This window comes from Sphingobacterium micropteri (assembly GCF_014692515.1).
GTDB classification, from domain to species: domain Bacteria; phylum Bacteroidota; class Bacteroidia; order Sphingobacteriales; family Sphingobacteriaceae; genus Sphingobacterium; species Sphingobacterium micropteri.
Genome location: NZ_JACOIK010000002.1, coordinates 57,672 through 173,014 on the forward strand (window position 1 = coordinate 57,672; position 115,343 = coordinate 173,014).

At 42.3% G+C, this 115,343-nt stretch carries 100 protein-coding genes (2 of these 100 cut by a window edge); 79 read left to right on the forward strand and 21 right to left on the reverse strand.

Annotated elements, in window-relative coordinates:
- The 11 genes from H8B06_RS02820 to H8B06_RS02870 all read left to right on the forward strand — a co-directional run.
- Positions 1 to 211, forward strand: partial view of an acyltransferase gene (locus tag H8B06_RS02820; RefSeq protein WP_190992767.1) — the final stretch only. 395 nt of this gene lie to the left of the window's left edge; the window shows 211 of its 606 coding nt (coding positions 396–606); its start codon lies off the left edge, out of view; its stop codon occupies positions 209 to 211.
- A 1-nt stretch (position 212) separates the two neighbouring features.
- Positions 213 to 1,040 (forward strand): glycosyltransferase family 2 protein, encoded by an 828-nt coding sequence (locus tag H8B06_RS02825; protein ID WP_190992768.1) that lies wholly within the window; start codon positions 213 to 215, stop codon positions 1,038 to 1,040.
- A 7-nt stretch (positions 1,041 to 1,047) separates the two neighbouring features.
- Entirely contained in the window at positions 1,048 to 1,995 is a 948-nt protein-coding gene (locus tag H8B06_RS02830) for a glycosyltransferase (protein ID WP_190992769.1), read from the forward strand.
- The gene (locus tag H8B06_RS02835; protein ID WP_190992770.1) at positions 1,985 to 3,079 is read left to right on the forward strand and encodes a polysaccharide pyruvyl transferase family protein; all 1,095 of its coding nucleotides are present in this window, start codon (positions 1,985 to 1,987) and stop codon (positions 3,077 to 3,079) included. Before H8B06_RS02830 ends, H8B06_RS02835 begins: the two co-directional genes overlap by 11 nt.
- Before the next feature lie 93 nt (positions 3,080 to 3,172).
- The gene (locus H8B06_RS02840) at positions 3,173 to 4,279 is read left to right on the forward strand and encodes a glycosyltransferase (protein ID WP_190992771.1); all 1,107 of its coding nucleotides are present in this window, start codon (positions 3,173 to 3,175) and stop codon (positions 4,277 to 4,279) included.
- Positions 4,257 to 5,015 carry a WecB/TagA/CpsF family glycosyltransferase gene (locus tag H8B06_RS02845; protein ID WP_190992772.1) on the forward strand — a complete coding sequence of 253 codons (759 nt, stop codon included), beginning with the start codon at positions 4,257 to 4,259 and terminating at the stop codon, positions 5,013 to 5,015. The genes H8B06_RS02840 and H8B06_RS02845 overlap by 23 nt, the downstream gene beginning before the upstream one ends.
- Positions 5,016 to 5,029: 14 nt before the next feature.
- On the forward strand, positions 5,030 to 6,028 hold the full coding sequence (locus H8B06_RS02850; RefSeq protein ID WP_190992773.1) for a mannose-1-phosphate guanylyltransferase: 999 nt from the start codon (positions 5,030 to 5,032) through the stop codon (positions 6,026 to 6,028).
- A gap of 16 nt (positions 6,029 to 6,044) precedes the next feature.
- A complete protein-coding gene (locus H8B06_RS02855) occupies positions 6,045 to 6,917 on the forward strand; it encodes an aldose 1-epimerase family protein (protein ID WP_190992774.1) in 873 nt (290 codons plus the stop codon).
- Positions 6,918 to 6,928: 11 nt separating this feature from the next.
- The gene (locus H8B06_RS02860; protein ID WP_190992775.1) at positions 6,929 to 8,491 is read left to right on the forward strand and encodes a capsule assembly Wzi family protein; all 1,563 of its coding nucleotides are present in this window, start codon (positions 6,929 to 6,931) and stop codon (positions 8,489 to 8,491) included.
- Between the two features lie 51 nt (positions 8,492 to 8,542).
- Positions 8,543 to 9,925, forward strand: coding sequence for a nucleotide sugar dehydrogenase (locus H8B06_RS02865; protein ID WP_190992776.1), 1,383 nt, complete (start codon positions 8,543 to 8,545; stop codon positions 9,923 to 9,925).
- A 28-nt stretch (positions 9,926 to 9,953) separates the two neighbouring features.
- Positions 9,954 to 10,469: an adenylyltransferase/cytidyltransferase family protein gene (locus tag H8B06_RS02870; protein WP_190992777.1), complete on the forward strand. Its 516-nt coding sequence runs from the start codon at positions 9,954 to 9,956 to the stop codon at positions 10,467 to 10,469.
- Between the two features lie 70 nt (positions 10,470 to 10,539).
- Here H8B06_RS02870 and H8B06_RS02875 read toward each other — a convergent pair whose 3' ends face one another.
- The 4 genes from H8B06_RS02875 to H8B06_RS02890 form a co-directional block, all read right to left on the reverse strand.
- Positions 10,540 to 10,755: a helix-turn-helix transcriptional regulator gene (locus tag H8B06_RS02875; RefSeq protein WP_223857441.1), complete on the reverse strand. Its 216-nt coding sequence runs from the start codon at positions 10,753 to 10,755 to the stop codon at positions 10,540 to 10,542.
- 142 nt (positions 10,756 to 10,897) lie between these two features.
- Complete coding sequence (locus tag H8B06_RS02880; RefSeq protein WP_190992778.1) at positions 10,898 to 11,314, reverse strand: energy transducer TonB; 417 nt, start codon at positions 11,312 to 11,314, stop codon at positions 10,898 to 10,900.
- 412 nt (positions 11,315 to 11,726) lie between these two features.
- Positions 11,727 to 11,966 (reverse strand): hypothetical protein, encoded by a 240-nt coding sequence (locus H8B06_RS02885; protein WP_190992779.1) that lies wholly within the window; start codon positions 11,964 to 11,966, stop codon positions 11,727 to 11,729.
- A gap of 107 nt (positions 11,967 to 12,073) precedes the next feature.
- Entirely contained in the window at positions 12,074 to 12,433 is a 360-nt protein-coding gene (locus tag H8B06_RS02890; RefSeq protein ID WP_190993057.1) for an energy transducer TonB, read from the reverse strand.
- Positions 12,434 to 12,648: 215 nt separating this feature from the next.
- Here H8B06_RS02890 and H8B06_RS02895 point away from each other — a divergent pair, with 215 nt between their 5' ends.
- From H8B06_RS02895 to H8B06_RS02905, 3 genes are all read left to right on the forward strand, one after another.
- Complete coding sequence (locus H8B06_RS02895; RefSeq protein WP_190992780.1) at positions 12,649 to 13,815, forward strand: ATP-binding protein; 1,167 nt, start codon at positions 12,649 to 12,651, stop codon at positions 13,813 to 13,815.
- An 874-nt stretch (positions 13,816 to 14,689) separates the two neighbouring features.
- Positions 14,690 to 15,154 carry a mobile mystery protein A gene (locus H8B06_RS02900; protein ID WP_190992781.1) on the forward strand — a complete coding sequence of 155 codons (465 nt, stop codon included), beginning with the start codon at positions 14,690 to 14,692 and terminating at the stop codon, positions 15,152 to 15,154.
- Positions 15,151 to 15,738 (forward strand): mobile mystery protein B, encoded by a 588-nt coding sequence (locus H8B06_RS02905; protein WP_223857442.1) that lies wholly within the window; start codon positions 15,151 to 15,153, stop codon positions 15,736 to 15,738. The genes H8B06_RS02900 and H8B06_RS02905 overlap by 4 nt, the downstream gene beginning before the upstream one ends.
- A gap of 204 nt (positions 15,739 to 15,942) precedes the next feature.
- On the opposite strand, the gene H8B06_RS02910 is transcribed toward H8B06_RS02905, so the two are convergent.
- The 4 genes from H8B06_RS02910 to H8B06_RS20570 form a co-directional block, all read right to left on the reverse strand.
- A complete protein-coding gene (locus tag H8B06_RS02910; protein WP_190992782.1) occupies positions 15,943 to 16,512 on the reverse strand; it encodes a hypothetical protein in 570 nt (189 codons plus the stop codon).
- 311 nt (positions 16,513 to 16,823) lie between these two features.
- Positions 16,824 to 17,999 (reverse strand): ATP-binding protein, encoded by a 1,176-nt coding sequence (locus H8B06_RS02915; protein ID WP_190992783.1) that lies wholly within the window; start codon positions 17,997 to 17,999, stop codon positions 16,824 to 16,826.
- A 122-nt stretch (positions 18,000 to 18,121) separates the two neighbouring features.
- A complete protein-coding gene (locus H8B06_RS02920) occupies positions 18,122 to 18,277 on the reverse strand; it encodes a hypothetical protein (RefSeq protein ID WP_190992784.1) in 156 nt (51 codons plus the stop codon).
- 39 nt (positions 18,278 to 18,316) lie between these two features.
- Positions 18,317 to 18,598, reverse strand: coding sequence for an ORF6N domain-containing protein (locus H8B06_RS20570; RefSeq protein WP_223857443.1), 282 nt, complete (start codon positions 18,596 to 18,598; stop codon positions 18,317 to 18,319).
- A gap of 33 nt (positions 18,599 to 18,631) precedes the next feature.
- Between H8B06_RS20570 and H8B06_RS02930 the strand changes: the two genes are divergently transcribed.
- Both H8B06_RS02930 and H8B06_RS02935 read left to right on the forward strand, forming a co-directional pair.
- Positions 18,632 to 18,979, forward strand: coding sequence for a type II toxin-antitoxin system RelE/ParE family toxin (locus tag H8B06_RS02930; protein ID WP_190992785.1), 348 nt, complete (start codon positions 18,632 to 18,634; stop codon positions 18,977 to 18,979).
- Positions 18,980 to 18,981: 2 nt separating this feature from the next.
- Positions 18,982 to 19,302 carry a helix-turn-helix domain-containing protein gene (locus tag H8B06_RS02935; RefSeq protein ID WP_190992786.1) on the forward strand — a complete coding sequence of 107 codons (321 nt, stop codon included), beginning with the start codon at positions 18,982 to 18,984 and terminating at the stop codon, positions 19,300 to 19,302.
- A 176-nt stretch (positions 19,303 to 19,478) separates the two neighbouring features.
- Here H8B06_RS02935 and H8B06_RS02940 read toward each other — a convergent pair whose 3' ends face one another.
- Positions 19,479 to 19,949, reverse strand: a complete 471-nt coding sequence (locus tag H8B06_RS02940; RefSeq protein WP_190992787.1) for a helix-turn-helix domain-containing protein — start codon at positions 19,947 to 19,949, stop codon at positions 19,479 to 19,481.
- A gap of 1,005 nt (positions 19,950 to 20,954) precedes the next feature.
- On the opposite strand from H8B06_RS02940, the gene H8B06_RS02945 reads away from it, so the two are divergent.
- The 3 genes from H8B06_RS02945 to H8B06_RS02955 all read left to right on the forward strand — a co-directional run bounded on the left by H8B06_RS02945 (position 20,955) and on the right by H8B06_RS02955 (position 26,862).
- Positions 20,955 to 22,265, forward strand: a complete 1,311-nt coding sequence (locus tag H8B06_RS02945; RefSeq protein WP_190992788.1) for a TlpA disulfide reductase family protein — start codon at positions 20,955 to 20,957, stop codon at positions 22,263 to 22,265.
- A 13-nt stretch (positions 22,266 to 22,278) separates the two neighbouring features.
- On the forward strand, positions 22,279 to 25,494 hold the full coding sequence (locus H8B06_RS02950) for a SusC/RagA family TonB-linked outer membrane protein (RefSeq protein WP_190992789.1): 3,216 nt from the start codon (positions 22,279 to 22,281) through the stop codon (positions 25,492 to 25,494).
- Between the two features lie 72 nt (positions 25,495 to 25,566).
- The gene (locus H8B06_RS02955; RefSeq protein WP_190992790.1) at positions 25,567 to 26,862 is read left to right on the forward strand and encodes a RagB/SusD family nutrient uptake outer membrane protein; all 1,296 of its coding nucleotides are present in this window, start codon (positions 25,567 to 25,569) and stop codon (positions 26,860 to 26,862) included.
- An 80-nt stretch (positions 26,863 to 26,942) separates the two neighbouring features.
- Here the strand turns inward: H8B06_RS02955 and H8B06_RS02960 are convergent, their stop codons facing one another.
- The 3 genes from H8B06_RS02960 to H8B06_RS02970 form a co-directional block, all read right to left on the reverse strand.
- Complete coding sequence (locus H8B06_RS02960; RefSeq protein WP_190992791.1) at positions 26,943 to 27,272, reverse strand: hypothetical protein; 330 nt, start codon at positions 27,270 to 27,272, stop codon at positions 26,943 to 26,945.
- A 253-nt stretch (positions 27,273 to 27,525) separates the two neighbouring features.
- Positions 27,526 to 28,701 (reverse strand): hypothetical protein, encoded by a 1,176-nt coding sequence (locus tag H8B06_RS02965; protein WP_190992792.1) that lies wholly within the window; start codon positions 28,699 to 28,701, stop codon positions 27,526 to 27,528.
- Positions 28,702 to 28,759: 58 nt separating this feature from the next.
- Entirely contained in the window at positions 28,760 to 29,752 is a 993-nt protein-coding gene (locus tag H8B06_RS02970) for a helix-turn-helix transcriptional regulator (protein ID WP_190992793.1), read from the reverse strand.
- Positions 29,753 to 30,265: 513 nt separating this feature from the next.
- Here H8B06_RS02970 and H8B06_RS02975 point away from each other — a divergent pair.
- The 11 genes from H8B06_RS02975 to H8B06_RS03025 all read left to right on the forward strand — a co-directional run bounded on the left by H8B06_RS02975 (position 30,266) and on the right by H8B06_RS03025 (position 40,523).
- On the forward strand, positions 30,266 to 31,249 hold the full coding sequence (locus H8B06_RS02975; RefSeq protein WP_190992794.1) for a hypothetical protein: 984 nt from the start codon (positions 30,266 to 30,268) through the stop codon (positions 31,247 to 31,249).
- 86 nt (positions 31,250 to 31,335) lie between these two features.
- Positions 31,336 to 32,370: a LytS family sensor histidine kinase gene (locus H8B06_RS02980; protein ID WP_190992795.1), complete on the forward strand. Its 1,035-nt coding sequence runs from the start codon at positions 31,336 to 31,338 to the stop codon at positions 32,368 to 32,370.
- A 19-nt stretch (positions 32,371 to 32,389) separates the two neighbouring features.
- Positions 32,390 to 33,208, forward strand: a complete 819-nt coding sequence (locus tag H8B06_RS02985; protein WP_223857444.1) for a LytR/AlgR family response regulator transcription factor — start codon at positions 32,390 to 32,392, stop codon at positions 33,206 to 33,208.
- A 21-nt stretch (positions 33,209 to 33,229) separates the two neighbouring features.
- Complete coding sequence (locus tag H8B06_RS02990; RefSeq protein WP_190992797.1) at positions 33,230 to 33,538, forward strand: helix-turn-helix domain-containing protein; 309 nt, start codon at positions 33,230 to 33,232, stop codon at positions 33,536 to 33,538.
- A gap of 375 nt (positions 33,539 to 33,913) precedes the next feature.
- Positions 33,914 to 34,555, forward strand: a complete 642-nt coding sequence (locus tag H8B06_RS02995; protein ID WP_190992798.1) for a DUF6266 family protein — start codon at positions 33,914 to 33,916, stop codon at positions 34,553 to 34,555.
- A gap of 66 nt (positions 34,556 to 34,621) precedes the next feature.
- A complete protein-coding gene (locus H8B06_RS03000; protein ID WP_190992799.1) occupies positions 34,622 to 35,008 on the forward strand; it encodes a hypothetical protein in 387 nt (128 codons plus the stop codon).
- Positions 35,009 to 35,022: 14 nt separating this feature from the next.
- A complete protein-coding gene (locus H8B06_RS03005) occupies positions 35,023 to 35,598 on the forward strand; it encodes a CHAP domain-containing protein (protein WP_223857445.1) in 576 nt (191 codons plus the stop codon).
- Positions 35,588 to 35,956: a hypothetical protein gene (locus H8B06_RS03010; RefSeq protein ID WP_223857446.1), complete on the forward strand. Its 369-nt coding sequence runs from the start codon at positions 35,588 to 35,590 to the stop codon at positions 35,954 to 35,956. Before H8B06_RS03005 ends, H8B06_RS03010 begins: the two co-directional genes overlap by 11 nt.
- Positions 35,957 to 36,097: 141 nt before the next feature.
- Complete coding sequence (locus H8B06_RS03015; protein WP_190992801.1) at positions 36,098 to 39,055, forward strand: sensor histidine kinase; 2,958 nt, start codon at positions 36,098 to 36,100, stop codon at positions 39,053 to 39,055.
- Complete coding sequence (locus H8B06_RS03020; protein ID WP_190992802.1) at positions 39,052 to 39,888, forward strand: hypothetical protein; 837 nt, start codon at positions 39,052 to 39,054, stop codon at positions 39,886 to 39,888. Before H8B06_RS03015 ends, H8B06_RS03020 begins: the two co-directional genes overlap by 4 nt.
- Complete coding sequence (locus H8B06_RS03025; protein WP_190992803.1) at positions 39,888 to 40,523, forward strand: response regulator; 636 nt, start codon at positions 39,888 to 39,890, stop codon at positions 40,521 to 40,523. The genes H8B06_RS03020 and H8B06_RS03025 overlap by 1 nt, the downstream gene beginning before the upstream one ends.
- Positions 40,524 to 40,528: 5 nt before the next feature.
- On the opposite strand, the gene H8B06_RS03030 is transcribed toward H8B06_RS03025, so the two are convergent.
- Positions 40,529 to 41,206, reverse strand: a complete 678-nt coding sequence (locus H8B06_RS03030) for an Ig-like domain-containing protein (protein ID WP_190992804.1) — start codon at positions 41,204 to 41,206, stop codon at positions 40,529 to 40,531.
- A gap of 255 nt (positions 41,207 to 41,461) precedes the next feature.
- Between H8B06_RS03030 and H8B06_RS03035 the strand changes: the two genes are divergently transcribed.
- The 4 genes from H8B06_RS03035 (at position 41,462) to H8B06_RS03050 (ending at position 46,697) form a co-directional block, all read left to right on the forward strand.
- Complete coding sequence (locus H8B06_RS03035) at positions 41,462 to 42,259, forward strand: tyrosine-protein phosphatase (RefSeq protein WP_190992805.1); 798 nt, start codon at positions 41,462 to 41,464, stop codon at positions 42,257 to 42,259.
- Positions 42,252 to 42,704 (forward strand): hypothetical protein, encoded by a 453-nt coding sequence (locus tag H8B06_RS03040; protein ID WP_190992806.1) that lies wholly within the window; start codon positions 42,252 to 42,254, stop codon positions 42,702 to 42,704. Before H8B06_RS03035 ends, H8B06_RS03040 begins: the two co-directional genes overlap by 8 nt.
- A gap of 280 nt (positions 42,705 to 42,984) precedes the next feature.
- Positions 42,985 to 45,471, forward strand: coding sequence for a TonB-dependent receptor (locus H8B06_RS03045; protein WP_190992807.1), 2,487 nt, complete (start codon positions 42,985 to 42,987; stop codon positions 45,469 to 45,471).
- Positions 45,472 to 45,494: 23 nt separating this feature from the next.
- Positions 45,495 to 46,697: a hypothetical protein gene (locus H8B06_RS03050; RefSeq protein WP_190992808.1), complete on the forward strand. Its 1,203-nt coding sequence runs from the start codon at positions 45,495 to 45,497 to the stop codon at positions 46,695 to 46,697.
- A 154-nt stretch (positions 46,698 to 46,851) separates the two neighbouring features.
- Here H8B06_RS03050 and H8B06_RS03055 read toward each other — a convergent pair whose 3' ends face one another.
- The 4 genes from H8B06_RS03055 to H8B06_RS03070 all read right to left on the reverse strand — a co-directional run bounded on the left by H8B06_RS03055 (position 46,852) and on the right by H8B06_RS03070 (position 53,212).
- Positions 46,852 to 48,552: a PepSY-associated TM helix domain-containing protein gene (locus H8B06_RS03055; RefSeq protein WP_190992809.1), complete on the reverse strand. Its 1,701-nt coding sequence runs from the start codon at positions 48,550 to 48,552 to the stop codon at positions 46,852 to 46,854.
- Between the two features lie 5 nt (positions 48,553 to 48,557).
- Positions 48,558 to 48,839 carry a hypothetical protein gene (locus H8B06_RS03060; protein ID WP_190992810.1) on the reverse strand — a complete coding sequence of 94 codons (282 nt, stop codon included), beginning with the start codon at positions 48,837 to 48,839 and terminating at the stop codon, positions 48,558 to 48,560.
- Positions 48,840 to 48,850: 11 nt separating this feature from the next.
- Entirely contained in the window at positions 48,851 to 49,183 is a 333-nt protein-coding gene (locus tag H8B06_RS03065; protein WP_190992811.1) for a hypothetical protein, read from the reverse strand.
- A 66-nt stretch (positions 49,184 to 49,249) separates the two neighbouring features.
- Positions 49,250 to 53,212 carry a hybrid sensor histidine kinase/response regulator transcription factor gene (locus tag H8B06_RS03070; protein WP_190992812.1) on the reverse strand — a complete coding sequence of 1,321 codons (3,963 nt, stop codon included), beginning with the start codon at positions 53,210 to 53,212 and terminating at the stop codon, positions 49,250 to 49,252.
- 155 nt (positions 53,213 to 53,367) lie between these two features.
- Here H8B06_RS03070 and H8B06_RS03075 point away from each other — a divergent pair, with 155 nt between their 5' ends.
- The 4 genes from H8B06_RS03075 to H8B06_RS03090 are packed head-to-tail and all read left to right on the forward strand — an operon-like array spanning position 53,368 to position 60,244.
- Positions 53,368 to 56,337, forward strand: coding sequence for a SusC/RagA family TonB-linked outer membrane protein (locus tag H8B06_RS03075; RefSeq protein WP_223857447.1), 2,970 nt, complete (start codon positions 53,368 to 53,370; stop codon positions 56,335 to 56,337).
- Between the two features lies 1 nt (position 56,338).
- Positions 56,339 to 57,868, forward strand: a complete 1,530-nt coding sequence (locus H8B06_RS03080) for a RagB/SusD family nutrient uptake outer membrane protein (RefSeq protein ID WP_223857448.1) — start codon at positions 56,339 to 56,341, stop codon at positions 57,866 to 57,868.
- A gap of 18 nt (positions 57,869 to 57,886) precedes the next feature.
- The gene (locus H8B06_RS03085) at positions 57,887 to 59,086 is read left to right on the forward strand and encodes a sialidase family protein (protein ID WP_190992813.1); all 1,200 of its coding nucleotides are present in this window, start codon (positions 57,887 to 57,889) and stop codon (positions 59,084 to 59,086) included.
- Positions 59,087 to 59,104: 18 nt separating this feature from the next.
- Positions 59,105 to 60,244 (forward strand): cellulase family glycosylhydrolase, encoded by a 1,140-nt coding sequence (locus H8B06_RS03090; protein WP_190992814.1) that lies wholly within the window; start codon positions 59,105 to 59,107, stop codon positions 60,242 to 60,244.
- A 52-nt stretch (positions 60,245 to 60,296) separates the two neighbouring features.
- Here the strand turns inward: H8B06_RS03090 and H8B06_RS03095 are convergent, their stop codons facing one another.
- Positions 60,297 to 61,484 carry a PepSY-associated TM helix domain-containing protein gene (locus tag H8B06_RS03095; RefSeq protein ID WP_190992815.1) on the reverse strand — a complete coding sequence of 396 codons (1,188 nt, stop codon included), beginning with the start codon at positions 61,482 to 61,484 and terminating at the stop codon, positions 60,297 to 60,299.
- A gap of 131 nt (positions 61,485 to 61,615) precedes the next feature.
- Between H8B06_RS03095 and H8B06_RS03100 the strand changes: the two genes are divergently transcribed.
- From H8B06_RS03100 to H8B06_RS03245, 30 genes are all read left to right on the forward strand, one after another.
- A complete protein-coding gene (locus H8B06_RS03100) occupies positions 61,616 to 63,787 on the forward strand; it encodes a TonB-dependent receptor plug domain-containing protein (protein ID WP_190992816.1) in 2,172 nt (723 codons plus the stop codon).
- Between the two features lie 12 nt (positions 63,788 to 63,799).
- Positions 63,800 to 65,041 (forward strand): DUF4374 domain-containing protein, encoded by a 1,242-nt coding sequence (locus H8B06_RS03105; RefSeq protein ID WP_190992817.1) that lies wholly within the window; start codon positions 63,800 to 63,802, stop codon positions 65,039 to 65,041.
- A gap of 213 nt (positions 65,042 to 65,254) precedes the next feature.
- Positions 65,255 to 66,928, forward strand: coding sequence for a tetratricopeptide repeat protein (locus tag H8B06_RS03110; RefSeq protein WP_190992819.1), 1,674 nt, complete (start codon positions 65,255 to 65,257; stop codon positions 66,926 to 66,928).
- Between the two features lie 65 nt (positions 66,929 to 66,993).
- Positions 66,994 to 67,518, forward strand: a complete 525-nt coding sequence (locus H8B06_RS03115) for a winged helix-turn-helix domain-containing protein (RefSeq protein ID WP_190992820.1) — start codon at positions 66,994 to 66,996, stop codon at positions 67,516 to 67,518.
- Between the two features lie 78 nt (positions 67,519 to 67,596).
- Complete coding sequence (locus H8B06_RS03120; protein ID WP_190992821.1) at positions 67,597 to 68,073, forward strand: adenylyltransferase/cytidyltransferase family protein; 477 nt, start codon at positions 67,597 to 67,599, stop codon at positions 68,071 to 68,073.
- 3 nt (positions 68,074 to 68,076) lie between these two features.
- Positions 68,077 to 69,459 carry a nucleotide sugar dehydrogenase gene (locus H8B06_RS03125; protein ID WP_190992822.1) on the forward strand — a complete coding sequence of 461 codons (1,383 nt, stop codon included), beginning with the start codon at positions 68,077 to 68,079 and terminating at the stop codon, positions 69,457 to 69,459.
- 19 nt (positions 69,460 to 69,478) lie between these two features.
- The gene (locus H8B06_RS03130) at positions 69,479 to 70,861 is read left to right on the forward strand and encodes a nucleotide sugar dehydrogenase (protein WP_190992823.1); all 1,383 of its coding nucleotides are present in this window, start codon (positions 69,479 to 69,481) and stop codon (positions 70,859 to 70,861) included.
- A gap of 394 nt (positions 70,862 to 71,255) precedes the next feature.
- Positions 71,256 to 72,251: a mannose-1-phosphate guanylyltransferase gene (locus H8B06_RS03135; RefSeq protein ID WP_190992825.1), complete on the forward strand. Its 996-nt coding sequence runs from the start codon at positions 71,256 to 71,258 to the stop codon at positions 72,249 to 72,251.
- 18 nt (positions 72,252 to 72,269) lie between these two features.
- A complete protein-coding gene (locus tag H8B06_RS03140; RefSeq protein WP_190993063.1) occupies positions 72,270 to 73,220 on the forward strand; it encodes a GDP-L-fucose synthase family protein in 951 nt (316 codons plus the stop codon).
- Positions 73,221 to 73,257: 37 nt separating this feature from the next.
- Positions 73,258 to 74,337, forward strand: coding sequence for a GDP-mannose 4,6-dehydratase (gene gmd / locus H8B06_RS03145; RefSeq protein WP_190992827.1), 1,080 nt, complete (start codon positions 73,258 to 73,260; stop codon positions 74,335 to 74,337).
- A 124-nt stretch (positions 74,338 to 74,461) separates the two neighbouring features.
- The gene (locus H8B06_RS03150; protein WP_190992828.1) at positions 74,462 to 75,922 is read left to right on the forward strand and encodes a lipopolysaccharide biosynthesis protein; all 1,461 of its coding nucleotides are present in this window, start codon (positions 74,462 to 74,464) and stop codon (positions 75,920 to 75,922) included.
- A 7-nt stretch (positions 75,923 to 75,929) separates the two neighbouring features.
- The gene (locus H8B06_RS03155; protein WP_190992830.1) at positions 75,930 to 77,252 is read left to right on the forward strand and encodes a Coenzyme F420 hydrogenase/dehydrogenase, beta subunit C-terminal domain; all 1,323 of its coding nucleotides are present in this window, start codon (positions 75,930 to 75,932) and stop codon (positions 77,250 to 77,252) included.
- Positions 77,249 to 78,349, forward strand: a complete 1,101-nt coding sequence (locus H8B06_RS03160) for a polysaccharide pyruvyl transferase family protein (protein WP_190992832.1) — start codon at positions 77,249 to 77,251, stop codon at positions 78,347 to 78,349. Before H8B06_RS03155 ends, H8B06_RS03160 begins: the two co-directional genes overlap by 4 nt.
- Before the next feature lie 28 nt (positions 78,350 to 78,377).
- Positions 78,378 to 79,538, forward strand: a complete 1,161-nt coding sequence (locus H8B06_RS03165; protein WP_190992833.1) for a glycosyltransferase family 4 protein — start codon at positions 78,378 to 78,380, stop codon at positions 79,536 to 79,538.
- Positions 79,528 to 80,742: a glycosyltransferase gene (locus H8B06_RS03170; protein WP_190992834.1), complete on the forward strand. Its 1,215-nt coding sequence runs from the start codon at positions 79,528 to 79,530 to the stop codon at positions 80,740 to 80,742. Before H8B06_RS03165 ends, H8B06_RS03170 begins: the two co-directional genes overlap by 11 nt.
- Positions 80,739 to 81,827 (forward strand): polysaccharide pyruvyl transferase family protein, encoded by a 1,089-nt coding sequence (locus tag H8B06_RS03175; RefSeq protein WP_190992836.1) that lies wholly within the window; start codon positions 80,739 to 80,741, stop codon positions 81,825 to 81,827. Before H8B06_RS03170 ends, H8B06_RS03175 begins: the two co-directional genes overlap by 4 nt.
- A gap of 2 nt (positions 81,828 to 81,829) precedes the next feature.
- Entirely contained in the window at positions 81,830 to 82,867 is a 1,038-nt protein-coding gene (locus H8B06_RS20940) for an EpsG family protein (RefSeq protein WP_223857449.1), read from the forward strand.
- A gap of 41 nt (positions 82,868 to 82,908) precedes the next feature.
- Positions 82,909 to 84,009 (forward strand): glycosyltransferase, encoded by a 1,101-nt coding sequence (locus H8B06_RS03185; RefSeq protein ID WP_190992839.1) that lies wholly within the window; start codon positions 82,909 to 82,911, stop codon positions 84,007 to 84,009.
- A complete protein-coding gene (locus H8B06_RS03190) occupies positions 84,002 to 85,198 on the forward strand; it encodes a glycosyltransferase (RefSeq protein WP_190992840.1) in 1,197 nt (398 codons plus the stop codon). The genes H8B06_RS03185 and H8B06_RS03190 overlap by 8 nt, the downstream gene beginning before the upstream one ends.
- Before the next feature lies 1 nt (position 85,199).
- Positions 85,200 to 85,748 carry a WcaF family extracellular polysaccharide biosynthesis acetyltransferase gene (locus H8B06_RS03195; RefSeq protein ID WP_190992842.1) on the forward strand — a complete coding sequence of 183 codons (549 nt, stop codon included), beginning with the start codon at positions 85,200 to 85,202 and terminating at the stop codon, positions 85,746 to 85,748.
- Between the two features lie 11 nt (positions 85,749 to 85,759).
- Positions 85,760 to 86,653, forward strand: a complete 894-nt coding sequence (locus H8B06_RS03200) for a hypothetical protein (RefSeq protein WP_190992843.1) — start codon at positions 85,760 to 85,762, stop codon at positions 86,651 to 86,653.
- A 12-nt stretch (positions 86,654 to 86,665) separates the two neighbouring features.
- Positions 86,666 to 87,409 carry a glycosyltransferase family 2 protein gene (locus H8B06_RS03205; RefSeq protein WP_190992845.1) on the forward strand — a complete coding sequence of 248 codons (744 nt, stop codon included), beginning with the start codon at positions 86,666 to 86,668 and terminating at the stop codon, positions 87,407 to 87,409.
- A 60-nt stretch (positions 87,410 to 87,469) separates the two neighbouring features.
- A complete protein-coding gene (locus tag H8B06_RS03210) occupies positions 87,470 to 88,378 on the forward strand; it encodes an aldose 1-epimerase family protein (protein ID WP_190992847.1) in 909 nt (302 codons plus the stop codon).
- A complete protein-coding gene (locus H8B06_RS03215) occupies positions 88,375 to 89,280 on the forward strand; it encodes an NAD-dependent epimerase/dehydratase family protein (RefSeq protein ID WP_190992849.1) in 906 nt (301 codons plus the stop codon). Before H8B06_RS03210 ends, H8B06_RS03215 begins: the two co-directional genes overlap by 4 nt.
- 61 nt (positions 89,281 to 89,341) lie before the next feature.
- Complete coding sequence (locus H8B06_RS03220) at positions 89,342 to 91,279, forward strand: polysaccharide biosynthesis protein (RefSeq protein WP_190992851.1); 1,938 nt, start codon at positions 89,342 to 89,344, stop codon at positions 91,277 to 91,279.
- Positions 91,276 to 92,256, forward strand: coding sequence for an MraY family glycosyltransferase (locus tag H8B06_RS03225; protein ID WP_190992853.1), 981 nt, complete (start codon positions 91,276 to 91,278; stop codon positions 92,254 to 92,256). Before H8B06_RS03220 ends, H8B06_RS03225 begins: the two co-directional genes overlap by 4 nt.
- A 2-nt stretch (positions 92,257 to 92,258) precedes the next feature.
- Positions 92,259 to 92,696, forward strand: a complete 438-nt coding sequence (locus H8B06_RS03230) for a WxcM-like domain-containing protein (protein ID WP_190992854.1) — start codon at positions 92,259 to 92,261, stop codon at positions 92,694 to 92,696.
- Between the two features lie 106 nt (positions 92,697 to 92,802).
- The gene (locus H8B06_RS03235; RefSeq protein WP_190992855.1) at positions 92,803 to 93,582 is read left to right on the forward strand and encodes a polysaccharide biosynthesis/export family protein; all 780 of its coding nucleotides are present in this window, start codon (positions 92,803 to 92,805) and stop codon (positions 93,580 to 93,582) included.
- A gap of 25 nt (positions 93,583 to 93,607) precedes the next feature.
- Entirely contained in the window at positions 93,608 to 96,016 is a 2,409-nt protein-coding gene (locus H8B06_RS03240; protein WP_190992856.1) for a GumC family protein, read from the forward strand.
- Positions 96,017 to 96,131: 115 nt separating this feature from the next.
- On the forward strand, positions 96,132 to 97,658 hold the full coding sequence (locus tag H8B06_RS03245) for a gliding motility protein RemB (protein ID WP_190992857.1): 1,527 nt from the start codon (positions 96,132 to 96,134) through the stop codon (positions 97,656 to 97,658).
- 63 nt (positions 97,659 to 97,721) lie between these two features.
- On the opposite strand, the gene glmS is transcribed toward H8B06_RS03245, so the two are convergent.
- Positions 97,722 to 99,563, reverse strand: coding sequence for a glutamine--fructose-6-phosphate transaminase (isomerizing) (gene glmS, locus H8B06_RS03250; protein WP_190992858.1), 1,842 nt, complete (start codon positions 99,561 to 99,563; stop codon positions 97,722 to 97,724).
- A 344-nt stretch (positions 99,564 to 99,907) separates the two neighbouring features.
- On the opposite strand from glmS, the gene H8B06_RS03255 reads away from it, so the two are divergent.
- From H8B06_RS03255 to H8B06_RS03270, 4 genes are all read left to right on the forward strand, one after another.
- Entirely contained in the window at positions 99,908 to 101,152 is a 1,245-nt protein-coding gene (locus tag H8B06_RS03255; RefSeq protein ID WP_190992859.1) for a quaternary amine ABC transporter ATP-binding protein, read from the forward strand.
- Positions 101,153 to 101,157: 5 nt separating this feature from the next.
- Positions 101,158 to 101,991: an ABC transporter permease gene (locus tag H8B06_RS03260; RefSeq protein WP_190992861.1), complete on the forward strand. Its 834-nt coding sequence runs from the start codon at positions 101,158 to 101,160 to the stop codon at positions 101,989 to 101,991.
- Between the two features lie 12 nt (positions 101,992 to 102,003).
- Positions 102,004 to 102,846 carry a glycine betaine ABC transporter substrate-binding protein gene (locus H8B06_RS03265; protein ID WP_190992862.1) on the forward strand — a complete coding sequence of 281 codons (843 nt, stop codon included), beginning with the start codon at positions 102,004 to 102,006 and terminating at the stop codon, positions 102,844 to 102,846.
- Between the two features lie 96 nt (positions 102,847 to 102,942).
- Positions 102,943 to 103,233 carry a hypothetical protein gene (locus H8B06_RS03270; RefSeq protein WP_190992863.1) on the forward strand — a complete coding sequence of 97 codons (291 nt, stop codon included), beginning with the start codon at positions 102,943 to 102,945 and terminating at the stop codon, positions 103,231 to 103,233.
- Positions 103,234 to 103,257: 24 nt separating this feature from the next.
- Here the strand turns inward: H8B06_RS03270 and H8B06_RS03275 are convergent, their stop codons facing one another.
- A complete protein-coding gene (locus tag H8B06_RS03275) occupies positions 103,258 to 104,463 on the reverse strand; it encodes an ATP-binding protein (RefSeq protein WP_190992864.1) in 1,206 nt (401 codons plus the stop codon).
- A 339-nt stretch (positions 104,464 to 104,802) separates the two neighbouring features.
- Here H8B06_RS03275 and H8B06_RS03280 point away from each other — a divergent pair, with 339 nt between their 5' ends.
- Both H8B06_RS03280 and H8B06_RS03285 read left to right on the forward strand, forming a co-directional pair.
- Positions 104,803 to 104,994 (forward strand): hypothetical protein, encoded by a 192-nt coding sequence (locus H8B06_RS03280; RefSeq protein ID WP_190992865.1) that lies wholly within the window; start codon positions 104,803 to 104,805, stop codon positions 104,992 to 104,994.
- Positions 104,995 to 105,152: 158 nt separating this feature from the next.
- Positions 105,153 to 106,220 (forward strand): glycoside hydrolase family protein, encoded by a 1,068-nt coding sequence (locus tag H8B06_RS03285; protein WP_190992867.1) that lies wholly within the window; start codon positions 105,153 to 105,155, stop codon positions 106,218 to 106,220.
- Here the strand turns inward: H8B06_RS03285 and H8B06_RS03290 are convergent.
- The gene (locus tag H8B06_RS03290; protein WP_190992868.1) at positions 106,191 to 107,720 is read right to left on the reverse strand and encodes an acyl-CoA dehydrogenase family protein; all 1,530 of its coding nucleotides are present in this window, start codon (positions 107,718 to 107,720) and stop codon (positions 106,191 to 106,193) included. The genes H8B06_RS03285 and H8B06_RS03290 overlap by 30 nt on opposite strands.
- Before the next feature lie 140 nt (positions 107,721 to 107,860).
- Between H8B06_RS03290 and H8B06_RS03295 the strand changes: the two genes are divergently transcribed.
- The 5 genes from H8B06_RS03295 to H8B06_RS03315 all read left to right on the forward strand — a co-directional run.
- Complete coding sequence (locus H8B06_RS03295) at positions 107,861 to 108,289, forward strand: hypothetical protein (RefSeq protein WP_190992870.1); 429 nt, start codon at positions 107,861 to 107,863, stop codon at positions 108,287 to 108,289.
- 111 nt (positions 108,290 to 108,400) lie between these two features.
- Positions 108,401 to 109,609, forward strand: coding sequence for an ATP-binding protein (locus H8B06_RS03300; protein ID WP_190992871.1), 1,209 nt, complete (start codon positions 108,401 to 108,403; stop codon positions 109,607 to 109,609).
- Positions 109,610 to 109,835: 226 nt separating this feature from the next.
- On the forward strand, positions 109,836 to 110,759 hold the full coding sequence (locus tag H8B06_RS03305; RefSeq protein ID WP_190992873.1) for a DUF5106 domain-containing protein: 924 nt from the start codon (positions 109,836 to 109,838) through the stop codon (positions 110,757 to 110,759).
- 15 nt (positions 110,760 to 110,774) lie between these two features.
- Positions 110,775 to 114,677: a helix-turn-helix domain-containing protein gene (locus H8B06_RS03310; protein WP_190992874.1), complete on the forward strand. Its 3,903-nt coding sequence runs from the start codon at positions 110,775 to 110,777 to the stop codon at positions 114,675 to 114,677.
- A 162-nt stretch (positions 114,678 to 114,839) separates the two neighbouring features.
- On the forward strand, positions 114,840 to 115,343 hold the beginning of the coding sequence (locus H8B06_RS03315) for a hypothetical protein (RefSeq protein ID WP_190992876.1). Its footprint extends 2,067 nt past the window's final position; only the first 504 of its 2,571 coding nucleotides appear in the window; its start codon is at positions 114,840 to 114,842; the stop codon falls past the right edge of the window.

Below are 115,343 nucleotides of genomic sequence, written 5' to 3' on the forward strand. Positions count from 1 at the left end.
TATAAGAGCGAGTAAGGATGATACTAGAAGAAAGAAGACGGCGCCAATATTGATTAAGAATAATGCATTTATAGGTGCATTTTCTATCGTTTTAAAAGGGGTAACTATCGGAGAAAACTCAATAGTTGGGGCTGGTTCGGTGGTAACCAAATCTATTCCTGATAACGAAATCTGGGCTGGCAATCCTGCTAAATTTATAAGGAAAATATAATATGAAATATATCGCAGTTTTACTCACTGTACACAACCGTAAGGACAAAACGATACAATGCCTGAAGTATTTATTTGAACAGGAGATATCGAAGGGTTATCAGATAGATCTTTTTTTGACCGATGACGGTTGTACGGATGGTACGCCGGAAGCGGTTCACGAAAACTTCCCAGGAGTATATATTGTAGAGGGCGATGGTACATTGTATTGGAATAGAGGTATGTATATGTCTTGGAATGAGGCTACGAAAACTAAGGAGTATGATTATTTCCTTTGGTTAAATGATGATACTATTTTGGAAAGCGGATCGTTGCAAATTTTGTTAAGCACTTCGACGGGATTGAATGATAATGCAATCGTTGTGGGGACGACTAGAGCGTCAGATACAGATACCGCTACATATGGAGGACGTACTTCAATTGGGAGACTCATCATACCGAGAGAGCTTTCTGTTTCCTGCGAATACTTTAATGGAAATATTGTGTTAATACCCAAGGAGGTATATAAAATAGTGGGAATGAATGACCCTGTGTTTCATCACTCGTTGGGAGATTTTGATTATGGGTTAAGAGCTAAAAATCTTGGAGTTAAAATTTACGTTGCTCCGGGTATTCTTGGCGTATGCGATGCTCATGACACTTTGCCTACGTGGTGCAACCCTAAAAAAACGTTGCAGCAAAGGTGGAAGGCTTTCCGTTCGCCATTGGGGCAAAACCCTGAAGAATTTTTCGTTTTTGAAAGACGGCATAATGGTTTGGCGATGGCGATATTTCATTATGCAACTAATCATCTAAGAATGTTATGTCCCTGGATTTGGAATCTAAAATAAAGAAGTTATGTTAGCACCCATCTGTTTATTTACTTACAATAGGCCAGAGGAGACTGGCCAAACTATCGAAGCCTTGAAAAGAAACTTTCTTGCCAAAGAAAGTGATTTGTACATATTTTCTGATGGTGCTAAAAATGTGTCAGCGGAAGAAAAAGTTAAAGCGGTACGTAACTATATAAAAGCCATTAAAGGATTTAAATCGGTAACGATTTATGAATCACCGACGAACAAAGGATTAGCTCGATCTATTACAGAAGGAGCTACAGAAATTTTAAAGCAATTTGGTAAGGTGATCGTATTAGAAGATGATTTAATTTCCTCTCCTAATATGTTGAATTTTATGAATCAGGCGTTGGACTATTATCAAAATATGCCTAAAATCTTTTCTATCTCCGCGTTTGGTCACCATCTTAACTTACCAGAGGGATACGGTTATGATGTTTATTTAAGAGGCAGACCATATTCATGGGGATGGGGGACTTGGAGCGACAGATGGGATTCCGTAGACTGGACGATAGTGGATTGGGAAAGCTTTAAGACAGATAGGAATCAAATCAAAGCATTTAATAGACTCGGAAGTGACCTGTTCAAAACTCTCGAGGATTGTATGGAGGGTAAAAATAATTCTTGGGCAGTGAGGTTTGCATATAGTCAATTCAAGCAGAATAAGATTACAGTTAGCCCTCGTTACTCAAAAATTGTGAATTGTGGCTTTGGAAAAGACGCAACGCACTGTGCTGCCACATATAACCGACATAAAGTGCTTTTTGATAATACGGGTAAGAAGACATTTAAGTTTACCGATGAGCTGGAACTAACTCCGGATATAAGTAAACAACTAGCCGCCTATAATTCTATTTCAAGCAGGCTGAAATCTAAAGTGCTTAATTTTTTAATAGAGAAAGGTATCATTAGGAATATCAATAATATAAAAGTGATTACAAATGAAAAATAATATGGAAAAAAAGCCTTTGATTGCTATTTGGTCTCCATTGAGATATGTAAATTATGGAGATGATCTTCAGGCAATTGCATATGGTATATATTTGAAAGAACTAGGTTATAGCGTTAAACTTTTTCAGTTGGATAAAGAACTTTCGGATATGTATGACTTACCATCGGTTGATACCGTGGATGAGCTATGCAAGGATGTTAAGTTATGTGTTATAGCGGGCGGCGCATTATTGACCCCATTTAATTTTCTTAAACGGTGGTTGAACAAAGCAGCTTTTGATTATGAACGAGACTTTAAGCACCTATTGCAGGCGAGTGAAAAATATCCCGTGAAGTTCTGTGCTATATCTATGGGAGGGGATGGTAAAACGAGAAGTCCCTTCTTATATTATTCCAAATCACGTAATGATTTTTTTAGATCCGACGCTTTCCTTGATGGCACAGTCCGATTGGAAGGTGATATTGCGCAGATGGAAAAGTTCGGAAAGAGTTTTGTGTATTACCCAGATATGTTGTTTAGGGTAAAGGATTATTTTGAGTTTGAACCACTCCCCCAGACTCAAAAACTTCGGGTGGGTTTTAACCTGAAGAAAGGCAAATATCTCGACGAAAAGCTATTGGAAAGTATTTATGAATACGCTGGAAGTAATGATGATATAGAATTTTACTTTACGACAACGCACATGGAAAAAGCAGGATTGAACTATCAGTATGTTCCAGAGAAGGAAACTAACAATATTAAAATTGCTCGATATACTTCTCCAAAGCAATTGTTGGGAGTACTAGGGTCAATGGATATTTTTATTTCTTCTATGCTCCATGTTGGTCTGACAGGATTGACATTAGGGACACCGGTTTTGAGTTATCGGGGTCCGGGAAAAACGAAATCATTTTTGAAATCGATCGGAGGTGATTGGGCGATTTTGGATGACAATATCTCTTTCAAAGAATTAAAAAGTAAGTTTTTTTCCCGTTCTCGAGAAGAATTATACAGTCTTTACAATGTTGAGGCTATTGATGCAATGATCGAGGCTAGTAATAACCAGTTCGAATTTTGTAGAAAAATTGCACAGAAATATGCTTAAGTAATATCTAAATCAACGCATGGTGTGAGAGTACTTGTCATTCATACATATTACAATCTTAGGGGAGGTGAAGATAGCGTCTTCGAACAGGAGGTGTCGTTATTAAAGAGCTTCTGCGATGTACATGTCCTGTCTTTTAAAAATTTAACGGGTAGGGCTGGTCTCGGACAATTTTTATCACAACGAAGCAATAAAAAGTCCAATAAAACTGTAAAGTACGAAATCGATCGTTTTAAACCGGATATTGTTCATATTCATAATCTTCACTTTGCCGCTGGTTGGGAAATTTTATCGCTTATTAAGCAAAGTGGCATTCCAGTGATAATGACTTTGCATAATTATAGGTTCTTGTGCCCCTCGGGTACACTTTATCATAACGGTAGCCTTTTTCTAGATAGTCTATCTCAAGGTTTTCCTTGGCAAGCGATAAGAAGAAAAGTTTATAAAGACTCTCGATTATTGACATTCTGGCTGGCTAGAACATTTTATAGTATAAAGAGATCTAACATCCTGAATGCGGTCGACCGGTACATCGTTCTGACGGAATTTGCAAAGGATTTGTTTACGAACTCAAAACTGCTGATTGCTGATAAGAAATTTGAAATTAAACCAAATTTTGTATATCCTGGAATTGTGGATTATAAAGGAGAGCGAAAAAAGCATTTTTTATTCATTGGTAGGTTGTGCGAGGAGAAAGGCGTGGATGTGTTGCTAGAAGCTTTTAAAGATAGCGACGCATGTGTATTTATAGCAGGTGGCGGCCCCATGGAAGAAAAGGTGGTCGAATATGCCAATAGATACAAGAACAATTTCGTGTTCTTGGGTAAGCTGAATGCTGATGAAATCCGAACGGAAATGCAAAATGCGACGGCATTAATTTTTCCATCTGTGTGGTATGAAGGGATGCCTCTGACGATTCTTGAGGCATTTGCATCAAGTCTTCCAGTCATTGCCAGTAAAATTGGAGCCATGGAATCTATGATTTCTCACAATTACAATGGCCTGCATTTCGATGTGGCAAGTCCTAATGATTTAGCAAAAACTGTTAACCGTTGGAAGTTAATGACAGAAGAGGAAAAATTGAATTTTAGAAAAAATGCGATGGAGACCTATGAACTTAATTATACGAAGGAAAGGAATCTCCAAATGATGAAAGAACTATATCAGTCAATTTTAGATGAAAGCACTTCAAAGCAATAATTCTAAGGTGGTTAGCTTATATGTCAGCAGGGGTGCTTATATAAGTTTTATTCAATATATTGTCGAAAATAGTCTACTAAGGATATCCTCCTACGTCTGTGTAGCAAACGTCCACATGTGTATCGAAGCCTACGATGATCCCGCATTTGCACAGGTGGTCAATGGTGCCGACTTGATTACCCCCGATGGTATGCCATTGGCAAAGGCTATTAAGGTTTTATACGGCGAAGATCAAGATCGTGTTGCAGGAATGGATCTGCTGCCCGATTTATTACAAGAAGCAGAGCATAAGGGCTTGTCTTGCTTTGTCTATGGTGGTAGTGAAAAGATGTTGACGAAAAGCAAGGAATACATAGAAACTAAATACCCAGTATTACGGTGTGGTTTTTATAGTCCGCCCTTTCGCCCCTTAACCGCTGAGGAAGAACAGGCTGATGTGGATCGAATCAATGCTTTCGGGGCGCATCTGGTATTCGTAGCCCTAGGCTGCCCTAAGCAAGAAAAATGGATGGCCCGCATGAAAGGACGGATTCAGGCCTGTATGATCGGTATTGGTGGGGCTCTGCCTGTTATGGTGGGCATGCAGAACCGGGCCCCGGCATGGATGCAAAATGCAAGTCTGGAATGGTTGTACAGGCTCATGCAGGAACCTAAAAGACTGTTCAAGCGATATGCATACACGAATACTAAATTTTTGTACTTACTCTTTAAACAGAAATTAGGCATATTAAAGTAATTATTAACAGAAATATGAGTAATATAATACACGTAATTTTATCAGGCGGCGTCGGAAGCCGTTTATGGCCCTTATCGCGAAAGAGCAATCCCAAGCAATACCTAAACCTATTCAAAGAAGGTTCACTTTTTGGAATGACCGTACTACGGAACAAGACGCTCTGCGATCAGGTAATGGTCGTCGGTAATCGGGAGAATTACCAACTTAGTAAAGAAGTGTTGGATAGCCAAGGTATAACTTACACCGATATCGTGGAAGCGACACCACGGAATACCGCAGCAGCGATTGCTTTTGCTGCTTTTGCTGCCGAACCGGATGATACCTTGGTCGTTACCCCATCTGACCATGTTATCTTGGGAGAGCAAGCCTATAAAGATGCGATACAAGCTGGTATAGAAAAAGCTAAAGAAGGTTATATCGTAACGTTTGGTATCCAGCCGACGCGGCCGGAAACAGGATACGGCTATATTGAATTTGAAGATGACCGTGTATTATCGTTTCGTGAAAAACCTAATCAGGATACGGCCGAAGATTTTATCGAACAGGGAAACTTCTTGTGGAACTCCGGGATGTTCTGTTTTCGTGCTGATACCCTATTGGAAGAATTGCAGCAGTTTGAGCCGAAAGTGTATGCGACAGCACTTGCGGCGTGGCAACATCAAAAAGACGGCAAACTCGATGAGAACCTTTCTAAGAAAATTCCGTCAATCAGCATTGATTACGCGGTGATGGAACGTTCCAAAAAGATTCGGGTAGTTGCTACCCAATTCGAATGGTCTGATCTCGGGTCGTTTGAAGCGCTGTATGATTACCTGTTGTCAACGGGCTATTCAGTCGATGAGCAAGGGAATATGGTAATCGGATCAGATATGTATACAGCTTTTGTTGGCTTGAAAGATACTATTGTGGTGTGTACCGATGATGCGTTATTGTTCGTACAAAAAGAGAAATCGCAGGATGTCAAAAAAATATATAACACCCTAGAAAAACATCAATCAAAGTTGATTGATTGAGATAAAATGTAGGAAAATGTATGTCATAGAAAACAGCTATTTACGGGTTGAGATCCATTCTGCTGGAGCGGAATTACGAAGCTTATATGACAAAAAGCAGCTTCGCGAATTATTATGGCAACGCGACCCTAAATTTTGGGGTAAATCATCACCAGTATTGTTCCCTTTCGTTGGCGAATTGAAAGATGGGAATTACCGCCATGACAATGAAACATACAAAATGCCAAAGCATGGCTTTGCGCGGAATTGTGATTTTGAAGTAGTTCGTCATACGGAAGAAGAAATTTCGTTTCTTTCGCTGTCCACTGACGTGACTAAGCAATTCTATCCCTTCGATTTCGAACTTTATCTGCATTATAAACTGCATCACACGCGCCTTTCTTGCACGTACGAAGTGCGTAATCGGAGCAGTTTTGACATGTTGTTCTCAATTGGCGGGCATCCGGCTTTTCAATTGGATTTGTCACCTGGTCGCGATGTGTCCGACTACTATTTGGCGTTTCCGGATGATCACATGTTAAAGCGTTATTTTATCCGTGACGGACTGCTTCATAGTCAACCGCAATGGCAGGGATTGGAAGGATTACGTTTATACCTACAAAATGATATGTTTAAAGATGATGCGTGGGTGTTAAAAGATCTGCGATCTACGGAAATATATCTTAAAAACCGGATTGGGGATTATCAAATCAAGCTCGATTTTGCTGGGTTTCCGTATTTAGGATTGTGGGCACCAATGGGAGCACCATTTATTTGTGTGGAACCATGGTGTGGTGTGAATGACTTGGAAACGCATACCGGAGATTTGGAGCGGAAGGAGGGTGTGATACGGCTAGATCCTTTCTCAAAGTGGAGAAAAACGTGGGGAGTTACCGTTGGTCAAAATTAATTTAGGTAGATATGAAAAAGACAAAATCTTTCCTTTTAGGTATTCTATTGTGCTACAGTACTAGTCTATTATTTGGCACCAAACTGTGTGCACAAACGGACACCCTTAGACAATATATAGATGTAAGTCTTTTAGCCGGTTATACAAGCAATGATGTTGTTCCCTTTTGGATGCGTTCTAATCAGTTTGGCTCCATCCCACTTGATGGAACATCTGGCGGCCTGCTGTTGCGTGCTGCAAAAAACTATATTTTACAAGGCGAATGGACTGAACATGCTAGCAAAAATGTTTCACCTTGGGACTGGGGATATGGTGCAGAAGTGCGGACAAACGTAGGACACAAAGCCCAGTTGCAACTGATTGATGCTCATGCAAAGGTTCGGTATAAAATGTTCGAAGCGAAGCTGGGAAGAACAAAAGATGTGATGGGACTAAATGGAGATACCGTACTAAGTTCGGGGAATTTCGCTGTCTCGGGGAATGCTTTGGGTGTGCCTGTGTTAGATATTCGTATACCGGAATATTATCGGCTGCCTTGGGTTGGTGGACTGTTCTCCTTTAAAGGAAACTTTGCAAACGGATATATGGGGAAGATGCCTATTAACCCAGATGCATTTCGTACCTCTTCAATAGGCGAAAAATTACCCACATTACTTCATCAGAAATCCTTATATGGACGTTTGGGAAAATCTCATTGGCGAATAAATCTCTATGGAGGGATTAACCATCAGGTACAGTGGGGAAGCGAAAAAGCAGTGTATGGGGATGTTTATACCTTAAATAACCTAGAAACGTTATGGTATGTATTTTGGGGAAAACCTTATGGAGGAGGGGACATTCCTATTCCGAGATCCAAACTTGGAAACCAGCAAGGCTCCATTGATCTTGGTTTTTCCTACGATTGGGATCAAGTACAGCTCATGGCTTATCGACAGAATGTTTATGAAGTAGGTGCTATCGCTAAGTTAGCAAACATCGCGGACGGACTTAACGGCATTACCCTAACCAATAAGCAGTACAACAAGACTCATAAAAATTGGGATTGGCAAAAATTGCTCTTCGAATTTTTCTATTCGAAAGATCAGGCTGGATACCCTTGGTCAAAACCTACAGCCTCTGGGGATGAAGATTATTATAACAATTATTACTATACAGAGGGTTGGTCGTATAAAAAGCAAGGTGTCGGTACGCCATTGATTGTGCCTGCGCATACAGTGAGAGAAGGTCAAGCGCACGACCCGGTAGATTACTTTATTAGTAACAGGGTTGTCGCAGGGCATTTTGGCCTAAGAGGTCGCTTATACCAATGGAATGTGTTAAGTAAATTGACTTTCGCCCGCCACTACGGAACTTTCGCGACCAGTATTTACGGTAAATCCACAGGAAGAGAGTTTCATACCCCTCACGAAGAAACATTCATCCCCGTCTCCCAATTCTCAGCATTTGTAGATGCCGAACGAGCATTACGCAACAATTTTTTCCTAGGCATACGTATCGCCGTAGATCAAGGGCAATTATTGGATAACAGTGTTGGTGGGCAGGTGTCGTTGCGAAAATCTTTCGGCAAACTGTAGATTAAATTTATATACAAGGTGCCGAAATTACATAACAATCATTAAACTAAAATGAAACAAATAAAAAAAATCACCTGTATCGGAGCGGGCTACGTCGGAGGGCCGACGATGTCGGTCATTGCCCAGAAGAATCCGAATGTGGAAGTTACGGTCGTAGACCTGAACCATGCGCGTATCGCAGCGTGGAACGACGAGGATTTAGACAATCTTCCGGTATACGAGCCCGGACTGGATGCGGTAGTAGGTGAGGCACGCGGGCGCAACCTGTTTTTCTCCACGGAGGTTGACAGGGCGATCGATGAGGCCGATATGATCTTTATCTCGGTGAACACCCCGACCAAGACCTACGGTAAAGGAAAAGGTCAGGCAGCTGACCTGAAATTTATTGAGCTGTGCGCGCGTCAGATTGCTGCAGTGGCTAAAAATGATAAGATTGTTGTAGAGAAGTCCACGCTTCCGGTGCGTACGGCCGAAGCATTGAAAAATATTTTGGAAAACACGGGTAACGGTGTGAATTTCCATATCCTTTCGAACCCGGAGTTTTTAGCGGAGGGCACGGCTGTTACCGACCTGCACAACCCGGACCGTGTACTGATCGGCGGTGAGGATGCGGAAGCGATCGAAGCTTTGGTAAATGTTTATGCAGCCTGGGTTCCACGGGAACGTATCCTGACGACGAACCTATGGTCATCGGAGCTGTCGAAACTGGTTGCGAATGCTTTCCTGGCACAGCGTGTCTCCTCGATCAATGCGATCTCGGAACTGTGTGAGGTTACGGGTGCGAACGTGGACGAGGTGGCGCGTGCCATTGGTCAGGATTCCCGTATCGGGGGTAAGTTCCTGAAAGCTTCGGTTGGCTTTGGGGGGTCCTGTTTCCAGAAGGATATCCTGAACCTGGTGTATATTGCGCGGACATACAACCTGCATGAAGTAGCGGACTACTGGGAACAGGTTATCATCATGAACGACCACCAGAAGACGCGTTTTGCGGAGAAGATCATCCAGACGATGTACAACACGGTTAACGGCAAGCATATTGCATTCCTTGGCTGGGCCTTCAAGAAGGACACGAACGATACACGTGAATCTGCTGCGATTTACGTAGCGGACCACCTGCTGGACGAAGAGGCGCAGGTGGTGGTATATGATCCAAAGGTATCTGCCGAACAGATCTACAGGGATCTGGATTACCTGGGCACCCGTTCACCAGAGGATAACCGTCGCTTAGTGAAAGTGGTGGACAACGCTTACGAGGCCCTGGATGGTGCACATGCTGCAGCCATCCTGACGGAGTGGGATGAATTCAAGGGTTACGACTGGGCGAAGGTCAAGGAGGGTATGAAGAAGCCTTCTTTTGTATTCGATGGGCGGAAGCTGTTGGACAGAAAGGAACTGAACCGGTTAGGATTCGCTTATTACGCTATCGGAGAGTAATTACTAACACCCAAATAACAACAAAACTATGGAGACCAAACCTACAACAAAAAAGGAGGACTACAACCCCGGGCCACGTGTCGGGATTACGTTTTCAACATTCGATCTACTACATGCCGGACATATTATGATGTTGGCCGAGGCCAAGCGTCAGTGTGATTATCTAATCTGCGGTTTGCAGATGGATCCTACATTAGACCGGCCGGAGAAAAACGCACCGACCCAAACGGTGGTAGAGCGCTATATCCAACTGCGCGGATGCCAGTATGTCGATGAAATTGTCCCCTATTCTACCGAACAGGATTTAGAGGATATCCTCCGTTCTTTTAAACTGGACGTACGCATTGTAGGGGATGAATATAAAGATAAGAATTTTACCGGGCGGCAATATTGTGAGGAGAAGGGTATTGAATTGTATTACAATAGCCGTGACCATCGTTTTTCCAGCTCGGGGCTTCGGAAAATTGTGGCCGAAAAAGAAGCATCAAAAAGAGAAAAAATGCAGGCTCTTCAGAGCGGGATAGACTTAAATATCGCCAAATAGCAACAGGCTTATTCTTCCGACAGTTATCAGTATTTTGTGAATGACTGTCGGAAGTTTTTAGTGTAACCTATCAGACTTCGATCGATATTTTTACTTTTCCACCTAATCCCTTTTCCACGATGTCAAACAATGTTTTCAACGTTAAGTTGCTTCCATTGTTTTCCACCCTTGAAATGTATTCACGTTTTTTATCGACCAGTACGGCAAGTTCGGATTGCGTCAATTGTTTTTCTTCACGGGCTTTTTTAAGAAGCAATAAGTGTAGCAGTGTTTTCGGCGTAATCATTTTGCAGCTTTAACCTGATTGGCATAGAAAGGTTCTATGGCCTGGCCCAATACAGTTCCGGAAGCGGATGGCCAAACATAGGCCTGTTCACTATTGACAGTGATATAGAGAAAAGATTAATTGATGGAATCTCTAGGTGCCATCATCTTCTTCGGGTATCGATAAACATAGGTAACGTGTACTTAACCCTCACGGGTTTTCCATCTTGTATTCCGGGGCTCCATTTTCTCGCTTGACGTAGTACACGGATCAATTCTTCGCCAGTCCCGTATCCTACGTCCTCCAATATCTCAAAGTCGTCTAAACGGCCATCTTCGCAGACCACAAAAGACACGTTAACTTTCCCATATACCCGTGCTTTTTTAGCAGCTTTAGGCAGTTTGTAGTTTTTTTGTACCCATAGACGGAATGCTTGGAATCCCTCGTTATTTTCCTCGGCGGGGCTATATATTGAATCTCGGGTAATAGGTGTATACTTTTCGTGGGCATTTCCGGTGGCAATATAAATGAAAATGGTTAAGAAACACGGTAAGGTGAGTACCTTTACTTTATTTGTCATAATTTTTCTCAAGTTAATCTGCAAACAAAAATACAAATAGTATAATACTTTCACAGCGTCCATATCAAAAGAAATCATAAGAAAATAGGCTTAGAGGTATTAGCACATTTGCCGCAAAAATGCGGAGAATAGAGGGCTTAATCTCAGCATAGTTTTAATTGCGGTAATCAATGCCTCCAAGTATTTTCTTAGTACGTCCTATACGCCCTTTTGACGAGCATAAATTAAATATGATCATAAAACAATAAGCCAAACTTTCGCTTGGCTTATATATAGCTATTAACCCAAATCCGTACCGATCTTCGGGTCATTGGAGAGATCATCAGAAAGTTGGCTTATATCCTTAAGTATCTGCTTATGTTTTTTCGCAATACGCTTTAACTCCCTTTTGAAAGAAGAAGAAAATAGAATATCAAACACCACGGTTCAATTCGGATTCAATCTCAGCCAGCGCTTCCTTTGAAGATTGCAAATTTACCCGTCCAGCTTCCCAGTCATTGATTTCTTTGAAGGTTTCCTTAAATCGATCATATAGCACTGCGCTATCCGTAGCTTGTTTCTCTACCTTATACTTTAATCCAAAACGGTTAAGAATCTCTTTCAATACGGGTAAATCTCTCTCATTATCGATATTTACTGTTAGTATAGCCATGACAACTTTCTTACTTATCTAATATACAAATTTACAAATTATTTCCCAATTACTTATTAGATAGTGATGTAGGCGAAAAGATTAATGGATGGAATCTCTAGGTGCCATCATCTTCTTCGGGTATCGATAAACATAGGTAACGTGTACTTAACCCTCACGGGTTTTCCATCTTGAATTCCGGGACTCCATTTTCTCGCTTGACGTAGTACACGGATCAATTCTTCGCCAGTCCGGTATCCTACTTCCTCCAATATCTCAAAGTCGTCTAAACGGCCATCTTCGCAGCCCACAAAAGACACGTTAACTTTCCCATATATCCGTGCTTTTTTAGCAGCTTTAGGCAGTTTGTGTTTTTTTTGTACCCATAGACGGAATGCTTGGAATCCCTCGTTATTTTCCTCGGCGGGACTATATATTGAATCTCGGGTAATAGGTGTATACTTTTCGTGGGCATTTCCGGTGGCAATATAATCGGTCTAATAACATTTTAGACGGAGATTTTTTTACGTAAAAAACCTATTTTTTTAATAGCCATTAAATTAATCATCATTAAGTTAATGGCTATATCTTTTTGTATCCCGAAAAAATGAATATTTATAAACGCACTCTCATAGTGCAAAATTTCTAAAAAATCGCACTCTCATAGTGCAAAATTTAGTATTTTTGATTAAAAGCAAATACCATGGATACGTTATTCGCATACTCTAATCAACTGGTTTCTGAGACAGATGTAACATTTAAACGCTATATGTATGATCGAATTAATTGGGAAAATAGACTTGTTGGGCTTATCGGTCCTCGAGGCGTTGGGAAAACGACGTTAGTGCTGCAACACATCAAAAACAATCTGGATATTCATCACACCCTGTACGTAACAGCCGAAGATTTTTATTTTGCTAAAAACCGTTTGACAGATCTGGCGGACACTTTTGTAAAATTTGGAGGGAAACATTTATTTATAGATGAAATACATAAATATCCCGATTGGTCTAAAGAATTAAAACTAATTTACGATTATCACCGTGGATTGAAAGTTGTTTTCACCGGTTCTTCGGTACTCGATATAAAAAAAGGCAGTTCTGATTTAAGTCGAAGAGCAGTGGTTTATACAATGCAAGGCTTGTCTTTTCGGGAATATTTAATGCTGTTTCACCAGATCGACGTTCCAAAATTCAGTTTGGAAGAAATCTTGAACCATCAAATGAATGTTTCGGTGCGACACCCGCTACCCTTTTTTAGAACCTATTTAGAACGGGGATATTATCCTTTCTCCATGGAATATGATTTTGATTTGAGATTGCAACAGGTCGTAAACCAAACATTAGAAAGCGATATTCCTACGTATGCGGACATGAATGTATCAACGGGCAGAAAGCTGAAACAGCTGTTGGCAATTGTGGCAGAAAGTGTACCATTCAAACCCAATATGAGTAAGATTGCCGAAATGCTCACCATCAGCAGAAATAATATTGCCGATTATCTTCTGTATATGGAGGAAGCCGGAATGGTGGCACAATTAAGAGAAAAAACAGGAGGTATCCGAGGCCTAGGGAAGGTAAATAAAGTGTATTTGGACAATGCAAATTTAGTTTATGGCTTGGCCAAAGAAAAGCAGAATATAGGAAATATTAGAGAAACCTTTTTTCTTAATCAGTTGAGAGTAGGGCATGAGGTTTCTTCTTCTTCCTTAGCTGATTTTAAAATTGAAGGGATCGATTTTGAAGTAGGGGGGAAGAATAAGGGACGGGAACAGATCAGGAATGCCGAAAAAGCGTTTGTCGTTAAAGATGATATAGAAAGTGGTTTTTTGAATACGATTCCGTTATGGCATTTTGGGCTGATGTATTGAAGATGAAGCATATCTTCAAGGGCTTCCCTTATCTGGTGTTCGTTGTCCAAAGGTCTGTAATTTGTACCGGAAATACCTACCCGACGTTGCCTGATATTGTGTTCAACCGGAAGATCCTTGACCAAAATACTATGAATATCTTCTATTCTTGCTATGGTCAAGGGTACAACGTAATCGGGATTATCAATGATGCAGTTGAAGGCTTCTTTATGATTCAAGAGCATAGTGGCATCGTCTTTCGGTTTTCCAGCAGCAGTCTCCTTATCCTTTAGCAGACGTTCTGTTTCCAGCAAGGAATTTTGAGCTTATATAATAATATGAGCTCTTTTCTTAAATATTATAAGCTCAAATAATCCGTTTTGTGAGCTTAAATAGTGCAAGTGGTGAGCCTATAAGCTAGATTTCTTTTTGTTCTCGTATTTGTGAATCACGTTTTTCACAAGATATTCTGAATTGTTCTAGCCTATCCTGTAGGCGAGTTATTGTATTCTACATTATCAATAATTTTGGTAGTGTGAAATGAAAAAAAGAAGCCTACTTTTGCCGGGCGCGTCAGTGGACTTCAACTGAATTATGAATTCTAATTTCGTGATTTTTTTCGCTATAGGCAAGTTTTTGGATGTTTTTCTCTTACATGCTTACTCACGGTCGCTCCCCATCGCCGTAGAAATATTCGAACAGCTGGCTGGGTTTATAAAACTCATCAGCATAAACCAATGTTCTTTCTTCAATATAAAAATTGCTTATTAAGTTTTTAATGCGTTTTATGCATAAATAGTATTTTTTATGATGCGATATATGACATATAACCCATAATAAGTAATGCAATATCTGCATTATTTTGTTTATTTTTGATGCAATAAAATGTAAAGATATGGAATACTGGGATAGAAAACTGATGCGTGAGCAATTGGATAAGAAGCTTAAAAAGCTGTCTATATTGTTATCACCGGAACTTCCTGAAAGGGGTTGGGTAAAACTTATCCGGGAAGCATTGGGCATGTCAGGGCAAGAGTTGGGGAAAAGAATTGGCTTAAATCAGTCAAGTGTCTCTCGCTTGGAAAGTTCGGAATTATCGGGCGATGCAAAATTATCATCTTTAAAAAAAACGGCGGACGCACTGAATATGAAATTTGTCTATGGTTTTGTGCCTAGAGACGGTTTAGAAAATATGGTGAAACGACAGGCTCAAAAAATCGCCCAGGAGCGTATGGCGAAAGCCTCACATACGATGCTTCTTGAAGCACAGGAATTGTCGGACGAGGAAAAAGCCCGTATGTTTGATGATCTAGTTCAAAAAATCCTTATCGAGCAACCAAAAGATTTTTGGGAAAGATGATGCAATTCGATTATCCCGCAGGTGCTACACCTCTCGATCCCGAAGAAGCTGACGGGTTAAAACTGCGCCATATTACCACACGCGGTGAACTAGATCGGTGGGAACAGGAAAATATACAGGATGCAATCGCATGGGTGGAACGTAAGCGCAAGCTTGATGTGTTGACGGATGATTTTATTTGTACACTTCATCAAAAAATGTTTGGCAAAATCTGGAAATGGGCTGGAACATTCAGGCGAACAAACAAAAATATCGGTGTTGATAAATTCGTGGTTGGCGTAGAATTGCGCCAGCTTCTTGATGATGTCAAATACTGGATAAAAAACGGAACATATTCACCCGATGAAATTGCCTGTCGTTTTCATCACAAACTTGTGTGGATTCATTTATTCCCAAATGGCAACGGGCGGCATGCACGATTGATAACGGATATATTGTTGACAAAGATGCTCGGAAAGGAAATGTTTACATGGGGAGGCGGAAGCCTTACAGATGCAACAAGAACCAGACAGCAATATATTTCTGCATTACGTGCAGCAGACCATAACGATTATGCCGAATTGTCGGCTTTTGTAAGATCATAGCTTTTTTTATTATCAAAGATATAAACGGCTAAAACCATAATAATAACGAGCCTATCTATTCTTAGACAGTTTTTTCTAAAACATTTGGATCATACGGAAGTTTTTAGGTGTTTTTTACTTACATCCCTACTTACCTGCCGCTCACCGTCGCTATAGAAGTAGTCGAAAAGTTGGCTGGGCTTGAATGAATATGCTGAGTAAAAACTAGGCATATTTAGCTATTTGCTCCAGTTCTTTATCAATAAAATCTTCGATGTATGGAAAAATTTCATTTAAATCATACGTCCTCAATTCAAATTCGTAGTATAGGGTTCGTTTTCCATATGAATGATACATCCTTTTTAATTCGTAGATATTTTCGTTTGACTCGTTGCATCGATACAGCTTAACTTTGCCTGTCAATATATCACTTTCAAAATGGAGATATGTGTTGTTCGACCAGCGGCTTATACTTCGTAGTTGCCGTTTCTCTAGCGCAATGGATATAAAGGGCTCGATAGGACGAACTACTGTGTGGAAGTATGCATAATTATGTTTGCTTTCCAATTTTAATATAACGTCGTTTGCATTCAGAAGTTCACCGAGTTTAGCTGCAATATTTTTTATGTCTTGCAGCAGGGTTTTGTCAAAGAGGTCACTAAAAGATTCCCTGGATTCCTTATATTCTTTTTGCCTTCGTAGGGATGCTGTAGCGCGTCGACTATGATCAAACAGCCCACGGTCATATTTGAATTGCTCTAATCTATCCTGTATACGTTTTAAGAATTGTTCCATAAGGTTAGTTTTGCTTTTTCTTAAAGTTACAAAATTCTGCCAAATAAGCAAATCACCATCTAATACCTAGCTGATACCCCCCAATGGCAAAGGTGTACGTTATGTGAACAAGATCTCCGATCGTCCTCTTGAAGTGCGTGATCAGTCTAAAGAATGTTATGTTTTTATCTTGAGTTTCCTGTTTCTTGCTTTGATACGATATATAGTTTTTGATTTTTTCGATCTCTAATTGCAGTTGGGCAGTTGAGGACAATACTTTATGTAGCTGTACTCTGGGGCGGAATATAAGCTAAAAGACAATTTATGTCAATTTATTTGCCGAAATAAAGCCCGTTCGACGCTTGCTTCCAGCTTACGATGTCATAATGCGTTCGGCGTTGGGATTCATTGCCTCCATATAATAATATTTTTCGTACAGCATGAGGGCTGATATGGGATTCAAACTTGTCTAATTGCTTGAATAAGTCATTTTGTATCGTTTTGGTCGCCTTGATTTCCGTTGCATAGTAGGTTTGCCTATTTTTCCATAGCAAATCGATTTCCACACCATTGCTGTCCTGCCAAAAATACAATTCTTCGAATAGATACTGATGATATAGAGACTTTTGATGTTCTGATACCATCATATTTTCGAATATATTGCCCTTTGATCTATCCGTAAGGAGTTGCTCGTCCGTTCGGATTCCTAATAAAAAACACAGCAGACCGGTATCATAAAAATAAAGCTTAGGAGTTTTAACTAACCTTTTATTCCGATTCTCGTAATAGGGTTGTAGGAGAAATGTGATATAGCTGCTTTCCAATATAGAAAGCCATTCCTTGGCCGTATTATAGGCAATGTCTGCTTCGTTCGAAAGAGCGTTAATGTTAAGCAGTTGGCCTGCCCGGTTGGCACAAAGTTTAATAAACTGTTTGAATTGGCGGGTGTCTTTGACACGTAGTAGCTCTGTAACGTCTTTTTCGACATACGTTTCCACATAGTTACCATAGAAGATGGCAGAATCGATCTCTCTATTGAATATTGCCGGATATGCTCCTTTTACAGCAGCTTCTGCATAATCATCGGCTAATAGAGCACTGTTTTGTAGTTCGGAAAAATCGAGTGGCAATAATTTAAAAAGCGCGACCCGCCCAGCCAAAGTTTGGGTAATACTTCGGAGCAAATGGAAATTTTGGGATCCTGAAAGGATATATTGTGCCATAACACCACTATTATCTACGCGGCTCTGTAGATAGGAGAATAACATAGGAACCCGCTGTACTTCATCTAAAATGACGTAGCGGTCGTAAGTGTCTAAAAAAGCAATCGGATCGCTTTCCGCAAATTGTCGGGTATTTGGATCTTCTAAGCTGATATACCGATATTCAGGGAATAGCTGTTTTAACAAGGTCGTTTTTCCAGATTGTCTGGGACCGGTAATGGCGATAATGGGAAACTTGTTCCTAGTCCGCTCTATTGCTTCATCTATTCGTCTCTTTATAAACATATTCTACAAAAAATCTTTTGTAAAAGTAACCTATTTTGATGAATTTACATAAACTGTATTGATGATTCTGCATAATTTATTTTGATGAATTTACATAGAGTTTTATATAGCCCGTAATGTGTTTATACCATCTGCTCTGCGGAGATCTCCTGTTTAAATCTAACAAGTTTATCACTGCGGTCTATGTCTAATTCCTTCGCTACCTCGCCTACAGATCCTTTAACAACGCTCAAATCGACTTCTATTACCTTAAACAAATCATCAAATTTTCTATGCATTTCTACAGATTTAAAATTACTCTCTAAATATGTTTCGCTTTAAAGGTAGCAACTCCAGTACGCCATGTTCAGCACCTTAGTCTCCACAGCATACAGGTCAGCCAAGTCTTTGTCAATCATAACCTGTTGGTTTCTGATAATAAATATCCTGTCTTCAATGATTGTAAGTCTAGCTGTTTCATTCTTGCTCATAATTCTCTTGGTTAGTGCCGTTGCATAGTAGGTTTGCCTATTTTTCCATATCAAATCGATTTCCACACCATTACTGTCCTGCCAATTAAAACCATTCCCAAAAAAGAATATCAAATATTTGTTTCCCAATCGGGAAATTTTTACCTTCGTATAAAATTTAGAATGAAGCCGAATTTTGACATAAAGTTACTGCCCGAAGCCATTGAGTTTTTGGAAAATCTTGACGAAAAAACGAGAGAGAAGATTTATTATAACATCAAAAAATCTCAATTCGTGAACGACAAAGAACTTTTCAAAAAGCTGAACGACTTCATTTGGGAGTTTCGGACACTGTACAACAGCAAGGCATACAGGCTTTTTTCCTTTTGGGATAAAACGGACGGCAACGAAACTTTGATAATTGCCACTCACGGCATTTTGAAAAAGACACAGAAAGCACCGCCAAAGGAAATCAAAAAAGCCGAAGAAATAAGAAAAGAGTACTTGGATAATAAATTAAAAAAGAAATAATTATGGCAGATAAATTCAAAACCGTTTCACTTGACACAATGATTGACAAGCATATCGGCAAACGTGGCACAGAAAAACGTGAAACGTTTGAGAACGAGTTGCGTATCGACTTGTTGGGACAAGCCATAAAGCAAGCCCGGCAAGAACGCAATCTTACACAAGAGCAGTTAGGCGAGCTTGTGGGCGTACAAAAAGCCCAAATTTCAAAAATAGAAAACAGCGTAAAAAACGCAAGATTTGAAACTATCTTAAAAGTATTTGAAGCGTTGGGAGCAAAAGTGAATTTCAACGTAGAGCTAAACAAGCAAAATGTGGCTTACTAAACATTCCAAAACAAAACAATTTCATCATTGAGAGGTCTTATGGGAAGCATTACGAGTAGTCTGAAATGTTAAAAAAGAAGCCCACTTTTGCCGGGCGCGCCAGTGGGCTTCAACTGAATTATGAATTTCTAATTTCGTGATTTTTTTTGATAGAGACAAATTTTGTCGTAGTTTCTTTACATGCCTACAACCGGGCGCTTACCATCGCCGTAGAAGTAGTCGAAAAGTTGGCTGGGTTTTAGACCGAAGGCTTTGGCTAGGCCGTAGATTTCGTCAGGATATAAATTCTTGAACTCGCCGCTTAACAGTCTTGTTAGTCTTGAGTTTTCGATGCCCGTAGCTGAAGCTATCCTTGTAATATCTTGTAGAAAGATGGATAAAAACAATCTTAGTTTATTGCTTGAATCTCCAACAGCACGGATTGGAGTGAACTTATGTTCTTTAAATAGTTTTTCACAAATTAAATCAATGTCGAGACTTAAAAGTGTAATAACATCATAGAAATTTCTCGCCAAGATGTTTCTCCTAGTTCCCAATAATTCTTTTATTCTCAATTCTAGTTCACGCTTTTCTTTTCCCGAAAACTTTTTTGAGAGAGATTTTAAAACAAAAGATGAAAAAAAATCAGTTTCTAATTTATTGTACATCAATTCTTTTTATTTTTTATTCATTAAAACAGCATTTATTTTTGCTGTTATGCATAGAGTTTGTTATATTTGTTTCGTAATCAGTTTGTTCTGATTAGAGTCTCGTCCCGGTAAGAACTAGCAATTTTTTGGACGCGAGACCTTTAGGAGCTGTCAATCCCATTTTGTACATTTGCGCATATGGGGTGAGCTCCTACTGGATTCCGTGTCGTGGTCTTTGCTAGTACCGTACTGGGACGGATGAAGGTAGGAGCTCTTCCCTTTTCAGAAATCTCCTTTCTTCTCCAGACTCCTATTTTTCTCAAGCATATAAAATGATTATGAAGAAAAACGAGTTAAAAACCGATAGCAAAGCACCACATGCCGTAGGAGAGAATCAACCTTGTCTTACTAGAAAAATGCTTTTCAAAAATATCATCCGCTCGCCGGTCTAGCGGATTTAAAGGAATAGTTGGGGAGGGTGAAAAATAGCAAATCCCGGTCGCACGCAATTGCTAAACAATACCTCCCCATCTTACCGACCAGAAATCAATGCCTCTAAAGGAGTACAGAGAATTCCCAGTCTATCTTTAAATTCGCACCTTAAATTTAGCAATAATTTCTGTTTTACCATCTTTTAGGATGTGTTGTTTGTTGCAAGGCAATAAAAATGTCTGGTCGGTTTATGAAATTTAAGAAGGAATACGGATGCAAAACCGATTATCAAAAAATTATGAAGAGCGTTTAAACGTATTCTTTTTCATCTTATTTATTAATTGCGACGAGGTGAAAGGCTAAAGCTACAAGATAGCTGCAGGATCTTACGCATAGTTTCCACCGCTTCGCATAACACCAAATAGAATGCAAAAATTATGCAATAGGGAGAGGTATTGCCTTTTTAAATCAAGATATAACCGAAGCCGAACGTTGTTCAGCTTTGTGATACCGCTTTGTTCTTCAAGTAGTTTATCTTTCATTATGGTTTTGAAGAACATAAGAATCCTTTGTTTGGGATTCTTATGTTTCATGTTGTTTAATCTATCAACAGCCTGGGCGCAGTCCGCAATTCTGCGGACTGCCGAAGGGCAAACCGAGATTAAGCCGTTGAAAATAGGCGATACCATACCCGAGGAATTTTGGGATCTACCTTTGCAGGTGGTCAATCATCCTGACGGAAAGGATACGATAACGTTGAACGACTACCGCGATAAAAAACTCATTATACTTGATTTTTGGGCGACCTGGTGTGCACCTTGTATAAAGTCGCTCCATAACGTGGATAGCCTCGATAAACTTGTCGGTATGGATATGGCAGGAATCGCGGTGACTTCACAGGGAAAAAAGGAAATAGGCACCTTTTTTGAAAGTCGCGGAAAGGAGATCGTAATCCCGTCGGTCATTGAGGATAAAGCCCTTTCGGCTTATTTTCCACGCGCTTCTATTCCGCATATTATCTGGATATATAACGGTAAGGTTTACTCGGTAACCTGGCACAATGCCGTTACCCATGATAATATTCGAACCGTTTTAAGCGGTAAACAATTTCTGGCCGAACCCAAACGCGAAAATTTAGCATATACGATACATAAACCATTAGCGGTAGATTACAACGGCGGAACGGCAGATGATCTTTTGTACCACTCGATCGTAACTGGATTTTTGGAAGGGGTAGCAGGGGCTGGAAAAGAAATAGATTCGACGGCGGGCACCTTTAAATTGCGTGCTTTGAACACCAATATAGCAGGCCTCTATAAAATGGCTGCGAAGGAACTAGACCCGCTTCTCAACCTGAACAACCGCGTACGGATAGATACAAAATTTAGAGATGAAATAACCGAAAGGACATCGCCACTTTATAACCCCGAAGTACGTAACAAGTTCTTCTCTTACGAACTGATAGTTCCCTTGAGCCTAAAATCGAAGGCTCCGGGTTTTATGATGGATGATCTCAACAGGTTCTTTTCCGGAAGTAAAAATATTGGGGGATCTATTAAAAAGGTATCGACCTCGTGTTGGGTGCTAAGAGCCGAAGAGAACGCCGCAGGACTGATGGTTCCCGAAAACATAGCGGCCGAAGATAAGGGCTTAACAGTATATAAAAATTATCCGTTTCCGGTTTTTTTCCAACGAATACTAGCTTATAGACTGCGCGATGACCCGAAGCCTATTATTGATAGAACGAACCTTAGCGGGAATATTTCGATAACTTTCCCAAAGACCGAAAGAGATATCCATAAATTAAAATTGTTTTTAAGAAAATATGGCCTGACCATCGAAGAAGAGGTCTGCGAAATTGATATGCTGGTCATACAAGACATGGAAGCTGAACAACTTTAACTAACCAAAAACGATGAAAAAAAATATATTGATTATGTTGGCAATCTCTGTTTTAATCGGCATTGTCCAAAAAGGGTGGACACAAAACAGGATCATAACCGGCAAGGTGATTGCGGAGGCGGATGGAGAAGCAATACAAGGGGTAACCTTAGCGATAGATAATCATGGACATAACACGACGTCCAATAATTTAGGTGAATTTAGATTTGAAATCCCTCCACAGACAAAACGCGTATTATTTAACCACATTTCTTATGCAGCTAACCACATCCAGCTCCAACCAGACGTGCACCACTATGTAATCAGAATGAAGCAGCTGGATCGGGAAATTGCAGAAGTGCTTGTCTCTACGGGTTACCAGAACATCCCAAAAGAACGATCGACGGGTTCATTTGAGTTGATCGACAATGAGCTACTCAACAGAAGTGTAAGTGCCGACATACTGAGCAGGATCGAGCATGTATCGAATTCAGTACTGTTCGACCGTAGACGTGTTGGCAGCCCCCAGATCAGCGTACGGGGCATCAGTACCATAGAGTCCGATGCAAGCCCGTTGATAATAGTGGATAATTTCCCCTATGAAGGAGATATCAACAATATCAATCCGAATGATATAGCGAATATAAGTATTCTTAAAGATGCCTCTGCATCGTCTATATGGGGAGCGAGGGCAGGTAATGGCGTTATTGTTATTACGACAAAGAAGGGAAAACTGCAACAACCGATAAAGGTTACAGTTAACGCCAATCTTACTTTTGGAGGTAAACCAGATGTATACTACGATCGTCGATTTCTAAATTCCCCAGAATTCATAGAAGTAGAAAAATACCTCTTTGCAAACGATTACTACACGTGGATGGAAACAGAGGTTTCGGCACCACCGCTATCACCTGCGGTTGAGCTACTTATAAAAGAACGTGAGGGCGACTTGTCGACCGCCGAAATGTTGACAGAAATCGAAAATCTAACACAGATTGACGTTCGGGATGATTATAAAAAATATATATTTCAAAGCCAGTTAAACCAGCAATATTCACTTTCGTTAACGGGTGGGAATGACAATACCAGTTTTTACCTCCACGCAGGTCATGATAATAACAGACCATCATTAGTGCGAAATAATCTCAACAGGACAAGCATAAACACTTCAGTCAGTTATTTCCCTATAAAAGCACTGGAACTTTCTTCGCAGTTGGTATTTACAGACCATCATGAAAGTTTCAATAATACCGGTTTGGAGACAATAAACAGCGGAGGAGGACGGTCAATATATCCATATGCCCAACTTGCCGATGGGAATGGCAACCCCTTATCTATCGGGAGAGATTATAACCGAGCATTTGTTGCCCAGGCACCTGATCAAGGGCTATTGGACTGGAGCTATAGGCCTCTTGATGAAATCAGCAACGCCAACCACAGGAGTAGAAGGAGCGAAATACGGATAAACACGCTCTTGAAATACAATCTGAGCAAGGAGATAAGTATGGAGGGAAGATATCAATACCAGAATCAATACAGCAATACCCGTAACCTACAGGAAAGATCATTGTATTATGTGCGGAATTTGCAGAATCAATACGCTTATGTCGATGACGGGGGGATACTTCAATTTCCCGTGCCGAAAGGCGCTATATTGGATAATAGCACAGTGAATATGCACGCTCATTTTTTTAGAGGGCAATTGAATCTGGATAAGAGATGGGCGCTTCATGAGATAAACGCAATTGCAGGCTATGAGATCCGACAGGCAAAAACAGCGGGTATCGATTCCAGGCTTTATGGTTACGATGACGATAAGCTTACCTCCGTACCGGTAGACCATATTACCCAATTTCTGGTCATGCCCTATTATTATAATGCCACTATCCCTACAGGAGATTATCTGACCGGATTATTGGACCGGAATAGTTCTTTCTTTGCAAATATGGCATACGCTTACGATAACAGATATATTTTGTCTGCAAGTGCGCGAAATGACAGATCAAACCTGTTTGGTGTTAAGTCGAATCAGAAAGCCGTTCCACTATGGTCTGTAGGGTCAGGATGGCGGATAAGTTCCGAACGGTTCTATCCTTTTTCATCTACTATTCCCGAATTGAAATTACGCGCAACATACGGTTTTAGCGGTAATGTTAATAAGTCTTTGACAGCTTATGCAACGGGAGTATATAGTACCGATTTTACTACCGGTATGCCTTACCTCCAATTATTGACTCCTCCAAACCCATCGTTACGTTGGGAAAAGGTAAGAACAATAAATTACGGGCTTGACTTTACGACGAAAAACGGAACGGTTTCGGGAAGCATCGAACTGTATACGAAAAATGGGACAGACCTCATCGGAAAGATATCGATAGATCCCACCATTGGTCACAGCGTGGGGGGAAGAAATGAGTTTGTCGGAAACAATGCGTCCCTTAAAGCCAAAGGAGTTGATATAAATCTGAACTTCAACAAAGAGATAAGGCAGGTCAGACTGTCTTCCCAGCTTTTGTTCAGCTATAACCGGGATGAAATTACCAGGTATGCGTATGAACAGACGACTATAACAAGTCATTTCTCCCCAATTCCCGTTCCTGTGGAAGGTAATAACCGACATGCACTTTATAGTCTCCGGTGGGCCGGACTGGATGAAAGCAATGGAGATCCGCAGATTTATGTAGGAGGTGAGGTTAATAAGGATTACAGTAGAATCATGTCACTGTTGGGCAAGGAGGATGTACTTTATAATGGGCCATCATTGCCAAAATATTTTGGTTCATGGAGAAATTCCGTGACCGTTAGAAATTTCACGGTCGGCTTCAATATTACTTACAAATTGGGACATTTTTTCAGACGTTCGTCGATCGATTACGCAGCCCTGTATAATAACTCGATTGGTCACGTTGATTTTAACGACAGATGGAAAACATCCGGCGACGGATCGTCTACACAGATACCATCCATGCCCGCACCGGGAACGAGCAGCACCCGGGATTATATATACACATTTTCGGATCTACTGATCGAGAAAGCTGATCATATCCGTCTGCAGGATATAAATTTAAGATACGATTTTTCTAGAAATAGTTTGCGGCGCATCCCATTCGAAACGATAAGTGTTTATGGATACATAAACAATGTGGGGATGTTATGGAGGAGCAATAGGTACGGAATCGACCCGGATTATACCAGCCGTATATATCCTCCGGTGACTACTTATTCTATTGGTATAAAAGCACAATTTTAATTTGATGTTATGAGAGCAATATATGTAATAGTGATAATGAGTTTATGGTGCCTTTCCTGTAGCAAAGGTTTTATGGACGCAAAGCCGGATAAAAGGGCGGTTGTTCCTTCCTCATTGGAAGACTGCCAGGCAATGGCTGATTATACAGATGTAATGAATGCCTATATGCCGTCCTTGGGAGAAATTGCATCAGATGATTTTTATGTGACGTATTCAACCTGGAATACCCTTACAAGCGCATCTGAAAAAAATGCATACATCTGGGCCAGGGAAATTTTTGACGGAGGTGTGTCGCTGGACTGGAATAACAGGTATCAGCAGATATTTTACGCAAATAATATATTGGAAGTACTCGAAAGCATGGTGGAGATCACCGACATTGATCGGTATAATTCGCTTAAAGGAACTGCGTTATTCTTTAGAGCATTCGCCCATTATCAGCTGGCACAGATATTTTCAAAGCCTTATGTATACCAGACAGACAATAGTGGATCGTCCATCCCTTTACGGTTAACCAGTGACCTTAATATCCCATCTGGACAGTCCACGGTTGGAGAAGTCTACGGCCAGATCGTTTCTGACCTAGAGCATGCTGCAGAATTGCTGCCCGATAAAACCCACCTAAAGACAAGACCTAACAGAATGGCGGTGTTTGCCCTTCTGGCCCGGATATTTCTAACTATGCAAGACTACCAAAATGCTGCAAAAAATGCGGAATTGGCCATACAGGGACAGGGAGACAGTCTGATAGATTATAAAGATCTATCAGCAGCCTCGACGTATCCGATTCCGATGTATAATTCGGAAGTGATCTTCCATAGCACATTAGCCGGTACGCGAATATTGGCAAATACCAGACATATTGTCGATCCTAGCCTGTTCGAATCTTATCTGGCCGATGATGTTCGCAAGACCGTTTTTTTTAAAAAGGATGCGCAGGGACAGAACCAGTTTCGGGGAAGTTATGCGGGTTCGGCAACATATTTTAATGGGTTAGCGCTCGATGAGATGTTTCTTATCTATGCAGAGTGTAAAGTTCGCTTAGAGAAAATAGAGGATGGCCTAAATGCATTGAACACACTTTTGGAAACACGTTTTTATGAAGGCGCGTTTGTTCCCTTTACAAATTTAGATAAGCAACGGGCTCTGAATACGGTTCTCGCAGAACGGAGAAAAGAATTATTGTTCAGAGGGCTTCGGTGGACTGATCTACGGAGGCTGAATTTAGACCCGTCAACAGCACGGACATTAAAGAGAGAGCTAGATGGTGAAGTATACGAGATGGAACCGAACAGCCCAAATTATGTGTACCCATTTCCAGATAATGTAATGCAGTTAACGGATTTTACACAAAACGAGCGCTTTTGAGAGCATGTGGTAAAAGACTAATCACGGGCAATTTTCCGGAGAATTGCCCGTGATTATCTGAACAGCATTAAATGAGTCTGTTATGGTTTTGTTCTCCAGTCAATATGATTGTCTACTTCTGCTGATTTTACCTGTCTGACGCCTCCGACAACTTCTGTTTGTGAAGCATTATATTGTCGGGCACAATCAGCTTCTTCAAATTTATCCGGACATATGGAGTTCGGATTGGTAAGCTGCGTTGTCGTAGGCTCATCACCGGCGGCATTCATTTGGAACCAATAAGTGGTCTGTGCTTCTTTGGCGTCTGTGTACTCTTCCGTCTCTGCGGCACCCACAATCATAAAAAGGCCAAATACAAATGTTAATACTGTTAAACTGGTACGTAGCCAGTACTTTTTTAAAATATTCATAAGATGTTAATTTTATTTTTTAAAATTTATGTTTAAAATCGGCCAAACGGCATGCCCTTGCCGCAAAATAGCATCCGTAGTGCTGAGGCATTAATTCTGTTCACCCGCCTGCCGGGGAAAAACGCAAATTTTCTGTTGTGGTGTCTTGTACGCATGATTATATCCCTTTACTTTGTTTACATTTCAAAAGTAAAGGGTATAATCAAGCGTGTGTTAGGCAAAAGTTGACATCAGTAAGGGGCAAAAGTTGATATTACGGCTTTGTCTTTTGGATAAGCAAGTCGTCTATGGTCGAAGGGTTTTTGATCCAGCGTACACCCAGTAAACCACGATGAATAGTAAAGGAAAGCGTGTCCCCCACCTCAACCCGATTGTAAATCGACCCTTTTATGTCAAAACCTGTTGGCTTTCCATCCCCCCATATATCGATGTCAACAGTGAAAAAAGGCGGAAAGCTATCCGTATGGTGTTTTGCATATATCGGCACCTGAACAGATTCTGCAGACTTTCCGGTAGGCGCACAGTTGATCATGTGGAGCAAACCGAATAACACAAATGGCAGGCATAAAAAAGTAATATAATAAGCATGGCTATAGAGTAAACGACGGTAACGCCAATGGAGAATGACCGTCAGGACAAAGCTGGCAACGGCGAGCGGGATAGAGGTTGAAACGCTGAATTCTAAAAATACAGAATGTAAAAATAGCACTGTCAGAAGAAATAAAGCGAAGGGTATAGGACGCATCACGACTTCGAGCGTGTCCGACAGATAGATTTTTGGCAGTTTACTAAACGTATACCATAAATAGGAGATAATGGAGACAAATAGTACATAGGCAAAAAAATTGAAAATCGGATGTACCCAGAATTGAAACAGGGTAATATAAGCCAGTATGCTGGGTACTATCCAGAGGAGGGCAATGCAATGTAGCTGATGCCTGCGAAAGATCGATAAAGACGGAACAGTCGGATAGTCCGTGCGGCCCACACCCTGCGCTATGAAATGGTCCCGTTCAGCCAATCGATGTTTTACAGGGGCAAATCCATTGCAAAATATAGAAATATGAAGCGCGGGCTGGAATTTTCCATTACGGAGGTCGACGTTTGTAGTGGCTGAGGAGTCGTCTATATGTTGGCGGGTGAACGTAAAACGTAGTTTACTTTTGCCAAAAGGTAATGTTTTTCGCCATTCTAGAATCTTATCATGATCCGGAACGAGGCGGTAGCTGATAATTTCCGTTAGGTACAGGCCAAATACGATGAATACGATGGCAAACATACCGCCACCAAACCAAAACAGATCCGTAGCAGATGGATCGTTATAGGTGCTGTAGAGTAAAAAACTGCCCAAGGAAAAAAAGACACAAACAATAATGAAAACGAGGATAATGTACCAACGATAATAAGTGTAGACGATTTTTTGACACATAGTTATAAGAGCTAATAAAATGAATATAATGATTTAATTGGATATTTATAGTGAATTTCTACCGCCGTCGGTACTGCGCCGGCGTCATCCCTGTTTTCCGCTTAAAGAAACGGTTCAATTCGCGGACACCCGGAAATCCACACAGTACGCTGATTTCCAGTAGGGTATAAGGCTCTTCCAATAATTGTCTTATTTTTTCCGTAACTAGACCATCGCGGTAGTCGTTCAATTTTTGCTGATAATATTGCTGGTGCAACCGGCTAAGGTACTCGTGGCGTACATGCAGCTGCCCAGCGACGTCCCGGATGCGCACCGCGTTGCCGTGCTTGGCAATACGGCCCGCCAGCAGGTCGCGGCAGCGTTGTATAAGCAATTCGGGATCGGTGGTACGTTCATAGGCATCATATATTTTTTCTTTTGCGAGTTTCAACAAGCGGATCAGTTCCTGGAGGACAAACTTTTCATTTTCGATATCGCCCTTTTTGATATGTTGGCAAAAGCGCCTGATCTGGTTAAGCGTGTACTCACCGGCAGGGAAATCGATGCTCCCTACAGGTTCGGAAAGGTTTGCCCGATAGGCTTCGATGACTTCGTGCAAAAAGCTGAAAGGGCGCTCGTTACCGTCGCGGAACAGGCCGCCGTCAAAATAGAAGCCGAAAAGACAATAGGTTCCCGCCTCAAATTGGAGCTGATACCGACCGCCGGGCAAATAAGCGCAGCGGCCATGCTCTGGTAGAAGCTCGGTGTAGATTTCGCCTGTATCGTTGCACAGGGCGACCGCTGCATCACCTTGAAGGAGATAAAACACGTGTAGGTCCGCCATGTCCGCCTGGACAGAAATAGTCCGTTTTTTTAGCAGGGAAAAGTCGTAACTGTACAGGTAGCAGTCTTTGGCATCAAATTCCTGCTCGATGGCATAATCCTGTCCGTTATCATAGCAACGTACGGTAGCTTGCTGTATCGGGATCGTTGGACCGGGTATATCCGATACGGATATGCTCCGTGGTATTCCAAAATGTGGTTCCAGGTTAAGGAATAGGCTTTTCTTCATGTGTATATACGTCCGTTCATGTGCGGCTAGACTAATAAAAATTATCCTCTTAGAAGAAAAAAATAATGAATGGTATCTAAAAGGGGTATGAACGGTTACGCGGAGCGGGTGAATGGATTGAGGGCTCCGAAAATGCTATTCATGGGTTGTACGTGGCTATTCATTGTTTTTTTACGTTAAACAAAAAGAAACAACCAATTTCACACCGTGATCACGCTACTCCGATGGCCATGGAGCAAAGCGATCTGCTTAGGAAAAGTAGATGCTCAGTGCAAATATAAATCGTATAGAAATGGAACAGTTTATTTTAGAAATCCAATCTATTGCCGCAAGCGGTATCCAAACTTTCGACATGAGAGAAGGCTTTAGCCTTTTGAGTCAAGTGGGGGGTACCGGAAAATGTACTCTTTACTACATTTAAGGTAGAATACCACTAATAAATGGCATCTAGATCGCCAAACTAGCCTGTTATAACGACAGGCTAGTCATTTAAACCTATTACACTTTTTTAACATGAAGAATAACCATAAATTATCCTTTTCTTTTTCAGAAGAGGCGCATACGCGTGGAGATGGTCCTACGTGGAATAGCAGTGTAAGATTCGTTACGTTGCTCTATCACTGGGGCATAGTACAGGACTATCCGCATCTTATCGAACTGATTGCCCGGCATCAAAACTGGTATAAACAATCAAGATTTAAAGATGATGCCCGACTATTGGAGCAATTGGTAAGACAGTGGCCCCCGGTTGATAAAAAGCCGCGTATATGGGCTTGCTTCCATATAGGTCCGTATGGGCTAATCCCCCGAACACTGCTGCTAAGAGACCGTGGTGTTGCGATCTTATTGAAAGATGAAGTTTTTGAAGAGCAACAAGATATGTATTTACTGTATTTTCAGAAAACATTCGGTCGCCAACCTGCCGACTCGGAATTGCGGTTTATCCGTAGCGGTGACCCCGACTGTTTAACACAGTTGAAAAGAAGCGTGGCAGATGGATTGGATGTGATCTGCTTCGTCGACGGCAAAGAGGGGGGTACGGCATCGAGAGGCTGGACGATGGTCAACCTGCATGATATGCCGATTCCTGTACGTTATGGTATCGCAGTGCTCAGCCGTTGGACGGGTGCTACGGTACGGCCTATTGTGTTTTCGCTGGTTCAAGGTATGCCCAAGATACATAGTCGATGGGATTTCCTCCCGGTCACAACGAATCAATATCGATCCTTGATGCAATATTGTTATGATCTGTTACATGACCTTACGGCTGAGGAATGGCTACAATGGGAATTTGCACCATCATTTTTTGATAGCGTGATGGCGAGTAGCAAAAAAAAGGAGAATGTGATGGCAAAAGGGCAGGCTTGGTGGGTTCCGATTATGACACCAAAAGAACACTTATTAATCGATGTAAAGTCTGGCCAGACGGTTGTTGTCTCCGAAGCGGAACATCAATACCTCTGCAGCAAAATCAAGCGAATCGTCGTGAAAATTTAATAAAGGACGACAAAAAGTCAATTGTAGCCTTTGTATTTTCCAAATAATTACGTTTTTTTACCAGTCCGACCTATTGAATCACTCGAATGAGAAACGTGTATATTTTACGACCCTTTCCGAAGGCCGTCCATATCGTTATTTGGTTTTTTTATTTTGGATGGGTAAGCTACGGAAACATTAGCCTACATGGTCTTAGCTACTGGAAAGTGCTGCTGCTGGCTATACCGTTAATGCTGGGGATCATTTATCTTAACCGCTATTGGCTTCGTAAACTCGTAGGCCGCGGAAAACTAAACAAAAAAACGACTATCTGGATGCTAGTTGCTGTGCTGACGGTCGGCCTTGCCTTATACCTAGCGCTATATGTTTGGCCTACAGCATTGATCCGGCTTGTCCTGCCCGAAGCGGCGGTCAAAGGTGTCTGGCTATATTTCTTAGATTTTACGGCATTTTATTGGTCGTTTGCATGGAAAGGGATCGGCCTCGGATTGGCAGAGTTAGCGGTAAACATACTGAAGTGGAAGAGATGTACGGCGGAGCAGCGAAGGGACCAGATGGCAGCATACCAGAGGCAAGCAGAATTGAAGAGATGGCTGTCCCATTTTATGGGGAATATTGCTCAGCATATGTTGCAGATCATTTCAATCCGGCGAAAATCAATTGAAGCCTATCTCGCACTGAGTAGCCGCTGCGTGAGGTTAATGACGCGGACAAATATGATGGTGCCGTTGGTAGAAGAGCTTCAGGATTTGACAAGATTAGCGGGCTTATTTGACGACGAACCCATCCTATTGGATTTAGCCATAGAAACGGAAGACTACCAAATTGTACCCATGATGTTGCTCGGGTTATTTAAAAATATGTGTAAACATGGTGAATTCGGTGAGGGAGCCCTACCTGCGGTGTTTACCGTAATCGCTACGGTTGACAAATTGCAGGTCTATACGCAAAACCAGGTCGCGGGACATTCGGCATGGCTCTACAAAGAAGGTGGAACGGGGTTAGATCAACTGGAGCTGTTACTGCAGCTGTATTATGGGGAAAAGGCAACCTTGCATCATGAAACGGATGGCGATCTATTTCGGTCAACATTGACCATCGAGTATAGTAATGAGTATTAAATCAGATAGATAGACAAACATGAAAATTATTACTAAAAAGTTGAAAGTTCTCGTAATCGACGACGATCCTGTAGCGCTAAAGCTTATCGCAAATTATGTTAAAGCAACGGATGGTTTGGAATTGGTATGCCAGACAACGAATCCACGTAAGGGCATGGATGTATTAAAAAAAAGCGAGATCCACGTGATCTTTTTGGATATGGAAATGCCGGGTTTGAGTGGTATGGAATTTTTGGCACAATTAAAAATAATTGCAGAAGATAATCCAAAAATCGCAGATATTGCCATCGTTGTATGTAGTGCCTACGATCGTTTTGCCGTGGACAGCTTTCATTATGAGGCTGCAGATTATTTAGTTAAACCGATTTTTTTTGAGCGCTATACGACCGCGGTAAAAAAAGTGAAGCAGAGATGGCATCGGTTGAGCTTAAATATGCTCTCTTCAGATAACGACTGCCTGATGGTGTATACCCAACGGGGCAAACTGTACCGAAAATTGCGTTACGACGATATACTGTACCTCGAGGCAAAAGATGAAAAAACATGGATATGGGTAAGTCAGCGTGAATATTACGAAATTGATGACGTACTAAAAGATGTGTTGCTCCTACTACCCCGTGCAAGGTTCGCCCGGGTACACCGGAGTTATGCGATATCGTTGGCTCACTTTGAATTTATGAAGGGGAACGAAATCGGCATCAGAGGAACCTCGGCGAAAAATGTAAAAATGGGAAGAACAGGTGACTATGAGCTCTTTAAGGACTGGCTGTCGGAAAACGCCGTTAAAGGACGATACGTCGCTGATGTGGAAGACAATAAAAAATTATCGAATTATTAAATGTATTAATAAACATAACAAATGAAAAAGAGTAAAGAATATATGAAATGGCGGGCGAGAACCGTAGCGAAGATATTACTAACGAAACACGCAGTCTATAAAAAAGTGCTGACACTGTTGCGAAAGCAGTTGGCTGCAGAGGAAGAGATACAGCTTCTTTCTGCAAAAGACGTGCAAACCCTGTTTACGATTGGGCATAGCACCTATTATCGTTGGATTAAATCCGGCAGGCTGACACCCACGATCGTTAATGGTCGTCACTATTATCGAAAAGAGGAGATTATCGCACTACTGGAAAAACGAAGATATAGAAACCGGGGTGGATTTTGATCGTATCTTGTTCGGGTGATCTTCGACAGGTGTTCGGGTGCCTTTCGAGACATGTTCGAGACAGCTTCGAGTCTCCCTCGACAGTTGTTCGGGTGCTGTTCGGAATTTTCCGAACAGCACCCGAATAATACCCGAAGCCCACCCGAAGAAATAGCGCGGATATCCCGATCCAGCTTCGAAGAAAACCTATAGACCTGTCGAATACTTTCCGAATAGCACTGTGCGTATCGCTTTATCCCATAATATCCCACATTGTCCCGTATTGTCCCTTTAATTTTTTGGGTGTGGAAAGCACCCTACTTTAGCACTCGGTACCACAGAAATAACGGTTGAGCATGCCGACCGATGGTTAAATAAAATTAAAAAAATAAGAAAATGGCAAAGTTTTTAAAAGGTATTACCGGAGCCTATTCCGGCAAAGTTGGAAATGTAATTGGAAGCAACTGGCGTAATGTAGATTATGTCCGTTCATTGCCCAAACCGAGTAAAAAGCCGGCTACGGCAGATCAATTGGCGCAACGAGCACGATTTGCACGGGCTGTTTCTTTTTTGTCTCCTATTACTGACCTCGTGAATTTAGGTTATTCAGATAAACAGCAGGGAAAATGTACAGGTTATAACAAAGCGCTCCAACATTTGATTAATCACGGCATTATGGGGGAATATCCAAACTATACGCTCAATTATGAAGCTGTAGTTATCGCGCGGGGGAGTCTGGCCAATCTTATTGGGGTAGCTTGGACCGAAACAAGTCCAAAAAATCTGGAAGTAAGCTGGGTGCCGGAAGTCAATCGATTCAATGCGTTTACGGACGACTCCGTGATTTTATTGGTGTACAACATCGAAAAATCCTTTTTCAATGTATTGGAATCTGCCACACGGGAAGATGGCGCCCTAACATTTACGGTACCTGATGTATACGAAGGAGACCGGATGGTTGGTTGGGTATTCACAGGTCACCGCGATGGTGTGAAAACTTCAGGTAGTTTTTATCTAGGGGAAATCACGATCTCTTAGTTAAACAAGGGCACCCAACCCGGGTGCCCTTAACTTCTAACAGATAAAAAACAAAAAAATAAACAGATGAAATCAATAGAGACAAAAGCACCTTGGCTTATCGACGATATAGCCTTGGAACTTTCGGTAAAACACAAGATAGGGTTGACAATGCTTGCACTCGCGGGCATGTTTATTTTTGCCGGCACCATATTGCAGGTCATCGATCCGACGGCAGCAGTACTGGATATCGGTATCCTATCGGTACTGTTGATGGGATTGCTTGGCGGAATGGCAGCCGTGTTCTGCAGTCTTTGGCTACAGGAAATCCTCTGGCAGCCTTTCAAGTTCTTCCGTAAAAAGCTCTTCTATCACCTTGAACAACTAACATCATGGCAACAATGTATCCTTTATTTCTCGGTATTCTTTTTATTGCTGTATGCAGCCATCTGGATGCTGTCGATCGTACTGTAAACACGCAAACTTCTTTGCACCAAGAAGTTGGTGACCGTCTGAGGCGTTCGCGGATTATTGAAATCGCTGCAGCCGAGATTGGGGTACGGGAGGCCACCGGCAATAACGATGGGGGGCGTGTGGAGGCGTATCTGGCCTACACCGGCTTAGGCAAGGGGCATGCCTGGTGCGCAGCGTTTGTCTCCTGGTGCTATGGGCAGGCAGGTTTCGCCGAACCCCGCAACCCTTGGAGCCCGGCACTGTTTCCCAATGCAAGGACATATTGTAGGGGTGGTGCCTGTGCCGATCTGAAAATAAGTACGCAGGTAAAACCTGCCGACATATTTGGTATCTATAGCCGTAGTGCGAAGCGGATCAACCACGTAGGGCTGGTGTGGCGTATGGAACGAAACTATATCCTTACGGTCGAAGGGAATGTAGAGAACAGGGTGCTGTCAAAAAGAAGACATCTATCAACGGTTCATGCGCTATCGAATTGGATTACGGATGGGAATAAAATAATTAACAATGAAACATATACTCATTTCATTCATGATCATAAGCTTGGCCTCCTGCCGTTCATCGCGCGAGAAAACACGGTTGGAAAATAGCTGGAGCAGTTTGTCCGAAAGCCGTAGGGGCATTCGCTACGGTTTCGAGCTTATCGAAAAAGATAGCCAAAACCGCGTGTGGTATTTTGCTACGGACAGTATGCTGTCTTTTCATCCCGATTACGGATTGTTTAGCAAGGGAGGGCAGCTCCATACCCATGAAAGTCGAATCGGCCTGCAGCAATTGCAGGTCGAGGTTGACTCGCTCGAGCAGAAGCGGACGGAAATAGCCACGCAGACACGGGAGGATGAATCGCGAACCCGGTACAGCACTCCCTGGTGGTTTTGGGGATTGGGTGGGTTAAGCATTATCGCAGTCATAATTGCTCGAGGGGTTTACGGCAGAGGACAGCGATAATATTAAATAAGCAACAAAGAAGCTCTCGGAATTCGTTTTCCGGGAGCTTTTTTTTGGTTTAGTATAATTTATTCGCCCGCGCTACGCCTGTGATTTAAGAATAAATTTTTACCTTTGGCGGCATAAATACATCGGTTTCCTATGAACTACCTAACCGCCTACAGCAAACACCTTATTTTAGGCGTATGGCTAACGCTTTGCGGCTTTGCAGTCCTTCGCGCGGAGCTACCGTACCGTCATGTGCAGGTGCTGAAGGGCGTAGACGACCAGCACGTGATGTTCAGCGTAGCGGAAAAGGATCCTTTTGGATCGATATGGTTGGTATCTGGGGGAGAGCTGTATCGTTATGATGGGGTGCATGTTATTCCTTTTTCAAAGCTGTACGACGAAAAATTACCTTTTGATGAGGTGCAAACCTTGGCCATTGATCCTTGGGGGCGTATATGGCTGAATACCAGAAATGGGATCTTGATCTTTGATCTGCGTACGTGGCGTTTTTGCTTTAACGAGGATTTTGCCGAGATATTAACGGAGCGAAAGGCGCTGGCATTCGCCCAAACCGATAAGGGCTTTTGGGTGGCGACCGAAAACGGCGAGGTCTGGCAGATCAGTCGGGATAGCAAAACTTTTTTATTCTCTTTTGTGGCAGACAAGCGCAAAGGACGACATACCGTAGGCCATTTGTTTGCCGTTGATGCGGATTGTATTTGGCTGGCTGCGGGAGGCACGCTGTACGCCTACGACCGCCATACCGAAGCCTGTCGTACGACGGCCATTCCCGTAAAAATAGACGATTGTATTGAGGATCTGCTGCCGGTGAAGGGTGGCGTGCTTATCCGGAATTACCGGGATGGCTACTATCTCTATGATGGTGGTTTCCGACTGACGGCCATACGGAGTGCGCATGATAACGATTTCACCAACTGGAATCATTGGGGCTTTGTGGAGGATGACCGGGTCATGCTATTCAACAATCACGGTGAATACCTCGAACTATCCCGGGATACGGCGCTCAACGTGCAGAAGAGGGGCTTCCATCGCCTGGCGGAACATGTGCTGTACAAACGGCTGAATGCTTGGCGAAGGTTTGGCGATGAATGGCTGCTGGCGACGGATGAAGGCTTGTATGCGGTGTTTCCTTCGTTGTTTCCATTTGAATATATCGGCTATGGAAGCGCTAGAGGCATGTTTCGGCAAAACGATCACTATTATTTCGGAGGGTATGGATTTCTCCATCATATGCCGCTGCAGGGGAGTGTATCGGCCTATAGAAAGGCGCCCGAAAAAAATTACTATGCGATGTATATGCAGCATCCGGATACCACCTACCTAGCCTTGGAAAGTGGTTTTCTGGGTCGGATGGTGGATGGCCGGTTGACGGTATTTCAACCGACCGTACCCCGGCAGGATGCGCATAAATTCTCCGATTTGGGCTATTGCTTGACGCCCTATAAGGAGGGGACGCTGCTAGTCGGTACCTCGAACGGGATATGGCAATATGATATAGCAACAAACCGGGTTGCCCCCTTGCTAGATGATGCCGGTGCTTTTTTTAGTGATAGAAAGCGAATTCTATCGATCCGCTATCGAAACGGCAGACTAACGTATTCTACCGAAGGGGGCTATTTTGTGTTCGATGGGCGGCGCAATAACAAACGTTACCCGCAGGGGGAACAACAATTAATGATTTACGATCACCTGACGGATGGCGGAAAGGAATACCTGGCCACCAAAGGACGGGGCATTGTCGTTTTAACGGATTCGGGAAGCCGAAGCATCGATGCACAACAGGGATTGGGCAGCAATACGGTGTATCAGTTGTTTGCGTTTGATGGAACGTTGTTTGCCGGCACGCATCGGGGACTCTCGCTGGTAACCGGTAACCGTATTTTTAACTACCGGACGAACGACGGTCTGCCCTTTGAAGAGTTTAATCATCAGGCGATCTTCTATGATACGGCAGCGCAACGCTTATTTATGGGCGGAATAGGTGGTTATGTGTTCTTCGATCCCCGCGATCTGCTGAATGCGGCCGAACAGGATATGACCGTGCCGGAGCCTCGGATTGCCGCGCTGAATATCGGCTTGAAGGAGAACCGGTATCTGCATTATTATGCCGCGGATGCGTTGCGTGATACCATTCTCTTGCCGGAGGATGCCTTGACGTTTAACCTGGATTTTGCACGCCCGAACGATTATAGACATAGCTATCAGGTGTCGTATAAAATTGATCCGCTCATGGATGGATTCCAGCCAATGGCTTCGTCTGGTCAGATTACCTTGGTGGGGCTGCGCCCGGGCGAGTACCGGGTGCATGTCAGGACATGGTCGACGAATGGTGGTTTTGAAAAAACCTGGACGTGGCTGCTGATCAAACAGCCGGCGTTTTTTGAAACACAGGGTTTCTATGCCTTGGTATTGTTGAGTATTGCGGGGCTCGTGACCTTTGTTATCCTGCAACGTGCGAAAAGAATGAAAGATGAAAAGGCATTACGCAAGCAGATTTCCCGCGATCTCCACGATGAAGTGGGAGGCCTCTTAACGGGTATATCGATGCAGGCAGACCTCCTGTCGATGGATGTGGTGCAGGATAAACAGTCCAGTGCGGCATCCATCGGAAAATACAGCCGCGAGGCGGTGCAAATGATGGACGATATCATTTGGGCGATCGATGTGCGCAATAACTATCAGGGGAGTCTGCAGGAGCGTATGGAGTATCTCGCCTTTCAGATGTTGGAACCGAAGGGAATCCGGGTGCTTTTTGATAGCGATACCAAAACGGATCGCGAAATCCCACAAATTGTGCGACAGAATACCTATCTGTTATTTAAGGAGATCTTACATAATATCGTGAAACACGCGGAGCCTGAATGGGTCTCGATCACCGTACGGATGAATACGAAAGAGCTGCTGATGGATGTCCGTAATAATGGGGTAAAACAGCCGGTGCCGGAAAATACGCGTAGAAAGGGCCAGGGAACACGCAATATGGAAACGAGAGCGCGGCAAATGAACGCGGACTTGGTTGTTACGCAGGATAACGACCTATATACGGTGCAGTTAAAGGTGAATTTACGGAATCTAATATGGAGAATATGACAGATTTTATAGCGGAATTTGGGATCCGGCAGGAGGAGTGGCAAAGCTGGGGTATGTTCTTTGCGTTGCTGGGGTTGTCGCTATCGGTCGTTGCCATTATAGGGTTTTTCTATTATACCATCCGTTTTAAGGATCGGCGCGTCCTGTTGATAACCGTGCTCGCTATAGCGTCTTTCTGGCACGCGTTTACCTATGCGCTCATTTTCACGGGCTTCATTCGGGCGGTACCGGAATGGTATAACAAGGGCATTGGCTTTTACTACCTCATCGCGCCTTGTGCCTATTTTTTCGTTTTATTTTCCCTCTTTCCGCGGCTCAGATGGTCCCGATATGCGTGGTTGCATCTGCTGCCCTTTATCTTTGGGATAATGGACGCTATCCCCTATGCCATGGCTTCCATAGAAGAGAAAAGGGCATTGCTGGAAAGAGTGGTATATGATATGCAGCTGGGTGTAAGGCATGGATACGGCTATATCGATCAGAAGTGGCATTATATCGCTAAGTTTTTCATGGCCTTTATCTACCTGATAGCACAGTGGAGACTAGTCTATGTACACGATATGGAATTCTCGTCCATTTCTGTTGCTGTTCGGCGAAATGTCGTGTATTTTAGTCTGGTGTATTCGGGGCAGCTCCTGCTGCAAGGAGGAATGGTAGTGAGTTTATTGTCCAATTCGACGCAGAGCAGCTTCATTATGCAGAATATGGATCAATTGACGACGATTAGCTTCTTTTACCTGATACTCAGCTGCTGGTTGTTTCAGCATATGTTCCGGTTGGGCCTGCGCAGCGATGAAGTCAGGGCTATAACGTACGCAAAAATGAATGGATAATGATGAAAAATAAATATCGTTTGGCTATCGTGGAAGACCGGGAACCGGTGTTGGCAACGTTAAAGCTTTTTTTCGAGGCTAGCGCATCGTTCGACTTGCGCATTACAGCGTGTTCATTCGAAGAATTTACCGATGCCTGGAAGAGTGAAACGCTGGATATTGTACTAAGTGATATTGGTCTTCCCGGCAAATCGGGCATCGAGACAACCTGGTATATCAAAAGACGGATGCCGGAAGTGCAGGTGGTGATGTTTACGGTATTTGAAAACAAAGATGCGGTGTTTCAGGCACTGCGTGCGGGAGCATCGGGCTATCTGCTAAAAAGCACGCCGCTACCGCAGATGGAAGAGCATCTGTTGGAGGTACTCTCGGGCGGATCGGTCATGAGTCCGCAGGTAGCGCGGCTGGTGTTTGACCATTTCAATCCCGTGGCGGGCAAGAGCCAGTATGAGAAGACGGCCCAGCTGACACCACGCGAAATTGAAATTATGACGATGCTGCAGCAGGGTGCATCTTATAAGGAGGTCGCTACGCAGCTATTTGTCAGCGTGGATACGGTAAAATATCATATTCGTAATATCTACCAGAAACTGCAGGTGTCGAGCCGCGCAGAACTTATTTTGAAGTATAAATAGACGAGCTATTTAGACGTGTTTTTGGAATAACTAGCGAAAAAACCTTGATTACTGTCGTTCGTAACGCTGATAAGCATACGATTGGATCTATCCGTATAATGTCGGACGTTATTACCAGAACCGAAAAATTCGTATCGTTCGGCATAAAAGATTTTGGCTTCTTCTATTCGGGCATCGTTCCACACCAAACGAGCCGAAGTTAAGAGGTTATCCTCGAAAATATACCGCGCACCTAACGTGTAGTCAGACGCTTCCGTATAGACGAGTACGTTTGAGGCTTCATGGAGCAGTTGTCTTTTTTCGAAATCTTTCACGTCGGGTAGGGCTTTCCCAAACTCTATATAGGGCTCGACAACTTCCACAACAATCGGTTCTACTACCACTTGTGCGGTAACAAACTCGCCGAGTGCTTTCCCGGTAATAGTTGTTTTTCCGATATGACGGGCTTCAAACTTACCGTCGCTACCTACTACGCCCACAAATTCATCACTGGACGACCATTCCACGTCGGAGACATTTCGGATAGAGAAATCAAACGTGCCGTCATAACGCAGGGTTACTTCTGTTTGATTAATAGTTAATGGAAGGTTGTCGTTTTTGCCGCAGCTGATGAGCAGTGTGGATAGGGAGATGCATAAGATTAGTAATGGATTTTTCATGGTATAATGTCTTTTGTTTTTCATCTGATTTTGATTCGGTAGTTAAATCAGTTGCAAATTAAGAAAGAGAGAAGGGAAGATTTCCCACCCATGTGGGTAGTTTTGGCTAACCAGCAAAAAACCACCCACATGGGTGGGGAACTAGGAACTCGGGTTGTCTATGTTTGTAGCAACATCTACTTATGAAACCATCAACATTGATTCATACCTGTGTGGTATGAATCAATTTGATAGCTTCATCACCTAAAAGGATGAATTATTTACAGATGAAAGATATTTATGCTATCTATTTTTAGTCGTAAACGCAGATATAACGATCTCAGCTGGCTGGAGGTCGATGTGCACAACCACCTGTTGCCCCGCTTGGACGACGGCAGTGCCTCTGTATCACAGAGCTTGGAATTGCTGGCAGCGTTGACTAATCAGGGCATAAAGCAATTTATCGCTACCCCACATATCTGGGATGGCATCTATCCGAACAACAAAGTCAGTATACAACGGTCCTGGGAAGAATTGCTGCAAGATGCCGATCTTCCGAGAAATCAGGTTCGCTATGCGGCCGAATATATGGCGGGCGAACAGCTGTTGGAAGATCTTGATAATCCTTTGGTGCCCTTGCTTTGCCTGGCAGGCGGGTATCTGCTGGTCGAAATGCCGCTTGCTAGTGAGAGTCCGTTTATCATGGATATCATCCGAAAGCTGACCAGCCGTGGTATCACTCCGATTTTAGCACATCCCGAACGGTATATATACTACCAGCACGCCCCCAGTCTCTTAAAAACATATAAGGATATGGGCTGTCTATTACAGGTAAACCTGCTTTCCTGCTACGGGTATTACGGACCGAGAGAACGGAATGTCGTGAAATATTTGGCCGGAAAAGGTATGGTAGACCTCGTCGGAACAAACGTACATGACCAACGGCATGTGAAAGCCATTGAGCATTATGTCCGGAAAGAGGATGTATCCGGTTATTTTTCGGAGAAACTGCGTAACGCAGAGTTTCTCCTCGATTTAGGCTCAGACACGCGCTCGCGTAGAAAGATGCATGTCCATAAATACAGAACAGATGTATAGATCTGTTCAAACCCAGATGCCCTATGTGAGAACCTCGCTCATGTTGACGGACGCGATATGCTCGAATATTGCTTTCGTCGGGGCATTCTTCTGGGTAAAATCCCATGGTTTGGTGGCGGAAGAAGCTGTTCGGACAAACTTTTACGCCTTGTGGGTGCTGTTCAACCTGGTCAACGCTATCGCGGCATTGCACCTGCGTTTGTATGCAAGGAGTACCCTAAAGCAATTGAACAAGCTCATGTATGCCACCTGGAAATCTGTTGTTACATTACTGCTCGTGTTTACGGGATGTACGCTGATTGAACACCGCTTCCCCGGTGTTGGTTATTTCTTGGTCGTTTTGGCCACACTCGTCATTGTATACGTCGCGGTATCCCGCTTTCTCCTCGCGTATCTGTATAGACGACGCGCCCGCGCCTCCGTACAAACGATATCGAAATATTAGTATTGTCTCTCCGTTTTGCACTGTCACCGTGCAAAAAATGAATGTTTTTTCTGCAAAGAATATTTGGAAATATCCTATTAATATTTACCTTTGCCTCGTTATTTGTATTTAATCTAAATAGATGTAGAGGTAATGTAAAAACAGAATAATATAATCTAGTATAGCAACGATCCGAGAAGACGGCAATCTTTTTAGGCGTTGTTGGTGAGAAGAGGTCTGGCGGCAACCAGACCTCCGGACGGTAGATTCTCTACCATACTTTAATCGTCAAACTAAAGTAATGCAATATAATAAATTTTATACAGCCATGCTATTGGCTGTCGGGATTTTTGCATATAATCCTGCAGCAATTTTGGCTTCTACACCAAGCCATTCTAACAAAACTATTTTTCTACAGCAAGGGAGTACGCACCGTATAGTGGAGGCTTTCATCTCGGGATATGTAAAGGACTCCTTTGGGAAGGCTATCGAAAATGCGACCGTTACCGTCGTGGGCACGAATCGCCAAACAAGCACGGATATAGATGGGTTTTACAAATTGGAAATCGGACAAAAACACGACGTTTCCGTGGAGGTGACGGTCGTTGGTTACGTGACGCAACGTGTACTATTGAAAGATAACGAAATGTACAAAGACTTTCAGCTAAAAGTAGACGATCGTGTTATTGAAGCCATTAGTGTGAAAGGCCAAACCGAAAACCAACGGCGCGTTCACGAAATAAAAAGATCGGGGTTCAATGTGAGTGTTATCGATATGAACCAGTACGCTAACCAAACCGCGAATGTCAATCAAATCCTTCGTACGGCGCCTGGTGTTACGTTTAGAGAAGATGGTGGTTTGGGTTCAAATTTTGTTTTCCGCATCAATGGATTGGCGGCTAAAATCTATATCGATGGCGTTCCGATGGATGATTTTGGCTCGTCCATGTCGCTGAATAACATCCCTGTAAACTTAGTCGACCGAATCGAGATATATAAAGGAGTCGTCCCTGCGTTTTTAGGTTCGGATGCATTGGGAGGAGCGGTTAACATTATTACGAAGCAACGAAATCGACATTTTCTTGACTTGAGTTATAGCCTCGGCTCATTCAATACGCACCAAGCTTCTTTAGTGGGCATGTACACTAACCCGAAGAGCAAGCTTTCGATCCGTACAAACGCCTTCTACAACTATTCGGATAACAATTACAAAATGTACACGGAAAAAGAATACGGTGTGGTTTTACAACAAGAGGTCGACAATGAATTTGTGGCTATCGACGAAGCACGACGTTTTCATGATCGCTATTATTCGGCGATGGGGCAGGTGGAAGTCGGTTTGCGCGATAAAAACTGGGCAGATCAGTTTTTTGTTGGGTTGACGTATTCCGCTAACAACAAACAAAATCAGTTGGGTGCAACGATTAATACGGTGTACGGCGGCAATTGGCGGGAATCAACCTATCTCATGCCGACGATCAGTTATAAAAAGCAAAATTTTATCGTGGACCGGTTATATGCGGATATCTATGCAAACTACGGCTATGATGTATCGCGTGTCAGAGATACGGCTGACTTCAATTATAAGTGGAGCGGCGTTCCTATAACGAATAAGATAGGCCAAGCGCCAAATGATCCTGTTCACATCCGCTACAACACAAACAGCCTGCTCGGTAGGCTGAATTTCAACTACGATTTTGATGAAAGTCGGAACCATAGTCTAAACCTCAACTATAATGTCAATACCAATAACCGTCAGTCTTACGACATTATTTTAAATAATAACACGTCAGGATTACCAAGCGACATGGTCAGGCATATCGTGGGGTTGGCCTGGCAAAGTCAATGGCTGGACAAGCGTTTGGTCAACAACATTGCCGTCAAATACTATGGGCTGGATACGTACAAGCAAGAAGATCAACGTGTATTTGGCGAATATGATGAGGTGTTAAGTGGCTCTATTGTGTCGCAATCAAAATATTTCGGCTACCAAGGCTATAGTTTAGCTTCCCGGTATCGAATTTTTAAAGATGGGGGGGTAAAATTCTCCGCGGAACGGGCGTATAATATGCCGTCGATGAATGCGCTATACGGTGATGGGCAAAACTACCTGGCCAACTGGGACATCAAGCCCGAACGCAGCGATAATGTCAATGGTGGATTTTATTACAATACGTTCCTGAACGACGATCATTTTATCAATTTGGATATCTCCGGTTTCTACCGCTTGGCACAAGATTACCTCAACGTAAGGGTCGTTACCGACGATGAACGGGATAAGTATCAATTTTACAATATTCCAGGTGTTAAATTGTATGGTGGAAGTTTTGATTTTCGTTACGGTTATAAAGATATGATTACGGCATCCCTCAACGGTAGCTATGACAAGGCCATCGACAATCAAAAATATACGGACGACACCAACCAGGAGGTTCGCATATCCTATGGTTACCAAATTCCGAACCGGCCTTGGGCCTATGGTAATCTGGACCTTGGCTTTGCGCAAAACGATTGGTTCGAAAAAGGCAGCCGTACACAGATATCCTGGAATACACAGTATACCAAATGGTTTTATCTCAGTGATAGCCACCTCGGCTCGCTGGCTTCCAAAAATTATATCCCGACACAATTAGTTCACTCGTTGATCGTAAGCTATTCGTGGCATCGTAACCGCTATAATATTTCCGGCGAGGTCAGGAATTTATTGGATGAACGCGCGTATGACAACTTTCGCCTGCAAAGGCCAGGGCGGGCGTTCTATATGAAATTTAGAATATCATTATTATAATTTAACATCATCATCAAAAAATCATGAAGAAAAACAGATTAATTGGTTATTGTGCCATCGCAGCAACCTTATTCACGGCGTGTGAAGATAGCCCCAATGTTCCAGATGGTCCCGGCATGGAAAACTCCGAGTATACGGTATGGGTAGCGACAGAAAACGGATCGTATCTATTGACGACCGATGAGATCATGAAAGACACGCTGTTGTCTCCTCGGAATAATCAAGGGATTGATATCACCGGTTTCCTTCCCCAAGCGCGCTACGCGGGATATGCCTATTTCTTTAACGGCTACTATTACATGTCCAATGATGGTACGCGTTTCAGTAAGCTGCAAATTAACGAAAAAGGAGATGAACTCGTCGAGGTAGATAATTATGCTTTCCCAGGATACTTCTATCTTGGAAAAGTAGCTAGCCAATTGAGCACAACAGACGAAATTGTTTTCACGTCCACAGGAGCAAGTGATCCTGACCCCGAAAAGAAAGTATTTGAAAAAGACATTTACTTTATGAATACCAAGGACATGACGATCAATAAGACGTTAAAAGCTCAGATTCCAACCTTGGATTACACGGTATACAAGCCAGACGGAACGGTTGATCCGACCATTCTCAATGTCACGAGCGCACGCATTAGCGGCGGTAAAGCGTACTTTGGATTGTTTTATTATACATTTGATTATAAGGCGGTTAACCAAAATGCCTATGTGTATATCTGTGACTATCCGAGTATGGAAAACGGACATATTATGAGCGATGATCGGGCAAGCTATGTAGCCGGTCACTGGCAACGCGAAAACTATTCGTTTTTGGACGACAATAATAGCTTGTATATATTGACCAGAGGAAAAACCGATGGTACCTATGCCCTACTCCGTGTGAATAATGGTGAAACGGAATTTGATAAAAGCTACCTCTTCGACCTGAAAGATTATGCTGTAAAAGGTGGTGACCTCGCGTGGTTAGGGGAGGGAAAGGCTTATATAAGACCGTACGTCATCGATGTAGCTAGCAAAAAAATCGTAGCAAACTTAAACGAAATGACAGGGGGCGATGCCACAACCACGATCAATCTGATACAAGATGGCAATCTATACACGGCTGTTAAAACACCCGAATCGAAATGGTTTATCTACGAATACAATATTGCCACAAACACCGTTAAAAAGGGTGCTGAAATCGACCCTGGTGTGACGCAAGTATACCATATCAACAAATTAAAGTAATTACTTATTGTTTGTTTCATGTGAAAGGCCGTCCCCGGTTATGGGGTACGGCCTTTTTTGATTTTGACTTGAGTATAAGTCAATTTTTAGCAATTTTTGACTTGTCTTCAAGTCATAATGATGGTTTTTTAGCTGCGCAAACTGTAATCCACTATTACTCGCTGACGGGTTTTTTCGTCAGTCTCCCCGTTCGTCGTGGCACTACCGACGGTTTTTTAGCCGGCTCTTTCTCGCTGTTATTTTCTTTCACCCCATCCCGTTGTATTTTCACAAAGGCGAGCAGCGCCACAACCGAAATAGCTATCCACAAGAGATCAAAAAACAAGATATCGGTTTCGCCGGCAGCAAAGGTCTTCCAAATCCAGTTGCCACCATACAGCCCGTTCACAACCGGGATACAAAAACCCAATAGTGCCCCCACTAGCAACGTCTCCTTATTGGTCGCGCGAAGGTCTCTTCGTATCACGTAAAAGATAGATAGCGCCAACCAGCTGTAAAAATAAACCGAATAGATGAAGTCTTGGTTCACTTCCGGATACACTTTTACGGCAATAAAGGTAAACGCTGTAACGGGTAACATGGTCAGGCAGATCGCCAAAAAGATGTTACTCGCCCAAAAATTGAATACACGTTTGTGCTTCGGTATATTATTTTTATCGCGCGCCACTAGCCAGATCAAGATGCCGGAGATGATGACAATGCAGCCCATGATACCCAATATAAAAAACGTAATCTTCACCGGATACCCTCCGAAATCGCCAAAATGCAGGTGGTAGATGATGCTGGATACCTTATCTTTATAGGACGAAGTGCTGTGTGGATCTTTCTCGTAAATCAACTGCTGATCGTGGATACGGTAGACGGCCTTCCCTTCTCCCGAGAAATTGAGCTTCGGATTCGGCTTGGCATGGACGATAAGGTGCATGCTTTCATCGCCGTAATTTTTGAGGAAGACACGGCTGAATTCGGCGCCGTTCCATTTTTGTTTTAATTCCGCCAGATAGGGTTGGGTGTTGAAATCCTGATCGATAGGCTGGTATAGGTATTCGTAGGTCTGGCTATCGGAAAAACCTAAATCCAGGTAGAGTTCTTCCTGTTTGCCATCGTATAAGTAGTTGGTCAACGGCTTTACGAGCACCCAATTGACGATCAGGATAATACCGGTCAACGCAAAAATAAACTGGAAAGGGAAGCCGATTACACCCAATGCGGTGTGCATGTCGGTCCATACGGTTTTCCATTTGCTCCATGGACGGAATATAAAGAAATTGGATACGATTTTATCCCAATGCAGCAATAACCCCGTAATAAGCGCGAAGAGAAATAAAAAAGATACGAGTCCAGCGATTGTATAGCCAAACGGCATGCCGATGCGGATGGGAACCTGATTCAGCTGGGCCAGGAAGTGCAACCGGTATAGAAATTCACCCATATCGTAACTTTCGGCATAGGTGCTCGCTTTTTCCTGGTGAAAATCATAATAAAAGAAACTCGCATCGCCGCCCCCCCGACGGCCGCGTCTTTGCCCTTCTGCTGGCGCCTGTTTCGGTTTGCTGACCGTGGTGTCTTTCGATACGCTCATGTTTACGGAAGCCCCGAGCGAATGGGGCTGTAAGTAGAAGGTAATGTCCCTCCCTTGTAGATTATGGGTTTGCCGGAGCGAATCCAACAAAAAATCGAAGTCTTTTCCAACCTCCTTATTCGCCTCGTACGAGACGCCGTGTTGCCAAGCCTGTATCTCGTGCTTGAAGAAAGAAAAGGAGCCGGCAAAAAAGATAACATAGAGGAGGGCACAGATAACAATCCCGCTGATGGTATGCGTATTGAAATAGATATTGTAATTACGTATGTTCATTTGTTTTAACCGTGTAAGAAATGAAAAAGGAGATAAAAAACCGCTGTTAAGGCAGGGTAAAGTACCCAAATCCACCAGCCATTCTTTACTAGAAAAGCATATAGCAGCAGAAAAGCCCAAAGTACATAGCCGGATAGATAGGCAGTGATAACAATATCTTTATCCGCGAATAGACAGGTCAACATCAAGTGAAAGCTGACCATGACGAAATATCCTCCTACAAAACCGCCGGTAATTTTTAGAAAGCGCTGGAAAGGACTACTGAGATATTTTTTATTTGCAGGCATAAGAAAATGAACTAAAAGATACAGGTTTCGAGCAGGATGGAGAGGATGAAGATACCCAACAGGTGTGTCCAACGGATATAGCGTAACGGATTCAGGAGAATCACGACGCTAAGTGCTGCCATGACATAGCCGCCGAAGGCAAAGGTGCCTGATCCGAACCCTTGGTTGTGGATAATGATGGCCCAAGACGCGATAAAGAGTACCGAAGCGATGATCTTGGCCTTTTTACCGGATTGCGCCACCCGCAGGAATCCCGGCGGAACCTTGCCTAGTTTTGCTTTCTTCGAGGTGATATAGCACAGATAGCAACCCGCAAAGAGGATAAGGAAAAGTAAACTATACATCTACTATTTAGATTTGATTTAAATAAAGGCAAAGATAGTTTATTTTGGAAAAAAAGCAACAAATCCTTATTTTTTTAACGAGGCTACATATTCGGAAGGGGTCATGCCAAACTGTTTGGCAAAGCTCCGGCCAAACTGTGCCGACGAGTTAAAGCCGGTAATGGAGGCGATCTTTAAAATTTTAAAATGACCTTCTGCCAGTAACGAGGCGGCATGCTTCAGCCGCGTGATATTAATGAGCTCATGGGGCGATAGATTCGAAATGGCTTTTGTCTTCCGATAAAGCGTAGACCGGCTCATATGCATAACATCGGCCAAGAAATCAACATCCAGGGTGGTGTTGTCCATGTTCTTGACGATCGTGTCATTTATTTTTTCCAGAAAAGCTTCATCGGCTTTATTATAGGCCATACTTTTGATATGGACCAGGGGAGACTGTGCATAGTGGTTTTTAATTTTATCCCTTACGGTCAGGAGATTCACAATTTGGGTCAACAGATGGCTTGGCGAATACGGCTTTTCGATGTAGGCATCCGCACCGACTTCCAGCCCCTCAATCTTCGCCTGCAGACTATTTTTCGCCGTCAGAAGCACGACGGGTATATGCGCATGGTTGATGTTTTTCTTGACGGTGGCACACAGTTCGAAACCATCCATACCCGGCATCAGCACATCGCTGATAATCAGCTGTACACTGATTTCCTCTAACAAATCCAGGGCGGCTTGTGCATGATCAGCGGTATAGACGATAAAATCTCTTTTGAGGATGTTGCTGGTAAACGTTCTGACCTCGGCATCATCTTCCACGAGTAAAATAACGGGGAGATTGGGCTCGTCGATGCCTAAGTTTATTTCCGGTACATCCACTTCTTCCGCGGTGGATACCTGGCGGTCGATGGTATATTGTTGTTCTTGCTCTCTGGGAAGGGAAAGTTCAAAGCAAGTTTGTCCGTTGCGGTCGGGATGCAGGGTCAAGGTACCCTTATGCAATTCGGTCAGTGATTTTGCCAACGAGAGGCCGATACCTGATCCGGCTTTTGTTTTGGCACTTTCTAACCGATAAAAAGGTTCAAATATTTTCTCCCGGTACTTATACGGGATCGGATCCCCATCGTTCATCACCGTAATGTGGAAGGTTTCCGCATCTGCGGAAGTTTTGATATACACCGTGGAGGCGGCGTACTTCAACGCGTTATCCACGAGATTGCTCACGATCTTGGTCAGTGCTTCCGCATCGGCATAGACCCGTAATGGGGTCTGTTCTATAGCGACGTTCATCGAAATCGCCCGTTCGGCAACAGCTGGTTGAAAACGCGTACATATATCCCGCACGAGCGCGTTCACATCCAGTTGAACAAAGCTGAGGTTAAATCCCTTCTGCTCCGTTTTTCTAAAATCCAACAATTGACGCGAAAGTTCCAAAAGCCGGTCGGTATTCTTTTTCATGATCGTTAGGTGCTCGCTGAATGGTGCTGCATCGGGGCTATGGTGGAGCATGTCTTCCAACGGGCCGTTGATCAAGGTGAGGGGTGTCCGGATCTCATGGGTTACCTGTGTAAAAAAGTTAATTTTTGCGCGGTATAGCTCCTTCTCTTTCTGCGTTTCCCAGCGTTCTATCTTTTCCCGGTGCTTGATCAGCACCCGTTTATGGTACTGCCGTATGATCGCCCAGGTTACACCCGCCAACAGGAGGATATAGAAAAGGAGTGCCGGGGTGCTGGCCCAAAAGGGTGGTGCGATGATAATCTCCAGCTTCGTCACGGGGGCATCCCCGCCCTCACCGCCATTGGAGGCTTTGACCATAAAGGTATATTTGCCGGGCGAGAGATCGGTAAAATATACTTTTCGGTTGGTTTTGAGGTAGGTCCAATCATCGTCGATGCCCTCCATGCGGAACGCGTATTGGATCATATCGGGTGCGGTGAATCCCAGCGCCGCAAAATCAATACTAAAGTTTGACTGGGTATGGCTTAACCGGATGGCCTGCGAGAAGTTAAGGGGAAAATCAGCTTCCTGATTGTTGATTTGAAACCCGGTAATATAGACGTTAGATAGCGCATGGTTTTCGCGGAAAGATGCCGGGGCAAAGCGGATCATACCCTTCAAGCTTCCAAAATACATGGTGCCGTCCTGATCTTTAAACGCCGAACCATAATTAAACTGATTACTGAGCAGCCCATTGGATTTGCTGTACGTCCGTATGTGGCCGGTGGACGGATTAAACCGTACCAGTCCTTTCGCGGTACTGATCCATAAATGCCGTTGATGATCTTCCAGTATCTTATAAAAGGTATTGGTCGGAAAATTATCGTCTGTGGTATAGCGCTTGAAACGGGTTGCTCCCCGCTGCAGCATACAGAGACCATTTTCGGTCGTTACCCACAGATTCCGGCCACTGTCCATAAACAACCCATTGATTTCATTGCTACTGATGCTAGCGCTATCTTGTCCGTCGAACAGGTAACTGCCGGATCGGTTCGTTCGGGGATTGAAAAAATACAGACCATCGCGAAGCGTTCCGGCCCAGACGGTACCATCGTCTTCCTCGAGCAGTGCGGTATAATGTTTATTGCCCGGCACTTCATTTAATAGTAGAAAATCATCGGTATCGGCATGGTATCGATACAGTCCGAAAGCCGTGCCTACCAGTAATTCGCCTTGCTTGGTGGCCAGTAAGCTTTCTATAAAATTATGCTTGAACTGATTGGGTGCAGGACCGGCTTTATACCGTTTGATAACTTTCGATGTATGGATATCAAGTACGTCTAAACCATGCTCAAAGGTGCCTATCCACAGTTGGTCGCGGTATATGGCCAGTCCGTGGATGTTGGAATGCGAAAGACCGTTGTTCGCTGTCGTGAGATTTTCAAACGTGTTCGTCTGGGGATTGAATTTGTTGAGGCCGGCATCCTCGGTACCAATCCAGAAATTTCCGTTTTTATCCTGTACAATCTCCCGTACGGCATCGCCCTGTATACTATTCTCACCCGACTTCGGGTAGTAGGTCGCAAAAGGAGTGTAGGGCTGCGGGTAATAACTCAGTCCGCCAAAATAGGTGCCACACCAGATACCGCCTTCTTTATCTTTGGTGAGCGTATACACGGCATTATCCGAAAGCGAATACGGATCATGGAGGTTATTCCGTAAATGGGTATACTGTTGATTTTTGATATGATAAACATATATGCCCGACTCGGTTGCCATCCAATATTCGTCCGTACCCGTTTTTAAAAAGTCCCGCGCAAAGACTAGGGATTGGTCGGTGTTTTTTATCGGGATATCGGTTGATTGCCGGGTCGCCAGATCAAATAACTTAATCCCATGGCTGGAGGTGGCAACAAATAACCGGCCATCGCCGGTGTCCTCGATCTTTTCGATCCAGCGGGTTACGACCGGCGTGGCATCATCAAAAATAGCAAAACTTTCAAATCCGCCGTTATCCTCCTGATAGCGCTGCACAAAGCCACGTGCGGTAGAAACCCATACGTCATCATCCTTGGTGATCGTAACCGAGGTGATTTCGCCATGCTCCCCATGCTCGAAAGCCGTTATCTTTTGCTGTTGGGGGGTATACCGTTGTAACACACTGGCCGCTGCAAACCAAATATTCCCCTTTCCATCTGCCTGTAGGTTTGTAATATCTTTATTTTTTGTTTCGGGTACGGCGGCAAAGCTATCTTCGTGGGGATCATACCGGTAAAGACCCTTCAGTGTGCCCACCCAGATGAGGCCATTTTCATCTTCCAATAACGAATGTATAAAATTATGGCCTAAGCTACCGGCTTGTTTCGGATCGTGCCGATATACCCGAAAATGATAGCCGTCAAATCGGTTAAGGCCATTTTTGGTGCCAAACCACATAAAACCGTACTGATCTTGTAGGCTACACATCACGGTGTTGTGGGATAATCCGTTCTCGACGTGGTAGTGTCTAAAGTTAAAGGACTGACCAACTAAAGACAGACTAACCATCAGGAGAGCCCAAAACGTACATAAGGTTTTCATCGTTTGCTGGTAGCCGTTCATCATCGATTAAATTTTAAGCAAAATAATGCAAAAGCTTTATAATTCCGCTCAAACAGCCTCAAAATAGGCATAATTGATACGTATTGCATACATTTTGAACCAATACGTGCTTCGATATTAACGTACTTCGCTGTTACCAATTTTAAATTTATAGTCACATGAACAAGATCATTATTGTTTTTATCGTATGTATGCATGTGTTTGCCTTACATGCACAGATTACAGGAACCGTCTGGGATAAAGACGGGCCATTAAAAGGTGTTGCCGTTACGGTGAAAGGTAGCAGCACGGCTGCACAAAGTGACCAGGACGGTCATTTTCGTATTGCTGCCGACCCGGCTGCCGCACCGGTGTTGGTATTTTCGCATATCGGCTACCTGACCCAATCGGTTACCGTATCTGGCACACAACCGCTGCAGGTGATCCTGCAGGTGGCGAGTACGGATCTGGATGAGGTGGTCGTTGTCGGTTATGGTACCCAACGTAAACAGGACCTCACCGGCGCGGTGTCGGTCGTGAACGTCGCCGATGTACAGAAAAGGCAGGCCACGACGGTTGCGGAATCCCTGCAAGGCTTAGCCACCGGTATCCGGGTACGCGGAGGCGGACGTCCCGGTTCGGAAGCACAGATCCAGATCCGGGGACTGAAAAATTTCTCGGGCACACCACCTTTATACGTGGTCGATGGATTGATTACGACGGCCAACCGAGATTTCAATCCGAGCGACATCGAATCCATCCAAATCCTGAAAGATGCATCTGCTGCAGCGATCTACGGCTCGCGGGCAGCAAATGGGGTGATTATCATCACGACCAAACAAGGACAGAAAGGGCCGGCGCAGATCGAAGTCTCGGCGAAATCTACCCTGCAAACGACCCCGCGGTATAATCTGGCAAAGACCGAGGAATTTGCCCGGTTAAACTACATGGCTTATGACAACGCCAATGTGCCCCGGCAAGATCTAGATATGACGGTAGATACCGACTGGCAGGATGCGGCTTTCCGTACCGGAAAAGTGCAGGAGTATTCGATGAGCTTCTCGGGCGGCAGCGATGGTGGGAACTATTTCATCTCCGGCGGTTATTTCGACAATCAGGGTGCGGTTATCAGTACCGATTTTAACCGATATAATTTTCGGGTAAATACGGTCAGTAGAAAGGGTATCTTCACCATCGGTAAAAACTTAGCCATCAGCAGTGTCAAAACCGATGAAATGTCGGGCAACCCGTATATTGATGTGCTCCGCTTATTACCAACGATTCCGGTCTATAATCCAGACAATCCAGGGGGCTATGGTTACGGTGATGAACGCCGCGCGCGCACCTTCGGGTCAAACCCGGTCGCTATTGCCGATCTGGATGATCGAACGAATGCGAACCTCCGTATCCGTGGTAACCTCTTTTCGGAATTGCAGTTGCTGCCTTCGTTAAAATATCGCTTCAACCTGGGGTATGAAACCAGCCGCGACCATCACACTTACTTAAGAAAGGCGGGCAGCTGGACATTAAACCAACCCCTAGACCCATCACAATACCATGAGAATAGAGCCGAATCGTCGACGATCCTTGTCGAAAACACGCTTTCTTTTGAAAAGGAATTTAATGCACATCGGCTGAACGTATTGGCAGGGCAATCCTATCAGCGGGACCGCTATGCGCAAATGTGGGGAACCAAACGCAATATGTTGGAAAATCCGTCTGGCGGTTATTACACGGTGCTTGATCAAGGGAACGAACCCCAAACGGGCGGATTTGCCAACCGGACAGATATCATCTCCTATTTCGGGCGGTTTGAATACAATTACGCCGATAAATACTTGGTGAATGGTATTATCCGTACCGATGGTGCTTCCCGCTTTGGGAACAATTATAAGTTCGGCACGTTCCCTTCTATTTCCGGAGCGTGGCGGATCAGTCAGGAAGATTTTTTCCAGGCTTCCTGGATCAACGATCTGAAGGTGCGGGCGAATTACGGAACCTTGGGTAGCAGCAACATTGGCCCGTACGATTATATCCCGGTCGTCAATACCTTCCCCACGATCGCCATGGGCCCCGGCCAGGTGACTTTGCCGGGCGCAACACAAGTTCGGCTGGCCAATCATGATCTTCGTTGGGAAACGCTCGTACAACAAAACTATGGTTTCGACGCGACGTTCTTAAACAACCGGATTAACGTCAGTGCCGAATATTTTATTTCCAAAACTAAGGATGTGCTGCTTCAATATCCGTTGTTACTGTCAACCGGAAATGACGGGGGTAATCCTTTCACGAACGGGGCTACGCTTGGCAATCGGGGCGTGGAGCTGTCGGCCACCTACCAAGAGAATACCAAACCTTTTCAATACAGTGTGACCGCCAATATCACCACGTTGCGGAATCGGGTCATTGATCTGGGCTATGGACAAAACCGAACATTCTCGGGGAATACCGTTACCGAGAAAGGCCAGCCGATCGGGATGTGGTATGTGCTCGAAACCGACGGCATATTCCAGAATATTGAGGAGATCAACAGCTATCAGAATGCGGAGGGCAGGGTGATCCAGCCGAATGCACAGCCGGGCGATATCCGTTTCAAAGATCATAATGGCGACGGTACGATCACCAATGCCGATAAAACCATTGTAGGCGACGCGTGGGCAGATTATGAGATGGGCTTAAATATGAACGCTTCCTATAAGCAATTCTCTTTCAGCATGGATTGGTTTGGATCGTTCGGGGCGATGGTGTTTAACGGCCCGCGCAGCGTAATGGATATGTTCTCCGACAATACGAACTATCGTGCCGGTATACAACCTTGGACACCAGAAAATCCGAATACCGACGTACCACGTGCCTATTATGCGAGTACGATCAATGCGCGGGGGGATACCGACCGCTGGTTGGAAGATGGCAGCTTTGTCCGTTTAAAATATATCGGTGTTAGCTATCGCCTGCCGAGCAGCTTATTGGACAAGATTTATTTCAGCGAAGCACAGGTGACCCTATCTGGACAGAACTTACTCACGTTTACCAAATACACGGGGCTTGATCCAGAGTTCAATAACAGCAATATTTTCCAGAAAGGACACGATTTCGGGGTATTCCCGAATCTGAGAACGGTTTCATTAGGTGTACAATTTAGATTTTAAAATGATGAAAAAGAGCATATTTATTCTCCTGATAACAGTATCTTGTTTGCTTTCGTGTGATAAAAGCTTACTTGATCAAGACAATCCCAATACCCTCACCGAATCGCAATTCTGGGCAACAGAATCCGATGCGCAGCGTGGCGTAAATGCCATTTACCATATGTTTTATCAGCCGGGTACCTGGTCGCGGTGGATCTATTTCCGCTTGGACCTCACCTCGGATGAAGGCTTTAGCAAAAGCCCTTGGATAGAACTGGCCGACTGGACGCGGTTTCAATATGTCAATTACAATTTTCTGGAGGGAAATGTCATCACCTATAAGGATACGTATAAAGCGATATTCCGGTGTAACCAGGTGTTGACCCATGTACCCACGATTGAATTTGCGGACGAAAACAAGAAAGCACAGCTGCTGGCCGAAGCGAAATTCCTCCGCGGATTTTACTATTATTACGCTGCGTTGCTGTGGGAAAACTTCCCAATCGTGACGACCTTGCAAAGTCCGACCGATATGCCGGAGGCCAGCACCTTGGCGGATGTCTGGGCGCTGGTAGAGACCGACCTGTCAGAAGCCGCCCAAGCCTTACCGCTGCAGTGGAATGGAAATGACATCGGTCGGCCGACCAAAGGCGCTGCACTAGCCCTATTGGGAAAAACCTATATGCAGCAGCATAAATGGAACGAAGCGAAATCGGCTTTAGATTATTTTTTCACCGGCGAGGGAACGCCTTATTATGATCTGGTGGCGTATCAAGACAACTTCCGTGCGGAAAATGAAAATAATAAGGAGTCTGTTTTTGAAATTCAGTTCTCCGACGCGAATAAAACCGCGGAGGGCGATATCCCGAGCTCGACGATGAGCACGAACCGTGCGCAGTTTTTTGCACCCCGCTCGATCGGCTGGTCGGACGGACAGGCGCGCTATTGGCTGGTGACCGAATTCAAGAAGGAAAAAACCGTGGACGGGGAAATCGATCCACGTTTACGCTACTCCTTGTTTTATCCCGGCTTAGAGGCAGATTTTGGGGATAAGGTGTACGGCAGAAGCTGGCAATGGGATGCCGATGAAGCGTGGTTTCGGAAATATGCGCGGGATTATAAACAAAATCACGACGATTACTTCAACGAGGTCAATAACCGGGTGATCCGTTTTGCGGATGTATTGCTGTTATACGCCGAAGTTTTAAATGAACTTAACCAAACCGCCAGTGCCTATCCGTATGTAGATCGGGTAAGGGCGCGTGTCAACCTCGCCCCTTTAGCGACAGCACACCCCACCATTGGAAACGATAAAGACCGCTTCCGGGAACGGCTGAAAATGGAGCGCGCCTTGGAGCTATGTGGCGAGAGCGTCCGCTGGGCAGATTTAAAACGATGGGGGGATCTGGAAACGCAGGCGGGTATAAACCGTGTGGCGGAACGGGATCCCGATTTCAACAACTTTGTGTTGGATAAACACATACGTCTGCCTTTACCGGAGATAGAAGTCGCTAATAACCCTAATCTTACAACGAACAATCCGCATTATTAACATTTTTTAGATATCGCTATGACTTATTGCACTTTATTCAGACGTCTCGTCCAACATACGTTTATGTTTCTTTCTTTGGTGGCCTGCGGGAAAGACAACCCACCTACGGTGGAGCCGCCGCCGGACCAGCCGGATCAGGAGGAGGTTTATATTCAGTGGGACCAACAAACACGCCGGAAAGTTTCCTCCGGCCCGAATACCCGGTATGCGGGCTATGCCCGGATTATCCAGCTGCCGGACCAATCCTTACTTGGAATTTATGAAGCCGATGGCAGTGTCGTAGCCGTGAAAAGCAGTGATCTGGGCAATAGTTGGTCGGAACCGGTGGTGGTTGCGGCTCGTGGGGAGGGCACCAATATGTGCGTGCCGGACTTATTGTTGTTAAATGACGGGAAAACCTTACTCGCGCTGTATAACGGTCGGCCTTTTGCGATTTCCCCTGAACGGAAATTCGATATACGGATCAAGAAAAGTATAGATGCTGGACAAAGCTGGGCCGACGAAAAGGTGTTATATGAGGCGGGGCATCAGTTCGAAAATGGCTGCTGGGAACCGGCAGCTATTCAACTGCCTAACGGTGAAATACAGCTGTTTTTTGCCAACGAAGGCCCTTATACGCAATCTAACGAGCAAAATATTTCCATGATTCGCTCGCAGGATAATGGTGCAACCTGGACAGCGGATCCGACGATCGTGAGTTTCCGCCCCGGCAGAAGGGATGGCATGCCTGTTCCTGTATTGCTGAACAACGGGAAGGATATCGTGGTCGCGATAGAGGATAATGCGATTCAAACCTTCAAGCCGTATATTTTGCGCAATAGCCTGGAGGAGAACTGGGCGACGACGATCGGTGCAGAAAGCCCGAACCGGAGCTATGCCTTATTACAACCTGTGGCAAATGAAGTTTATGCCGGAGCACCTTATATCCGGCAATTAAGCACCGGGGAGACGATCTTGGCTTACCAAGGTACCGAAGGCCGTACCCACGACATGAATTTTGCCGATATGAAAGTCGTGATTGGCGATGATCAGGCGAAAAACTTTACCAGCAAATCCGTGCCGTTTTCGATTCCGGGCAACAAATCCTGCCTATGGAATAGTATAACGGTGCTCAGCGATAACACGATCATCGCGGTAACCAGTACCAATGCATACGGAACGGGTGATACGGAGGTGTGGATGGTTAAGGGAAAACTTATCAACAATACAAATAAATAGCACTATTAAATGACAATCATGCAGAAAAACAGGATTTTTTTTATGGCCGTATTGCTGAGTATACTGCTGAACAGTTGTACGGAAACGCAAAAAAAAGCAACGGAGCCAGACCGGGTAGTCTGGACAAAAGAACAGGCGAATGCTTGGTATAAGGATCAGGAATGGCTGGTTGGGGCTAATTTTACACCAAGTAACGCCATTAACCAGCTGGAGATGTGGCAAAAAGAGACGTACGACTCGGTCACCATTGACCGGGAATTGGGTTGGGCGGAAGCGCTGGGCATGAACACGGTACGGGTTTATCTGCACGATGCGCTGTACGAACAGGACTCTGTGGGTTTTCTTAACCGGATCGATCATTTTCTAGGCTTGGCGGACCGGCATAACATCAAAACACTGTTGGTTATTTTTGATTCGTGCTGGGATCCGTTCTTTGCCTTGGGCGAGCAGCGGGAACCGACGCCTTTTAAGCATAATCCGGGCTGGGTACAGAGCCCCGGACAGTTGGCTTTAAAGGATTCCACGCAATATCCGCGATTGGAGCGTTATGTGAAAGGTGTTATCAAGCGGTTTGCAAACGACTCCCGGGTTTTAGGTTGGGATATCTGGAATGAGCCGGATAATATGACGGGACCTTCGTACGAAAAAGTGGAGACACCGGATAAGGTTGATCTCGTGCTTCCTTTGCTGGAAAAGTCTTTTGCCTGGGCAAGATCGGCTAATCCGTCGCAGCCGATTACCTCGGGTGTATGGATGGGCGATTGGTCTTCGGAGGAAAAGATGAAGCCGATCGAGAAATTGCAGGTCAAGGAATCGGATATCATCACGTTTCATAATTACGACAGTCCGGCAGAATTCGAGGAACGGATCCAATGGTTGCAACGTTACGAAAAGCCGATGCTCTGTACAGAGTATATGGCCCGCCCGAATGGTAGTACCTTCGCCGGATTTTTGCCTATTGCCAAAAAATATAACGTGGGTATGATCAACTGGGGTTTTGTAGACGGGAAGACGCAGACGAAATTTCCGTGGGATTCGTGGACCAAAACCTACACGGCAGACCCGCCGGTATGGTTCCATGACATCCTGCGAAACGACGGCAGTCCGTATGACCCCGCCGAGACGGAACTTATCAAAGCCTTAACAGGCGCAAAATAAGATATTGGATTGACCAGGTCGCAAGTGAGGCGACCTGGTTTTGCATTTTCTCCTACTTAGCCAATCTAGTTTTCTTTTTTCTCTTATTCCACCAAACTAAAAATCCCGTGATAGGAAGACTGGCGCAGATCAAACTGATTAGAAAAGCAAAAACCTTACCCGGCAGACCACCGATAGAGCCTACATGAATATCATAATTCATCATCGAAAGCTGATCGGCAAAAGACGCCTCGCGGAATTTACTACCATCCATTTCCAATGGCGCTAAGGTATAGCGGTCGTAGAAATATTCGCTATGGTCATACCACTGGCCTATGAGGTGGTAAACGGTAATGTCTATTGGGTCATCGTCATCTGCGGGGTAGGGCGTCATGTACATCCCGTTGATATCGTCCGCTGTTTCCAGTGTTTTGTACCAAGCTTTATCCAATGGGCTTAAGGCATCCTTCCAAAGCAGATCTTTATTCGAAGGGTCGGAATGAGGGTGATGGTGTCCTTGTTTAATATCACCTCCCGAAAAGACGAAGTACACCGCTTTATCAACCCATGCAAAGCTCCACACCAATCCGGTTATCGCAAGAACGAACGCAAAAATTAAACTATAAAATCCCAAAACATTGTGTAGATCATAATTAACCCGCTTAAAACTACCCTTTAGCTTGATCTTGAAACTCTTATCCCTATTGGCTTTACTCCATCTTTTCGGCCACCACATCACGATGCCCGTTACCAATAACACCACAAAAACCAACGTCGCTATACCTACGATAGGCTTTCCGATTTCGGAAGGTAGCCATAAGGCCTGATGTCCGTCTAAGATAAAATTAAAGAAATTAAATTCGTCGCCTCCGCGCGGTGTTTGTTTCTTGATAAACTCACCCGTATAGGGGTTCATAAAGACAACGGAAAATGTCGCCTTTCCATCTGTCATTCCGATATATCCTGCAGCCGCGGCTTCTCCTCGATGACCATAGGTGAGTCCAGTTGGCCGCTGTCCAGGCATATATACCGCCGCTGTGTCTAATAAACGACTCGGTGGCACAAACTGTTCGGCCTGCTGTTCCACGAATCGCCAAGGTTCCATCATATCTTTTATTTCTTGCTGAAAGGCATAGAAACAGCCTGTGATACTAATAATAAATACGATAATACCCGAAACGAGCCCTAACCAAAGATGTAACCAGTCATTTATCTTACGGAATAAAGCCTTTTTTTCTTTTTTTCTTTTGTTTTCGCGCATAGTATACAATTGAATCGCATTTTTTTCAGCTACGATCTATTTTTGTTTAAATTGAGTCTAAATAATATTTATATTTGCCGACAAATATACTAACTCCTTTACGGATAGGTAGAAATATGATAGCAAAAAAGATGACTCTATATACCAAAAGTGCACGAGTTCTGATATTACTAAGCTTTATTTGTTTAGTCTACCCCCGCTTAGGGCTGGCACAAGATACCACCAAAACGGTATCGCAGCAAAAGCAAATAGACGAAGTACACGTCCTAAAAAAAACCGAAGCCCGTGCAACAAAGGAAGAACCATTCAATGTCAATGTTATTGAAACAAAGCGTTATTTTAATTCGACGTTAGACCTTAACCAGCTGCTTACCCGGACCACCGGTATCCGTGTTCGGGAAGATGGTGGGCTAGGGTCCAGTTTCAATTTTTCGTTAAATGGTTTTAGTGGCAAATCGCTCAAATTCTTCCTGGATGGTATTCCGATGGATAACTTCGGCTCGTCCCTTTCGTTGAATAATTTCCCGGCGAGTATGGCCGAACGCGTCGAAGTGTACAAAGGCGTCGTTCCCATATCGTTAGGTGCCGATGCCTTGGGCGGCGCAATCAATATCATTACCCGGAGCAATGCCAACTACATGGATGCCTCCTATAGTGTAGGGTCTTTTAACACGCATAAAGCCGGCTTGAACGGCGCTTATACCGATACCCAAACAGGATTATCCTTCCGGTTTAACGGCTTCTATAACTATTCGGACAATAATTATAAAGTAAACGTCGAGCCTATCCGAGATCGGGTGAAGCTTCCCGAGCAGGAAGTGGAGCGGTTCCATGATGGGTATAGTTCGCTGGGCGGACAAGTGGAGTTTGGCGTGCGCGACAGAACATTCGCCGACCAACTTTTCATTGGCTTATTGGCGGCACAAAATGATAAAGATGTACAGACCGGTGTTACGATGGAACAGGTCTTTGGTGCCATGACCAGGGAAAGTACTTCTATTATCCCTACCGTTAAATACAAAAAGGATAATGTATTTATCCAAGGTCTTGACTTCAATCTCTACGGAGCTTATAACATGACCAGAAACGGATTTGTTGACACGGTTGGGCTCACGTATAACTGGCTGCAGGAAACAACACCCCGGAGTGGTGGAGCTGAGGGCAGCAGAACACAACTAAAACAACGCGATAACGAGGGCTTACTCAGTGCAAATCTGGCGTATGCCCTACATCCCGACCATTCGTTGGCACTGAACTACGTGCTGACGGATTTCCATAGGAAATCGAGTGATGTGGAGCAACCAAACAATGTTACGCTTAAAATGCCGCAACGTCTGCGTAAACAAATCCTGGGCTTAGGATTGGATAGCCGTTTCGGGCCGTTACGCACGAATATATTTACAAAATATTATGGTTTACATGCCGAATCATTTGAAAATGTAAACGTCGAAAATACCTCCAACTATATCGAGACTAGCAGCAGCCAGAATAATTTGGGTTACGGTGTCGCCGGGACGTATTTTTTTCTACCACGTTTACAAGCAAAAGCGTCTTATGAGCATACTTACCGTTTGCCCGAACCTACCGAACTTTTGGGAGACGGGCTCTTCACGATACGCAATGAAAAACTGAAGCCCGAAAAAAGTGATAATATCAACCTCGGTGGATTGTATGCATTTACTGTTCATAAAAATCATAACGTTCAGGCAGAAGCGAATTTTATCTACCGCAACTCCAAAGACTATATCCGGTTGGAGCAGGCGCGCAACCAGCCAACTAACCGTAAGTTTATCAACGTAGGCGATGTCAAGACCACCGGGATAGAAGGTGAGATCCGTTACAGTTGGAAAAACCTGCTCTACAGCAGCATCAACCTCAGTTACCAGAACATTATTGACAAAACAGAATTCATCTACACCGAAACATTAAGCGGTAATTTGGTGACTCCAAACCTCAACTATGGATACAAAGTCCCCAATATCCCGTATCTGTTTGGTAACGTCGATTTAGGACTGCGCTTACAAGATTTGGGTGGAAAGGGACGCGTAGCCAACATCCAATACCTCCTAAATTTTATTGAGAAGTATTATCTCACGCCAGAACAACTTGGTGCCAATAATCCCGATATGATACCACGTCAGTTCGCCCATAGTGTCATGGCAGACTATGCTATTGCAGGAGGCAAATACAATATCGCGGTCGAATGTCATAACCTGACGGATAGCCGGCTTTTTGATAATTACAGAATGCAAAAACCGGGACGTTCCTTTATGTTAAAAATCAGATATTTTATACATAATTAATTCAAAATAGATATGAAAACAATCAAGCAATACACAAAGAAAGCATTGGTACTTGCACTGCTATTTTCCGCAGCAGCCTGTACCAAAGATGATAATTCCGGACCCGACGAAAAGAACGAACCACTCATAGAAGGTACAGAAACATTTGTGCTTGGTGTGGGCGTTACAGATGCCGAAAACAACTCGACAAATTATATCGTACACACGAAGGATTTACTGAGCGGAAAAATTTCATTGCTGAATAACGGTATTCTGCAAGAAGGTTACCGTGAGTATTTCACTATCGGCAACCAATTTTACGCCATTGGCGGGTTAGGTGTCAATAATGTAGACGCCTACTATATCGATACCGATAGCCGCTTAAAGGCGAAAAGAGGCATGGTTTTCCAAAATGGCAGTGATGGTTACATCAGTGCGGATAATGGCAATACGCTTCTAGGTGTAAATTTAGCAACGGATGATAGCTTCAACGGCAATGTAGAGTTTACGACGGTAGACGTTGCAGGGTATAAAGTAAACAAAGTAGCGACGGTACCCGCCAAAGACGTATACAAACCAGCAGACGATAGCCACGGTTGGAAAAATAGTGGTATTGTGATCAGGGGAAACCAGGCATTCCAGACGATTTTCCCAATGGGGGCAGACTGGGCAACGCCTAAAGTCGATGAGGTCATGGTTGCGGTATACAGTTATCCTGATTTCCAGTTTCAGAAATTGATAACCGATACACGTACAGGCCCTGCGGGCGCACCTTTGACACGTTCAGGTATCTTCCTGACCGAATCAGGCGATATGTATACCTTGTTTCATGCTGGTTATGGTTTCGATCATAAAACGACGTTGAAAGATCCAGCAATCTTAAAAATAAAGGCGGGAACAGAAGAGTTTGATAAAGATTATCACTTTAAAACAACCGGTATTCCAAATGGTGGAAAATTGATTAAAGCAACCTATGTCGGCAACAATAAATTACTCGCACAGATCTATACAAAAGAAACTACCAGCCAATGGGATCAGACAGATCTAAAATACGTGATCGTTGACTTGGTTGAGGAGACTATCACAGCCGTAGCAAACTCTCCTATATATACTTACTCAGAAGAGGCGTTTGTTGTTGGGGATAAAGCATATTTACCCGCGAAGGTAGGAGCTTCCCTAAATGTTTACGAAGTTGACATCCCGACAGCCACGGCTAAAAAAGGTGTCGAGATAGAAGCAACTTACATCAAAGGCATCGGTAAGCTTAGCAAGTAAAGATCATAAAAAATCATAAAATAGCCAGTGCACCATGAAAATGGGCACTGGCTTTTCTTTTTATGTGGTTTGTTCTGCTTTATTGCCGGCTGGCTGGAGCGGAAAAGGTCGAATTTTAAGCTATGCTGAACGCATCTTTTCCTTTTTTGCTTTCCGTGTTTCTTTCGAAAAGTAGGTGATATTTTCTATCTTGCGGGAATTACTACCTTTGGAATGCAACGAGTACGATTAACGCTTTTAGGGCTATTAACAATGGCCTTTACGACCTGTGGACAGCCGAATCACGAAACGCTATTTACGGAAATTAACAGTGTATTGAATAGGAATGGTTCCTTGTCGGCAATAACCGCTCGCAATACCCTTGAAGAGGCGATATTAGCGGTCATGCTAAAAGTAGAAGAAACCAAGGAAAGGGCAAAGGATCACACCATCGTCGATCCCAAGATAGCATTGGCTTTTGAGAAAGCCGATTCCTTAGCGTCCACCTTAAATGTGCCCGGACTATCCATCTGGACAAATACCCAGATCGGTTTCTATTACTACAGTATGTCGTATTTACAGGAAGCATTTCCTTACTTCCTAAAATCATCGCAAGCCATGTCCAGCACAGCACCTGCTACGCTGATTGATCCGTCCGACTGCTACACCAAAAACGGCTATTTTTTTGGAAATATCGGCGATCATTTACGCGCTATTGCGTATCTTAACCGAGCGTTGTTGCTTGCGGATTCGTCTGCATTTGCGCAGTTACATTTTGCTATAGGAGGGGAGTATAGTGCTTTGGAAGAATATGACAAGGCAGAAGAGCATTACCTTACCGCCAAGGAACTCGCTCAAGATATCGATCCGGTTCGTTACGCAAAAGTATTGGGGGAGCTGGCCTTTTTGGCCATGCGTTCTGCTGATTTTCCATCGGCGGAAGCGCTATTGCTGGAAGATATCCATCTTTCACGGTTACACCATGCAAACCGAAATTTAATGTTCGCGCAAATCCGGCTTGCGCATCTGTATGTGGACACCCAACAGTGGGAGGCTGCGCAGGCGTTGTTGGCAGAAGCGGATGCCTATACACGGAACAAGGCTAACCTCAGTGGCTTCTACGAAGACGTGTTGCAGCTCAAATTAGCTGTTGCCCATGCCCTTCACGATACCGTTGCGCAACTGGAGCTCTATCCGAAATTACAGGACGTCCGAAACCGATTAAAAAATACCGATGGCGAAAATGCCGTGATGAAAGTCAACCTTGCCCTGCAACGTTCCAGGGCTGAGCGGGATTCCCTCGTGCATGCTGCCAAGCTGCAGCGGTCAAAGATGAATGTGTTTGCCTTAACGGGCGCATGCCTGTTATTATTGGTCATGGCTTTCCTGCTGTTTCGGAGTAAAAAACAGGCGCTCAAGCTGCAGCATGTCAAGTTCGAACGTAGCTTATTCCGTTTCCAGTTGGACAAACTGAAATCCGAAAAGAAATACGAGGATGCCCAACAGACTATACAGGCCTATCTCACCTTTCTGAAAGAGCGAAATACAGCGATTGCGGAATTGAGAGGCGAGGTCGCCGAACTGAGCAGATCGAATTCAGCGGAAGTAATAGAAAGAAAGGAAAGGTTGGAGCAGCTATTGGATGAACATCTGATGACGGAGGAAAATTGGCAACGTTTTAAGACCACGTTTATAAAGGAGTATGGCCCGTTTTACGCCAAAATCACCGCAACGCTACCACATCTTACCGAATCACAACTGCGTATTGTCCTGCTGCAAAAGCTCGGTCTCAATAATTACGGCATGGCGAATTTATTAGGGGTGGGGCAAGAGTCGATCAAAAAGGCTAAGCAGCGTCTGCGAAAAAGATATGGAAACCAGTATGACCAAGTGTTCGTAGAAGCTTAACAAAATAATAACTTGCATTTTAGCAAATCATCGAGTACCTTTGTTGCTCAATAAAGGAAAAGCGTATGCTAGGTGCATTGATCACTTCCAAAACAAGATTAAAACTACTGATCAAATTTTTTGTATCGGCAGGTAACACGGGTTATCTACGGGGCATTGCCGAAGAATTTGATGAATCCACCAACGCCATCCGCAAAGAACTAAATCAATTAACGGAGGCGGGTTTTTTAGAGCGGCAGCAGGAACAGAAGAAGGTGTTGTACCGGGCGAATATCGACCATCCGCTATTTAACCCTGTTCAGCGTTTAGTACATTCTTTTCTGGGTGTAGACAAGGTGGTCGACCATGTGATGGAGCGTGCCGGCGATGTGCAGGAAGTGATGCTGGTGGGCGCTTATGCCAAAGGGCAGGAATCCGATCAGCTGGAAGTCGTAGTATCTGGCGAAAACCTTAATAAAGATTATTTACAGAACCTCTCCGAGAAAACCGGGAAATTAATCAACAAGGAAATCAGGATAAACTTCGAAAAACCCAGCAGTGGAGCGTATATCGTGGTTTATCAGAAAGGGCGGGAAAATCGAGTTAATTAACACTTGGCACTTTTATTGCTTATAGGGGGCAAAGTCTACCGGGGCAAAAAACATTGAACAGCAGATAAGAATAACATTATGGAAAAAAAAGTTGTTAAAAAAAGAGAAGATTATAATCCAGGCCCTCGCGTTGGGATTACGTTTTCCACTTTTGATCTATTGCACGCCGGGCACATTATGATGTTGGCCGAGGCAAAGCGCCAATGCGATTATTTGATTTGCGGTCTGCAGATGGATCCGACGCTAGATCGTCCCGAGAAAAATGCACCTACACAGACGGTCGTAGAGCGTTACATCCAATTACGTGGCTGTGAATATGTAGATGAAATTGTCCCTTACTCCACCGAACAGGATCTGGAAGACATTCTGCGTTCTTTTAAACTGGATGTACGTATTGTGGGTGACGAGTACAAAGACAAGAATTTTACGGGACGTAAATATTGTGAAGAAAAGGGTATCGAGCTTTACTTCAACAGCCGGGACCATCGTTTTTCTAGCTCTGGGTTGCGCAAGATTGTGTACGACAAAGAGAACGAAAAAAACGGAAAGAAATAAAGCATGAAAAAGGTTGCCGTCATTGGTCAAGGTTATGTGGGATTGCCCCTGGCAATCGAGTTTGCGCATCATTTTCCGGTGGTTGGTTTCGATATCAATGAAGAGCGTGTGCGCGAGTTGACGGATGGAATCGATCGAACCCAGGAGGCTGATATCGAAAAACTAAAAGCGGCTTTGATAGGCAACCCGATCCTAGAAACCTCGACTTTAGATGGGGCTTCGGTTCAACAATTTACGGATGCCCGGTATGACGAAACGCAACTTAACAGTGTCCAGGAATCGGTGGGACTATCCTTTTCTAGCAATATAACCGATATTCAAGACGCACAAATTTTTATTGTTACCGTTCCAACGCCTATTGACCAACTTAATACCCCTGATCTCCGTCCATTAAGAAAAGCTTCGGAAATGTTGGGCAGGGTCATTAAGCACGGTGATATCGTGATCTATGAGTCCACGGTCTATCCCGGCTGCACGGAAGAAGAATGCGTGCCTGTTTTAGAAAAGACTTCCGGCTTAGTGTTCAACCGTGATTTCTTCGTCGGTTATTCGCCAGAGCGTATCAATCCGGGCGATAAAATCAATACCTTAACGACGATTACCAAAGTGACCTCGGGTTCTACACCGGAGATTGCGGAGGAAATAGACCGGCTGTATAAGACCATTATTACGGCGGGCACTTATAAAGCGCCGAGCATTAAAGTAGCGGAAGCATCGAAGGCGATCGAGAATGCCCAACGGGATGTAAACATTTCGTTTGTAAACGAGCTGGCGCTTATTTTTGACCGGATGGGCATTGACACCCATGATGTATTGGAAGCTGCTGGCACGAAATTTAATTTTCTAACATATAAACCGGGGTTAGTGGGCGGACACTGTATCTCGGTCGACCCCTATTACCTCACGCATAAAGCGAAGCAACTGGGCTATTACCCTGATGTGATTTTATCTGGAAGGCGCGTCAATAATTCGATCCCTGCGTTTATTGCTTCCAAAGTGGTGAAGCTGATGGTAGCGAAAGATATCAGTATCCGTGGGGCGAAAGCACTTATTCTAGGCATAACTTTCAAAGAGAATTGCCCGGATATCCGAAATACCAAGGTGGTGGAAATCTACCGGGAACTTAAAGAATACGGTGTGGAGGTTGAGATATATGATCCTTGGGCAAATGCGGAAGAAGTATATAATGAATATGGCCTTCTGCTTAAAGAAGAAGGCGTGTCGGACGATTCCGAAACACCGATTGCAAAATATGAAGCTATTATCCTGGCGACAGCACATCAAGCCTTTTTAACAATTAATATTAATCAACTCAAAAAAGAAAAAAGTGTCGTGTTTGACGCAAAAAGTATGTTGCCCCGAGCGTGGGTAGACGCAAGACTTTAACCTTAACTGTACGCATAAAATGAAAGAGATAAAGAAAATCACCTGTATCGGAGCGGGCTACGTCGGGGGGCCGACGATGTCGGTCATTGCACAGAAGAATCCGGATGTGGAAGTTACGGTCGTTGACCTGAACCATGCGCGTATTGCCGCGTGGAACGACGAAGACTTGGATAATCTTCCGGTATACGAGCCTGGCCTGGATGCCGTTGTTGGGGAAGCACGCGGCCGCAACCTGTTTTTCTCTACTGATGTAGATAAGGCGATCAGTGAAGCCGATATGATCTTTATCTCGGTGAACACCCCGACCAAGACCTATGGTAAAGGTAAAGGACAGGCAGCTGACCTTAAATTTATCGAGCTGTGCGCCCGTCAGATTGCTGCAGTGGCTAAAAATGATAAGATTGTTGTAGAGAAGTCCACGCTTCCGGTGCGTACGGCCGAAGCATTGAAAAATATTTTGGAAAACACGGGTAATGGTGTGAATTTCCATATCCTTTCGAACCCGGAATTTTTAGCAGAGGGCACGGCTGTTACCGACCTGCACAACCCGGACCGTGTACTGATCGGCGGGGAGGATGCGGAAGCGATCGAAGCTTTGGTAAATGTTTACGCAGCCTGGGTTCCACGGGAACGTATCCTGACGACGAACCTATGGTCATCGGAGCTGTCGAAACTGGTTGCGAATGCTTTCCTGGCGCAGCGTGTCTCCTCGATCAATGCGATCTCGGAACTGTGTGAGGTTACGGGTGCGAACGTGGACGAGGTGGCGCGTGCCATCGGTCAGGATTCCCGTATCGGGGGTAAGTTCCTGAAAGCTTCGGTTGGCTTTGGGGGTTCCTGTTTCCAGAAGGATATCCTGAACCTGGTTTATATTGCGCGGACATACAACCTACATGAAGTAGCGGACTACTGGGAACAGGTTATCATCATGAACGACCACCAGAAGACGCGTTTTGCGGAGAAGATCATCCAGACGATGTACAACACGGTGAACGGCAAGCATATTGCATTCCTTGGCTGGGCATTCAAGAAGGACACGAACGATACGCGTGAATCTGCGGCGATCTACGTCGCGGACCACCTGCTGGACGAAGAGGCGCAGGTGGTGGTATATGATCCAAAGGTATCTGCCGAACAGATCTACAAGGATCTGGATTACCTGGGCACCCGTTCACCAGAGGATAACCGTCGCTTAGTGAAAGTGGTAGACAACGCTTACGAGGCCCTGGATGGTGCACATGCTGCAGCCATCCTGACCGAGTGGGATGAATTCAAGGGCTACGACTGGGCGAAGGTCAAGGAGGGTATGAAGAAGCCTTCGTTTGTATTCGACGGCCGGAAGCTGTTGGACAGAAACGAGCTGAACCGCTTGGGATTCGCATATTATGCCATTGGTGAATAATATATAAATGGGAAACTATGAAATATAAAAAAGTACTCGCTACAGGAGTCGTCGGTTTTATCGGCTTCTATTTATTAAGTAACGCCCTTGTAGCTAAAGAAGCAGCCGTTGTATCAAGTATTTAATATTGGGAACGGTTCGCCGGTTTCGTTGATGGGGTTTATCGAGACATTGGAACAGAACTTCGGTAATGGCTGAAAAAATATGATGCCTATGCAACCCGGAGATGTGCCGCGCATGTGGCAGATACGGCGCATTTAAACCAGTTGGGCTATCAGAGCACAACATCGATTCAAGAGGGGGTGAAACAATTTGTGAAGGTATAGGGGATATTCTATGAATTCCCTCAAACCTGAATAAGTAAAAAAAGAATTCCAGAGGATTATAATAGAATATGAAAATAGTACATGTATTATTAACAGGAGGCGTCGGTAGTCGTCTATGGCCATTGTCAAGGAAGCAATCACCAAAGCAATATCTACCTCTTTTTGATGGACAATCGTTGTTTGAGATGACTGTGCAGCGTAATCAACAGGTGGCCGATCAGGTGGTTGTCGTAGGAAATAAAGATAATACCCATTTGAGTCATAAAGCAATGATCAATTGTGGTCTTCCATATAAGAATATTGTAGAAGCTACACCACGTAATACTGCCGCAGCCATTGCATTTGCGGCTTTCGCTGTCGAACCGGAGGATATCCTTATTGTGACGCCTTCCGATCATATGATCGCTGGCGATCAAGAATATCGTGACGCGATCGAAAGCGGAATTGCAAAAGCAAAGGAGGGACATATTGTGACCTTTGGTATTTATCCCACTAGACCGGAAACGGGTTATGGTTATATAGAATATTATGGAGACGCAGTCAAGTCGTTTCGAGAAAAACCAAATCAAGATACTGCCGAAGATTTTATTGAAAAAGGTAATTTTTTATGGAATTCGGGTATGTTTTGTTTTCAGGCTTCTGTCTTCTTAGAAGAGCTCGAACAATATGAACCGGAGGTATTTGAAAAAGCTAAAGTTGTATGGGAAAATGCAAATGATGGTTTTTTGGATGAACAGTTGTCATTAGATATTCCATCTATTTCGGTAGATTATGCGGTAATGGAGCGCTCAAAAAAAATTAGAGTGATACCAACAACCTTTGAATGGTCAGATTTAGGGTCGTTTGAGGCCTTATATGATTATTTTATTACAAATGGATATCCAAAAGATGAGAATGGCAATATTGTGATTGGAACAGAGGTGTTCACAGGGTTTGTTGGTCTCAAGCAAACGATTTTTGTTCATACGAAAGATGCATTTTTGGTTGTTCAGAAAGAAAAATCACAGGATGTGAAGAAAATCTATAATATGTTAGAGAAGCACCAATCGAAATTATTAGACTAGAAAGGCTTGAATTCTAAAATGAATAAGGAAGCAAAGATATATATAGCAGGCCATCGAGGTATGGTCGGCTCGGCAATTTGGCGTATTCTGGAAAAAGAGGGATATACTAATGTTATCGGTCGGACGAGTAAAGAGTTGGATTTGCGTAGTCAGGTTGATGTGAATAAATTCTTTGAAGCAGAAAAGCCAGATGTCGTCATTGACGCTGCTGCTCGGGTAGGAGGAATTCTTGCTAATAATGATTTTCCATATCAATTTTTGATGGAGAATATGCAAATTCAAAATAATTTGATTGATGCTGCTTTACAACACGGAGTAGAAAAATTAATTTTTCTTGGCTCTTCCTGCATTTATCCAAAGTTTGCTCCACAACCGTTAAAAGAGGATTATCTGTTGACAGATAGTCTAGAGCCGACAAATGAATGGTATGCTATGGCCAAGATAACAGGTGTTAAAGCTTGTCAGGCGATACGTAAGCAATTCGGTAAAGATTTTGTGAGCCTGATGCCAACAAACCTTTACGGTACACATGATAATTTTGATTTGAATACGTCACATGTATTACCGGCAATGATTCGTAAATTCCATGAAGCCAAGCAAGATAATCATGCGCCCGTGATTTTATGGGGATCTGGTACGCCGATGCGGGAATTTCTTTTTGTAGATGACATGGCGAGTTCGGTTATCTTTGCTTTGGAAAACATTCTGCCAGAGCACCTCTATAATGTAGGTACAGGTGAAGATTTGACTATTAAAGAACTAGCAGAACTGATCCAAAAGACGGTTGGCCATCAAGGAGAAATTATTTGGGATAGTTCCAAGCCCGATGGCACGCCACGTAAACTAATGGATATATCTAAAATGCACGAATTAGGATGGAAGCATCAAGTCGAGTTAGCAGAGGGGATACAACGCACTTATGAGTGGTTTTTAGAAAATGAAGGAAAATATAAAGAAGTGAAGCTTTAAAGCACGTCGCGAATCACGAATCACAAATTACGAAAATATGAAAACAGCGCTTATAACAGGAATAACAGGCCAGGACGGATCATATCTGGCAGAACTACTATTGGAAAAAGGGTATATGGTACATGGTATTAAAAGAAGAGCTTCTTCCTTTAATACACACCGAATCGATCACTTGTATGTTGACCAGCACGAAGCGCATGTCAATTTTAAATTGCACTATGGAGATCTAACTGATTCAACGAACATCATCCGTATTATCCAGGAAGTTCAGCCGGATGAAATCTATAATCTTGGAGCCATGTCACATGTTAAGGTATCCTTTGACTCACCGGAATACGTTGCCAATGTGGACGGTATAGGTACTTTGCGTATTTTGGAGGCGGTTCGCATTTTAGGATTGGAGAAAAAAACGAGAATATACCAAGCTTCTACTTCTGAATTATATGGCGGTCTTGCAGAAAATAAAAATGAGCGAGGTTTTTATGATGAAAACTCTCCTTTCTATCCGCGTTCTCCTTATGGTGTGGCCAAGATATACGGCTTCTGGATTACAAAAAACTACCGCGAGGCTTATGATGTATATGCTTGTAACGGGATTTTGTTTAACCACGAATCTCCACGCCGTGGCGAGACATTTGTAACACGCAAAATCACTATGGCGACAGCAGCGATAGCATTGGGTAAGCAGGATTGCCTATATTTAGGAAACCTCAATGCACAGCGTGACTGGGGGCATGCCAAAGATTATGTAGAGGCTATGTGGCGAATTTTGCAACAAGACACAGCAGAGGATTATGTGATTGCTACAGGTGTTACTACTACGGTACGGGATTTCGTACGGATGTCTTTTGCAGAGATCGGTGTTGAATTAGAGTTTGAAGGAGAAGAAGAAAATGAAATTGCAAAAGTAAAATCCTGCTCAAACCCGAGCTACCAACTAGAAATCGGTAAAGTTGTAGTGCGTGTTGACCCGCAATATTATCGCCCGACTGAAGTGGACCTGTTAATTGGCGATCCGACCAAATCGAAAACTAAATTAGGCTGGAAACCCCAATATGATCTGCGGACTCTGGTTAAAGAAATGGTTGCAGCAGATATTAATAAGTTACATATTTAGACTCCGCCCAAGATTTTGATAAAGAAGGCACAGCATTAATTGTCGACTTCAAGAAAGTAAGAATATGTCGGGAAAGACAATAGCGAGAAATACTATTTTTCTATATATCAGGATGCTGTTAACAATGGGGGTATCTTTATATACTTCTCGTGTTGTCCTTTCTTCTTTGGGTATTGAGGACTATGGTATTTATACTGTTGTAGGGGGAGTAGTGAGTTTGTTCAGTTTTTTAAATGCAGCAATGGTATCAGGAACACAACGATTTCTAGCTATAGATATAGGACAGCGAAATTGGGAAGGACTGAGAAAGACGTTTAACGCTACTTTATTAATTCACATAGCTATTGCAATTATTCTTCTGTTAATCGGAGAAACGTTGGGGGGATGGTTTGTTAATAACAAATTGAATATATCAATAAATCGTCAAAGTGCTGCAGGTTTGGCATTTCAGTTTTCTTTGTTAGCGGCATGTTTTTCTGTCATACAAGGCCCTTATAATGCACTTCTTATTGCCAGAGAAAAAATGGGGGTTTTTGCTGCATTTGGTGTGTTGGAGGTTATATTGAAGCTAGTAGTAGCCTATGCAATATCAATTTCGGAACAGGATAAATTGATTGTTTATTCTATTTTGATTTTTATTGTTACGTTTCTTATGGGACTTATGTATCAGCTTTATTGTTTCCGATATTTTAAAGAAAGCCGATTTAAAATTTACCATGACTTTTCTTTACTTCGAGATATCTTGGCGTTTTCTGGATGGAATTTGTTTGGTAATATTGCTGCGGTAGCTAAGGCCCAAGGTATAAATATTTTATTAAATGTTTTGTATGGAACAGCTCTTAATGCCGCTTACGGAATTATGTTGCAAGTGCAAAACGCTGTGTCTCTGTTTGTAACGAATTTTCAAACAGCTATTAACCCTCAAATTTTTAAGAATTATGCAAATCGAGATTTTGAAAGAATGCAACTACTCATGTTTCAGGGAGCTAGATATTCTTTTTTTCTCTTGGTCATTATAGTTTTTCCGTTAATTTATAATGTAGATTATATTCTGATGCTCTGGTTAAATGAGCCTCCTAAACTCGCGGGAGTCTTTATAACACTAACTCTTGTAAATTTATTAATTGAGACCATTTCTCGTCCGTTAATAACAGGTGCATTGGCTACAGGACAAATTAAATGGTATCAAATTGTAGTGGGGTCACTTTTATTTTTAAATCTACCGTTAAGTTATATATTATTTCTGGTGACGAATAACCCAGCAACATTTTTATATGTGGCTATATTTTTGTCTTTCATAACATTAATATTTCGCGTTTTGTTCTTGACAAAATTGATACATCTAAATGTTGGGATATTCTTAAATGAGGTAGGGTTACCAATTATTAAGGTTTCTTTCTTATGTCTAATATTTTACTTTGTATTACAAGCCGCAATAGGACCGTCAAACTCTTTCTTTGAGATGGTAACTATATCGACAGTGATCTTGATCTTTTTAACATTAATAATATATAGTGTCGGCGTAAAGAAAAGTGAAAGAAATTTAATTAAGTCAATTTTGTTGACAAAAATCTACAAGAGATAACGTTATCATGAAAGAAAATAGTAAAAAGGAAAACGCTGTAAATAATTTGTGTACAGGATGCGGTGTGTGTGTGTCAGAATCAAACGGCACTTTAGAGATGAGATGGAATAAATTCGGATTTATTTCGCCTTATCATGTTAAAGGAGATATTCCTAATACGACAATGAGGGTTTGTCCATTTAATCCAAAACCAGAACTAGATATTTCCGATGAAGATAAATTGGCAAAAATTTTCTTAAAAGATACTGATAATAGGGATGAAAAGATTGGAAGTTACCTGGGAACTTTTGTAGGATATAGTAGAGAACATAGAATAACATCTTCATCTGGAGGAATAGCGACATACATATTTGCGCAATTGTTAGAGCGGAAAGTTGTGGATGCAGTTTATGTGGTAAAAGAAGTCAATGGAACCTATGAGTATCAAATGTTCTCTAAAAAAGAAGATATAACTAATATATCAAAAACTAGGTATATTCCTGTAACCTTGGAAAAGTTATTTGAGAGAATCGATAAATTAGATGGCAAAATCGCTGTTTCAGGAGTTGCTTGTTTTATCAAAGCTATTCGATTAAAACAATATTATCATCCGGAATTAAGAAATAAAATCCCCTTTTTGGTAGGAATTATTTGTGGTGGATGGAAGAGCAGATTTTTTACTGAGTTTTTAGCACAAAGTTCGGGAATTCAAACTAAATATAAAAATCAAGATTATCGAATAAAGGACCCCAAAAGTTCTGCTTCAGATTACGCTTTTGGAGCATATGATGAAAAAGATGATTTTTTTCAAATGAAAATGTCTAAAGTTGGGGATATGTGGGGAACAGGGTTGTTTAAGTCGAAAGCTTGTGATTTCTGTACGGATGTACTAACGGAGTTAGCTGATATTTCCTTGGGAGATGCATGGCTCCCTCAATACAGATCTGATGGTTTAGGTAATAGTGTCATAGTGACTCGTAGTAATTTGGCTAATAATATAATTATGGAAGGAATTGCTAAAGGAGATCTGAGAGTATCGTTGATTGATAAGAGCCAAATAATTTTATCTCAATCTTCCAGCTTTTCTCATCGATGGGGAGGGCTTAAATTTCGTGTTAGAATGGCAAGACTGTCGGGAATTAAGGTCCCGTATATAAGAAAAAGAGTTTTTGAAAAAATCTCTTTACCATATATGATGGTGCAGATTCAGAGAGAAAGAACAAGAAAATATAGTTTAATTTATTGGTATAAAACAAAAAATGCTGATAATTTCAATAAATTAATGCATTTTGACCTAAAGGTTCTTAGGGCATTAACACGTATGTATCACAAGTTAAGAAAAAGAAAATGAAGATAGGAATAATGACCTTTTGGGAATCAAAGAATAACTACGGTCAAATTTTGCAATTATTTGCGTTACAGAGTTATTTAAAAAAGATTGGACATAAGCCTTTTTTAATAAAGTATTACCGTATTCCCGAGAGCAAAGTCGTGTCAATTTTAAAACCGGTGTCAATTTTAAGATATTTAAAAAGGACGGTTAAAGAATTATTTAGTAGAGATTATGACAAAGAAAGGCAGTTTGATCTTTTTAAAAAAAGACATATAATTTTTGGAGAAGACAGTTATTATTCAATTGGTGATCTAAATAAAAGACCTCCACATGCTGATGCTTATGTTGTAGGAAGTGATCAGGTTTGGAATAATAAATTTTCCGTCTCTGCTGAGGCTTTTTTATTAAGTTTTGGTGGGTCTAATGTAAGAAAGGTCGCATATGCGGCAAGTTTTGGTCAAACTAGATTAGACAATGACACTAGAACTCTTTTCAATAAGTATATTCGTGAATTTAACGCTATTAGCGTGCGGGAAAAGAGTGGACTTACGATATGTGATAACTTAGGTGTGAAAGAGGCAAAGTGGGTCCTTGACCCTACCTTTTTGTTTAGTAAAGAAGAATGGAATGATATGTTAGGACTGGTAGATACATCAACAAATAATACTATCTTTATTTATACACTTGGAAATAGTGAAATTACTGACAAAGATAAATTTGTTGATTATGCAAAGCAGATAGATGGAGTTAGGGTTGTTCATGCTTCTGCAAATAATGATTCTTCGGGAAAATATAGACCAACTATTCCGCAATGGGTTGGCGAAATAAAAAATGCAAAATTAGTTGTCACTACATCATTTCATGGTATGGTGTTTTCTTTGATAAACAATACTAACTTTATTGTTCTTCCTAATACAGGAAAGGCCGAAGGTATGAATGAACGTGTAGTCAGTTTATTAAGCTACTTGGGCTTGATAGACCATGTAATCACTTCTTTTTCTAAGGACTCTTTTGATAAAATTCTCAAGAAAGAGATGCCTTGGGAAGAAATAAATGAAAAGCTTGAGAAAATGAATGTGTTATCGAAAGAATTTTTACATCAAAGTTTGAAATAGTTTATATACTATGAAATAGGATTAATTCATGAGAGTGTTGTATGTTACATACCCTTGGTTTTTAGATTTCTCTATAGAATATATTAAGGAATTGAGTAAACATGTGGAATTACATGTGCTAGTTGTCTGTCCGGAGAATCGAACATCGGGTACGATTTTTAAGCTTAAAAGAAAGATACCTTTCATTAAAAATAAGTTGTACACATTGGGGGATATTTCAGATCAAATACAAGATGCACCTTATTTTGAAGAATATATTGAATCTTGTGCATCTTTTTTGTTTTCTTTTTCTCCAGAGAAATGGATGTCATTTAAGAATATTCAGTATAATCTTGCTCTTTATAAATATCTTAAAAGGCTACAAATAGACCTCATTCATTTTGACGACATAAGCATCGAATTAATATGGTTAAGTTTTTTTATACGTAAGAAGAAAATATTAATAGATGTACATGATCCAGTTGCACATACAGGGGAAAAGAATATGCGACGTAACATCATTCGAAAATGTTACTATGGCTTAGCTAATGGGTTTATTACATATTCGAATTTTTCTGCTAGAATATTTTCTGAGAATTATCATAAAAAACCGTCGGTATTATCTTTAACACCATATACCTTTTATACAAAATATGAGCAAACGAGTGAAATCCAGAGAGAGGACTATATTCTTTTTTTTGGAAGGATCTCAGCTTATAAGGGGATAGAGAAACTTATTTTTGCTTTTCGAGATCTTAAGAAGGAATTTCCCAACATGAAGCTTTTAATAGCAGGTAAAAGCGTTTATAATTATAGAATACCAGATGCGTTACATGAGGTTGAAGGAGTCATTATTGATGATCGTTTTATACCTAATGATGAAATGGCAAATCTAATAAGAGGTTGCCGTTTTGTTGTATGTCCATATGAAGATGCTTCACAAAGTGGAGTCGTGATGACAGCTCTTGCCTTTGGAAAAAAACTGGTAGTATCAAAAGTTGGAGGACTCTTTGAACCAATAAACTATTTAAATGGAGTCGTATACGAGAATACTAATTCTCAGCATTTAACTCAAGCTATGAAACATATGTTAGTTCAACTTGAATCATCTTTATCGGGCGACAAATCTGTCGTTTCTTATAAAAATACTATTAAGTATAATGTGGTGGAATTAATAAAAATTTATGAAAGGATAATCAATGTCAAATAGAATAATTCTTATAACAAGAAGGTTTCCCTTTTTTAAAACGGAAGCTTTTTTAGAAGCCGAAATTAATTTTTTAGGAGATGGATTCAAAAATGTTCTTATCGTTCCGTCCGAGATAGGAAGTGAGGTTAGAACTGTTCCCGCGAATGTTGAGATTGATAAAGAATTTTCTTTTCATTTTCAGAATAAAAAAAAGAGAGCAATGCAAACTTTTTTTAGTAACTACTTTTGGAAAACAATATTTAGACACAGACATAAGATAAATGGAGTCGGCGATATACTTCGTATTTTTCAGTTTGTTTCTAGCGTTATTTGTTATGAAAAGTATTTTGGAAAATTTTTATTTAAAACAAATGATTTGATTTATACTTATTGGTTTGCAGAAGCGACATGTGCTTTTATGAAAATTAAGAATAGAACAAAAGTAAACTTTAAGATAATTTCTCGAGCACATCGTTATGATTTATACGAAGGATTACCTTCTACACCCAAATTTTGGCCTTATAGGAGTTTGATTTTAAAACAAATAGACCGCTTGTTTCCCATTTCTGAAAATGGTAAGAAATACATCGAATCTCGATATGATGTTAAAGGTAAAGTTGAACTTTCAAAGCTCGGTGTATTTGACCGGAACCAATTAGCGCCAGATGTAGAAGACAGTAATACTTTATATATTGTCTCGGTGTCTAGAATAGACCCTATGAAAAGAGTAGAATTTATCGCAGACTGTGTAATGAGATTGGCAAAGGATAATCCAGATAAAGAAATTAATTGGACACACTTCGGAGATGGTCCTAATTTACATAATATTAAGAAAAGTATTTCTCATTTACCCAACCTGAACACGTTTCTAAACGGAGCTGTTCCAAATACTCATATTTATAAGTATTATGAAGAAAAACCTGTAACAATTTTTATTAATTTAAGTAGTTCAGAAGGGATACCTGTTTCTATTATGGAAGCACAGTCCTTTGGTATTCCAGTTATAGCTACAGATGTTGGAGGAAGCGGAGAAATTGTAACTAAAGAGACGGGATTGTTACTTACGTCGCATCCTAGCGAGGAAGAAGTAGTGTCTGCTATAAACCAATTGTTAGAAGCCAATTTAGATAGAGCATCGGTTAAAGCCGTTTGGCAAAAAAACTTCAACGCAAATACGAATTATAAAGCGTTTGTTAAAAGATTACGAGAGATACAATCATCATGAGGAAAAAGGCTATTTTTATTGTTGCTACGCAATATGATAATGTAGGGGATTTGTTAATTAATAAATGCTTGATATATGAATTGTCAAATTACGTTGATCTGTATTTAGATACTCGAAATGTTCCAGATGAATTTAAAGAAAAGCTTTTAGAAAGCACAACTAATGTTTTTCTATTGGAGGACTTAACGAAGTATAGTTTTAAAGGAATCGGAGCTATATTGTTTTTCTTTTCCAACGTCCGTATAGATTATATTTTTAAAAGTCCAGGTCCATTTGGTTCTGGTGGAAATAAAAATGTTTTTCTAAAAAATTTATTTTTTGGATTCATTTATTCATTATTTCGGCTGAAAAAGGTTAGATCTTATTTAATAGGAAATGATATTCAAACGCAACATTGGTTAGATAGATTCTGGTTAAGAATCTTTAGCGGCAATATTGAGAGAATTCTTAGCAGAAGTTCGAAAAATGTAAATTCGCTCCAAAATCTGGGGATTAAAAATGTTGGGTATGTTCCGGATATGTGTTTTGGATTAAGAACTAACGACGTTAGATTATTTGCGGAGAGACAAAAAATAGGTATTTCATTTCGAGATTTAAACTCATCTGAAAATCATCTTAATATTGAAGAGTCGATCGACATGATGGTGAATTTTTGGCTGAAAGAGGGATATGAAATTATTTTCTTTTATCAAGTTGATCGCGATCGAGAATATAATCAAAGGTTGTACGAACGCTATAACTCCACCGAAGGAGTGTCTTTTCGAGATGGATGCTTATTATGGAACGATATTGACGTTTATCAGAACTTTGCTATGCTATTAAGTAACAGGTTACACGTAATTTTACTTGGGCTTGTATTTGGGGCAATTCCGCTTGGAGTTTTAGATGATAATTTGAAAACAAAGAAAATACATGAAATTTTTGAAACAATCGGTTTGGATTCACTATTGTTTCAACGGGTGATGTTGGCTAATTTGGAATTTATCCAAAATAATATGTATAATATAAACCTCGAAACTATGGCTGTCTCGATAACACAAAGAAAACTGTTGAAAGATAGTATAGCAAATTTATTTGGTAATTAAGCATGGCGATATACGTCTTTATATTAATAATTATCCTTTTTTTATTAGCGTTAAGGGTTAAAAACACTTTGTTTTTGGCGACTACGTTAGTGATTTTTTCCTCTTTGAGAGATCTTAGTGTTGGCGTGGATTCCATGGGATATTATTTGTCTTTTTTATATGAGATTAGTGCTCGGAATTACTCTTATCTATTAAGAAAGATTGAGGTCGGTTGGTTATTTCTTAATTTACTTATTCAAGAATATTTTGGCGATTTCAAAATGGTGCTTGTCGTTTCTTCTTGTTTAACAATCTTTCCATTATTCCATGTTTTTAAAAAAGATACAAGCAATCCTATCTTGGCGATTCTATTATACTTTCTGTTGTTTTATTATTTTTTTTCTTATAGTATTATGAGGCAAGCAATAGCTGTTTCTTTTTTCACATTGAGTGTTTATTATTTTGAAAGAAATAAGATGAGAGGAGCTATTATAGCAATTTGTTGTGCGGGGATTTTTCATTATTCTAGCTTATCCTTAATCCTTCTAGTACTATTGTTGAATAAAGTAAATTTTTCGTTACGATGGTATGTGACGACCTTTATAGGAAGCTTCATCCTTGGTTTTTCTGGAATTATGGATGTCGCGAGACAATACTTAGCATATCTTCCTTTTGAAAAATATGCAAACTATATGAACTACAATTTAGACGCAGAGTTTAATCGATTTGCAAGTTACCTGTTTCTTCTGCCGAAATTAACCTTCTATATCTATCTTTATAGTCAAATATACAGGAGTGGACACAGAATTAGTAGTTTACAATTGAAACTAATTTGGTTTAGCATGATTATCACCTGCCTTTTCCTCTCTGTGCCGCAAATTTCTCGTTTTTCGATTTATTTGTCAATATTTGAGATTCTCGTTATTGTAAACACCATCGATCTGTCAGTTAATAAAAGAAAAATTGAGTTGACGTTCTTTACAATTGCCTATGGAATTATATATTTTCTTTACTATGTTGTGAGTAATAGGTACGGGGTAATGCCATATGTCTTTGGTTAATGCATGGGAAATTAAATTGTTGTATTCCTTAAATATCAGTCATGGAAAAAAAAGTTTGTTGTATTTTTAATTATGCTCCTCATTATCGTACAGAGATATATAAAAAGATGAGTGAAGAATTTGAATGTGATTTCTTCTTTGGTACGAGTGGAGATGGGAAAATTGAAAAGATGGACTACGTCTTAATAACAACAAATGTAAAGGAACTTTCTACTATCAAGCTTTTTAGAAGTATCAATTGGATTTCTAATTCAATTAATCTGTGTTTCCAGAAATATAAAAACTACATAATAACAGGCGAACCTCATTGTTTATCTAGTTGGGTTATTTTGCTAATTAACAGATTACTTGGGAAAAGAACCTATCTATGGACCCATGGGTGGTACGGAAACGAATCGGTCGGAAAGAAAATACTGAAGAAACTATACTTTACATTGGGCTCTAAGATATTATTGTACGGAAATTATGCGAAGGAATTAATGATCAAAGAAGGCTTTGATCCGAGGAAATTAGTGGTTGTATATAATTCATTGAATTATGATGATCAAATAAATATTAGACAAAGATTGACTAATACAAATATATTTAAGCGGCTATTCGGAAATGATTATCCAGTAGTGACATTTACAGGAAGGCTTACTAAAGAGAAAAAATTAGAATTACTTATTAAGTCCCTTAAAATATTACTGGACAGATCAGTAAATCTAAATGTCTTGATACTCGGCGAGGGAAAGGAAGGGGATAAGTTAGTCGATATGGTAGAGGAGTTAGGCATTAAAAATCACGTTTATTTTTACGGAGCTTGTTATGAAGAAGAAGTAATTGCTGAAATCTATTTTAATAGTGCTTGTTGTGTCTCTCCCGGAAATGTTGGTTTAACCGGAATTCATGCGATGACATACGGATGCCCGGTAATTTCTCATAATAATTTTTCTGAACAGATGCCTGAGTTTGAGATTATAGTGAATGGTGTAACTGGGTTTTTTTATCAACAGGGAGATGTGTCAGACTTAGCAAAAAAAATTGAAAATATTTTGTCAGGAAATCGTTCTGTGTTTCAAACAAATTGTGTAAATGAAGTCGATAGGTACTACAATACTAATGCTCAAATTTTAACTCTTAGACAACTTCTCAATGGATAATCGTATAGCGTTCATAACCGGTGTGAATTCAAGAAAAGCAGGAGGCTTATTTTTTACGATTACTAGCATTGTAAATAAACTTGCGCAGTATAGGGAATACAAAATAGCCGTATTTGGTTTTTATGATGAATTTTCAAAAAATGATGTGAGGGCTTTTAGCAAGTCTGTTGATCTTGTAGAATATAACATTGAAAATAATGTTTTAAAAAAAATAGGTTTCTCGTTAAATTTGAGAGAGAAACTTGTAAATTACAGTCCAGATATAATACATCAACAAGGGATATGGATGTATTATTCCAATGAAGTCTTACGATTGAAACGTAAAAAGAATGTAAAAGTAATTATACAACCGCATGGGATGTTGGATGGTTGGGCGGTGCAAAATTCGTCCTTTAAAAAGAAAGCTGTAGGATTTTTGTATGAGTATTCAAATTTGAAACATGCTGATTGTATTCATGCATTGAACTATGAAGAATATAAGGCTATAAGGTCCTTTGGTTTAAAACAGCCAATCGCTATAATTCCAAATGGTATAGATATTAAGCCAGAGCTTTCTTCATTATCTAAAACGACTACCAAAAAATCTACCAATGATAAAAAAAAGTTATTGTATCTTGGGAGGATTCACCCGAAAAAAGGCATAGAATTAATTGTCGATGCTTTAATGATAGTTATTTCTGAGCGATGTTCGGAAATAGAAAATTGGGTTATACAGATTGCTGGATGGGATCAGGATGATCATCAACAGTATTTAATAGATAAAGTAAAAAAGAACTTTCTAGGCGAATATTTTGAATTCGTTGGCCCCGTTTTTGACGAAGAAAAAGAAAAAGTTTTCTTACAGGCTGATGCATTTATTCTGCCCTCTTATAGTGAAGGGCTTCCTATGACAGTACTCGAAGCATGGTCATATAAATTACCTGTTCTTATGACTAAATATTGCAATTTGCAGGATGGATTTACGTCTAATGCTGCGGTAGAGCTGGAGTTAGATGTGCATAATATAGCGTTCAAATTAATCAAATTGTTTAAAATGAGCGATTCGGATAGACATCAAATAGGAACTAATGGGTTTAAATTAGTTACGGAGAAGTACACTTGGGACAAAGTCGCAATACAAACAAAAGAATTGTATAAATGGATATGTGGAGAAATAACAGAAATACCTAGTTTTGTCAACATTGATTAGTATGAAACATGTAGATTTGTCAACATATAACAATGACTTCTATCGTCCCGGGAATAGGCTTAAAGTGATTGTGTGGTATTTTTTTAATGTACTCTTTTTTATAAACCCTTTAAACCCTAGTAGCTATATAAAAGTCTTATTATTGAGGTCTTTTGGTGCAAAAATAGGCAAAGGAGTAACTATAAAGCCGGGCGTTAATATTAAATATCCATGGAAATTGAAAATAGGAGACCATGTTTGGATTGGTGAAAAAGTTTGGATAGATAATTTAGCTGATGTAATAATAATGGATAATGTTTGTGTATCGCAAGGAGCAATGCTACTATGTGGTAATCATAATTACAAGAAAACCAGTTTTGATTTAATTGTTGGAAGTATAACATTGGAGACTGGTAGCTGGGTTGGAGCAAAAGCTGTTGTATGTCCAAATGTAACCGTTGCAGAACATTCTATCATTGCGGTAAATTCTGTGCTAAATAGAAGCTCTGAAAAATTTGGGATTTATCAAGGGAATCCTGCCCTAAAGATTAGAGTACGATTTATTAATTAAATGATAAATACATGAAAGTTAAGTTTTTATTTATACTTGCGGCTTTTTTTTCAATAGCTGCTTTCGGGCAGACAAGGAAACTTGAGATCTATTTTTTGAGGGATCCCGATATCAAAGGACAAGAGTCGTTTATCAATGAAAATAATATTTCAGAATTCAATATAATATATCAGCAATTTTTTGTAACTAACAACAAATTAGATGAAAGAAAACTACGGGAGCAAATTTTAAAAAAATTTCCATCTAAACATTCTTCAGGTTTTTGTGTTCTAGATTGGGAAGGTGATGCGATAAAGAACTTTAGAGAACAAACAAATAAGCAAAAAGTTGATGAATATAAAAAAGATTTCATTAGAGCTATTCGGCTTGCAAAAAGTCTTCGTCCAAATGTCAAATGGGGTTTTTATCATATATTGAGCCTAACATATTCCGGAACTATTGAAAAGTTTCGCTCCCAAAACAGCTACCTAGAAGACCTTGTTAAAGAACAGGATTTTATAGCTCCTTCTCTCTATGTCTATAATCCTGAGGAGAGATACAAAAAGGGAAATAATAATTATATGAGGAATAAACTTTTACAGGCATTAGAAATGGGCAAAAAATACAATCTTCCCGTTTATCCTTTCGTTTGGCATAGAACTCCATCAAAAATTAAAAATGCAGGAAATGAATTAATTCCTTTGGAATACTTTAAGGAAGCTGTAAATCTGATAAACGAAACAAGGTATAAAGATGTAAGAGCAAAAGGTATTTTTTGGTGGCACTCAGAAAGTTATTCATATCGAAGTAGAAAGCAATTTTCGGTCGCAAGTCAGGAATATAGAAATATTGAGGACATCAACAGTTATCAAAAGAACTTATTTAAGAAGTACTATAATAGTATTACTGAATATATACAATATTAGTTTGATGTTTTTATGAATTTAAAGATTTCTATTATTACCGTCTGCTGGAACTCTGCGGCAACCATAGAAAAAACCATTCAATCTGTGGCATCGCAGACTTATGGAAATATTGAATATATTATCGTAGACGGTAAATCCAAAGATACTACCTTAGATATTGTGAAAAAATATCCGGATACGGTAACAAATTGGGTTTCTGAGCAGGATAAAGGATTGTATGATGCTATGAATAAAGGCATCAAAATGGCAACCGGAGATTATATCTGTATTGTTAATGCCGACGATACTTTTGCTGATGATACTGTTATTCAACGCATAGCAGAATTTTTACAGACCAATCCTGTGGATGCAAGCATAGGAGATATTGTACAACATAAGGAGGATGGTAAAATTATTCGGGAATACGGTGCGAAGAAATGGAGTCCAGAGAAACTGAAAATAGGTTTCATGCCCCCCCATCCGGCTATTTTCTTTAAGAAGCAGCTTTTTGACAGGTTAGGCTATTATGCAATCGATTTTAAAATTGCAGCAGACTACGAATTGATTATCCGTTATTTTCTAAAGAATAGTATTTCTTGGAAATATTCTGGCATTACTACCCATAAAATGCTAGTAGGAGGTGTGAGCTCTTCTGGTTGGAAGAGCTATAAAAAGGTTTCTGAGGAGATAAAGAAAGCGTTGCGAATGAATGATGTCGTTTTCAGTCCATTCCGAATCGATACTAGAGTGGTTTGGAAGATGTTAGATTTTATCTGATTCTTTCTTTAATATATATGGAGGAAGATCGTTTGATGAAGAAAGGAAATGAGAAGTAAAATGTATAATATAGAAAATATCTACTGGAAAGCTTCTTTTGATTCCAAAGGTGCCGAACTGAGATCATTATTTCATAAGCCAACTTCTCAAGAACTTATGTGGCAGGCGGATCCAACTTATTGGTCAAAAACGAGCCCTGTGCTCTTTCCGATTGTAGGCGCATTGAAAGGCAATACCTATACCTATGGAGGGAAATACTATACTATGTCAAGACATGGGTTCGCCCGAGATAGTACGTTTGAAATACAACGACATGAAGACCATCTTATCGAATTCGTTCTGCGAGACGATGGAGATACCTTTTCTATTTACCCTTTTGCATTTGATTTGAAAGTGTTGTATGGATTATCGGAGAATGGACTGACATGTACCTATCAAGTAAATAACTATTCTGACGATAGTCCAATTTTTTTTTCTTTAGGTGGACATCCCGCATTTACTATTCGAGTAGATGATAGAATAAAATACGATGACTATCGGCTTATTTTCCCTGATGACCGTCTCTTAAGTGTACACAAGTTGCAAGATAATTTGATAAATATGGATAGTCAAAAGCTCCCCTTAGAGGAAAATAGACTGGCGCTTTCATATTCATTATTTTACGATGACGCATTGATTATTAAAGACCTAAAAAGTCGAGCGGTGATCTTGTCAAATAATCAGAATGAACAACAACTAAGCTTTGCATTTCAGGGCTTCGAATATTTTGGATTATGGGCGGCTAAAAATGCAAATTTTATCTGCTTAGAGCCGTGGGCTGGTATAGCAGATTGCGAATATCATGATCAACAGTTAGTAAATAAAAAAGGAATTGTGAACCTTGCCCCCGGGAATACATGGGAAGCGCGTTGGCAAGTCGATTTTGTCCATACCACAAATGAATCACGCAGTTTTCTCAAAAAAATATGACCATTATCATCACCGGTGCCTCTGGCTTTGTGGGGCAGAACTTACAGAAATATTTAATAGGGAGGCAATATGACGTCAAGAGGCTTTCTCTGCGCAACGACCTCTGGCAAACCCATGTAGACCAGGATGCTGCTGCTATTGTACACCTTGCTGGAAAAGCACATGATACCACCAATACTTCCTCCGAGCAAGAGTATTTTAAAGTTAATCGTGATTTAACGATAGAACTGTTCAAGTTATTCTTAAAATCGAACATTCGAGACTTCTTTTATTTCAGTTCGGTTAAAGCCGTAGCAGATACTGTAGAAGGCGTGCTGAAAGAGGATGTGCAGAGCAGTCCATACACTCCATATGGGAAGTCAAAATTGGAAGCTGAACAGTATTTACTGGCACAAGCGCTGCCGAAAGATAAGCGTTTGTTTATCATCCGCCCCTGTATGATCCACGGCCCGGGAAACAAAGGAAACTTAAATCTGTTGTATAACGTCGTGGAAAAAGGTATTCCTTGGCCTTTGGCAGCATTCCATAACGAACGTTCTTTTTTAAGCATAGACAACCTGAGCTATTTGATAGAGCAAATGCTCGTAAATCAACAATTGCAATCCGGTGTGTACAATTTTGCAGATGACGACGCCTTATCGACGAATGAGTTAGTGACGTTGATCTCAGAGGTGTTAGGTAAGAACCCTAAACTCTGGTCTATACCAACAGGGGTTATTAAAGGTGTGGTAAAAATGGGCGATGTGTTACCGTTACCATTAAATTCTGAGCGACTGAAGAAGCTGACAGAATCGTACATGGTTTCCAATAAAAAAATCAAGCAGATTTTAGGAATTGATAAATTACCGCTGACAGCAAAAGAGGGGTTGGAGAAGACTATTAAGTCCTTTATAAGAAGTTAACATTATTTCCTGATATATTGGTGTGAAATTTGCTCACGTAAAGCAACCTTTTGAAAAAATAATGCTGAGAGACAAACTAAGAGGCAATAAGCCACGGTGGCTCATTTTATTGATTGATATGTGGGTGGTGTGGAGTACGTTTATACTCTGCTATTATTTGGTGTTCAAGCAAGGGGGCGAGATCGATTGGCAGCCATTGTCTTCCCAGCTGCTAGCTATAACGGGCGTTTATTTTATTTTCTTTTTGATTTTTCAACCCTATCAGGGCGTTATCCACCGTACAGGTCTACGGGATTTACAAAGAATAGCAAGTGCCGTTGTAGCTGCATTTGTTGTTTTGGCGGTATTCGCGCGGCTGATCGAATGGCCTGCACTGTCATTCTCATTATTCCCTGTTTTCGGGAAGATATCGCACACGCAGTTGCTCTTGCATGCGTTTATGGCTGGTTTTTTCCTGTGTTTCATGCGTATAGTTTATCGTTCACTTTACCATGCGCTCTTCTGGAATAATAAAAATGACGCCATTCCGGTGATTCTCTTTGGCGCGGGCAATATGGGTAACACAACGTTCTATTTTCTACGGGCGAGTACCCGCAATAAATATCGGGTGGTAGCACTGATGGACGATAATCCTACACGTATAGGGAAACGGGTGCAAGGTTTTAAGATACAGCACATCACTAATCTGAACGCTGATTTTATGGAGAAAAATGGTATGCCCCGAGAACTCATTATCGCCATCGATGACCACCGTCCAGAGCGGCTACAGCATGTTTTTAAGCAGGCCGAACCATTACCTTTGAAGGTTAAAATTATTCCTAACTCTGCGCGTATGTTGGCTGGAGAGGTAGCAACGCGACAGATACGTACACTAAAAGTAGAAGACTTGCTAGGACGTAAACCTATTGAATTAAGTAACGCGACGGTCGAACAGGAACTGAAGCGTAAGGTCGTTTTGATTACGGGAGGTGCAGGTTCCATTGGTTCGGAATTAGTCCGCCAGATAGGGCGTTCAGCTTGTAACAAACTCGTTGTGTTAGATCATGCAGAATCGGCATTATATGATGTACAGCAGGAACTTAAAGCGTATCCTCATTTCGATCGTTTCGATTTTGTCGTGGGGAATGTGCGCGATGAAATATTTATGGAATCGGTATTTCAGCAATATAAACCACAAATGGTATTTCATGCGGCTGCCTATAAACATGTACCGCTGATGGAAGCAAACCCCTATGAAGCGATACTTACAAACGTTTGGGGATCGTATAATGTAGCGTCATTGGCTAGCAAATACGGTGTAGAAAAATTCGTGATGGTTTCGACGGATAAGGCCGTAAATCCTACCAACGTGATGGGGGCAACGAAACGTATTGCAGAAATATCCGTCACGGCATTGAACAAGGTATCGTCTACAAATTATATAGTAACGCGGTTTGGAAATGTGCTAGGGTCGAATGGGTCGGTCATCCCTTTATTTGACAAACAAATTAAAGCGGGAGGACCGCTAACGTTAACACATCCCGATATTACCCGATATTTTATGACTATTCCAGAAGCCTGTCAATTGGTACAGGAGGCGGGCACAATGGGTACGGGAGGAGAGGTATTCGTGTTTGATATGGGCAAGCCAGTTAAGATCATAGACTTGGCGAAACAGATGATACGGCTGAAGGGATTAGAATACCCAAGCGACATTGATATCAAGATTGTTGGTTTACGCCCGGGGGAGAAAATATTTGAAGAACTGCTAGCAAATAATGAAAATACTGAAAAGACGCACCACCAAAAAATCATGATCGCCAAGGTCAACACAGTGGACGTTGTAGAAAAGAAAAAGAAAATAGAAATGTTATGCGCACTGGTAAAACAAGTGCACCCTTACCAGCAGAAACAACAATTAGTAGCTCTAATGAAGGAAATTGTGCCGGAATTTAAATCACAAAACTCTATTTTTGCGAAACTGGATAATGAAAAGTTAGCGATTAACAACGAATCATGATATATATATTTTTACTCATTGCATTGTTTATTTTAGAGCTACTGTATTTTAAAATAGCCGATCGATTTGATATTATTGACAGACCCAATGAGCGTTCCTCCCACACCACCATCACCTTGCGTGGGGGTGGTATCATCTTTTATTTGGGTGCGCTTATCTATTTTTTCCTTTCGGGTTTTCAATACCCTTGGTTTTTCCTGGGGTTAACGATGATGACAGTTGTTTCTTTCTTAGATGATATTTTTACACTGTCTAATAAAATCCGATTGCTGATACATTTTTCTTCCGTATTGTTGATGGCCTATCAGTTAGAAGTATTCGAGATGTCCTGGTATTTCCTGCTGATTACCTTTATTATTGTCGTAGGGGTTATTAATGCCTACAATTTTATGGATGGGATTAACGGTATTACGGCCTGTTATAGCCTCGCTGTAGGTGGTTTGCTCATGCTCGTTAACAAAGAGATTGGTTTTGTCGCGCAGGATTTATTGGTTTATACCATGTTTGGCGTGTTAGTATTTGCCTTTTTCAACTTCCGAGCGAAAGCGAAATGTTTCGCAGGGGATGTGGGGTCTGTAGCCATCGCTTATATTTTGCTTTTTGGTTTGGGTGCACTCATTATCAAAACCGGTAATCTCCTTTATTTTCTATTCTTAACCGTTTACGGTGTCGATACGGTATGGACCATTGTCCGGCGCCTATACTTAAGAGAAAATATCTTTGAAGCACACCGCTCACACCTATATCAGTTCCTAGGGAATGAAGCTGGCGTCAATAAGCTATTGATCTCCTTTTTATATGGAGTAATACAGTTTTTTATCGGTCTAGCTGTGATCCAATTTGCCGATAAGGATATCACCACGCAATGGATATTTGCACTTTTACTGCTGGTTGGGTTGAGCGTGGCGTATTTAGTTCTAAAAACATGGCTTATCCGTAAATATTTGTGTGTCAAAGATGTAACCGTAAAAATGTAATAATGAAAAAAAACATTGTAAAAGCCATAATAGGGGGAATTTTGAAAGACCATCGCGGGCAGATTAGGTTTGTCAACGATTTTGATATGACAGAGGTAAAGCGCTTTTATATTATCAAGAATATAGATACAGAGTTGATCCGTGGTTGGAGGGCACATCGTATAGAGCAGCGCTGGTTCCATGTGCTGTCAGGGGCATTTGTAGTGAATTTGGTGCGGATTGATGATTGGGACAAGACGTCCCCTAATTTGCCCATAGAGAAACTTATATTAAAAGCAGCTGAACAGCAGGTGCTACATGTACCGGCGGGTTATGGTACCGCATTTCAGGCCCTAGAGCCGGAAAGTGAATTGTTGGTATTTGCAGATTATGGTATAGACAATGCAAAAAACGATGACTATACGTGGCCGGTTGATTATTTTCTGAATAAACGTTCATAACAAAATACGATATTACTGGGTATGATTAGGAATAAAACACTATTTTTGCTCGAAATTAATTTTGGAAAGCTTTTTGCAGTTGCAATCCCATATAAAAGTAAAAAATATGTCTAAACGTGTCTTAGGATCAGTATTAGCCTTGCTCACCGTTGTTGTTTTGTTGTGTACATCCTGTGCAAGTAAAAAGAATTTGGTTTATCTTCAGTCCGATTCAGTGGAGTTGAATACGCTTTATGAGCTGAATGCGCCAAAATTACAATCAGGGGATATCTTGGCCATTTCTGTGACGGCTGACGATGTACGGGCAACAATACCGTTTAATCAAGTATCTCCTTATCAAGGAAGCGCCGGAGCTATCCAAGCAACAAATCCATTCATTCCCACTTATGCTATTGATGTCAATGGCGAGATTGATTTTCCAAAAGTGGGCAAGATTAGATTGGCGGGCAGAACTCGGACGCAAGCAATGGACTTGTTACGGCAGGAAGTGAGTAAATATATTGTTGATCCCGGTATTTCGATGGTCGTTCGTAATTTCCGGGTGACCGTCCTGGGTGAGGTAGCACGTCCTGGAACGTTTACGATTGAAAACGACCGGTTGACGATTTTGGAGGCATTGGGCTTAGCGGGAGATATGACGATCTACGGGGAGCGGAAGAATGTTTTATTAATTCGTGAACAGGATGGCAAGAAAGAGGAATTTAGATTGGATTTGACAAAAAGGGAATCTTTGAATTCTCCAGCGTATTATCTCACGCAGAACGATGTCGTGTATGTAGAACCGAATGGGGCACGTATACAGACCTCAAAATACACACAGACCACCTCGGTTTTTGTGTCCGTTATAGGTTTGATTATCACCGTTATATCGGTGGCTACCCGCTAAAAAATTAGAGAAGAAGAAAGCATCTATGAAGAATACGGCTTATCCCCAAGTAAAAGAATCCGACGAACAGGAGTTAAACCTCAAACAGCTTTTTGAACAATATGCCTTTTATTGGAAGTGGTTCCTAATTTCGGTCGTTGCCTGTCTTTTTATTGCATTCGTGTATCTGCGCTACGCAGAACGTATTTATAATGTGAATGCCAAGATCCTCTTACAGGATGAAAAACAGGCTTCCGGCGAGATGGCTGGGCTGGCTGAATTGGCAACACTTTCGGGTATGGGAAGTTCATCGACGGCTTTCGTCAATGATCAGATGGAAGTCTTGCGCTCCCGTCGACTCATGCGTAAAGTGGTGGATACAAATCGACTTTATCTTTCCTATCACATGAAGGGAAATATAAAATCCGCCGAAGTATTGGAACACCAATCACCGTTGAAAGTAATGTTACTCGAATCGAATCATGTACGCTTAGATTCGATTTCTTATACCTTTACCGTAACCAAGAAGGGCGATAGTTATAGAATAAAAGATGAGCTAGAGGGGATAAGGGAATATACCTTAGGAAGCAAGTTAGAAACCCCGCTGGGGCCGATTAGCTTGGTTCCGCAGGAGGGCAACAAGCTTTGGGAAGGTGATTTGCAAGTCAGCTATATCCCTTCAGATATCACGGTAGACGTTTTGCGGAATGCAGTGCAGATTACACCTAATAAAGAAACGCAGTCTTTTTTGGTCAATTTTTCCATGGATTATCCGCTGATTGCTAAAGCAGAATTGATCTTAAATTCGCTCATCGACCAATATAATCAAGATGTTACCCACGACAAAGCGCAGGTAACACGGGCTACCTCAAAGTTTATTACTTCTCGTTTAGAACTCATCTCACAGGATCTGGCGGAAGCGGATTCTAAAGTGGCTGATTTTAAGGACCGTAACAGCTTGATGGATATGCAGGAGGAAGCGCGTTTGTATATGCAGAATGCGACGGCTAACGAGCAGAAACTGGTCGAATACCAGACACAGCTGAGCTTGGCTGATATGATGCGAGAAGCTACGTTGAGTACTGAATATAACCTTTTGCCATCCAACATTGGTTTAACAGATCCGTCGATACAATCCAATATAAACAGTTACAATGAGTTGGTATTAGAACGGGATGATTTACTTAAATCGGCTACACCGGACAACCCGGTGGTGCGGCGACTAAACAATAACATTGCACAAATCAATAAGAATTTACAAATCTCGTTAGACAACTATAGAAAGGTGTTGCAGGGGAATGTAGACGCTCTACAAGGCCAGAAGAGTAAGTTTGAAGGTAAACTCAATCAATTGCCAAATCAGGAACGTGGTTTTAAAGATATTTCTCGTCAGCAACAGATTGTGGAAACCTTGTATTTGTTCTTGTTGCAAAAACGAGAAGAAACAGAGATTAAAGCAGCGGCTACACCGGCAAACTTGAAGATTGTGGACGAAGCGTATGGTTTTAAAGTGCCAGTTGCTCCACGTAAAATGATCGTGATGTTGGGAGCCATGATTGTGGGTTTTTTAATCCCATTTGCTGTCCTTTATCTGAAATTCTTATTGGATAATAAAGTCCACTCGCGTAAAGATATCGAGGAAGCGCTTCGCGCTCCAATTTTGGGTGAAATCCCGGCTTCTGACCATCCGATTATTGAAGAAAATGACCGTTCCTCGCTGGCAGAAGCGATCCGTATCTTACGAACGAATATCTCCTTCATGTTGGGGGCAAGTAAGAAAAACGAATCGGCAGTTTTATATGTAACCTCGACCACTTCAGGCGAGGGTAAATCGTTTATCGCGACAAACTTGGCCAAGATTCTATCGATGTCAGGTAAGAAAGTTTTATTGGTGGGTGCGGACATTCGCTCGCCCAAAGTGTTGGATTACTTAGGTCTATCACATTTACAACACACAAATATCGGGATTACGCAATATCTTGTTAATCCGGACATGTCGGTTTCCAACATCGTGATTCAGAAACCGGCTCCCTATAATTTTGATATTATCTATTCGGGCTATATTGCGCCGAACCCGGCAGAGTTGCTCATGAACGGTCATTTTGCGGATTTGATTGCCTATGGCCGCATGCAATACGATTATGTGATCGTGGATACGGCGCCGGTGAGTATGGTAACCGATACCTTGCTGATTGCCGAACACGCGGATATGACTATCTATGTTACGCGTGCTAACTACTTGGACAGGCGCTTATTGAACATTCCGAAAGAACTCTACGAAGAGGGTAAATTGAATAACATGGCGGTTGTCGTCAACGATGTAGACTTCAAGCGCGGTTATGGTTATGGTTACGGCTATGGCTACGGTTACGGCGAAACGCAGGAGGTTTCCTTGCGTAAACGGCTTTGGAATATCATCAAAGGCAAGGGTAATAAGCCGAAGATTAGAGGATAAAAACAGGAATCCCGATGTTATGGAAAGCATCGGGATTTTTTATAGGTATACTTTTTGTATGGTACATCCCTAAAAATAAAATAGTACTTTTTGGGACTATAGCTAGAATAAAAAGATGAAATATATACAGCTAATATTGCTGGTCGTGGGTTTGTTATTCGCGAAAGCAGGTATATCGCAGATACATTACCAACCCTATTCCTACGAGCAGTACCAGCGGAACATGGGGGAGATATATGCAGATAGTTTAACTCATACCGCCGTAAAGCCTTTTGTGGGGACAAATATAGACCCGCGGCACGCCATCATGCAACCGGATACCACCCGAAGCTGGGGATATCGTAAGCTTTTTCAGGAGCATTTGATAGAAGTTGTGAAAGACGACCATATGTTTTACCTGGATTTTATGCCTGATTTTATTATCGGGGCAGAACGTGGAACGAACAGCAAAACTTTGTGGACGAATACAAGGGGTGCGCAGGCGGGTCTTTCGGTCAATAATAAGTTTTCCTTATTTGTTAGTTTCTACGAGAACCAGGCGCGCTACGCGAGCTTTATCGATAGTACCGCTTTAAGGATCGGTAATTTGCCGGGACAGGGGTTTTCGAAAAACCTAAACACCGGAAAATATGACTGGATGAGTGCGACGGCAAACATGAGTTATCATTTTGCGGATGCATTGCAAGTGACTTTAGCCTATGATAAACTCCATATCGGCGAAGGATATCGATCGGTCTTAATCTCCGATAATCCGTATAACTACACCCATGCGCGCTTATCGGGTACGGTTGGGCGTTGGCAGTACCATTCGATATGGGCGTATATGAATGATTTAAGAAACCCGCGTGTAACTGACATTCAAGATCCGCTTTCAGGTCGCTTGGGAAATGGGGTTAAGTATGGGGCTTTTCAGTATGTGGATTACCGGGCAGGTGACAAGGTCTCGCTTGGGCTCTTCCATTCCTTGATATGGGCACAGAAAAATAAAGGTGCGGGTGGAAAAGCAAATGGCGGCTTAGGACTCAATGTGAAATACCAACCTTGGCAAAAATATGTCTTTTATGGGCAGCTGTATGCAGACGATATCTCCAAGTTTGGTTTTGGAAGCAGTGACAACCATCGGATGGCCTTCCAGCTGGGAGGAAAAACGTATGATCTGTTTGATGTCGCGAACTTGAATGTGACGGCGGAGTATAATCAGGCAGCTCCTTATACGTATCAGCATCCGAACAACCGCATCAACTATACGAGCAATGGGGAAGCATTAGCACATCCTAGAGGTGCGAATTTCCGGGAGGTATTAGGGATTGCCACCTATCGTTGGAACCGATGGGAAGTGTATGGCCAAACGATGTATGCACGCTACGGATTGGATCCAACGGATAGCGATAATGTAGGCGTCGACCTCTTTAAGGAGGAGATTACCGCAGATGGCTTCCGCATAGCACAGGGAAATCTCAACAACTTGTTTTATCATGAGCTTCGTTTTTCGTATGTCATGAATCCAAAGTATAACCTCCGTTGGGAATTAGGCTTAATTGATCGTCGTAACAAAAATACGGTGACGGGTGATTACCAGCACGCGGCGATTTTTACGTTTGGCCTGCGATCGTCTTTCCGGACATTCCAACGGGAGTACTAGGTAGGTTGCATAGTATTGGCCGACGTGTTGCCACATCGGCCAGTTTGATGGACAATCGGCCAGCTATTCTACAGTTACCGATTTTGCCAAGTTCCGTGGCTTATCTACATCAAGCTGCAATTCGATGCCGACATAATAGGATAGTAGCTGTAAAGGAATAACAGCTAATAAAGGCGAAATCATCTCGTGCGATTTTGGTACGGTCAATACATCTTCTGCGAGTTGCTCAGCCACGGTATCTCCCTCGGATACAACAGCGATTAAGCGCCCTTTTCGGGCCCGGATTTCTTGCATATTACTCACCACCTTTTCGTAAAACGGATCTTGGGTAGCTACGAACACAACAGGCAAGTTTTCATCCACCAAAGCAATAGGGCCGTGTTTCATTTCTGCCGCTGGATAACCTTCAGCGTGTATGTAGGAAATCTCTTTTAATTTCAAGGCACCCTCTAACGCAATAGGGAAATTATATCCTCTGCCTAAGAATAGAAAATCGCGTGCATCTTTGTATTTCGCAGCAACTTGCTTAATGTTTTCCAATTGGTTGTCTAATATCCACTGCACTTGTTCAGGAACGGCATGCAGAGCGGCGGTCAACTCCCGTAAACGGGCTGTACTGATCGTGCCTTTCATCTCTGCAAGTTTGAGTGCGAAGAGTTCCAACACGACAAGCTGGGCGGTAAAGGCTTTGGTGCTCGCCACCCCGATCTCCGGGCCAGCGTGCGTATAAGCGCCCGCATCGGCCATGCGCGCGATAGAAGAACCAACGACATTCACGATGCCGAAAATAGTCGCGCCCTGTTTTTTAGCATTTTCCAATGCGACCAGGGTATCGGCGGTTTCACCGCTCTGGGATACGGCGATAATCACATCGTTTTCATCGATAATCGGATTACGGTACCGGAATTCCGACGCGTATTCGACCTCCACATTTACACGGCAAAGCTCTTCGATCAGGTATTCGGCTAAAAGACCTGCATGCCAGCTGGTACCGCAGGCTACAATGATGATGCGTCGTGCCGCCAATAATTTATCCTTAATCGTCTCGAGCCCACTTAAGGTCAATAGGGGCTGGTCCACATCCAGCCGTCCCCGGAAGGAATCGAATATAGTTTGGGGCTGTTCGAAAATTTCTTTTAGCATGAAATGCTCATAACCACCTTTTTCAATGGCCGCCAAATCTAAGTCTAGGCGTTGTACGAATGGTGTTAACTTTTCATTAACTAAATTCTTCAGAATCAGTTCGTCTGGACGGACGATGACCATTTCGTAGTCATTTATATACACGACGTCTTTCGTATAGGCCAACATCGGTGAAGCATCTGATCCTAAGAAATGCTCATTTTCGCCGACGCCGATTACTAAAGGGGATCCTTTCCGGGCGGCGATGATGGTATCGGGCATCTCGTTGTCCAGAAGCAGAATCACATAGGCGCCGGTAATACGCTTCAAAGCGATCCGGATAGCTTCTTCTAACGAGCAATTATTATGCAGGCGTATGTCGGCTATAAAATTAACCAGTACTTCGGAGTCTGTATCACTCTTGAAGGTGTAGCCTTTCTTCTCCAACTCGGCTTTCAACTGCGCATAGTTTTCGATAATACCATTATGGATCATGGCAATAGTACCGTCGTTGGAAAGGTGGGGGTGCGCATTTCGGTCGCAAGGTTCGCCGTGCGTAGCCCAGCGCGTGTGGCCGATGCCGATAGTGGAAAGGGGTTGTTGTTCGCCGACCAACCCTTCTAGGGCTGCAACCTTGCCTTCTTTTTTAAATACTTGTAGTTTGTTATCCACAAGAAGTGCGACACCAGCACTGTCGTACCCTCTATATTCCAGACGCTGTAAGCCGGATATGAGTATAGGATAAGCGGGTTTGCTACCTACGTAGCCTACGATTCCACACATAAATTTATTGTTGTTTGTTTAGATAATTCAAAATTTATTTTAATTTCGTACTTGCCTCTTGGCAAGAACTATGCCATGACTAAATCCGCCGAAAATTCCGATAAATTAATTTTTCGTATCTTTGTACGAATGAAGGATCATAGAAAACGGCTAACAACGAGATTTCTTTTTTTCCTGCTTCATCTGAGAACGCTCAGAACAGTGAAGTTGTCACCTCCTTCAAACCTATAATCCGCGCAATATAAATCATATTGAAAGTCAATGCACTTTTTTAAGTAGAAGTCATATAGGACTTTTTTTGTTATATAACCCATATCGGAATGGGTGTAAAATATAGAATACACATGGACGAGAATAGACCCGTAAAAATAAAAATTGAAGATCTGGTATTGATTTTTGGCAGAAAGAAAGAGAAGGCTTTGGAAATGCTGAAGCAAGGTAAAAGCAAAAAGGAAATTCTGGAAGCTACACAGTGCACGGTAGGCGTGAACGGGGCAAGTTTTGAGATTTTCGAAAATGAATTCTTTGTGATCATGGGCCTATCGGGAAGTGGTAAATCGACCTTGCTTCGCTGTCTGAACCGTTTGATTGAACCTACGGCCGGAAGTATTTATATCAATGGCGATGACATCACGCGTAAAACGCACAAGGAACTCCTGGATGTTCGGCGTACAGAGATGAGTATGGTGTTTCAGAAATTTGGATTGCTGCCGCACCGCACCATTATAGAAAATGTGGCCTTTGGTCTGGAAATTCGTGGAGAGGATGCGGAAGTGCGGAAAGAAAAGGCACAAAATGCATTGGACACGGTTGGCCTAAGGGGTTTCGAGAATCAATTTCCGGCGCAGCTTTCCGGGGGTATGCAACAGCGGGTAGGGCTAGCCCGCGCATTGACGAACTCGCCCGAGGTGCTCTTGATGGATGAGGCTTTTTCGGCACTTGATCCACTCATCAAAACCGAGATGCAGGATGAATTGCTCGCGCTGCAGGAGAAGCTGAAAAAAACGATTGTATTCATTACGCATGATCTGGATGAGGCGATCAAATTAGGGGAGCGGATTGCGATTATGAAAGATGGTGTTATTGAACAGATCGGTACGGCGGAAGAGATTTTAACGAATCCGGCGACGGAATATGTGGAAGCATTTGTAAAAAAAGTGGACCGGAAGACGATCATTACAGCGGGAACCTTGATGCATGATAAACCGACCGTGGTGCGGCTGGGGAAGGATGGGCCGGAGGGAACACTGCGGAAAATGCGTACAACGGGGCTGGATGTATTGCCCGTGGTGAACGACCAGCAGGTATTTATGGGCTTTGTATGGGTGAAAGACGCGGTACAGAGTGCCAAGGCGCAGGAGAAGACGGTGCATCGTATTTTGTTGACGGATGTGCCTTCAGTTACGACGGATGTTACCGTGGAGGAGATGCTGCCGTTGATATCGGCAACGCGCTCGCCGATTGCCGTGGTGGATGGAGAAGAGAAGCGGTTGCTCGGCATTGTAACGCAAAACTCCCTGATCATCGAGGCGACACGTTTTGACGAACAGGATATCCAGGATTTGAAAGAACAAGCAAACAATAGTTAAAAAGGATGGAAAAAACGATAGATATAGGACAATATGTTGCGGTTGCTGTGAAATGGCTTACCGATAATCTAAGGCCTTTTTTTGATTTCATAAAGGTAACGGGAAACACGGGAATAGAAAGCTTGGAATGGGTTTTTGTGCAAACGCCATTTTATATAATAATCGCGTTATTTACGTTTGTTGCCTGGAAGCAGGCGGGAAAGGGTATTGCACTATTTACGATACTGGGCTTTACGCTGATCTACTTGATGGGTTTTTGGGAAGAAACCATGCAAACACTGGCGCTTATTCTCGCTTCTACATGTATAGCGCTGGTCTTTGCCGTACCGTTGGGGATATGGGCGGCTAAAAGCCCGACCGCCAACCGCATTATCCGTCCGCTATTGGACCTGATGCAGACGATGCCGGCTTTTGTATACTTGATTCCAGCGGTGCTGTTTTTCAGCATTGGAAAGCTGCCGGGTGCATTTGCGACCATTATTTTTGCGATGCCACCGGCCGTTCGCCTGACAACTTTAGGTATTGAACAGGTGCCGAAAGATGTGTTGGAGGCGGCGCATTCGCTGGGTGCGACGTCTAAACAGATTCTTTTTAAGGTGGAGTTACCCTTAGCGATGAAGACAATTTTGACCGGTATTAACCAGACTATTCTGCTATCGTTGTCCATGGTCGTTATTGCCGGAATGATCGCTGCTGGTGGATTGGGCGAAAAGGTGCTGGAGGGAATCAATAACCTGGATATCGGTCTCGGGTTTGAAAGCGGCTTGTCTGTCGTGATATTGGCCATCATACTGGATCGTATCACACAGGCTTTTGGTAATAAAGGTTTATCTAAATAAGGACGAAGATATATGAACGGAAGAAAATGGATAGCGATCGTCATCTCGTGTGTCTGCCTGCTCGGCTGTGGAGACCGCCTGACCAAGCGCATCAGCATGGGCATGGTGGAAGGCTGGGCGGAAGGAAATGCCATGACGACAGTCGCACAGGAATATTTAAAGGAAAAAGGATACCATATTGTTATTCACAAAGCAGCACCGAATCTGCTATTAGCGTCCATGGATAATGGGGATACGGATATATTTATGAATGTATGGCTCCCCAAAACACATGGCGATAAGATTGCACCGTTTCATCGGATTCAAAGCGTAGCGACAAATTATGAAGGGGCACTGTTGGGGCTCGTTGTACCGGATTACGTGGACATAAACTCCATTGAAGAACTGAATGCGAATAGCGATAAATTCGATGCAAAGATCATGGGCATAGAAAGAGGCACCGGCATGGCTATTTATACGGACACGGTTATTCAGGAGTACGGCTTAAATTACCGACAGCTCAATTCGTCTATGGTGGCGATGGCAGCTGAACTGAATAAGGCTATCCAGGAGAAGCGGTGGGTGGTGGTGACGGCATGGCAACCGCACTGGTTATTTGGAAGGTTTGACTTGAAGTTTTTGGAAGATCCGAAGAAAATATATGGTGAGGTGGAACATATAGAAACGTTTGCCCGACAAGATTTTGAGAAAGATTTTCCGGAGGTTTACCGGTTCTTCCAGCATGCTTTTTTTGATGGCGAAATGATGGCAGATCTCCTCACCAGAATGGAAGCCAGCACAAATCAAAAAGAAACCGCCCAACAATGGATAGCGGAAAATAGATCCATGTTGGACGCTTGGTGGAATGGGGTATAACGTTGTTTTCAAAGAATTATTAAAACTATTTTGTTACCTCCGCGTTCATTTTATGTGATAGGTATAACAAAAACAGTACAATTAGACAACGGTATAATGGAAAATAATAGTTTACTGATTAACGAAGCTAATGTGTTGCTTAATCTGTTGGCCAAAAGATATAATTATGACAAAGAGGTGCCGTCTATTTCCGATCTATCAGCATTCAAGGATACAATCCTAAATATTTCTTGGAATGATGTCTACAATTATGGGGGAGAGCGTATTTACATCTTTCTCGACGAAGAGATTGTTATAAATTTTGATAACCAGGTTTACCTCCATGTTAGCGAAAATTTTGTTGGATTGAAAGAGTACTTCGAGGGAGGAAACCAGGTTTCTGCATAATAAGTGATCTTCTTTTGAGTTGTGTTAAAGCTCCATCATCAAAAAATCAATAAGGTTTTTTTGTAATATTCCACCGTAATTATCTCCTGGAATCGGATCGTTGAACGTAATGACATATTTTGGATAATTGTCGTCAATCTCTCTGAGATTTCCGAACTCCCGTACTATAGTGTCTTCGTGCATAAGCGTTAAACAGACTTGAACATAGATTTTTACCCCATTTCGTTCACCCATGAAATCAACCTCTCTGTTACCTAATTTACCGACGTATACCGTGAAACCTTGATGGATGAGATGGAGGTAAACGATGTTTTCCAATAGTTTATGCAGGTCCGCTCGCTGGTTGAAGCCAATGATTGCATTTCGTAAACCTAAATCTTCAAAATAATATTTTTCACCGATCTCGAATATTTTTAAGCCTCCGATTTCTGAGCGAACTACTTTATGAACAAAATAGGCATTTGCTAATGCTTTGAGATAATTGATCGTCAATTGTGGTGAAATATCCACACGCTGAGACTTCAAATACTTACTTATGTTGCTTGCTGAGAAGAGCGCCCCAATATTATCTGAAAGGTAAGCCACTAAATTTTCCAAAAAAGAAACGTTGCGAATATTTTCTCTTGCTACGACGTCTTTTAGCAGAATAGTTGAATATACATTTCGCAGATATTCAAAAGGGACGTTGTCCTGTAGACCTATATTTGCCAAAAAGGGCATACCTCCATATTTCAAATATTTTAACAAGTTTTCTGTTGAATTTTCTAGTGAATGAAAAAGTAGGAATTCTTGATAATTTAAACTGTGGATATGGAAAGCGACATACCTTCCGGAAAGATGAGTCGCTAATTCTCCAGATAGCATATTAGCATTACTGCCCGTACAGTATATATCACAGGTTCTTTTTGCAAGTAAACTGCGTAGTGTGCGTTCAAATGATGTGACTTCCTGTACTTCGTCAATAAAAAAGTAGTTAGGTTTTTCATGAATCCACTTATCTTCTAGATATGCATTTAATTCGATGTTACTTTTGATGTGAACAAAGTTCTCCATCTCCATATTAATATAGACTATATTGGCTTCTTGAACGTTATCTCGGATATAGTTCATCAGTTGCAGCATAACATAGCTTTTTCCAACCCGCCTCTGCCCGGTCAACACTTTTATTACCGGTTTATCGATAAATGGGATAATGCGGTTCGTATATAGGGGACGATCTATAAGTTTCATGTATACCGTATATTTTTGTTAAAAATAACAAAAGTTTCATGTATATCGTAAGAATGATGGGTTTTTTATTAAAGTTTCATGTATACCGTAATGATGTCATTTGGGAAGCGACTATTTTGATTATATAAAAATAAATTACTCAAAATAATTTTTATATTAAGGAATTATGCATTTTTGTATATTTTAACGGCATGCATGAACTCATTTAACATTCGGTTCGTGAATGCAAAGCATTTTATTTGGGTTTGATATAAGAAAGGTAGCGAAGTTATAAAATAATAGAAATTTGCGAAATACTCGAGCTTACTACGGAAGAAATCGAGGAACTAAAATATACGTATGCTTAACGATAAACAAATCAAAGAGATTGCTGATTCCCTTCTTCCGACTTTTATTCCGAAGAACGACGCCGAGACGGAACTAACGTTTAATTTCACCGTCCCACCAAATCACACCTATAAAGTTTGGTACGAAAAGCGACAGACTGCGTGGTCATTTGTGAAATTTGAAAAAGTACAGATTCAAAAGTGATGCCTAGTTAACTGCCAACATGCGAAAAGAGATTTTTGATCAGTCTGGTTTGCGCCAGTCGGCCTATTACGGGGGGATATCTAACTTATCAGGACGCTACAGTACAGTAGTCTGTTTTATATACGGTATATTCGCTATATAACAACATTATATACCGTATGACATCACCTTGCAAACTAGTTATTGTAGGTTGCTTAATAGCAAATGCGCTTTGTTTAGCCGCTTTTGCGCAAAACCAAAAGGAACTCATTGTACGTGAGATACACGAGGGACCCATCATTGACCACCGCCACCCGGACGTCATTGCCAGTGGGAATAAATCGGGGTTTGAAACCGGTCAATTTGTAAAATTGGGAGACACCTACCATATGTTCATCAATGAAATGTTTGACCGGCCACATCGGGATATGCGAATCTCCTATTGGACCAGTACCGATGCGATAAACTGGAATCGAAAATCGACCATTGTGGAGAGTATTCCGGGTAGAACGCCCTTTAACCCGCGTTCGGAAGTCTGGGTAACGGGTGTTGAATTCAACGATGAGGAAAATGCCTGGAATATCTTTTACGTAGCTTATAGAGCGGGTGACAAAGAAAAAGGAGAGATAGAAGCAAACGATTATGAGGGACGTATCTGGCGGGCAAAATCTGTCATTCCCGGTATCGACGGTATAGCTGGTCCATATGTTGATATGGCAATTGTCCTGCAGCCGGATAAAAATAGCCAATCTTGGGAGGGGCAGCAAGCTGTCGCAGCATTCAATCCTTATCGTGTGGGTAATAAATGGTATGCTTTTTACGATGGGCACAACCATGTCCCAAGAGGAGATTGGCCTTTAGGGATGGCAACTGCACCTACACTAAATGGTCCTTGGACACGTATGCCCGAAGGGCATAACCCCGTACCGATATCACCGGAGTTTAACGAAAATGTACAGGTCACAGAACTCAAATCAGGAGGTTATCTCGCCATTTTTGATTCCTTTGGTGATCATGAGATCGCATATAGCCAGTCGAAAGATGGTATTCATTGGGATAAAGAGACGCGGTTAAAAGTACAATCCGATAACAATCTATGGGCAGACGCCGGCGACCACGCCACCCGTACACCACTGGGTGCCGTGGAGGAAGAGGATGGTACCTTCACGGTAGTATATACTGCTCGGTACGATAAAGATGGCCGCGTATTCTTTGGATTAGGCCGGGTTGTGCTCGCCTGGAAGTAACGGACAGAAATGAAGCCAGTCACTCTCGTCTTGATAGTCAACAACAAGTTCTGCATGGTTACGGAGCGTTAAATTGGACGCTAACTGTGCGACATCCAGCTGCATGTTGTACAAACAATTTTCAACTAGATCCTTGCGGAACCCTTTGTCTTGCAGATCAAGCACATATTGTGTATTGACCAATCGGGCAATTATTTTTCCCAGATCGACTAATTTTCGTTGAACCAAGTTATCGCTCAACGTAAATTGTAGATGCTCTCGAAAATGAGGAACTGCTTTTTCGGTTTGCGGTAAAGTAGCTAGCGATTGGTAAAGGGAACTTTCTTTTTGGCGCTTCATGCGTTTTAAAACGATTTCTGCGATTTGTGTGTAAAGCATCTCGTTCGATCCTTCGAAGATCTGGAACGGCCTGCTGTCGACAATTCCCCTGCCGGCAATGTGGCTAATTTTGTAGCCATTAGCACCGGAGACCTGCAAGCAAAGCTGTGCGGACTCCTGCATCAAATCAGTCACCAAAGCTTTCATGCTGTTGGCTTCGAGACCTTCGGTAGCTAAGTTGTGTTCGATACCGCTGATATCACTGCTCCGGGCACACATACCGGAACAGATCGTGAAAGCTGTTTGTATTCTCGAAAGTTGAAATTGTACGGAGTCTAAGGCTAAGAGATTCCCTGCGCCTACCATACGGGTGGTACAATGTTGAAGTGCTTCATCCAGCATACGTTTAATAAAGCCCATACCCATACCCGGGAATTGCAATCGGCTTCGGTGCAAGATATCCAACATCATCTTGATGCCGGTACTTTCTGGTTGTAGACGTTGATAGCTAGGAACTTCCACGTCAATCACGTTCATGCCGTACGGAATCATATATAAACCGAGGTTGCTGTATAGCTTTTCTACCGTAATACGTTGGTTGGGGTCTGCATTGTTGGTGACAAAAAAGTCGACATCTCGCGCTAGTTCACCATCCGCCAATTCTTTTCTGGCAGCTACGAGCCAATAGTCGGCTTGCCCAGTCAATCCCTGCCAGTGTTTCCGCCCACGGACAGCATAGCCCTCGTCTACACTACGGTAGGAAGTCCGCATATTCAGCGCATCGCTTCCATAATCCGGCTCCGTGATCATAAGCCCGCCCATACGGTGTCCTGTTAGGAATTCCGGAAAGATTTTTTCTTTGATTTTGCAGTCACCATATTTGGCAAGAGGTTCTAAAAATAAAGCGATGTTGATACCAAATGTGAGAGACAGGGGAAGAGACTCATAAGACGCTGCGGAAAGAATGCTCAAACACTCTTTAACAATGCCTCCACGACCACCATATTCGGTCGGTACCGCTACAGCAAGGGGATGGGTATCCATGATATCGCGCCATACCTGAGGTGGCAGACCACGGTCATGACTCAATTCATTGATGTCTTGTTGTTCATGAAACACTCGCTTGAGTGCTTGATTAAACCTTGCTATAAATACCGACAGCTCTTCCTTACCTAGCTCCATGTAACGCTTTTTTATTAATTGTCTTGAACAGCAAATATATCTGTTTTTTTACGAAATTGTGATTTGTTATGTGTTTTTCCTCGGCGAATGTACAATTTGCAATCTTCCAAACAATTTGCGGGTTGTGTAGTTCTGTTTTTATGAAGATATTAACAAAAAATTGCGTGCATCTTTTGGGCGTCTCGCTCTTGATTGCAGCGGGGTGCCACTCGTCCCAAAGCGATAAAAACGTAGAAACAGTGGTGAAGGACGTGATGGAATATGAGGTTCCGGCAAAGAACAAACCGTTGGAATTCCAACGAAATAAAGTGTTGGGCGAAAAGGATACGATTTCTTTCGAAATTCAGGAACCGTCTTTCGTGAAGATGACACTTTCGACACCGAGTGACTCGGGGAATATCCGTATTAACCAATTACGGATGCCTGATGGGGAAATGGATGGCCCATTCGGAAAAACGTATGAAGCCCGTTTCGATCAGGTAGGAACTTATCAGGTGATCATCGCGGAAAGTATGATGGCTGAAAACCCGTATACGGGCGACTATCGTTTTAGGATCGAAATGGAGTAATACCTAATATTAAAGCTATCTATAACTTTAAGTTTCTGTTTTTTTACAAAAAGTTGTAGTTATGATTATAACTTTTTGTATTTTTAATGAAATTTTAAAGTATAATCGTATATGGTGTCGCCTCATAGTATTCCTCGTCCTATATATCTCGACCGTGTAGCGCCCTTTATTGGAAAAAATCTCATTAAAGTTTTTATTGGCCAGCGCCGAGTTGGAAAAAGCTATTTATTATTTCAACTGATCGAACAAATTACCAGACAGGATGCCGACGCTAAAATTATCTATATCAATAAGGAAGATTTAAGATTTGCAGGTATTAAAAATGCCGACGACTTAAATAATTACGTTTTACAAAATAAATCACACCAGCATAAGACTTATGTGTTTATTGATGAGATCCAAGATATCGAAAACTTCGAAGCAGCACTTCGATCATTATTGTTGGATGAAGCTTTAGACTTATATTGCACAGGAAGCAATGCTAATTTGCTCTCCGGCGATGTTGCGGGGCAGTTGAGCGGCAGATCGATAGAAATCAATGTATATAGTTTGTCATACGAGGAGTTTTTGGTATTTCACCAGTTGGAAGATAATAACGAATCATTGGATAAGTACCTCAAATACGGGGGATTACCTTATTTGAAGCACTTGCCGTTGGAAGACGATGTTATTTTCGAATATCTCAAAAATATTTACTCTACTATTGTGTTTCGAGACGTAATTAATCGTTATGCTGTTCGAAATACAGTGTTTTTGGAACAGTTGGTCTTCTTTCTCGCTTCGAATATTGGAAGTATCTTTTCGGCAAAAAAAATTAGTGATTTTCTTAAATCACAAAAAGTAAATATTGCGGCTAATCAGGTGCAATTGTATATACAGCATCTCACCAATGCATTTCTGATTCACCAGGTAAAGCGATATGATATAGAAGGAAAGCGACTTTTTGAAATTGGAGAGAAATACTATTTCGAAAACTTAGGGATTCGAAATGCACTGTGGGGCTACAGGCCGGAGGATAGAGGCAAGATCTTGGAAAATGCAGTATATAACTACCTGTTGATAAGAGGCTATACAGTTGAAGTAGGTGTTTTGGGTAATAACGAGATTGATTTTATCGCAGAAAAAAAAGGGGAGAAAATGTATATCCAGGTTGCGCTGTCGCTTTATGAGGAGAAAACGATCGAAAGAGAATTTGGTAACTTGCAAAAAATTAAGGATAACTATCCTAAAATAGTCGTTACAATGGATGCCTTCTCAGGAAACTCCATAGAAGGAATTGTTGCCATGGATTTAAGAAGCTTTTTGACACATAGTTGGTAACCCTTGGCATGTGTATCATCGCGGAAAGTATGATGGCTGAAAACCCGTATACGGGCGATTATCGTTTTAGGATCGAAATGGAATAGAAATCGGGGACGCAAAGATAAAACGTCCCCGATTTGTTTTGTTACAACACGACAGTGCTGGTAACGGGAAGGTGGAATTGCGAAAAAATTGCGTAATTGCAAATAAATCACTATCTTAATAACCGAAATTTTGCTAAATTATGAATTCAATTTCGCTACATAGGGGTGGCTTTTACTGGGCAATGGTCCTCCTGCTGATGGAGATTTCGTGTAGCAACTCGAGACAGGGTAGTATGTTGCAGGGGGACACGACAGATAACGAGATCATGAACTCACTCCCTGCTAGGCGCTTGCTTACCTATTGGAATGACTTTAATTTTGACGGAAGGGTGCTGGTGGTAAATTCGAACCATGCAGAGCAGAAATTAGTAGATTTTATAATACTGTTCCCCACGGTACCCGATACCGTCGTGCGTGTGGCTATACATAATATGCTAAAGAAGGCCGCTGCGGAACCTAAAACCTTCACTTATTTTTTGGATAGATATAGCCACTATCTATACAGCCCCAATTCGCCGATGCGAAATGAAGGGTATTACGAGCTGGTATTGATCTATCTTGCAGGGGATGAAACCCTATCAGACGAGCAGCGAAGCCACTACACGACGCTGTTGGAACACGTTCGTAAGAATCAGGTCAGAACGGTCGCAGCAGATTTCGAGTTTTTAGCTAAAGATGGGAAATACCGGCGTATGCATGCTGGCACCAAACGGTATAAAATGCTGGTATTTTACGATCCGACATGCACCCACTGTGCAGCTGTGATGCAGGATCTGGCACAAACTCCCGTTGTAATTAATTGCATTGAAAATGGTTTTTTAGATGTTGTATCGGTAAGTTTGCACCCAGATAGGGGGAGCTGGATGGGATATCAAAAACGAATACCCGATAGCTGGATCAATGGCTGGGATGAACAGGGGCAGGTTATAAACAATGGGCTGTATAATATACGGGCTTATCCCTCGATCTTTTTATTGGACGAGAAAAATAGGGTGCTGTTAAAAGACGCACCGCTCGACATCACTTTACGTTATTTAGTGAATCTGGCGAATGAGGGAAATTGATACGAATGGGAACAAATGCATAATTATATACTTTTCTTGACGTGTTGGCTGGTTAGTATCTCTACTACGCCGGCGTTAGCGGTTGAGTTCCATTATTTTCGCAACGTACCGTTGGATGCAAAAGCCAGTACGGTACATGCTTTTGCACAAGATAGTCTGGGTTTGTTATGGCTAGGAAGCAATAATGGGTTGTATCATTATGATGGCTATACGTTGCATGCGGCACCGGGCGGAAAATCTGAATACCAAACGTATATTTATAGCATTGTCGTGTTGGATGATAGCCGATTGGCATTAGGTACCGAACGGGGTGTTGGCCTATACAATTATAAAAAAGATTGTTATGAAGACCTGCCTATGGTTGATGTTTCGGACGTCAGGGCCTTATTGCTGGTTGGCGATACCTTATGGATAGGATCTTTGAAAGGCCTGTATACGTATGATATCAAACAAAAAACTTTTTCCAGCTTTACGGAAAAGTTGAAATCGGAATTGACAAGTCAAATTTATGCCCTAGCCCAACAGGGGGACAAAATTCTTGTTGGAACCTATAACGGACTTTTTGAAGTAACGCCGAAGACAGCTGCTGTTCGGCAACTCGTGCTTCCGGAATACCGGAAAGGGGCGAATCAATTTATTAACGCTATCTTGGTTTTTGATCAAGAACATATCTATATCGGCACGGAATATGGGTTGTACATTTATGCGGATGACAACGTAAAACTGCTCAAAACGCCGCATTTACAAAAACTCCCCGTGAAGTCCATGACGAAGCGTGATGCGGAAACGCTACTGATTGGTACCGATGACGGCCTCTTCGTTTACGGTCCGCAACAACAGAAATTGCAACGCATAAAGCACGACGCGCGAAACCCGTTTTCCCTGGCAAACAATATTATATGGAGTGTTTTTACCAGTCGGACAGGCGATGTATGGGTCGGGACGGACTTAGGCTTTTCAGGATGGACGGAAAGATGGCGGGAAAGAAAATTTCCGATCTACCAGTTTACGCGTAGCAGCAATGGCAATAAATTTTATCAGATCTGGCGGGATCGGTCAGGGTGGTACTGGCTTGGCGGTGATAATGGATTGATACGGACGCCGACTTTCGACGAAAGTGAAACCGAATCCTATTGGTATCGTATGGATGCCGCAAAATATGCGTTACCCCACAATCGGGTACGGGATATCTATGAGGATCGGGAGGGTATGCTATGGGTAGCATCAGACGGTGGAGTGAGCTTGTTCTATCCACAGACAAAATCATTTAAAAGTTTTATGATTGTGGACCGTAGTGGGCAGAAAAATGCGAAATGGGCCTATGACCTCGAGGAGGATAGAAAAGGAAACCTGTGGGTGGCAACCTATATGGGAGGGGTTTTCGTCGTTCCGAAAGAAAGTTTAAAAAAGGCAACCAATGGGTATGTTATCGGCGAAAGTTATGATCAGTCACGCGGACTGTTAGCTAATTTTGCGAATCAGGTTTTGCTGGATCATCAAGATCGGATGTGGGTACTCTTCTACAACAGAGGTATAAATGTCATTGATGTACATACCAGGCAAATAGCGGAGATTAAGGGTGTAGATGGCAAGGCGATATCGGATGCGGTATTTATGCTGATCGATGCGGAAGGAACGGTTTGGGTAGGGGAACATGGCAGGCTGCTGCGTATAGCTAAGGATGGGAACAAAGAATCGATTGCGTTTGATCCGCATGGAAAGGGAGAAGTGACTGCGATGGAAGATGTAGGAGACCACCTTTGGATAGCCAATAATGTAGGCGTTTGGAAGATACATAAGAAAACCTTCCACAGCGTATTAGTACGCTATGGAGGCGGTGTCACAACCCTATTTTACCGGACAGATACGAAGGATGTTTTGCTGGGCGGGATCAACGAAGTGGTGGTACTGCCGGCTATGGGACCTACCGAGCAACCAAGGTCTGCATCGACTATCGTACTTACCGCAATGTATATCAACAATGAGCGTTTTGGGGCTAGTGGGTATGGCTTGCGCTACCGCCATGAGATTGTGCTAGAACATCAGCAGAATAACCTTCGACTGGAGTTTTCCGACCTGGATTATGGAAATCAGCTGGGGCATCGCTTGGCGTATGCATTTAAGGCACCGAATGAAACCTGGATACCGCTGGAGCAGGATGACAACAGGATACAGCTTAGCAACCTGCAATCGGGTGATTATACCTTGCAGGTAGCGAAGATCGATATGTTGGGACAGGTTATTTCTGAAATTTCGCTTTACGAGATTAAGGTTAACTATCCCTGGTATGCAACGGTTTGGGCAAAGGTGATTTATGCGTTAGCGATGCTGGGACTCCTCCTGTGGATATTAAACTTTTTTCGGGTGCGAAACAAGCTGAAATGGGAACGGAGGGAGCGAAAGAAAGTCATGGAGCTTTCTCGGATGAAGATGGATTTCCTAACGGCGGTATCGCACGATCTCAAAAATCCATTAAGCCTGATCTTGGCACCTGTCAGTCAACTGATGCTGAAAACCAAAAACCCAGATAATAAAAAGTTATTGGACGGCGTGCATCGGAATGCGATGAAAATTAATAATCTGATTCAGGAGGTGATGACGTTTGAAAAGATAGATGATCGTTCAGACGTGGGCGAATTGATTACCTCGCAGCTGGATATAACGGCTTTTGTAGAACGTTGTTTAAACGAATGGAAGCAGCTGGACTTGTATAAGCATATGGAATGGCGATTGGTGTCGGATATCCCCAGCTTCCTTATCCAAACGGATGCAGCTAAGCTAGAATCTATGTTGAACAACTTGCTTTCTAATGCTTGTAAATATAGTAAGTCGGAGGGAGCCATAGTGGAACTGTATCTGGGACGTAGTGAAAAGGGTATTGTCTTTACTATTCGGGACAATGGAATCGGTATAAAGAAAAAGGATTTACCTTATGTATTTAGTAAATTCTACCGGGCAACGGCAGACGAGGTGCAAGCCATTGATGGAACGGGAGTAGGTCTTTATCTAGTTCGCAATTATGCGGGACAACTGGGCTGGACGGTGGAACTCGATTCGCAGTGGATGGAAGGAACCACCGTGACTATGGAGATACCGGTAAGTAGCGCCTACGTGATGCCAAGTGATGAAGAAGTCGAAAAGGAGAGAAAAAAGCTGCTGATCGTAGAGGATAATGAAGAGTTGTCATCTTTTTTACGGTTGGCTTTTGAAAATATATATGATTGCCGAACCGTGGTAGATGGGCGGGCAGCAATTGATTTAATAGATCATTCTTTTAAACCTGATATGATCGTGTCCGATGCCATTATGCCCAGAATGGACGGCCTGGAAATGGTACGGCAATTGCGTAAGCGGACCGACACCGCTATTATTCCGGTCATTCTATTGACGGCTGTGCGTGACGAACAGCTTCAACGTGCGGGGATTGCGGCGGGCGTAGATGCCTTCGTCCAGAAACCATTTGATTTGGAGTTGTTGAAGTTACAGATGCAGCAACTGCTCTTGAAAAAGACGACATTACAAACCAAGCTGCGTATAGATGAACTGTGTGAACCTCGCGAACAACAGATTGCTGTATCACCCGACGAGCAATTGTTGAATAAAATAACACGGGTTATCGAAGATGCGATGGACGATTCCGATTTTTCGGTGCAAAGGCTAGCTGATGAGGCAGGTGTAAGTGCGAAGCAGCTGTATCGAAAAATAAAACAATTGACAGGACATACGCCGGTAACCTATATCCGGACAGTAAGGATGAAAAAGGCGGCATTACTGTTGCGCCAACGGAAGTTCACCGTCGCTGAGGTGATGTATATGGTTGGGTATGCGAATGCATCTTATTTCTCCAAATGCTTTCAGGAAGAATTTGGAACAACACCTAAAAATTATATGGACCAACTAAATGGGAATCCTTCTTAATTAACTTATTAACAGGTTTTTATTTCTTTATTTGAGCTTTCGGACAGTCGGAATGTCCGATTTGTGTTAGGCTTTGTCCGAAACGTGGTCGCTTTAATTGGTAATGCTTGTTAGGTTTGTGTTATTATTTCGCTAACATAAAATTATAAAACAAATATGATCATGCGTAAATGTGTTCTAGGTTTCTTTGCCTGTTTTTTCTTCTTGGCTGTTTTTGCACAAGCTGATAAAAATGTACCTACTATCTATGTGGATAAACAGGGGGTGATGCGGTGGTCGGATACGAAGCAGGAAGCTTCTTTTTTTGGTGTAAATTATACGACGCCTTTTGCACATGCTTACCGGACGTTACAATATAAAGGGGTAGACCGCAAAGAAGCGATTGATCGCGACGTTTATCATCTTGTACGATTAGGTTTCAATGCTTATCGTATCCATATCTGGGATGTGGAAATTGCAGATGGGGAAGGTAATTTGCTGGAAAACGAACACCTGGAATTATTAGATTATCTCTTGTTCAGGTTGCAGGAAAACGGTATCCGGATACTGATAACCGCCATGACGAACTTCGGGAATGGCTATCCCGAACGTAATGTACAGACGGGCGGGTTCTCGTATTTATACGACAAGTGTCAGATACATACGAACCCGCAAGCTATAGCTGCT

Excerpts from the sequence above, each read along its gene's own strand:
- H8B06_RS03110 (WP_190992819.1), top strand. The coding sequence starts at position 65,255 with ATGCAACGAGTACGATTAACGCTTTTAGGGCTATTAACAATGGCCTTT.
- H8B06_RS03275 (WP_190992864.1), bottom strand. The coding sequence starts at position 104,463 with ATGAAACTTATAGATCGTCCCCTATATACGAACCGCATTATCCCATTT.
- H8B06_RS03175 (WP_190992836.1), top strand. The coding sequence starts at position 80,739 with ATGAGGAAAAAGGCTATTTTTATTGTTGCTACGCAATATGATAATGTA.
- H8B06_RS02955 (WP_190992790.1), top strand. The coding sequence starts at position 25,567 with ATGGACGCAAAGCCGGATAAAAGGGCGGTTGTTCCTTCCTCATTGGAA.
- H8B06_RS02880 (WP_190992778.1), bottom strand. The coding sequence starts at position 11,314 with ATGACAAATAAAGTAAAGGTACTCACCTTACCGTGTTTCTTAACCATT.
- H8B06_RS03025 (WP_190992803.1), top strand. The coding sequence starts at position 39,888 with ATGATGAAAAATAAATATCGTTTGGCTATCGTGGAAGACCGGGAACCG.
- gmd (WP_190992827.1), top strand. The coding sequence starts at position 73,258 with ATGAAAACAGCGCTTATAACAGGAATAACAGGCCAGGACGGATCATAT.
- H8B06_RS02850 (WP_190992773.1), top strand. The coding sequence starts at position 5,030 with ATGAGTAATATAATACACGTAATTTTATCAGGCGGCGTCGGAAGCCGT.
- H8B06_RS03260 (WP_190992861.1), top strand. The coding sequence starts at position 101,158 with ATGGAAAAAACGATAGATATAGGACAATATGTTGCGGTTGCTGTGAAA.
- H8B06_RS03105 (WP_190992817.1), top strand. The coding sequence starts at position 63,800 with ATGAAAACAATCAAGCAATACACAAAGAAAGCATTGGTACTTGCACTG.
- H8B06_RS03070 (WP_190992812.1), bottom strand. The coding sequence starts at position 53,212 with ATGATGAACGGCTACCAGCAAACGATGAAAACCTTATGTACGTTTTGG.
- H8B06_RS02990 (WP_190992797.1), top strand. The coding sequence starts at position 33,230 with ATGAAAAAGAGTAAAGAATATATGAAATGGCGGGCGAGAACCGTAGCG.
- H8B06_RS03190 (WP_190992840.1), top strand. The coding sequence starts at position 84,002 with ATGGATAATCGTATAGCGTTCATAACCGGTGTGAATTCAAGAAAAGCA.
- H8B06_RS03140 (WP_190993063.1), top strand. The coding sequence starts at position 72,270 with ATGAATAAGGAAGCAAAGATATATATAGCAGGCCATCGAGGTATGGTC.
- H8B06_RS03165 (WP_190992833.1), top strand. The coding sequence starts at position 78,378 with ATGAGAGTGTTGTATGTTACATACCCTTGGTTTTTAGATTTCTCTATA.
- H8B06_RS02910 (WP_190992782.1), bottom strand. The coding sequence starts at position 16,512 with ATGGAACAATTCTTAAAACGTATACAGGATAGATTAGAGCAATTCAAA.
- H8B06_RS02900 (WP_190992781.1), top strand. The coding sequence starts at position 14,690 with ATGGAATACTGGGATAGAAAACTGATGCGTGAGCAATTGGATAAGAAG.
- H8B06_RS03185 (WP_190992839.1), top strand. The coding sequence starts at position 82,909 with ATGGAAAAAAAAGTTTGTTGTATTTTTAATTATGCTCCTCATTATCGT.
- H8B06_RS02825 (WP_190992768.1), top strand. The coding sequence starts at position 213 with ATGAAATATATCGCAGTTTTACTCACTGTACACAACCGTAAGGACAAA.
- H8B06_RS03120 (WP_190992821.1), top strand. The coding sequence starts at position 67,597 with ATGGAAAAAAAAGTTGTTAAAAAAAGAGAAGATTATAATCCAGGCCCT.
- H8B06_RS03265 (WP_190992862.1), top strand. The coding sequence starts at position 102,004 with ATGAACGGAAGAAAATGGATAGCGATCGTCATCTCGTGTGTCTGCCTG.
- H8B06_RS02885 (WP_190992779.1), bottom strand. The coding sequence starts at position 11,966 with ATGGCTATACTAACAGTAAATATCGATAATGAGAGAGATTTACCCGTA.
- H8B06_RS03090 (WP_190992814.1), top strand. The coding sequence starts at position 59,105 with ATGCAGAAAAACAGGATTTTTTTTATGGCCGTATTGCTGAGTATACTG.
- H8B06_RS20940 (WP_223857449.1), top strand. The coding sequence starts at position 81,830 with ATGGCGATATACGTCTTTATATTAATAATTATCCTTTTTTTATTAGCG.
- H8B06_RS02905 (WP_223857442.1), top strand. The coding sequence starts at position 15,151 with ATGATGCAATTCGATTATCCCGCAGGTGCTACACCTCTCGATCCCGAA.
- H8B06_RS03150 (WP_190992828.1), top strand. The coding sequence starts at position 74,462 with ATGGGGGTATCTTTATATACTTCTCGTGTTGTCCTTTCTTCTTTGGGT.
- H8B06_RS03295 (WP_190992870.1), top strand. The coding sequence starts at position 107,861 with ATGAAGATATTAACAAAAAATTGCGTGCATCTTTTGGGCGTCTCGCTC.
- H8B06_RS02835 (WP_190992770.1), top strand. The coding sequence starts at position 1,985 with ATGAAAAATAATATGGAAAAAAAGCCTTTGATTGCTATTTGGTCTCCA.
- H8B06_RS03195 (WP_190992842.1), top strand. The coding sequence starts at position 85,200 with ATGAAACATGTAGATTTGTCAACATATAACAATGACTTCTATCGTCCC.
- H8B06_RS03240 (WP_190992856.1), top strand. The coding sequence starts at position 93,608 with ATGAAGAATACGGCTTATCCCCAAGTAAAAGAATCCGACGAACAGGAG.
- H8B06_RS03000 (WP_190992799.1), top strand. The coding sequence starts at position 34,622 with ATGAAATCAATAGAGACAAAAGCACCTTGGCTTATCGACGATATAGCC.
- H8B06_RS02860 (WP_190992775.1), top strand. The coding sequence starts at position 6,929 with ATGAAAAAGACAAAATCTTTCCTTTTAGGTATTCTATTGTGCTACAGT.
- H8B06_RS03035 (WP_190992805.1), top strand. The coding sequence starts at position 41,462 with ATGCTATCTATTTTTAGTCGTAAACGCAGATATAACGATCTCAGCTGG.
- H8B06_RS02995 (WP_190992798.1), top strand. The coding sequence starts at position 33,914 with ATGGCAAAGTTTTTAAAAGGTATTACCGGAGCCTATTCCGGCAAAGTT.
- H8B06_RS03235 (WP_190992855.1), top strand. The coding sequence starts at position 92,803 with ATGTCTAAACGTGTCTTAGGATCAGTATTAGCCTTGCTCACCGTTGTT.
- H8B06_RS02870 (WP_190992777.1), top strand. The coding sequence starts at position 9,954 with ATGGAGACCAAACCTACAACAAAAAAGGAGGACTACAACCCCGGGCCA.
- H8B06_RS02875 (WP_223857441.1), bottom strand. The coding sequence starts at position 10,755 with ATGATTACGCCGAAAACACTGCTACACTTATTGCTTCTTAAAAAAGCC.
- H8B06_RS03075 (WP_223857447.1), top strand. The coding sequence starts at position 53,368 with ATGAACAAGATCATTATTGTTTTTATCGTATGTATGCATGTGTTTGCC.
- H8B06_RS03220 (WP_190992851.1), top strand. The coding sequence starts at position 89,342 with ATGCTGAGAGACAAACTAAGAGGCAATAAGCCACGGTGGCTCATTTTA.
- H8B06_RS03130 (WP_190992823.1), top strand. The coding sequence starts at position 69,479 with ATGAAAGAGATAAAGAAAATCACCTGTATCGGAGCGGGCTACGTCGGG.
- H8B06_RS03290 (WP_190992868.1), bottom strand. The coding sequence starts at position 107,720 with ATGGAGCTAGGTAAGGAAGAGCTGTCGGTATTTATAGCAAGGTTTAAT.
- H8B06_RS02970 (WP_190992793.1), bottom strand. The coding sequence starts at position 29,752 with ATGAAGAAAAGCCTATTCCTTAACCTGGAACCACATTTTGGAATACCA.
- H8B06_RS03040 (WP_190992806.1), top strand. The coding sequence starts at position 42,252 with ATGTATAGATCTGTTCAAACCCAGATGCCCTATGTGAGAACCTCGCTC.
- H8B06_RS03200 (WP_190992843.1), top strand. The coding sequence starts at position 85,760 with ATGAAAGTTAAGTTTTTATTTATACTTGCGGCTTTTTTTTCAATAGCT.
- H8B06_RS03100 (WP_190992816.1), top strand. The coding sequence starts at position 61,616 with ATGACTCTATATACCAAAAGTGCACGAGTTCTGATATTACTAAGCTTT.
- H8B06_RS02950 (WP_190992789.1), top strand. The coding sequence starts at position 22,279 with ATGAAAAAAAATATATTGATTATGTTGGCAATCTCTGTTTTAATCGGC.
- H8B06_RS02915 (WP_190992783.1), bottom strand. The coding sequence starts at position 17,999 with ATGTTTATAAAGAGACGAATAGATGAAGCAATAGAGCGGACTAGGAAC.
- H8B06_RS02830 (WP_190992769.1), top strand. The coding sequence starts at position 1,048 with ATGTTAGCACCCATCTGTTTATTTACTTACAATAGGCCAGAGGAGACT.
- H8B06_RS03280 (WP_190992865.1), top strand. The coding sequence starts at position 104,803 with ATGCTTAACGATAAACAAATCAAAGAGATTGCTGATTCCCTTCTTCCG.
- H8B06_RS02930 (WP_190992785.1), top strand. The coding sequence starts at position 18,632 with ATGAAGCCGAATTTTGACATAAAGTTACTGCCCGAAGCCATTGAGTTT.
- H8B06_RS03095 (WP_190992815.1), bottom strand. The coding sequence starts at position 61,484 with ATGCGCGAAAACAAAAGAAAAAAAGAAAAAAAGGCTTTATTCCGTAAG.
- H8B06_RS03310 (WP_190992874.1), top strand. The coding sequence starts at position 110,775 with ATGCATAATTATATACTTTTCTTGACGTGTTGGCTGGTTAGTATCTCT.
- H8B06_RS03115 (WP_190992820.1), top strand. The coding sequence starts at position 66,994 with ATGCTAGGTGCATTGATCACTTCCAAAACAAGATTAAAACTACTGATC.
- H8B06_RS03255 (WP_190992859.1), top strand. The coding sequence starts at position 99,908 with ATGGACGAGAATAGACCCGTAAAAATAAAAATTGAAGATCTGGTATTG.
- H8B06_RS03060 (WP_190992810.1), bottom strand. The coding sequence starts at position 48,839 with ATGCCTGCAAATAAAAAATATCTCAGTAGTCCTTTCCAGCGCTTTCTA.
- H8B06_RS02960 (WP_190992791.1), bottom strand. The coding sequence starts at position 27,272 with ATGAATATTTTAAAAAAGTACTGGCTACGTACCAGTTTAACAGTATTA.
- H8B06_RS02975 (WP_190992794.1), top strand. The coding sequence starts at position 30,266 with ATGAAGAATAACCATAAATTATCCTTTTCTTTTTCAGAAGAGGCGCAT.
- H8B06_RS02920 (WP_190992784.1), bottom strand. The coding sequence starts at position 18,277 with ATGCATAGAAAATTTGATGATTTGTTTAAGGTAATAGAAGTCGATTTG.
- H8B06_RS03230 (WP_190992854.1), top strand. The coding sequence starts at position 92,259 with ATGAAAAAAAACATTGTAAAAGCCATAATAGGGGGAATTTTGAAAGAC.
- H8B06_RS03245 (WP_190992857.1), top strand. The coding sequence starts at position 96,132 with ATGAAATATATACAGCTAATATTGCTGGTCGTGGGTTTGTTATTCGCG.
- glmS (WP_190992858.1), bottom strand. The coding sequence starts at position 99,563 with ATGTGTGGAATCGTAGGCTACGTAGGTAGCAAACCCGCTTATCCTATA.
- H8B06_RS02855 (WP_190992774.1), top strand. The coding sequence starts at position 6,045 with ATGTATGTCATAGAAAACAGCTATTTACGGGTTGAGATCCATTCTGCT.
- H8B06_RS03160 (WP_190992832.1), top strand. The coding sequence starts at position 77,249 with ATGAAGATAGGAATAATGACCTTTTGGGAATCAAAGAATAACTACGGT.
- H8B06_RS02980 (WP_190992795.1), top strand. The coding sequence starts at position 31,336 with ATGAGAAACGTGTATATTTTACGACCCTTTCCGAAGGCCGTCCATATC.
- H8B06_RS03270 (WP_190992863.1), top strand. The coding sequence starts at position 102,943 with ATGGAAAATAATAGTTTACTGATTAACGAAGCTAATGTGTTGCTTAAT.
- H8B06_RS03045 (WP_190992807.1), top strand. The coding sequence starts at position 42,985 with ATGCAATATAATAAATTTTATACAGCCATGCTATTGGCTGTCGGGATT.
- H8B06_RS02945 (WP_190992788.1), top strand. The coding sequence starts at position 20,955 with ATGTTGTTTAATCTATCAACAGCCTGGGCGCAGTCCGCAATTCTGCGG.
- H8B06_RS03205 (WP_190992845.1), top strand. The coding sequence starts at position 86,666 with ATGAATTTAAAGATTTCTATTATTACCGTCTGCTGGAACTCTGCGGCA.
- H8B06_RS03155 (WP_190992830.1), top strand. The coding sequence starts at position 75,930 with ATGAAAGAAAATAGTAAAAAGGAAAACGCTGTAAATAATTTGTGTACA.
- H8B06_RS03015 (WP_190992801.1), top strand. The coding sequence starts at position 36,098 with ATGAACTACCTAACCGCCTACAGCAAACACCTTATTTTAGGCGTATGG.
- H8B06_RS03285 (WP_190992867.1), top strand. The coding sequence starts at position 105,153 with ATGACATCACCTTGCAAACTAGTTATTGTAGGTTGCTTAATAGCAAAT.
- H8B06_RS03020 (WP_190992802.1), top strand. The coding sequence starts at position 39,052 with ATGACAGATTTTATAGCGGAATTTGGGATCCGGCAGGAGGAGTGGCAA.
- H8B06_RS02935 (WP_190992786.1), top strand. The coding sequence starts at position 18,982 with ATGGCAGATAAATTCAAAACCGTTTCACTTGACACAATGATTGACAAG.
- H8B06_RS03210 (WP_190992847.1), top strand. The coding sequence starts at position 87,470 with ATGTATAATATAGAAAATATCTACTGGAAAGCTTCTTTTGATTCCAAA.
- H8B06_RS02965 (WP_190992792.1), bottom strand. The coding sequence starts at position 28,701 with ATGTGTCAAAAAATCGTCTACACTTATTATCGTTGGTACATTATCCTC.
- H8B06_RS03135 (WP_190992825.1), top strand. The coding sequence starts at position 71,256 with ATGAAAATAGTACATGTATTATTAACAGGAGGCGTCGGTAGTCGTCTA.
- H8B06_RS02985 (WP_223857444.1), top strand. The coding sequence starts at position 32,390 with ATGAAAATTATTACTAAAAAGTTGAAAGTTCTCGTAATCGACGACGAT.
- H8B06_RS03085 (WP_190992813.1), top strand. The coding sequence starts at position 57,887 with ATGACTTATTGCACTTTATTCAGACGTCTCGTCCAACATACGTTTATG.
- H8B06_RS02865 (WP_190992776.1), top strand. The coding sequence starts at position 8,543 with ATGAAACAAATAAAAAAAATCACCTGTATCGGAGCGGGCTACGTCGGA.
- H8B06_RS03125 (WP_190992822.1), top strand. The coding sequence starts at position 68,077 with ATGAAAAAGGTTGCCGTCATTGGTCAAGGTTATGTGGGATTGCCCCTG.
- H8B06_RS03055 (WP_190992809.1), bottom strand. The coding sequence starts at position 48,552 with ATGAACATACGTAATTACAATATCTATTTCAATACGCATACCATCAGC.
- H8B06_RS03225 (WP_190992853.1), top strand. The coding sequence starts at position 91,276 with ATGATATATATATTTTTACTCATTGCATTGTTTATTTTAGAGCTACTG.
- H8B06_RS03050 (WP_190992808.1), top strand. The coding sequence starts at position 45,495 with ATGAAGAAAAACAGATTAATTGGTTATTGTGCCATCGCAGCAACCTTA.
- H8B06_RS03170 (WP_190992834.1), top strand. The coding sequence starts at position 79,528 with ATGTCAAATAGAATAATTCTTATAACAAGAAGGTTTCCCTTTTTTAAA.
- H8B06_RS02895 (WP_190992780.1), top strand. The coding sequence starts at position 12,649 with ATGGATACGTTATTCGCATACTCTAATCAACTGGTTTCTGAGACAGAT.
- H8B06_RS02845 (WP_190992772.1), top strand. The coding sequence starts at position 4,257 with ATGAAAGCACTTCAAAGCAATAATTCTAAGGTGGTTAGCTTATATGTC.
- H8B06_RS02940 (WP_190992787.1), bottom strand. The coding sequence starts at position 19,949 with ATGTACAATAAATTAGAAACTGATTTTTTTTCATCTTTTGTTTTAAAA.
- H8B06_RS03080 (WP_223857448.1), top strand. The coding sequence starts at position 56,339 with ATGATGAAAAAGAGCATATTTATTCTCCTGATAACAGTATCTTGTTTG.
- H8B06_RS03215 (WP_190992849.1), top strand. The coding sequence starts at position 88,375 with ATGACCATTATCATCACCGGTGCCTCTGGCTTTGTGGGGCAGAACTTA.
- H8B06_RS03305 (WP_190992873.1), top strand. The coding sequence starts at position 109,836 with ATGAATTCAATTTCGCTACATAGGGGTGGCTTTTACTGGGCAATGGTC.
- H8B06_RS03030 (WP_190992804.1), bottom strand. The coding sequence starts at position 41,206 with ATGAAAAACAAAAGACATTATACCATGAAAAATCCATTACTAATCTTA.
- H8B06_RS03300 (WP_190992871.1), top strand. The coding sequence starts at position 108,401 with ATGGTGTCGCCTCATAGTATTCCTCGTCCTATATATCTCGACCGTGTA.
- H8B06_RS03065 (WP_190992811.1), bottom strand. The coding sequence starts at position 49,183 with ATGTATAGTTTACTTTTCCTTATCCTCTTTGCGGGTTGCTATCTGTGC.